The organism is Kitasatospora sp. NPDC051705 (genome assembly GCF_044453265.1).
GTDB lineage: Bacteria > Actinomycetota > Actinomycetes > Streptomycetales > Streptomycetaceae > Kitasatospora.
Map to the genome: position 1 here is coordinate 155,478 of NZ_JBITCO010000005.1, position 111,045 is coordinate 266,522.

At 71.3% G+C, this 111,045-nt stretch carries 114 protein-coding genes and 4 tRNA genes (2 of these 118 running past the window's edge); 19 read left to right on the top strand and 99 right to left on the bottom strand.

Going from position 1 to position 111,045, the window contains the following annotated elements:
- The 3 genes from ACIA8Q_RS08850 to groES form a co-directional block, all read right to left on the bottom strand.
- Positions 1-778, bottom strand: partial view of a LysR family transcriptional regulator gene (locus tag ACIA8Q_RS08850; protein WP_360209028.1) — the 5' portion only. It extends 218 nt beyond the left edge of the window; 778 of the gene's 996 nt are visible here — the first part of the coding sequence; its start codon is at positions 776-778; its stop codon lies off the left edge, out of view.
- A gap of 193 nt (positions 779-971) precedes the next feature.
- Positions 972-2,600 carry a chaperonin GroEL gene (gene groL, locus ACIA8Q_RS08855; RefSeq protein WP_360209031.1) on the bottom strand — a complete coding sequence of 543 codons (1,629 nt, stop codon included), beginning with the start codon at positions 2,598-2,600 and terminating at the stop codon, positions 972-974.
- Between the two features lie 117 nt (positions 2,601-2,717).
- Positions 2,718-3,023, bottom strand: coding sequence for a co-chaperone GroES (groES, locus tag ACIA8Q_RS08860; protein ID WP_014136232.1), 306 nt, complete (start codon positions 3,021-3,023; stop codon positions 2,718-2,720).
- Between the two features lie 424 nt (positions 3,024-3,447).
- Here groES and ACIA8Q_RS08865 point away from each other — a divergent pair, with 424 nt between their 5' ends.
- Positions 3,448-4,614, top strand: coding sequence for a methyltransferase domain-containing protein (locus tag ACIA8Q_RS08865; RefSeq protein WP_360209033.1), 1,167 nt, complete (start codon positions 3,448-3,450; stop codon positions 4,612-4,614).
- Positions 4,615-4,643: 29 nt separating this feature from the next.
- On the opposite strand, the gene ACIA8Q_RS08870 is transcribed toward ACIA8Q_RS08865, so the two are convergent.
- From ACIA8Q_RS08870 to tsaB, 5 genes are all read right to left on the bottom strand, one after another.
- Positions 4,644-5,555, bottom strand: a complete 912-nt coding sequence (locus ACIA8Q_RS08870) for a polysaccharide deacetylase family protein (protein WP_360209036.1) — start codon at positions 5,553-5,555, stop codon at positions 4,644-4,646.
- An 80-nt stretch (positions 5,556-5,635) separates the two neighbouring features.
- The gene (locus ACIA8Q_RS08875; protein WP_396316932.1) at positions 5,636-5,896 is read right to left on the bottom strand and encodes a hypothetical protein; all 261 of its coding nucleotides are present in this window, start codon (positions 5,894-5,896) and stop codon (positions 5,636-5,638) included.
- On the bottom strand, positions 5,893-6,984 hold the full coding sequence (gene tsaD, locus ACIA8Q_RS08880; RefSeq protein WP_396316933.1) for a tRNA (adenosine(37)-N6)-threonylcarbamoyltransferase complex transferase subunit TsaD: 1,092 nt from the start codon (positions 6,982-6,984) through the stop codon (positions 5,893-5,895). The genes ACIA8Q_RS08875 and tsaD overlap by 4 nt, the downstream gene beginning before the upstream one ends.
- On the bottom strand, positions 6,977-7,465 hold the full coding sequence (gene rimI, locus ACIA8Q_RS08885) for a ribosomal protein S18-alanine N-acetyltransferase (protein ID WP_360209225.1): 489 nt from the start codon (positions 7,463-7,465) through the stop codon (positions 6,977-6,979). The genes tsaD and rimI overlap by 8 nt, the downstream gene beginning before the upstream one ends.
- Positions 7,466-7,488: 23 nt before the next feature.
- Positions 7,489-8,145, bottom strand: a complete 657-nt coding sequence (gene tsaB / locus ACIA8Q_RS08890; RefSeq protein WP_396316934.1) for a tRNA (adenosine(37)-N6)-threonylcarbamoyltransferase complex dimerization subunit type 1 TsaB — start codon at positions 8,143-8,145, stop codon at positions 7,489-7,491.
- Between the two features lie 162 nt (positions 8,146-8,307).
- Between tsaB and ACIA8Q_RS08895 the strand changes: the two genes are divergently transcribed.
- Positions 8,308-8,877, top strand: coding sequence for a hypothetical protein (locus ACIA8Q_RS08895; RefSeq protein ID WP_360209228.1), 570 nt, complete (start codon positions 8,308-8,310; stop codon positions 8,875-8,877).
- A gap of 28 nt (positions 8,878-8,905) precedes the next feature.
- Here ACIA8Q_RS08895 and ACIA8Q_RS08900 read toward each other — a convergent pair whose 3' ends face one another.
- The 5 genes from ACIA8Q_RS08900 to ACIA8Q_RS08920 form a co-directional block, all read right to left on the bottom strand.
- Positions 8,906-9,100 (bottom strand): hypothetical protein, encoded by a 195-nt coding sequence (locus tag ACIA8Q_RS08900; RefSeq protein ID WP_360209046.1) that lies wholly within the window; start codon positions 9,098-9,100, stop codon positions 8,906-8,908.
- 189 nt (positions 9,101-9,289) lie between these two features.
- Positions 9,290-9,787, bottom strand: coding sequence for a tRNA (adenosine(37)-N6)-threonylcarbamoyltransferase complex ATPase subunit type 1 TsaE (gene tsaE / locus ACIA8Q_RS08905; RefSeq protein ID WP_360209048.1), 498 nt, complete (start codon positions 9,785-9,787; stop codon positions 9,290-9,292).
- Between the two features lie 116 nt (positions 9,788-9,903).
- Positions 9,904-11,121, bottom strand: a complete 1,218-nt coding sequence (locus ACIA8Q_RS08910; protein ID WP_360209050.1) for an alpha/beta hydrolase — start codon at positions 11,119-11,121, stop codon at positions 9,904-9,906.
- Positions 11,118-12,317: an alanine racemase gene (gene alr, locus ACIA8Q_RS08915; protein WP_360209052.1), complete on the bottom strand. Its 1,200-nt coding sequence runs from the start codon at positions 12,315-12,317 to the stop codon at positions 11,118-11,120. The genes ACIA8Q_RS08910 and alr overlap by 4 nt, the downstream gene beginning before the upstream one ends.
- A 163-nt stretch (positions 12,318-12,480) precedes the next feature.
- Positions 12,481-13,956, bottom strand: a complete 1,476-nt coding sequence (locus tag ACIA8Q_RS08920) for an NAD(P)H-hydrate dehydratase (RefSeq protein WP_387901137.1) — start codon at positions 13,954-13,956, stop codon at positions 12,481-12,483.
- 170 nt (positions 13,957-14,126) lie between these two features.
- Between ACIA8Q_RS08920 and ACIA8Q_RS08925 the strand changes: the two genes are divergently transcribed.
- Positions 14,127-14,687 (top strand): Uma2 family endonuclease, encoded by a 561-nt coding sequence (locus ACIA8Q_RS08925; protein ID WP_360209058.1) that lies wholly within the window; start codon positions 14,127-14,129, stop codon positions 14,685-14,687.
- 41 nt (positions 14,688-14,728) lie between these two features.
- Here ACIA8Q_RS08925 and glmS read toward each other — a convergent pair whose 3' ends face one another.
- Complete coding sequence (gene glmS / locus ACIA8Q_RS08930) at positions 14,729-16,585, bottom strand: glutamine--fructose-6-phosphate transaminase (isomerizing) (protein WP_360209060.1); 1,857 nt, start codon at positions 16,583-16,585, stop codon at positions 14,729-14,731.
- Positions 16,586-16,684: 99 nt separating this feature from the next.
- Here glmS and coaA point away from each other — a divergent pair, with 99 nt between their 5' ends.
- Positions 16,685-17,680, top strand: a complete 996-nt coding sequence (gene coaA, locus ACIA8Q_RS08935; RefSeq protein ID WP_360209062.1) for a type I pantothenate kinase — start codon at positions 16,685-16,687, stop codon at positions 17,678-17,680.
- A gap of 92 nt (positions 17,681-17,772) precedes the next feature.
- On the opposite strand, the gene glmM is transcribed toward coaA, so the two are convergent.
- From glmM to ACIA8Q_RS09125, 38 genes are all read right to left on the bottom strand, one after another.
- Positions 17,773-19,137, bottom strand: a complete 1,365-nt coding sequence (gene glmM / locus ACIA8Q_RS08940; RefSeq protein ID WP_360209064.1) for a phosphoglucosamine mutase — start codon at positions 19,135-19,137, stop codon at positions 17,773-17,775.
- A 166-nt stretch (positions 19,138-19,303) separates the two neighbouring features.
- Positions 19,304-19,804 carry a 30S ribosomal protein S9 gene (gene rpsI / locus ACIA8Q_RS08945; RefSeq protein ID WP_360209067.1) on the bottom strand — a complete coding sequence of 167 codons (501 nt, stop codon included), beginning with the start codon at positions 19,802-19,804 and terminating at the stop codon, positions 19,304-19,306.
- 45 nt (positions 19,805-19,849) lie between these two features.
- Entirely contained in the window at positions 19,850-20,293 is a 444-nt protein-coding gene (gene rplM, locus ACIA8Q_RS08950; protein ID WP_030055846.1) for a 50S ribosomal protein L13, read from the bottom strand.
- Positions 20,294-20,536: 243 nt separating this feature from the next.
- Positions 20,537-22,195, bottom strand: coding sequence for an ATP-binding cassette domain-containing protein (locus ACIA8Q_RS08955; RefSeq protein ID WP_360209070.1), 1,659 nt, complete (start codon positions 22,193-22,195; stop codon positions 20,537-20,539).
- Between the two features lie 41 nt (positions 22,196-22,236).
- Positions 22,237-23,148 (bottom strand): tRNA pseudouridine(38-40) synthase TruA, encoded by a 912-nt coding sequence (gene truA / locus ACIA8Q_RS08960; RefSeq protein WP_363364075.1) that lies wholly within the window; start codon positions 23,146-23,148, stop codon positions 22,237-22,239.
- 83 nt (positions 23,149-23,231) lie between these two features.
- On the bottom strand, positions 23,232-23,711 hold the full coding sequence (gene rplQ / locus ACIA8Q_RS08965; RefSeq protein WP_360209075.1) for a 50S ribosomal protein L17: 480 nt from the start codon (positions 23,709-23,711) through the stop codon (positions 23,232-23,234).
- Between the two features lie 129 nt (positions 23,712-23,840).
- Positions 23,841-24,863: a DNA-directed RNA polymerase subunit alpha gene (locus ACIA8Q_RS08970; RefSeq protein ID WP_030055844.1), complete on the bottom strand. Its 1,023-nt coding sequence runs from the start codon at positions 24,861-24,863 to the stop codon at positions 23,841-23,843.
- 131 nt (positions 24,864-24,994) lie between these two features.
- Positions 24,995-25,402 (bottom strand): 30S ribosomal protein S11, encoded by a 408-nt coding sequence (gene rpsK, locus ACIA8Q_RS08975; RefSeq protein WP_030232513.1) that lies wholly within the window; start codon positions 25,400-25,402, stop codon positions 24,995-24,997.
- Between the two features lie 72 nt (positions 25,403-25,474).
- Complete coding sequence (gene rpsM, locus ACIA8Q_RS08980) at positions 25,475-25,855, bottom strand: 30S ribosomal protein S13 (protein WP_097237495.1); 381 nt, start codon at positions 25,853-25,855, stop codon at positions 25,475-25,477.
- A gap of 178 nt (positions 25,856-26,033) precedes the next feature.
- Entirely contained in the window at positions 26,034-26,147 is a 114-nt protein-coding gene (gene rpmJ / locus ACIA8Q_RS08985) for a 50S ribosomal protein L36 (protein ID WP_003956441.1), read from the bottom strand.
- A 33-nt stretch (positions 26,148-26,180) separates the two neighbouring features.
- Positions 26,181-26,402, bottom strand: coding sequence for a translation initiation factor IF-1 (gene infA / locus ACIA8Q_RS08990; RefSeq protein ID WP_003956442.1), 222 nt, complete (start codon positions 26,400-26,402; stop codon positions 26,181-26,183).
- Between the two features lie 180 nt (positions 26,403-26,582).
- A complete protein-coding gene (gene mscL, locus ACIA8Q_RS08995) occupies positions 26,583-27,008 on the bottom strand; it encodes a large conductance mechanosensitive channel protein MscL (RefSeq protein WP_360209077.1) in 426 nt (141 codons plus the stop codon).
- Between the two features lie 151 nt (positions 27,009-27,159).
- Positions 27,160-27,999, bottom strand: coding sequence for a type I methionyl aminopeptidase (gene map / locus ACIA8Q_RS09000; RefSeq protein WP_360209079.1), 840 nt, complete (start codon positions 27,997-27,999; stop codon positions 27,160-27,162).
- Between the two features lie 112 nt (positions 28,000-28,111).
- On the bottom strand, positions 28,112-28,765 hold the full coding sequence (locus ACIA8Q_RS09005) for an adenylate kinase (RefSeq protein ID WP_360209081.1): 654 nt from the start codon (positions 28,763-28,765) through the stop codon (positions 28,112-28,114).
- A complete protein-coding gene (secY, locus tag ACIA8Q_RS09010; RefSeq protein WP_360209084.1) occupies positions 28,765-30,075 on the bottom strand; it encodes a preprotein translocase subunit SecY in 1,311 nt (436 codons plus the stop codon). The genes ACIA8Q_RS09005 and secY overlap by 1 nt, the downstream gene beginning before the upstream one ends.
- Before the next feature lie 307 nt (positions 30,076-30,382).
- A complete protein-coding gene (gene rplO, locus ACIA8Q_RS09015) occupies positions 30,383-30,835 on the bottom strand; it encodes a 50S ribosomal protein L15 (RefSeq protein WP_380234346.1) in 453 nt (150 codons plus the stop codon).
- Between the two features lie 2 nt (positions 30,836-30,837).
- Positions 30,838-31,020, bottom strand: a complete 183-nt coding sequence (gene rpmD, locus ACIA8Q_RS09020) for a 50S ribosomal protein L30 (RefSeq protein WP_030251557.1) — start codon at positions 31,018-31,020, stop codon at positions 30,838-30,840.
- Entirely contained in the window at positions 31,020-31,640 is a 621-nt protein-coding gene (rpsE, locus tag ACIA8Q_RS09025; RefSeq protein ID WP_350573992.1) for a 30S ribosomal protein S5, read from the bottom strand. The genes rpmD and rpsE overlap by 1 nt, the downstream gene beginning before the upstream one ends.
- A 48-nt stretch (positions 31,641-31,688) precedes the next feature.
- On the bottom strand, positions 31,689-32,072 hold the full coding sequence (rplR, locus tag ACIA8Q_RS09030; protein WP_030232494.1) for a 50S ribosomal protein L18: 384 nt from the start codon (positions 32,070-32,072) through the stop codon (positions 31,689-31,691).
- Positions 32,073-32,075: 3 nt separating this feature from the next.
- The gene (gene rplF, locus ACIA8Q_RS09035; RefSeq protein WP_360209088.1) at positions 32,076-32,615 is read right to left on the bottom strand and encodes a 50S ribosomal protein L6; all 540 of its coding nucleotides are present in this window, start codon (positions 32,613-32,615) and stop codon (positions 32,076-32,078) included.
- Between the two features lie 22 nt (positions 32,616-32,637).
- A complete protein-coding gene (gene rpsH / locus ACIA8Q_RS09040) occupies positions 32,638-33,045 on the bottom strand; it encodes a 30S ribosomal protein S8 (RefSeq protein WP_031063036.1) in 408 nt (135 codons plus the stop codon).
- Between the two features lie 268 nt (positions 33,046-33,313).
- A complete protein-coding gene (locus tag ACIA8Q_RS09045) occupies positions 33,314-33,499 on the bottom strand; it encodes a type Z 30S ribosomal protein S14 (protein ID WP_030055830.1) in 186 nt (61 codons plus the stop codon).
- 4 nt (positions 33,500-33,503) lie between these two features.
- Positions 33,504-34,073 carry a 50S ribosomal protein L5 gene (gene rplE / locus ACIA8Q_RS09050; protein WP_030280779.1) on the bottom strand — a complete coding sequence of 190 codons (570 nt, stop codon included), beginning with the start codon at positions 34,071-34,073 and terminating at the stop codon, positions 33,504-33,506.
- Positions 34,073-34,384, bottom strand: coding sequence for a 50S ribosomal protein L24 (gene rplX, locus ACIA8Q_RS09055; RefSeq protein ID WP_345286354.1), 312 nt, complete (start codon positions 34,382-34,384; stop codon positions 34,073-34,075). Before rplX ends, rplE begins: the two co-directional genes overlap by 1 nt.
- Positions 34,385-34,399: 15 nt before the next feature.
- On the bottom strand, positions 34,400-34,771 hold the full coding sequence (rplN, locus tag ACIA8Q_RS09060) for a 50S ribosomal protein L14 (protein ID WP_030232481.1): 372 nt from the start codon (positions 34,769-34,771) through the stop codon (positions 34,400-34,402).
- 102 nt (positions 34,772-34,873) lie between these two features.
- On the bottom strand, positions 34,874-35,146 hold the full coding sequence (rpsQ, locus tag ACIA8Q_RS09065) for a 30S ribosomal protein S17 (protein ID WP_030055826.1): 273 nt from the start codon (positions 35,144-35,146) through the stop codon (positions 34,874-34,876).
- Positions 35,146-35,370, bottom strand: a complete 225-nt coding sequence (rpmC, locus tag ACIA8Q_RS09070) for a 50S ribosomal protein L29 (protein ID WP_030232478.1) — start codon at positions 35,368-35,370, stop codon at positions 35,146-35,148. The genes rpsQ and rpmC overlap by 1 nt, the downstream gene beginning before the upstream one ends.
- Entirely contained in the window at positions 35,370-35,789 is a 420-nt protein-coding gene (gene rplP, locus ACIA8Q_RS09075) for a 50S ribosomal protein L16 (RefSeq protein WP_030300385.1), read from the bottom strand. The genes rpmC and rplP overlap by 1 nt, the downstream gene beginning before the upstream one ends.
- 5 nt (positions 35,790-35,794) lie before the next feature.
- The gene (gene rpsC / locus ACIA8Q_RS09080) at positions 35,795-36,619 is read right to left on the bottom strand and encodes a 30S ribosomal protein S3 (protein WP_030055823.1); all 825 of its coding nucleotides are present in this window, start codon (positions 36,617-36,619) and stop codon (positions 35,795-35,797) included.
- Positions 36,619-36,966 (bottom strand): 50S ribosomal protein L22, encoded by a 348-nt coding sequence (gene rplV / locus ACIA8Q_RS09085; protein WP_030232471.1) that lies wholly within the window; start codon positions 36,964-36,966, stop codon positions 36,619-36,621. Before rplV ends, rpsC begins: the two co-directional genes overlap by 1 nt.
- 58 nt (positions 36,967-37,024) lie before the next feature.
- On the bottom strand, positions 37,025-37,306 hold the full coding sequence (gene rpsS, locus ACIA8Q_RS09090) for a 30S ribosomal protein S19 (RefSeq protein WP_030232469.1): 282 nt from the start codon (positions 37,304-37,306) through the stop codon (positions 37,025-37,027).
- Positions 37,307-37,317: 11 nt separating this feature from the next.
- The gene (gene rplB / locus ACIA8Q_RS09095; protein WP_360209092.1) at positions 37,318-38,154 is read right to left on the bottom strand and encodes a 50S ribosomal protein L2; all 837 of its coding nucleotides are present in this window, start codon (positions 38,152-38,154) and stop codon (positions 37,318-37,320) included.
- Between the two features lie 46 nt (positions 38,155-38,200).
- Positions 38,201-38,518, bottom strand: a complete 318-nt coding sequence (gene rplW, locus ACIA8Q_RS09100; RefSeq protein WP_030280768.1) for a 50S ribosomal protein L23 — start codon at positions 38,516-38,518, stop codon at positions 38,201-38,203.
- Complete coding sequence (gene rplD, locus ACIA8Q_RS09105) at positions 38,518-39,195, bottom strand: 50S ribosomal protein L4 (RefSeq protein ID WP_360209095.1); 678 nt, start codon at positions 39,193-39,195, stop codon at positions 38,518-38,520. Before rplD ends, rplW begins: the two co-directional genes overlap by 1 nt.
- A gap of 4 nt (positions 39,196-39,199) precedes the next feature.
- A complete protein-coding gene (rplC, locus tag ACIA8Q_RS09110; protein ID WP_153460994.1) occupies positions 39,200-39,847 on the bottom strand; it encodes a 50S ribosomal protein L3 in 648 nt (215 codons plus the stop codon).
- A gap of 14 nt (positions 39,848-39,861) precedes the next feature.
- Complete coding sequence (gene rpsJ, locus ACIA8Q_RS09115) at positions 39,862-40,170, bottom strand: 30S ribosomal protein S10 (protein ID WP_012785157.1); 309 nt, start codon at positions 40,168-40,170, stop codon at positions 39,862-39,864.
- 419 nt (positions 40,171-40,589) lie between these two features.
- Positions 40,590-42,410: a hypothetical protein gene (locus ACIA8Q_RS09120; RefSeq protein WP_396316935.1), complete on the bottom strand. Its 1,821-nt coding sequence runs from the start codon at positions 42,408-42,410 to the stop codon at positions 40,590-40,592.
- 146 nt (positions 42,411-42,556) lie between these two features.
- Positions 42,557-43,450, bottom strand: coding sequence for a glycosyltransferase (locus tag ACIA8Q_RS09125; RefSeq protein ID WP_360209101.1), 894 nt, complete (start codon positions 43,448-43,450; stop codon positions 42,557-42,559).
- Between the two features lie 422 nt (positions 43,451-43,872).
- Here ACIA8Q_RS09125 and ACIA8Q_RS09130 point away from each other — a divergent pair, with 422 nt between their 5' ends.
- The gene (locus ACIA8Q_RS09130) at positions 43,873-45,627 is read left to right on the top strand and encodes a hypothetical protein (protein WP_396316936.1); all 1,755 of its coding nucleotides are present in this window, start codon (positions 43,873-43,875) and stop codon (positions 45,625-45,627) included.
- Between the two features lie 102 nt (positions 45,628-45,729).
- Here ACIA8Q_RS09130 and ACIA8Q_RS09135 read toward each other — a convergent pair whose 3' ends face one another.
- The 10 genes from ACIA8Q_RS09135 to rpsL form a co-directional block, all read right to left on the bottom strand.
- Positions 45,730-46,107: a DUF2304 domain-containing protein gene (locus tag ACIA8Q_RS09135; RefSeq protein WP_360209106.1), complete on the bottom strand. Its 378-nt coding sequence runs from the start codon at positions 46,105-46,107 to the stop codon at positions 45,730-45,732.
- Complete coding sequence (locus tag ACIA8Q_RS09140; protein WP_360209108.1) at positions 46,104-46,793, bottom strand: glycosyltransferase family 2 protein; 690 nt, start codon at positions 46,791-46,793, stop codon at positions 46,104-46,106. Before ACIA8Q_RS09140 ends, ACIA8Q_RS09135 begins: the two co-directional genes overlap by 4 nt.
- A gap of 107 nt (positions 46,794-46,900) precedes the next feature.
- Positions 46,901-48,232 carry a hypothetical protein gene (locus tag ACIA8Q_RS09145; RefSeq protein WP_360209111.1) on the bottom strand — a complete coding sequence of 444 codons (1,332 nt, stop codon included), beginning with the start codon at positions 48,230-48,232 and terminating at the stop codon, positions 46,901-46,903.
- Between the two features lie 124 nt (positions 48,233-48,356).
- A complete protein-coding gene (locus ACIA8Q_RS09150; RefSeq protein WP_360209113.1) occupies positions 48,357-50,432 on the bottom strand; it encodes a hypothetical protein in 2,076 nt (691 codons plus the stop codon).
- Positions 50,433-50,605: 173 nt separating this feature from the next.
- Complete coding sequence (locus ACIA8Q_RS09155; RefSeq protein ID WP_360209115.1) at positions 50,606-51,031, bottom strand: GtrA family protein; 426 nt, start codon at positions 51,029-51,031, stop codon at positions 50,606-50,608.
- Entirely contained in the window at positions 51,028-51,987 is a 960-nt protein-coding gene (locus ACIA8Q_RS09160; RefSeq protein WP_360209118.1) for a glycosyltransferase family 2 protein, read from the bottom strand. Before ACIA8Q_RS09160 ends, ACIA8Q_RS09155 begins: the two co-directional genes overlap by 4 nt.
- Positions 51,988-52,173: 186 nt before the next feature.
- Positions 52,174-53,367, bottom strand: coding sequence for an elongation factor Tu (gene tuf, locus ACIA8Q_RS09165; RefSeq protein WP_326846505.1), 1,194 nt, complete (start codon positions 53,365-53,367; stop codon positions 52,174-52,176).
- Positions 53,368-53,601: 234 nt separating this feature from the next.
- A complete protein-coding gene (gene fusA / locus ACIA8Q_RS09170; protein WP_360209121.1) occupies positions 53,602-55,707 on the bottom strand; it encodes an elongation factor G in 2,106 nt (701 codons plus the stop codon).
- A 39-nt stretch (positions 55,708-55,746) separates the two neighbouring features.
- Entirely contained in the window at positions 55,747-56,217 is a 471-nt protein-coding gene (rpsG, locus tag ACIA8Q_RS09175) for a 30S ribosomal protein S7 (RefSeq protein WP_030055803.1), read from the bottom strand.
- Between the two features lie 2 nt (positions 56,218-56,219).
- Positions 56,220-56,591 carry a 30S ribosomal protein S12 gene (gene rpsL / locus ACIA8Q_RS09180; protein WP_360209123.1) on the bottom strand — a complete coding sequence of 124 codons (372 nt, stop codon included), beginning with the start codon at positions 56,589-56,591 and terminating at the stop codon, positions 56,220-56,222.
- Between the two features lie 597 nt (positions 56,592-57,188).
- On the opposite strand from rpsL, the gene ACIA8Q_RS09185 reads away from it, so the two are divergent.
- From ACIA8Q_RS09185 to ACIA8Q_RS09200, 4 genes are all read left to right on the top strand, one after another.
- On the top strand, positions 57,189-58,052 hold the full coding sequence (locus ACIA8Q_RS09185; protein WP_396316937.1) for an ABC transporter ATP-binding protein: 864 nt from the start codon (positions 57,189-57,191) through the stop codon (positions 58,050-58,052).
- Complete coding sequence (locus ACIA8Q_RS09190) at positions 58,049-59,686, top strand: transporter (protein WP_360209129.1); 1,638 nt, start codon at positions 58,049-58,051, stop codon at positions 59,684-59,686. Before ACIA8Q_RS09185 ends, ACIA8Q_RS09190 begins: the two co-directional genes overlap by 4 nt.
- 106 nt (positions 59,687-59,792) lie before the next feature.
- Entirely contained in the window at positions 59,793-61,079 is a 1,287-nt protein-coding gene (locus ACIA8Q_RS09195) for a DUF2786 domain-containing protein (protein ID WP_360209132.1), read from the top strand.
- Positions 61,080-61,156: 77 nt separating this feature from the next.
- Positions 61,157-62,269 (top strand): ADP-ribosylglycohydrolase family protein, encoded by a 1,113-nt coding sequence (locus tag ACIA8Q_RS09200; protein WP_396316938.1) that lies wholly within the window; start codon positions 61,157-61,159, stop codon positions 62,267-62,269.
- Positions 62,270-62,364: 95 nt separating this feature from the next.
- Here the strand turns inward: ACIA8Q_RS09200 and ACIA8Q_RS09205 are convergent, their stop codons facing one another.
- From ACIA8Q_RS09205 to ACIA8Q_RS09305, 21 genes are all read right to left on the bottom strand, one after another.
- Positions 62,365-63,684: a serpin family protein gene (locus ACIA8Q_RS09205; RefSeq protein WP_387901102.1), complete on the bottom strand. Its 1,320-nt coding sequence runs from the start codon at positions 63,682-63,684 to the stop codon at positions 62,365-62,367.
- Positions 63,685-63,734: 50 nt separating this feature from the next.
- Positions 63,735-64,733, bottom strand: a complete 999-nt coding sequence (locus ACIA8Q_RS09210) for an ADP-ribosylglycohydrolase family protein (RefSeq protein WP_396316939.1) — start codon at positions 64,731-64,733, stop codon at positions 63,735-63,737.
- An 18-nt stretch (positions 64,734-64,751) separates the two neighbouring features.
- Positions 64,752-65,966 carry a cytochrome P450 gene (locus tag ACIA8Q_RS09215; RefSeq protein WP_360209154.1) on the bottom strand — a complete coding sequence of 405 codons (1,215 nt, stop codon included), beginning with the start codon at positions 65,964-65,966 and terminating at the stop codon, positions 64,752-64,754.
- Between the two features lie 171 nt (positions 65,967-66,137).
- Positions 66,138-66,881 carry a Sir2 family NAD-dependent protein deacetylase gene (locus ACIA8Q_RS09220; protein WP_360209157.1) on the bottom strand — a complete coding sequence of 248 codons (744 nt, stop codon included), beginning with the start codon at positions 66,879-66,881 and terminating at the stop codon, positions 66,138-66,140.
- A gap of 149 nt (positions 66,882-67,030) precedes the next feature.
- Entirely contained in the window at positions 67,031-67,639 is a 609-nt protein-coding gene (locus ACIA8Q_RS09225) for a hypothetical protein (RefSeq protein ID WP_360209159.1), read from the bottom strand.
- A gap of 144 nt (positions 67,640-67,783) precedes the next feature.
- Positions 67,784-68,464 carry a response regulator transcription factor gene (locus tag ACIA8Q_RS09230; RefSeq protein ID WP_360209162.1) on the bottom strand — a complete coding sequence of 227 codons (681 nt, stop codon included), beginning with the start codon at positions 68,462-68,464 and terminating at the stop codon, positions 67,784-67,786.
- Positions 68,461-69,651: a sensor histidine kinase gene (locus ACIA8Q_RS09235; protein ID WP_387901097.1), complete on the bottom strand. Its 1,191-nt coding sequence runs from the start codon at positions 69,649-69,651 to the stop codon at positions 68,461-68,463. The genes ACIA8Q_RS09230 and ACIA8Q_RS09235 overlap by 4 nt, the downstream gene beginning before the upstream one ends.
- A 127-nt stretch (positions 69,652-69,778) precedes the next feature.
- Entirely contained in the window at positions 69,779-70,450 is a 672-nt protein-coding gene (locus ACIA8Q_RS09240; RefSeq protein WP_360209167.1) for a hypothetical protein, read from the bottom strand.
- A 181-nt stretch (positions 70,451-70,631) separates the two neighbouring features.
- Positions 70,632-70,705, bottom strand: a tRNA-Met gene (locus tag ACIA8Q_RS09245).
- Positions 70,706-70,952: 247 nt separating this feature from the next.
- Complete coding sequence (locus ACIA8Q_RS09250; RefSeq protein ID WP_360209170.1) at positions 70,953-74,846, bottom strand: DNA-directed RNA polymerase subunit beta'; 3,894 nt, start codon at positions 74,844-74,846, stop codon at positions 70,953-70,955.
- 98 nt (positions 74,847-74,944) lie between these two features.
- Positions 74,945-78,421: a DNA-directed RNA polymerase subunit beta gene (rpoB, locus tag ACIA8Q_RS09255; RefSeq protein ID WP_360209173.1), complete on the bottom strand. Its 3,477-nt coding sequence runs from the start codon at positions 78,419-78,421 to the stop codon at positions 74,945-74,947.
- Positions 78,422-79,160: 739 nt separating this feature from the next.
- A complete protein-coding gene (gene rplL, locus ACIA8Q_RS09260; RefSeq protein WP_360209176.1) occupies positions 79,161-79,544 on the bottom strand; it encodes a 50S ribosomal protein L7/L12 in 384 nt (127 codons plus the stop codon).
- 88 nt (positions 79,545-79,632) lie between these two features.
- Positions 79,633-80,196, bottom strand: a complete 564-nt coding sequence (gene rplJ / locus ACIA8Q_RS09265; RefSeq protein WP_188308276.1) for a 50S ribosomal protein L10 — start codon at positions 80,194-80,196, stop codon at positions 79,633-79,635.
- Positions 80,197-80,566: 370 nt separating this feature from the next.
- Positions 80,567-81,433 (bottom strand): hypothetical protein, encoded by an 867-nt coding sequence (locus ACIA8Q_RS09270; RefSeq protein ID WP_360209179.1) that lies wholly within the window; start codon positions 81,431-81,433, stop codon positions 80,567-80,569.
- Positions 81,434-81,506: 73 nt separating this feature from the next.
- Positions 81,507-82,457 (bottom strand): hypothetical protein, encoded by a 951-nt coding sequence (locus tag ACIA8Q_RS09275; RefSeq protein WP_360209182.1) that lies wholly within the window; start codon positions 82,455-82,457, stop codon positions 81,507-81,509.
- A 113-nt stretch (positions 82,458-82,570) separates the two neighbouring features.
- On the bottom strand, positions 82,571-83,359 hold the full coding sequence (locus tag ACIA8Q_RS09280) for a hypothetical protein (RefSeq protein WP_360209184.1): 789 nt from the start codon (positions 83,357-83,359) through the stop codon (positions 82,571-82,573).
- A gap of 170 nt (positions 83,360-83,529) precedes the next feature.
- Complete coding sequence (rplA, locus tag ACIA8Q_RS09285; RefSeq protein ID WP_360209186.1) at positions 83,530-84,252, bottom strand: 50S ribosomal protein L1; 723 nt, start codon at positions 84,250-84,252, stop codon at positions 83,530-83,532.
- A 77-nt stretch (positions 84,253-84,329) separates the two neighbouring features.
- Positions 84,330-84,764: a 50S ribosomal protein L11 gene (gene rplK / locus ACIA8Q_RS09290; RefSeq protein ID WP_360209188.1), complete on the bottom strand. Its 435-nt coding sequence runs from the start codon at positions 84,762-84,764 to the stop codon at positions 84,330-84,332.
- 166 nt (positions 84,765-84,930) lie between these two features.
- Positions 84,931-85,827: a transcription termination/antitermination protein NusG gene (nusG, locus tag ACIA8Q_RS09295; protein ID WP_396316940.1), complete on the bottom strand. Its 897-nt coding sequence runs from the start codon at positions 85,825-85,827 to the stop codon at positions 84,931-84,933.
- A gap of 211 nt (positions 85,828-86,038) precedes the next feature.
- Positions 86,039-86,377: a preprotein translocase subunit SecE gene (secE, locus tag ACIA8Q_RS09300; protein WP_360209190.1), complete on the bottom strand. Its 339-nt coding sequence runs from the start codon at positions 86,375-86,377 to the stop codon at positions 86,039-86,041.
- A gap of 144 nt (positions 86,378-86,521) precedes the next feature.
- A tRNA-Trp gene (locus ACIA8Q_RS09305) sits at positions 86,522-86,594 on the bottom strand.
- Between the two features lie 283 nt (positions 86,595-86,877).
- Here ACIA8Q_RS09305 and ACIA8Q_RS09310 point away from each other — a divergent pair.
- A complete protein-coding gene (locus tag ACIA8Q_RS09310; RefSeq protein WP_360209192.1) occupies positions 86,878-88,125 on the top strand; it encodes a pyridoxal phosphate-dependent aminotransferase in 1,248 nt (415 codons plus the stop codon).
- 106 nt (positions 88,126-88,231) lie between these two features.
- The gene (locus ACIA8Q_RS09315; protein WP_360209195.1) at positions 88,232-89,287 is read left to right on the top strand and encodes an adenosine deaminase; all 1,056 of its coding nucleotides are present in this window, start codon (positions 88,232-88,234) and stop codon (positions 89,285-89,287) included.
- Here the strand turns inward: ACIA8Q_RS09315 and ACIA8Q_RS09320 are convergent.
- The 8 genes from ACIA8Q_RS09320 to ACIA8Q_RS09355 form a co-directional block, all read right to left on the bottom strand.
- The gene (locus ACIA8Q_RS09320) at positions 89,277-90,320 is read right to left on the bottom strand and encodes a UDP-N-acetylmuramate dehydrogenase (RefSeq protein ID WP_360209197.1); all 1,044 of its coding nucleotides are present in this window, start codon (positions 90,318-90,320) and stop codon (positions 89,277-89,279) included. The two genes, ACIA8Q_RS09315 and ACIA8Q_RS09320, sit on opposite strands and share 11 nt — an antisense overlap.
- Before the next feature lie 64 nt (positions 90,321-90,384).
- Positions 90,385-92,025 (bottom strand): MFS transporter, encoded by a 1,641-nt coding sequence (locus ACIA8Q_RS09325; RefSeq protein WP_396316941.1) that lies wholly within the window; start codon positions 92,023-92,025, stop codon positions 90,385-90,387.
- Positions 92,026-92,122: 97 nt separating this feature from the next.
- On the bottom strand, positions 92,123-92,797 hold the full coding sequence (locus ACIA8Q_RS09330; protein ID WP_360209203.1) for a TetR/AcrR family transcriptional regulator: 675 nt from the start codon (positions 92,795-92,797) through the stop codon (positions 92,123-92,125).
- Between the two features lie 117 nt (positions 92,798-92,914).
- Positions 92,915-93,337 (bottom strand): MaoC family dehydratase, encoded by a 423-nt coding sequence (locus tag ACIA8Q_RS09335; RefSeq protein WP_360209206.1) that lies wholly within the window; start codon positions 93,335-93,337, stop codon positions 92,915-92,917.
- Between the two features lie 5 nt (positions 93,338-93,342).
- A complete protein-coding gene (locus ACIA8Q_RS09340) occupies positions 93,343-93,801 on the bottom strand; it encodes a MaoC family dehydratase N-terminal domain-containing protein (protein WP_360209208.1) in 459 nt (152 codons plus the stop codon).
- Between the two features lie 119 nt (positions 93,802-93,920).
- Entirely contained in the window at positions 93,921-94,085 is a 165-nt protein-coding gene (gene rpmG, locus ACIA8Q_RS09345; RefSeq protein WP_006604855.1) for a 50S ribosomal protein L33, read from the bottom strand.
- Between the two features lie 83 nt (positions 94,086-94,168).
- Positions 94,169-94,241, bottom strand: a tRNA-Met gene (locus ACIA8Q_RS09350).
- A 43-nt stretch (positions 94,242-94,284) separates the two neighbouring features.
- A tRNA-Thr gene (locus tag ACIA8Q_RS09355) sits at positions 94,285-94,357 on the bottom strand.
- A 268-nt stretch (positions 94,358-94,625) separates the two neighbouring features.
- Here ACIA8Q_RS09355 and ACIA8Q_RS09360 point away from each other — a divergent pair.
- On the top strand, positions 94,626-95,897 hold the full coding sequence (locus tag ACIA8Q_RS09360; RefSeq protein WP_360209211.1) for a hydrolase: 1,272 nt from the start codon (positions 94,626-94,628) through the stop codon (positions 95,895-95,897).
- Positions 95,898-96,287: 390 nt separating this feature from the next.
- Here ACIA8Q_RS09360 and ACIA8Q_RS09365 read toward each other — a convergent pair whose 3' ends face one another.
- The 6 genes from ACIA8Q_RS09365 to kdpF form a co-directional block, all read right to left on the bottom strand.
- A complete protein-coding gene (locus ACIA8Q_RS09365; RefSeq protein WP_360209214.1) occupies positions 96,288-96,962 on the bottom strand; it encodes a response regulator in 675 nt (224 codons plus the stop codon).
- Positions 96,955-99,498 carry an ATP-binding protein gene (locus ACIA8Q_RS09370; RefSeq protein ID WP_396316942.1) on the bottom strand — a complete coding sequence of 848 codons (2,544 nt, stop codon included), beginning with the start codon at positions 99,496-99,498 and terminating at the stop codon, positions 96,955-96,957. Before ACIA8Q_RS09370 ends, ACIA8Q_RS09365 begins: the two co-directional genes overlap by 8 nt.
- 183 nt (positions 99,499-99,681) lie before the next feature.
- Complete coding sequence (gene kdpC / locus ACIA8Q_RS09375; protein WP_396316943.1) at positions 99,682-100,317, bottom strand: potassium-transporting ATPase subunit KdpC; 636 nt, start codon at positions 100,315-100,317, stop codon at positions 99,682-99,684.
- Positions 100,318-100,334: 17 nt separating this feature from the next.
- Positions 100,335-102,458, bottom strand: coding sequence for a potassium-transporting ATPase subunit KdpB (kdpB, locus tag ACIA8Q_RS09380; protein ID WP_396316944.1), 2,124 nt, complete (start codon positions 102,456-102,458; stop codon positions 100,335-100,337).
- Positions 102,458-104,122 (bottom strand): potassium-transporting ATPase subunit KdpA, encoded by a 1,665-nt coding sequence (gene kdpA / locus ACIA8Q_RS09385; protein ID WP_360219791.1) that lies wholly within the window; start codon positions 104,120-104,122, stop codon positions 102,458-102,460. Before kdpA ends, kdpB begins: the two co-directional genes overlap by 1 nt.
- A 1-nt stretch (position 104,123) precedes the next feature.
- Complete coding sequence (gene kdpF / locus ACIA8Q_RS09390; protein WP_097237446.1) at positions 104,124-104,213, bottom strand: K(+)-transporting ATPase subunit F; 90 nt, start codon at positions 104,211-104,213, stop codon at positions 104,124-104,126.
- A gap of 943 nt (positions 104,214-105,156) precedes the next feature.
- Here kdpF and ACIA8Q_RS09395 point away from each other — a divergent pair.
- A complete protein-coding gene (locus tag ACIA8Q_RS09395) occupies positions 105,157-105,717 on the top strand; it encodes a hypothetical protein (RefSeq protein ID WP_396316945.1) in 561 nt (186 codons plus the stop codon).
- A gap of 796 nt (positions 105,718-106,513) precedes the next feature.
- Here the strand turns inward: ACIA8Q_RS09395 and ACIA8Q_RS09400 are convergent.
- Complete coding sequence (locus ACIA8Q_RS09400) at positions 106,514-107,248, bottom strand: HAD family hydrolase (RefSeq protein ID WP_396316946.1); 735 nt, start codon at positions 107,246-107,248, stop codon at positions 106,514-106,516.
- Entirely contained in the window at positions 107,245-108,093 is an 849-nt protein-coding gene (locus ACIA8Q_RS09405; protein WP_396316947.1) for a GntR family transcriptional regulator, read from the bottom strand. Before ACIA8Q_RS09405 ends, ACIA8Q_RS09400 begins: the two co-directional genes overlap by 4 nt.
- Positions 108,094-108,604: 511 nt before the next feature.
- Between ACIA8Q_RS09405 and ACIA8Q_RS09410 the strand changes: the two genes are divergently transcribed.
- From ACIA8Q_RS09410 to ACIA8Q_RS09435, 6 genes are all read left to right on the top strand, one after another.
- On the top strand, positions 108,605-108,853 hold the full coding sequence (locus ACIA8Q_RS09410; RefSeq protein ID WP_396316948.1) for a hypothetical protein: 249 nt from the start codon (positions 108,605-108,607) through the stop codon (positions 108,851-108,853).
- Positions 108,850-110,121 (top strand): hypothetical protein, encoded by a 1,272-nt coding sequence (locus ACIA8Q_RS09415; RefSeq protein ID WP_396316949.1) that lies wholly within the window; start codon positions 108,850-108,852, stop codon positions 110,119-110,121. Before ACIA8Q_RS09410 ends, ACIA8Q_RS09415 begins: the two co-directional genes overlap by 4 nt.
- Positions 110,122-110,190: 69 nt before the next feature.
- Positions 110,191-110,313 (top strand): hypothetical protein, encoded by a 123-nt coding sequence (locus tag ACIA8Q_RS09420; protein ID WP_396316950.1) that lies wholly within the window; start codon positions 110,191-110,193, stop codon positions 110,311-110,313.
- Positions 110,310-110,555, top strand: a complete 246-nt coding sequence (locus tag ACIA8Q_RS09425; protein ID WP_396316951.1) for a hypothetical protein — start codon at positions 110,310-110,312, stop codon at positions 110,553-110,555. The genes ACIA8Q_RS09420 and ACIA8Q_RS09425 overlap by 4 nt, the downstream gene beginning before the upstream one ends.
- Positions 110,555-110,728, top strand: coding sequence for a hypothetical protein (locus ACIA8Q_RS09430; RefSeq protein ID WP_313764238.1), 174 nt, complete (start codon positions 110,555-110,557; stop codon positions 110,726-110,728). The genes ACIA8Q_RS09425 and ACIA8Q_RS09430 overlap by 1 nt, the downstream gene beginning before the upstream one ends.
- 151 nt (positions 110,729-110,879) lie before the next feature.
- On the top strand, positions 110,880-111,045 hold the beginning of the coding sequence (locus ACIA8Q_RS09435; RefSeq protein WP_396316952.1) for a hypothetical protein. The gene runs 830 nt beyond the window's last position; only the first 166 of its 996 coding nucleotides appear in the window; it begins with the start codon at positions 110,880-110,882; its stop codon lies beyond the right edge, outside the window.

Consider the following 111,045-nt stretch of genomic DNA (forward strand, 5'->3'; position numbering starts at 1 on the left):
CCGGGTAGTCGTCGGTCGCGAAGTCGATCCGCGGCTCGAAGCCCGCCCCCGCGCACAGCTCCACCAGGTGCCCCCGGCACTGCGGGCAGCCTGCGATCCACTGCTCCTCCGCCAGCTCGGCCAGCCCCACCGGCCCGCCGCGGCCCGCCAGCGGGTGCGCGGCGGGCAGCAGCCCCACCAGCGGGTCGTCGAGCAGCGGGGTGACCACCAGATCGGACCAGTCGGTGCCGGCGCTCAGCTGCTGCGCCTCCAGGTTGGCCTCGGCCCGCGCCTCGCGCGGCGTCCCGTGGGCGGGCGCCGGCAGCGCCGCGGCACCGTTCGACTGCGGGTACCGGAAGGCCAGCGCGATCTCGCACTCACCGCCGCGCAGCATCGCCAGCGACTCCGGCGGCTCCGCCTCGACCAGCGACACGCGCACCCCCGGATGGCCGTCCCGCAGCCGGGCGACAGCGGGCGGCACCAGGGTGGAACTCGCGGTCGGGAACGAGACCAGCCGCACCCGCCCGGCCCGCAGCCCGGCGATCGCGGCCACCTCCTCCTCGGCCGCGGAGAGCCCGGCCAGGATCCCGGTGGCGTGCTTGAGCAGCACCCGCCCGGCCTCGCTGAGCTGCATGCCCCGGCCCGAACGGACCACCAGCGGAGTGTCCACCGACTTCTCCAGGGCCTTCATCTGCTGGCTGATGGCGGGCTGCGTGCACCCCAGCTCGCGGGCGGCGGCGGAGAAGGAGCCGGTGCGGGCGACGGCACGCAGGACGCGCAGGTGGCGGGCCTCGATCATGCCTCAGTTATAAGGCAATCTTTGCTGTGCGCAAAATTCTACTGATAGTTGAAGGATGGAACACAGCCGGAAGGCCAACGGCCGACGGCCCCGCCCCGAGCCCTCCTCCCGCGAGCGGGCGAAAACACAGCCGGAAGGCCCGGCCGCGCCCCGTGAGGGGTGCGGCCGGGCCTCCGGTCAGACGGTTCGGGCGTCAGTGCGAGTGGCCGTGGCCGCCGTGGGAGTGACCGTTGTCGGCCTCCTCCTCCTTCTTCTCCACCACGAGGGTCTCGGTGGTGAGCAGCAGGGAGGCGATCGAGGCGGCGTTCTCCAGGGCGGAGCGGGTGACCTTGACCGGGTCGATGACGCCGGCCTTCAGCAGGTCGCCGTACTCGCCGGTGGCCGCGTTGTAGCCGTGGCCGGTCTCCAGCTCGGCGACCTTGTGGGTGATGACGTAGCCCTCGAGGCCGGCGTTCTGGGCGATCCAGCGCAGCGGCTCGTGCAGCGCCTTGCGGACGACCGCGACACCGGTCGCCTCGTCGCCCGACAGGCCCAGGCCGTCCTCCAGCACCTTGGCGGCGTGGACGAGGGAGGCGCCACCACCGGCGACGATGCCCTCCTCGACCGCGGCGCGGGTCGCCGAGATGGCGTCCTCGAGGCGGTGCTTGCGCTCCTTCAGCTCCACCTCGGTGGCGGCGCCGACCTTGATGACGCAGACGCCGCCGGCCAGCTTGGCCAGGCGCTCCTGCAGCTTCTCGCGGTCCCAGTCGGAGTCGGTCGCGGCGATCTCGCCCTTGATCTGGGCGACGCGGCCGGCGACGGCCTCGGCGTCACCGGCGCCGTCGACGACGGTGGTCTCGTCCTTGGTGATGGTCACGCGGCGGGCGGTGCCCAGCACGTCCAGGCCGACCTGGTCGAGCTTGAGGCCGACCTCCTCGGAGATGACCGTGCCGCCGGTCAGGGTGGCCAGGTCGCCGAGGATCGCCTTGCGGCGGTCGCCGAAGCCCGGGGCCTTGACGGCGACGGCGTTGAAGGTGCCGCGGATCTTGTTCACCACGAGGGTGGACAGCGCCTCGCCGTCGACGTCCTCGGCGATGATCAGCAGCGGCTTGGAGGCCCCGCCCTGCAGGATCTTCTCCAGCAGCGGCAGCAGCTCCTGGATGGAGGAGATCTTGCCCTGGTTGATCAGGATGTACGGGTCCTCGAGGACCGCCTCCTGACGCTCCGCGTCGGTGACGAAGTACGGCGACAGGTAGCCCTTGTCGAACTGCATGCCCTCGGTGAAGTCCAGCTCCACGCCGAAGGTGTTCGACTCCTCGACGGTGATGACACCGTCCTTGCCGACCTTGTCGATCGCCTCGGCGATCAGCTCACCGACCTGGGTGTCCTGCGCGGAGAGGGACGCGACGGCGGCGACGTCGTCCTTGCCCTCGATCTCGCGGGCGACGGACAGCAGGTGCTCGGAGACGGCGGCGACGGCCTTGTCGATGCCCTTCTTCAGGGCGGCCGGGCCGGCACCGGCGGCGACGTTGCGCAGGCCCTCGTTGACCAGGGCCTGGGCCAGCACGGTGGCGGTGGTGGTGCCGTCACCCGCGACGTCGTTCGTCTTGGTGGCGACCTCCTTGACGAGCTGCGCGCCGAGGTTCTCGTACGGGTCGTCCAGCTCGACCTCACGGGCGATGGTGACACCGTCGTTGGTGATGGTCGGGGCGCCGAACTTCTTGTCGATGACGACGTTGCGGCCCTTGGGGCCGATGGTCACCTTGACGGTGTCGGCCAGCTTGTTGACACCGCGCTCCAGCGAGCGGCGGGCGTCCTCGTCGAACTGCAGGATCTTCGCCATGTTCCCTATTCCTTCGGGGCTGCGACCGGCCCACCGGTCGCCGGATTACGTGAACCAACGACCACGCCCCGGGCCACTGTCACGAAGTGACACGGATCCGGGGCGGGTCGGGACGACTTACTTCTCGATGATGGCGAGAACGTCGCGGGCGGAGAGGACGAGGTACTCCTCGCCCTGGTACTTCACCTCGGTGCCGCCGTACTTCGAGTACAGGACGATGTCACCGACGGCGACGTCGAGCGGCAGACGCTGGCCATCCTCGAAGCGGCCCGGGCCGACGGCCAGGACGACGCCCTCCTGGGGCTTCTCCTTGGCGGTGTCCGGGATAACCAGGCCGGAGGCCGTGGTGGTCTCGGCGTCGAGCGGCTGGACCACGATGCGGTCCTCAAGCGGCTTGATGGCAACCTTGCTGCTGGTGGTCACGTCCGAGCTCCCCTTCGGAGATTACGGGGTTTCTAACGGGTAGGAGCGAACCTGCGGGCCTGCCGTCGCGGGGGTCAGGCACGCGTCTTCGCGTTAGCACTCCCCCAGTGGGGAGTGCCAAGGACGACCATAGGCCCGTGTTAGCACTCAGTCAACCAGAGTGCCAACGGCGCGCCCGCGGATCCCGGCAACGGACGGGTGGTCGTACACATGTGCGGCCGGGGAGGCCGGGGAGGCGTCGCCCGGCCCGCTGCCCGGCGCCGTGCCGGTCACCGCCTTCCTGCTCCGCGGCGGCCGGTCCGAAACCGCCGGGCGCCGACCGGGATCCGGGTCGGCGCCGGCGCCCGGGCCCGCCCCGCCCTCCCGCTCCGCCGCGGCTGGCCGGGATCCGCGGGGTTCCTCCGGAACCGGTCAGAATGGGCCCGTGGACACCGAGAACCTCCAGCCCCTGCTGACCGCCGAAGGCCAGGCCCTGCTCGCCGAGCTGCGCGAGTTCGCGCCCGAGGAGGAGCTGGCGCTGGCCACCCGGCTGCGGCGGGGGCACCCGGCGGAGCTGGTGTCGGCGGCGTTCGGACAGGCCCGGCTGCGGCAGCGGGCGCGGGCGAAGTTCGGGGCGGACGCCGACCTCATGTACTTCACGCCCAACGGCGTCGAGCAGTCCACCCGGCGCAGCGTGGCCGAGTGGCGGGCGCGCCGCTTCGCCGACCTGGGCGTCCGGCGCCTGGCCGACCTGTGCTGCGGCATCGGCGGGGACGTCCTGGCGCTGGCCCGGGCCGGCATCGAGGTGCTGGCCGTCGACCGGGACCCGGCGGCCTGCGCGGCCACCGCCGCCAACGCGGCCGCGCTGGGCCTGTCCGACCTGGTCCGGGTGGAGTGCGCGGACGTCGCCGACGTGGACGTGACCGGCTACGACGCGGTGTTCACCGACCCGGCCCGGCGGACCGCCCGCGGCCGGGTGTTCGACCCCGAGGCGTACGCCCCGCCGCTGTCCTGGGCGATCGAGGCCGGGCGCCGGACCCCGATCGGCGCGCTGAAGGTCGCCCCGGGCATTCCGCACGAGGCCGTCCCGGCCGACGCCGAGGCGGAGTGGGTCTCCGACCACGGCGACGTCAAGGAGGCGGTGCTCTGGTTCGGCACCGGGGCCTCCCGACCGCACCGCGCCACCCTGCTGCCGCAGGCCGCCAGCCTGACCGGCGGCGACCTGCCCGACCCGCCGGCCGGCCCGGTCGGGCGCTACCTGTACGAGCCGGACGGCGCGGTGATCCGGGCCCACCTGGTGGCCGAGGTGGCCGAGCAGGTGGGCGGCCGGCTGATCGACCCGAAGATCGCCTACCTCACCTCGGACCGCCTGGTCCCCACCCCGTACGCGCACGCCTTCGAGCTCACCGACGTGCTGCCGTTCCACATCAAGAAGCTGAAGGCGCTGCTGCGCGAGCGCGGGGTCGGCACGGTGGTGATCAAGAAGCGCGGGATGGCGATCACCCCGGAGGAGCTGCGCCGCCAGCTCAAGCCCTCGGGCCCGAACTCCGTCACGGTGATCCTCAGCCGCACCGACCACGGCCCGCTGATGATGCTCGGCCACCCGGCCTGACGGGCCGCCGGGCGGCTCCCGGACGGCTCCTAGGAGGCCGGGGGCTGGATGTAGTCCTCCAGCCGGGCCACCGAGAAGCCCTGCTCCTGGATCCGGGCCAGCAGGTCGGCGAACATCTGGGTCATCGTGGCGCCCTTGAGCTCCTTGGGGCCACGGAAGTGCGCCAGGATGATGTCACCGGACTTCAGCTTCTTGTCGGCCGCCTGGTACTGCATGTCGTGGATCTGCATCGACTCGCGCCACAGCACGATCGCGCGCGGGCCGCACTGCTGCACCGAGGTGTTCAGGGTCGGCGTGTTGGCGCCGTCGCCGAAGGGCGGGCGGAACAGCAGCGGGGCGGTGCCGTACTGCTGGGTGAGCGCGGCCTGGTCGTCGCAGATCTCGGACTTCTGCTTCTCCGGCGGGATCTTGCTCATCACCGGGTGGCTGACGGTGTGGTTCTGGATGTGGTTGCCCAGGGCCTGCAGCGGCTTGAAGTAGCCGTAGTCGTTCTTGACGATGTCCTTGGTCAGGAACATCGAGATCGGCACCTTCAGCTCGGTCAGCATCTCGACGAACTTCGGGTCCTTCTCGGCGCCGTCGTCGATGGTGATGAAGACGACCTTGTCGCTCGTCTTGATGTCGCTGAACACCGGTACGGTGCCCGTCCGTTCGAGCTTGACGGGCTTGTCGGCGGGCGGTGCGGGGGCCGGCGCCAGCGGCTTGAGGTTCCACTTCGCCCAGGCCGCCGCGTCACCGGCCGCCGGGGCGGGGGCGGGCGTGCCGGCCGGGCCGGTCGACGCGGCGCCGCCGGTGGGCTGCGGCACGCCCGCCGAGGTCCCGGCAGGGGCCGGGGCGGCGGCGGTGCCGCCGCCGTTGTCCCCGCATCCGGTGGCCAGGGCCAGCAGGGCCAGCGCCCCCACCGCGTACGTCCTGGTCCTGCTCCGCCCGTCCCTGCTCACCGCACCGCGCTCCCCGGATCCGTCCAGCTTCTTATCAGCTATGCACGGTAACGGGCCGGGTCGCGGTTCCCGGTGAGGCCCTACTCGACGTGTTGACTGGTGAAGGACCAGCGGTGCACCGGGCGGCCGAGCAGTTCGGCCGGCGGTTCGGCGACCGGTACGGCCTCGCCGGCCCACCAGGTGATCAGCAGCACCCGCTCACCGGGCGCGCCGAACAGCTCGGTGCGCTCCAGCCCGGCCGAGCCGCGCAGCGCCGGCAGCGCCACCTCCCGCACCCAGGCGGTGAGTTCGGCCCCGCGGCCGTCGGCGGCCCGGGCCTCCCACATGGCGGCGACGGTCATGACGTGCCACCGCCGAGGGCGTCGTAGGCCTGGCCGTGCAGGCCCGTGTGCGGGACGTGCACCTCGGTCACCGGCAGCGAGGAGTCGGCGGACAGGTCGAAGGCGGACGGCGTGCGACCGCGCCAGACCATCTCGGAGCCGAGCGCCGCCACCATCGCGCCGTTGTCGGTGCACAGGCCCGGCCGGGGCACCCGCAGCCGGATCCCGGCCCGGTCGCAGCGCTGCTGGGCCATCTCGCGCAGCCGCGAGTTGGCGGCCACCCCGCCGCCGATCATCAGGTGGTCGACGCCGTTCTCCTTGCACGCCTTGACGGCCTTGCGGGTGAGCACGTCGGTGACGGCCTCCTGGAAGGACGCCGCCACGTCGGCGATCGGCACCTCCTCGCCGGCCCGGCGCTTGGCCTCCACCCAGCGGGCGACGGCGGTCTTCAGGCCGGAGAAGGAGAAGTCGTACGCCGGGTCGTTCTTCCCGCTCAGACCCCGCGGGAAGGCGATCGCCTTGCGGTCGCCCTCGCGGGCGGTGCGGTCGACCACCGGGCCGCCCGGGAAGCCCAGGCCGAGCACCCGGGCCACCTTGTCGAAGGCCTCGCCGGCCGCGTCGTCGATGGTCGCGCCGAGCGGCCGGACGTCGGTGGTGATGTCCTCGCTGAGCAGCAGCGAGGAGTGCCCGCCGGAGACCAGCAGCGCCATCGTCGGCGAGGGCAGCCGGCCGTGCTCCAGCTGGTCGACGCAGATGTGCGAGGCGAGGTGGTTGACCCCGTACAGCGGCTTGTCGAGCGCCCAGGCGTACGCCTTGGCGGCGCTGACGCCGACCAGCAGCGCGCCGGCCAGGCCGGGGCCGGCGGTGACCGCGATGCCGTCCAGGTCGCTCGCCTTGACCCCGGCGGTGTCCAGGGCGCGCTGGATGGTGGGGACCATCGCCTCCAGGTGGGCGCGGCTGGCGATCTCCGGGACGACGCCGCCGAAGCGGGCGTGGTCGTTGACGCTGGACGCGACCGCGTCGGCGAGCAGCGTGGTGCCGCGCACGATGCCGACGCCGGTCTCGTCGCAGGAGGTCTCGATGCCGAGGACGAGCGGTTCGTCAGCCATGGCGGGTGTCCTCAATGTCCTTCGGGTCAGTGCTGTCAGTGCTCGGGAGGTCGAGGCGCATCACCAGCGCGTCGACGTTGGCGGGCTGGTAGTAGCCGCGCCGGATGCCCACCGGTTCGAAGCCGTGGCGCTCGTACAGCCGCTGGGCGCGCGGGTTGTCCACCCGCACCTCCAGCAGCAGTTCGGCGCAGCCGCGCCGGGCGGCCTCCCGGATCAGGTCGGTGAGCAGCGCCGTGCCGAGGCCGCCGCCCTGGTGGCGGCCGTCGACGGCGATGGTCTGGACGTCGCCCTCGCCGGCGACGGCCATCAGTCCGGCGTAGCCGACGATCCTGCCGTCCGCGGCGGTGGCGACGGTGTAGTGGCGGGTGCCGCCGGGGTGGGTCTCGGCCAGTTCGGACCAGTACATCCCGTGGGACCACGCGTCCTCGGGGAAGAGCTCCAGCTCCAGCTCCATCACCGGATCGATGTCCCACCAGCGCATCGGGCGCAGGGTGGTGCCGTGGTTCACGCCGGGAGCACCGCCTTGTAGCCGGCCGGGACCTGGGCGTCCGGGCGGCGCAGGTACAGCGGGACGTTCGGCAGCAGCTCGCGCCCGGCGGCCAGCTCGGCGGCGGCGAAGCCGGCCAGGGCGCCGGCCGACACGTGCTCGGGGCCGTGCGCGCCGGGGAAGGCGTCGGGGTAGAGCAGCGCCCCGGCCCCGACCGCGCACGGGCCCGGGGTCAGCTCGGCCGGGCGGTCCACGGCGGGGCCCTCCGTGCGCCGGCCGTCGGCGTCGTACGAGGCCCAGTAGACCTCCTTGCGGCGCGCGTCGGTGGCGACGGTGAACGGCTCCCCGGCCAGGCCCTCGGCGCGCGCCTGGAAGGCGATCGCGTCCAGGGTGCAGACGCCGTGCACCGGCAGTCCGAGCGCGTGGCCGAGCGCGGCGGCGGTCACCAGGCCGACCCGCAGGCCGGTGTAGGGGCCGGGGCCGACGCCCACCGCGATGCCGGTGAGCTGCTGCTTGTCGACGCCGGCCGACCGGAGCACGCCGTCGATCGCGGGCAGGAGCAGTTCGCCGTGGCGCCGGGCGTCGACCTGTTGGGTCTCGGCGAGGACGGCCGTGCCGTCGTGGACGGCGGCGGTGACGGCGGGGGTGGCGGTGTCGAACGCGAGCAGCAGCACGGGTCAAGGTTAGACCGAGGCTGCTCCGACCGGACGATCGGCCGATCGTGAGGGTGTGCCACCGAGGAACACACATCCGAGCCGCTGCGAACCGGCCGGGCGGACCTGGCACGATGGGGCCCGTACGTAAAGGGACGGCGGCGGGAGCGCGACGTGGCGAAGATGGGTCCTGGAGTGGTGGTCACGGGGCTGACCCTGGGGGCCCTGGCGGTGGTGAGCCTGCTGGCCTTCCAGGCCAACGGCGCACAGGACCGGGCGGGCGGCGCGAAGCCCGCCGCCAGCACCACGACGTCCAGCGGGCCGGCCGTCTCCGCGACGCCGACCGCGTCGGCGACCCCGACGGTCCCGGCGCTCCCGACGACCTCCGGCAGCGGCACCCGGGTGGTCTACTCGGTCGGCAGCCACTACGTCTGGCTGGTCGACCCGAAGAAGAACCCGCAGGTCGCGGCCGCCTTCCAGGTCACCCCGGGCTCGGTCGAGCCCGCCCCGGGCAGCTACGCGGTCTACAGCCGCACGCCCAACACCACCGGCACGGACGGCCGGCCGATCGAGCACGTGGTGCGCTTCGCGCAGCAGAACGGCGTGGTGTTCGGCTTCAGCGCCGCCATGGACGGCGCGACGGTGACCGCCGACCCGAAGGCCAAGACCGGCGGCATCCGCAGCGGCCGACCGGACGGTCAGCTGCTCTGGGACTTCGCGCCGAACGGCACCAAGGTGGTCGTGGTCGCCTGACGGCGGGTCGCGGTGGCCCGGCGCCGGATCACGCGGCCCGGGGAGCTCCGCTCTCCGGCTCCACGGCCGGGCGGGGTTCCGGCTCGGGCGGGGTGGACACCGCCTCGGCGGCCGCGCAGGCGGCCAGCAGGGCCCGCATCGGCGCCCCCTGGGCGCGACGGGCGGACTCTCCGGCCCCGGTGCCGCGCACGGCGCGCTCCGGGGCGGGGGTGGTGCTCGACATGGCGCCTCCCTAGTTAGGCAGACCTAACCGCAGCAACCATCCCACCACGCCCGGCACCCCGCCCGCAACACTTCCCGACAGCCTGTCGGCAAAACGGCGCACGCCCGGGGTGGGCGCCCCGTCGCGCGCCGATCGCCCCGGAGCCCCCGGAGCCCGGGCATCCCCCGGACGCCCGCGCGCCCGGACGGCTCAGGCGAGCGCCTCCAGGGCGACACCCGTCCAACGCGGGCCGACGCCCGTCAGCAGCACCCGGCGGGGGTCCAGGTCGTCCCCGTCGGCGCCGTCGCCCAGGGCGCGCTCGATCCGCACCTCCAGACGGTCGTCGGACAGCCGCTCGACCTTGCCCTCGCCCCACTCGACCACGACCACGGACTCGGGCAGCGAGACGTCCAGGTCGAGGTCCTCCATCTCGTCCAGGTCCCCGCCGAGCCGGTACGCGTCCACGTGGACCAGCGCCGGGCCGCCGACCAGCGACGGGTGCACCCGGGCGATCACGAAGGTCGGCGAGGTCACCGCGCCGCGGACCTGCAGCCCCTCCCCCAGGCCGCGGGTCAGCGTGGTCTTCCCCGCCCCCAGCTCACCGGAGAGCAGCACCAGGTCGCCCGGCCGCAGCAGGGCGGCCAGCTCCCGGCCGAGCCGGCCCATCCGCTCCGGGGTGGGGACGGTCAGAGTGGCGTGCGTGCCCATGCGCGTGTCGTGCCCTTCGGTCCGTGCGGCGCGCCGACCACCGGCCGCCCCCGCTACCGTGCCACATCACCGGCCCGGCGTGCGCCGCGCGGGGGCCCGCGGCGGCGGGCCGGGGCTCAGGACGGATCGAGGACGGCACCGGGCGGCGGTGCGGCCCCCGGCGGCGGCGCGGCGCCGGCGAAGTCCGCGGCCCGGCGCAGCAGCGCCGTCAACTCCTGGTCGACCAGCTCCGGGCACTCCAGCATCACCAGGTGTCCGGCCCCCTCCGCGAGGACGAGCTCGGCGCCCGGCAGCCGCTCGGCCATCGCCTCGCTGTGCGCCGAGGGCGTCAGCAGGTCCTTCGTGCCGGCCAGCACCAGCGCCGGCAGGCCGCGCAGGGCGGCCAGTGCCCCGTACTTCTCGTGCGCCCCGAAGACCGGGTAGAACTCGGCGACCACGTCGATCGGGGTGGCGTCCAGCAGCTGCTCGGCGAAGCGCACCACGCCGGGGTCGACGTCCCGGCCGCCGAAGGAGAACCGCCGGTAGAAGACGGCGGCGACGTCCGCGCCCAGCCGCCTGGTCGCCTCCACCAGCTCGACCTGGCGGCCGAGCACCCGCATCACCCCGGGGGCGACCCGCTTGAACAGCTTCGCGCCGGCCGACGGCAGGCCGAGGCTGACCTCGTTCCAGTCCCCCGCCAGGGTGCCGATCAGGGCCACCCCGGCGACGCGCTCCCGGAACAGCTCCGGGAACTGGTCGGCCAGCGCCATCACCGTCATGCCGCCCATCGAGTGGCCGACCAGCACCAGCGGCCCGGTCGGGGCGACGGCGTCGATCACGGCCTTGAGGTCGCCGCCCAGCTGGTCGATGCTGGCCGGCTCACCGGCCAGGAAGGAGCGGGAGCGCTCGGAGCGGCCGTGGCTGCGCTGGTCCCAGAAGACCAGCCGGGCGCTCTCGCGCAGTGCGGCCCGCTGGAAGTGCCAGCTGTCCTGGTTGAGGCAGTAGCCGTGGCAGAACACCACCGTCAGCGGCTCGGCGCCGGTGCCGGCGGCTCCGGACGGCTCGGCGGCGAGGCCGTCCAGCTCGACGTACAGCTCGGTGCCGTCCGGTGCGGCCACCCGGCGCGGGCGCCCGCGCAGCGAACCGTAGGGGGCCTCGGCGTCCAGCTGGGCGCGGGCCCGGCGGCGGGTCGCCCGGGCGCCGGTCAGCCGCTCGATCGCCACGCCCGCGGCCGCACCGGCCGCCAGCACGCCGACCGAGATCCCGATCACGCCCGCCCGGCTCACCCCGGAGGCCGCACCGGCCGCCTTGGCCACCGCCGCGACCGGGCTGCTCCCGTCCGGTCCCTCCGTCATGCCGTCAGGCCCGCGAGGTGGCTGCCGCCCAGGTAGCGGCGCGGCACCCGGGCGCCGATCCGGGTGACGATCTCGTACGAGATGGTGCCGCAGGCCCGGCCCCAGTCCTCGGCGGTCGGCTCCCCGCGCTCGCCGCTGCCGAACAGCAGCACCTCGTCGCCGACCTCGGGGACGTCCCCGCCCAGGTCCACGACGAACTGGTCCATCGCCACCCGGCCGGCCACGGTGCGCCACTTGCCGCCGATCTGCACCGGTCCGGTGCCGCTGGCGTGCCGCGGGACGCCGTCTCCGTAGCCGACCGGGACCAGGCCCAGCGTGGTCGGGCCCGGCGTCACGTAGTGGTGGCCGTAGCTGACGCCGTGCCCACCCGGGACGTGCTTGACCAGCGCCAGCCGCGCGGTCAGCGCCATCACCGGGCGCAGCCCGAAGTCCGCCGGCGAGCCCACCTCGGGCACCGGCGACAGCCCGTACGCGGCCAGACCGGTGCGGACCATGTCGAAGTGCGAGCCCGGCAGCAGCAGGGTGGCCGGCGAGTTCGCCAGGTGCCGCACCTCGGGGCGCAGCCCGGCCGCCTCGGCCTGCTCCAGCGCGACCTGGAAGGAGTCCAGCTGGGCCTGGATCGACGGGTGCCCCGGTTCGTCGGCGGCGGCGAAGTGCGACCAGACGCCGACCACGGTCAGCAGGCCCTCGGCCTCGGCGTGGCGGGCCGCCGCCACCAGTCGCGGCCAGTCGTGCGGCTGGCAGCCGTTGCGGCCCAGGCCGGTGTCCGCCTTCAGGTGCACCCGGGCCGGGACACCGGTCTCCCGGACGGCGGGCAGCAGCTCGTCCAGCGCCCACTGGCCGCTGACCGAGATGTCGAGGTCCGCACGCAGCGCCTCCCGCCACGGCCCGCCCGGCGTCCACAGCCAGCACAGGATCCGGGCCTGCTCCGGGCGGATGCCCGCGGCCCGCAGCGCCAGCGCCTCCTCGGGCGTGGCGCAACCGAGCCAGCCGACCCCGTTCGCGACCGCCTCGCGGGCGCACTCGACCGCGCCGTGGCCATAGGCGTCCGCCTTGACCGCGAGCATCACCGCCGCGCTGCCGACGCGTTCGCGCAGCGCGGCGAGGTTGCCGCGCAGAGCGGCCAGATCGATGGTCGCCTCGGCCCGTACGCCGTCGGTGAGGGTGGCCGTGCCGGTCGTGTTCGCAGTTGTCATCAGGGTCAGTCTCCCAGACGTCCCGGAGTCCTCGCCGAACGGCCCGTCGGCGCGGCGGCCGGCGCCCGGCCTCCCCGCACCGCGCCGACCTGCGCAGGACCGCTCGTCACCCTGTTCCGGACGCCCGGGACGGACGGGTCGGTTCCGCTCCCCCGCCGCCCGTTCAGCCCCGCCGGACGGACCGCCAGGCTCCGGGCAGCGCCTCCGCGACCCCGAGCGCCGTCACCGGCGCGCCCGGCTCGCCCGCCGCCTCCCGGCCCGCCAGGCCGTGCAGGTAGGCCGCCGCCGAGGCGGCGTCCAGCGGAGCCAGACCGGCCGCCAGCAGGGAGCCCGCCAGGCCCGCCAGGACGTCCCCGCTGCCAGCGGTGGCCAGCCAGGAGCTGCCGGTCGGGTTGACCCGGACGGCGCCGCCCGGGTCGGCGACCACCGTGGTGGAGCCCTTCAGCAGGACCGTCGCCCGGTAGGCGGCCGCCAGCCGGCGGGCGGTGGCCAGCCGGGTGGCCGCCAGCGCGTCGGCGCTCGGCGGCGCGGTGCCGTCGGCGCCGGCGAGGAGGCGGGCGGCCTCGCCGGTGTGCGGGGTGAGCAGGGTCGGGGCCGTCCGGCCGGCCAGCGCGTCCGGGCCGAGCCGGGCCAGTTCGGTCAGCCCGTCCGCGTCCACCAGCACCGGGACGTCGGCCGCCAGCGCCTCGGCCAGCGCCTGCCGCGCGCCGTCGCCGCCGCCCGGGCCGACCACCCACGCCTGCACCCGGCCCGCGCCGGCCGGTCCGCCCTCGGTGACCAGCGCCTCCGGGAACCGCCGCACCACCTCCTCGGCCGCCGTGCCGACGTACCGGACGGCGCCGGCGCCCCCGCGCAGCGCCCCGGCGACCGCCAGCACGGCCGCGCCCGGGTACGTCGCCGAGCCGGCCGCCACCCCCACGACGCCGCGCCGGTACTTGTCGCTCTCCGCGCCCGGCTGCGGCAGCAGCGCCGCCACGTCCGCGTGCTGCAGGGCCGTCACCTCGGGCTCGGGCGGCTCCAGTCCGATCCCGACCAGCTGGACGGCGCCCGCGTAGGAGGCCCCCGGGTCCACCAGCAGGCCTGGCTTGTAGGTGCCGAAGCAGACCGTGACGTCCGCCCGCAGCGCCACGCCGGGCACCTCGCCGGTGTCGGCGTCCACGCCGCTGGGCAGGTCGACGGCCACCACCGTCCCGCGCCTCCCGGCACGGGCGTAGGGCACGGCCCCGGGGCGCAGCCCGCCGCGGCCCCCGATGCCGACGATGCCGTCCAGCACGAGGTCCGCGCACGAGAAGTCGGCCAGGCCGACTTCCTGATCCACCACCACTCGCCCGCCGGCGGCCCGCACCGCGGCCAGCCCGCCCGCGTGCACCCGCTCCGGCGCGAGCAGCACCGCCGTCACCCGCGCCCCGCGCCGGGCCAGTGCCGCCCCGGCGTACAGGGCGTCACCCCCGTTGTCCCCGCTGCCCGCCAGCACCACCACCCGGCTGCCGTACACCCGCCCGCGGACCCGGGTCAGCAGCCGGGCGCAGGTCGCGGCCAGCCCGGCCGCCGCGCGCTGCATCAGCGTCCCCTCCGGCAGCCGGGCGATCAGCTCGCCCTCGGCGGCCCGGACGACTTCGACGCGATGGGCGTGGCGCATGCGAGGGCTCCTTCAGCGGTCGGCTCCCACCGACGCTAGCCCGCGCCCCCGCCCCGCGGGAGCCCGCCCTGCGGCACACTTTCGAGTGACACCCACATCGATCCCCCGCCCGCGCCGGTTCGCACCCGTAGTTTGTCGCCCGGCACGGACCCACAGGAGGGAGAAGGGCCATGGTCGCCATGCCGGCAATCGAGCACCCGATGGGCGAGGACAACCTCCTCCAGGCGTTCCTGGAGCTGGACACCCCGATGGGCAGCAAGGCCGAGTTCATCGAAGGGGAGATCATCGTGACGCCACCGCCGGACGGAGCCCACGAAACGGCGTTCTCGCTGCTCGCCAGGCAGTTCTTCCGCAAGGCGGCGATCGATCTGGACCTCTCGGGGAACAAGGGTCTGATCGTGTCGCCCAAGAACCGTTTCATTCCCGACGGCACGGTGAGCCCGGTCGGCCACTTCGAGAACGCGGACTCCTGGGCCCCGGCCGGGGGTGTCCTGCTCGTCTTCGAGATCACCTCGACCAACCCGCACAAGGACCGCGAATCCAAGCGCAGGGGCTACGCCACCGCTGAGATCCCCTGCTACCTGCTGATCGACCGCGGCCAGGGCATGGTCACTCTGTTCACCCACCCTCAGGACGGCGACTACGTCACTCGCACCCAGGTCGGGTTCGGCAAGTCGATCGACCTGCCCGCCCCGTTCTCGTTCGCGCTCGACACGGCGCCCCTGCGGTAGGACGCAGCCACCGCAGGGGCGCCGTTGCCGACGAGCGCGTGCTACTCGACGGTGACCGACTTCGCCAGGTTGCGCGGCTGGTCGACCTCGTGGCCCTTGGCCGTGGCCAGCTCGCAGGCGAAGACCTGCAGCGGGACGGTGGAGACCAGCGGCTGCAGCAGCGTCGGGGTGGCCGGGATGCGGATCAGGTGGTCCGCGTACGGGACGACCGCCTCGTCGCCCTCCTCGGCGATGACGATGGTGCGGGCGCCGCGGGCCCGGATCTCCTGGATGTTGGAGACGATCTTGTCGTGCAGGATCGAGCGGCCACGCGGCGAGGGCACGACCACGACGACCGGCAGGCCCTCCTCGATCAGCGCGATCGGACCGTGCTTGAGCTCGCCCGCCGCGAAGCCCTCGGCGTGCATGTACGCCAGCTCCTTGAGCTTGAGCGCGCCCTCCAGGGCCACCGGGAAGCCGACGTGGCGGCCGAGGAACAGCACCGAGCGGGCGTCGGCCAGGGAGCGGGCCAGCTCGCGCACCGGCTCCATGGTCTCCAGCACCTGCTCCACCTGCTTCGGCGCGTCGCCGAGCTCGCGGATGATGGTGAAGATCTCGTCGCCCCACTTGGTGCCGCGGACCTGGCCCAGGTACAGGGCGACCAGGTAGCAGGCCACCAGCTGGGTCAGGAACGCCTTGGTGGAGGCGACGGCGACCTCGGGGCCGGCGTGCGTGTAGAGCACGGCGTCCGACTCGCGCGGGATGGTGGAGCCGTTGGTGTTGCAGATCGCCAGCACCTTGGCGCCCTGCTCGCGGGCGTGCCGCAGCGCCATCAGCGTGTCCATGGTCTCGCCGGACTGCGAGATGGCGATGACCAGCGTGCCCGGGCCCATGATCGGGTCGCGGTAGCGGAACTCGGACGCGACCTCGACCTCGCAGGGGATGCGGGTCCAGTGCTCGATCGCGTACTTGGCGATCATGCCGGCGTGGAACGCGGTGCCGCAGGCGACGATGACGACCTTGTCGACCGAACGCAGGTCGGCGTCCGAGATGCGCAGCTCGTCGAGGGTGAGCCGGCCGTCGGTGCCGATCCGGCCGAGGAGGGTGTCGGCGACGGCCTTCGGCTGCTCGGCGATCTCCTTGAGCATGAAGTAGTCGTAGCCGCCCTTCTCGGCGGCCGAGGCGTCCCAGTCCACGTGGTACTCGCGCACGTCGGCCGGGGTGCCGTCGAAGTTGGTGACGGTCACGCCCTCCCGGCGCAGCTCGACGACCTGGTCCTGGCCCAGCTCGATCGCCTCGCGGGTGTGCGCGATGAACGCGGCGACGTCGGAGGCGAGGAAGTTCTCGCCCTCGCCGCGCCCGACCACCAGCGGCGAGTTGCGGCGGGCGCCGACGACGACGTCCGGCGCGTCCGCGTGCACGGCCACCAGGGTGAACGCGCCGTCCAGGCGGCGGCAGACCACCCGCATGGCCTCGGCGAGGTCGCCCTGGTAGGCCTCGCCCAGCAGGTGGGCGACGACCTCGGTGTCGGTCTCGGAGCGGAGGGTGTGGCCGCGCTCGGCGATCTCGGCGCGCAGCTGCGCGAAGTTCTCGATGATGCCGTTGTGGACGACGGCGACCCGCAGGTCGTCGTCCAGGTGGGGGTGGGCGTTGGCGTCCGTCGGGCCGCCGTGGGTGGCCCAGCGGGTGTGGCCGATGCCGGTGGTGCCGCCGGGCAGAGGGGTCTCGGCGAGCGACTTCTCCAGGTTGGCGAGCTTGCCGGCCCGCTTGTCGGTGACCAGACTCCACTGCCCGTCGGAGTCCTGCGCCTGCACCGCGACACCGGCCGAGTCGTAGCCCCGGTACTCCAGTCGCTGCAGGCCTGCGATTACTACGTCGAGGGCGGACTGCGCGCCCACGTATCCAACAATTCCGCACATGCGTGCCAGCATAAGGGCGGTTCTGGGGCCCTTTTCCCGCCTTGGGGGAACAGTGCGTGACCGACACCACAACCACCGTGAACGCCGCTACGGCTCACAATGGAGCATGTGCTGACCGAACTCTGTACGCGGGGCGCCACCTCGGCCGGCCCGTCGCCGTCCCCCTACGTGGACCTCAGCCGGGCCGAGTGGAGCGCGCTGCGCGAGCGTACGCCGCTGCCGCTGACCGCCGAGGAGGTGGAGCGGCTGCGCGGACTCGGCACGGCCCTCGACCTGGACGAGGTGCGCGACGTCTACCTGCCGCTGTCCCGGCTGCTCAACCTGTACATCCACGCCACGCACGACCTGCGCGGCGCGCTGGGCACCTTCCTGGACACGCCGGACACCGAGCGCACCCGCACGCCGTTCATCATCGGCGTGGCCGGCTCGGTCGCGGTCGGCAAGTCGACCACCGCCCGTCTGCTGCAGGCCCTGCTCGCCCGCTGGCCCGAGCACCCGCGGGTCGAACTGGTCACCACCGACGGCTTCCTGCTCCCCAACGCCGAGCTGCGCCGCCGCGGCCTGATGGCCCGCAAGGGCTTCCCCGAGTCGTACGACCGCCGGGCGCTGATGCGCTTCGTCGCGGACGTGAAGGCGGGCAAGGACCGCGTCACCGCCCCGGTGTACTCGCACCTGGTGTACGACATCGTGCCGGACGAGCGGCTCACCGTGGAGCGCCCGGACATCCTGATCGTCGAGGGCCTGAACGTCCTGCAGCCGGCGCTGCCCGGCACCGACGGGCGGACCCGGCTGGCGGTGGCCGACTACTTCGACTTCTCGATCTACGTCGACGCCCGCACCGACGACATCGAGCACTGGTACCTGGACCGGTTCCGCAAGCTCCGTCAGACCGCCTTCCAGGACCCGAACTCCTACTTCCGCCGCTTCACCGAGGTGCCGGAGGAGGAGGCGATGGAGTACGGCCGGCAGGTCTGGCGCACCATCAACCGGCCCAACCTGCTGGAGAACGTGCTGCCGACCCGGGGCCGGGCCACCCTGATCCTGCAGAAGGGCTCGGACCACAAGGTCCGCCGGGCACTGCTGCGCAAGCTCTGACGGCCCGCGCCGAGGAGCGCCCGCACCGCGACCAGCCCGAAGGGGCCCCCGCCGACTCGGCGGGGGCCCCTTCGACGTGGGGTGGGACGGGCTCAGCCCAGGTGGGTCCGCACGGCCTCGGCCAGTCGCTGGGCGACGGCCTCCGCCTGCACCGCGTCGGCGGCCTCGACCATGACCCGGACCAGGGGCTCGGTGCCGGACGGGCGCAGCAGCACCCGGCCGGTGGAGCCCAGCTCGGTCTCGGCCTCGGCGACGGCGGCGGCCAGCCCGGTGCTGGTCGCCACCCGGGCCTTGTCGACGCCCTTGACGTTGATCAGCTGCTGCGGCAGCCGGGTCATCACGGCGGCGAGGTCGGCCAGCGGCTGCTTGGTGGCGGCCAGTCGGGCGCCCAGCATGAGGCCGGTCAGGGTGCCGTCGCCGGTGGTGGCGTGGTCGAGCAGGATGACGTGGCCGGACTGCTCGCCGCCCAGCGCGAAGCCGTGCTCCTTCATGGCCTCCAGCACGTAGCGGTCGCCGACGGCGGTCTCCACCAGCTCGATGCCCTCGCGCTGCATCGCCAGCTTGAAGCCCAGGTTGGACATCACGGTGGCGACGGCGGTGTTGCCGCGCAGGGTGCCGGCCTCCTTCATGGCGACGGCCAGGATCGCGATGATCTGGTCGCCGTCCACCTCGTCGCCGTCCGCGTCGGCGGCCAGGCAGCGGTCGGCGTCGCCGTCCAGCGCGATGCCGAGGTCGGCGCGGTGCTCCTTCATGGCGGCGCGCAGCCGGTCCAGGTGGGTGGAGCCGACGCCGTCGTTGATGTTGAGGCCGGTGGGCTCGGCCCCCAGGGTGTGGACGACCTCGGCGCCGGCCCGGGCGAAGGCCTCGGGGGCGACGTAGGCGGCCGCGCCGTGGGCGCCGTCGATGACGACCTTGATGCCGTCGAGGCGGTTGGGCAGCACGCCGATCAGGTGGGCGACGTACTTGTCGAAGCCCTCGGTGTACTCGCGGACCCGGCCGACGGCCGCGCCGGTCGGGCGCTGCCACTCGTCACTGCCGATGGAGTACGTCCGGTAGTGGTTCTCGATCGCGTCCTCGATGCGGTCGTCCAGCTTGTGGCCGCCGCGGGCGAGGAACTTGATGCCGTTGTCGGGCATCGCGTTGTGGCTGGCGGACAGCATCACGCCGAAGTCGGCGCCGAGCGCGCCGGTGAGGTACGCCACGGCCGGGGTGGGCAGGACGCCGACCCGGAGCACGTCGACGCCGGCGCTCGCCAGGCCGGCGATGACGGCGGCCTCCAGGAACTCGCCCGAGGCGCGCGGGTCACGGCCGACCACCGCGACCGGGCGGTGCCCGTCGAAGGCACCGGCCTCGCCCAGCACGTGTGCCGCCGCGACCGACAGCCCGAGCGCCAGCTCGGCCGTCAGGCCCTCGTTCGCCACCCCGCGTACGCCGTCCGTACCGAAGAGTCGTCCCACTGTCCCGTCCTCCATCACCACTGCTCGGAACCCAACCGACCGTCCCCGGCCACCGCACGCCGGCCGGGGAACACGTCGCCCCGGAGTACACGTGGTACTCCGGGGCGACGGTACGCGCAACCAGGGGGGTGCGCCGCCAGGGCGGACCGCACCCCCTGGGACGCGATTAGCGCTTGCTGTACTGCGGCGCCTTGCGGGCCTTCTTGAGACCGGCCTTCTTGCGCTCGACGGCGCGGGCGTCACGGGTCAGGAAGCCGGCCTTCTTCAGCGCGCCGCGGTTGTTGTCCACGTCGGCCTCGTTCAGGGCACGGGCCACGCCGAGGCGCAGCGCGTAGGCCTGGCCGGAGACGCCGCCACCGGTGATGCGGGCGACGACGTCGTAACGGCCGTCAAGCTCGAGGAGCTTGAAGGGCTCGTTCACGGTCTGCTGGTGCACCTTGTTGGGGAAGTAGTTCTCCAGGGTGCGACCGTTGATCTTCCACTGGCCGGTGCCGGGGACGATGCGCACGCGGGCGATCGCCTCCTTGCGACGGCCGAGGCCGGCGCCCGGGGTGGCCTCGCCGAAGCGGCCGGCCAGCGACTCGGAGGTGTAGCTCTCCTCGGAGGTGTACTCGCCCTCGACGTTCTCGTCGAAGTCGACCTCAAGGGTTTCAGTGGTCTCGGCCACGGTGTTCCTCAGCTCTTTTCAGTGTTGGGGGGCTTGGTGGCCGAATTACTGCGCGACCTGGGTGATCTCGAACGGCACCGGCTGCTGGGCAGCGTGGGGGTGCTGGTCGCCCGAGTAGACCTTCAGCTTCGAGAGCATCTGACGGCCCAGGCTGTTCTTGGGGATCATGCCCTTGATGGCCTTCTCGACGGCCTTCTCCGGGTTGTTCGCCAGCAGGTCGTCGTAGCGCACCGAGCGCAGACCGCCCGGGAAGCCCGAGTGGCGGTAGGCCAGCTTCTGGGTCTTCTTGTTACCGGACAGGTGCACCTTGTCGGCGTTGATGATGATGACGAAGTCACCAGTGTCAACGTGCGGCGCGTAGATCGCCTTGTGCTTGCCCCGGAGGAGGTTGGCGGCCTGGGAGGCCAGGCGGCCCAGCACGACGTCGGTCGCGTCGATGACGTGCCACTGACGCTGGACGTCGCCGGGCTTGGGGCTGTACGTACGCACGGTCGTAGCCTTCGCTTTTCAGTGAGTGAGTCCTGACAGGAGCACCTGGTCGGAAGAGCAGCCTGATCACCCTTGGACGCAATTCAAGGGGGACCGCTGGTCGACGACCTGATGTCTCCGGCGTACCGACCTCTCACGTGAGATAGAGCGAGCCAATACGCACATCAAGCGTCCAGGTTACCGGGCGGGCGGGGAGGGGTCAAAAATCGCCGGACCGCGACCGCCCGGAGGCCCTGTCGTCACTCAGCGTTCGCGCTGCACCCGGTTGACGTCCCAGACCGGCTCGGTCGACTCGAAGACCCGGCCGTCCGCCCCGAACACCAGGAAGCGGTCGAAGGTCCTGGCGAACCAGCGGTCGTGGGTGACGCACAGCACGGTGCCCTCGAAGGCCTCCAGCCCGGCCTGCAGCGCCTCGGCGCTCTCCAGGTCCAGGTTGTCGGTCGGCTCGTCGAGCAACAGGGCCGTCACGCCGGAGAGTTCGAGCTTGAGGATCATCAGCCGGGCCTGCTGCCCGCCGGACAGCGACTCGAACTTCTGCTCCTCCTGGCGGTCCAGCTCGTAGCGGCGCAGCGCGCCCATCGCGGCGCCGCGGCTGAGCGCGTGCTCCTCCTCGACGATCGAGCGCACCGTCCGCCCGAACAGCTCGGGGTGGGCGTGGGTCTGCCGGAAGTGGCCGGGGACGACCCGCGCGCCCAGCTTCCAGTCCCCGGTGTGGGCGACCGTGGTGTCGCCGGCCAGCAGCCGCAGCAGGTGCGACTTGCCGGCGCCGTTGGCGCCCAGCACCCCGATCCGCTCGCCGTAGAAGACCTCCAGGTCGAAGGGCTGCATCAGGCCGGTGAGCTCCAGCCGCTCCATGGTGAAGGCGCGCATGCCGGTGCGCCCGCCCTTGAGCCGCATGGTGATGGACTGCTCGCGCGGGGGCTCCTCCGGCCGGCCGGCCTCCTCGAACTTCTTCAGCCGGGTCTGCGCGGCGGCGTAGCGGGTGGCCAGGGCGTGGCTGACCGACGCGGCCTGGCGCAGGGTCACGACCAGCTTCTTGAGCTTGGCGTGTTCCTCGTCCCACCGCCGGCCCAGTTCCTCGAAGCGTGCGAACCGGTCCTTGCGGGCCTCGTGGAAGGAGTCGAAGCCCCCGCCGTGCACCCAGACGCTGCTTCCGGCGGCACCCGACTCGACGCTGATGATCTTCTCCGCGGTGCGGGAGAGCAGCTCGCGGTCGTGTGAGATGTACAACACGGTCTTCGAGGTGGCCTTGATGGCCTCCTCCAACCAGCGCTTGCCGGGGACGTCCAGGTAGTTGTCGGGCTCGTCGAGGAGCAGCACCTCCTCGGGCCCGCGCAGCAGCGTCTCCAGGACGAGCCGCTTCTGCTCACCGCCGGAGAGGGTGTTCAGGCCGCGCCACTGCGCCTTGTCGAAGGGCATGCCGAGGGCCGCCATGGTGCAGACGTCCCAGTCGGTCTCGTAGTCGTAGCCGCCCACGTCGGCCCAGTCGGACAGCGCCTGGGCGTAGGCCATCTGGGTCTTCTCGTCGTCCTGGGCGATCATCGCCAGCTCGGCGGCGTCCACCGCGCGGGCGGCGACGGCGATCCGCTCGGGGGCGACCGACACCAGCAGGTCGCGGACGGAGGCGTCGGCGGGCAGCGCGCCCGGGGTGGCCTGCTGGTCCTCGCGGCCGGTGGTGCCGACGAACTGGCGCATCACGCCGAGCCCGCCGCTGATCGTCACCGAGCCGCCGTGCGGCTGGATGTCCCCCGCGATCATCCGCAGCAGTGTGGTCTTGCCGGCGCCGTTGGCGCCGACCAGCGCGACGGCCGCGCCCTCGCCGACCCGGAAGGACGCGTCGTCGAAAAGCACCCGCCCGTCCGGCAGGTAGTACTCAAGGTGCGAAATCTCGACGTGTCCCATGCGGACGATTGTCCCAAGCCGACGCGCAGGGCCCAAACGGATTACCCGGCGGCGGGCTGTCCGGGCAGCGTGCGCATCCGCCGGGCCTGCCGGTTCCGCTCGGCGAGCAGGTCGTCCGGCGGGTAGCCGACCTCCTCGAGGGTGAGCCCGTACGGCCGGATCACGTTGACCGCGGAGTTGCGCACCCCGCCGGCCAGCACCTCGCCGGGGAACTCCACCGGCCGGTGCCCGTCGCCGACCAGCAGCATCGCGCCGACCAGCGCCCGCACCATGTTGTGGCAGAACGCGTCGGCGCGGACGGTGGCGACCGCGAGGGAGCCCTCCTGGGCTGCGTAGGAGTCCACCGGGACGCGGTCCCAGTGCAGCTCCAGCAGGGTGCGGATGGTGGTGGCGCCCTCGCGCTTCTTGCAGTACGCGGCGAAGTCGTGCTCGCCGAGCAGCAGCTTCGCGGCCTCGTTCATCCGGTCCACGTCCAGCGGCCGGTCGTGCCAGAGCACGTGTCCGCGCAGCAGCGGGTCGACCCCGCCGGGGTGGTCGGCGACCCGGTAGGCGTAGCGGCGCCAGATCGCCGAGAAGCGGGCGTCGAACCCGGCCGGCGCCTCGCCGACCCGATAGATCCGGACGTCCCCGGGCAGCCGGCCGGCGAGCCGGCGCAGCAGCTTCTCCCGGTGGGCCTCCCAGAGCTCGGCCGGGAGGTCCACGTGGGCGACCTGGCCGCGGGCGTGCACCCCGGCGTCGGTGCGGCCGGCCACGGTGAGCGGGAACAGCTCGGGGCTGCGGGTGACGATCTGCAGCGCGGTCTCGATCTCCTCCTGGACCGTCCGCCGGCCGCCCTTCTGGCGGGCCCAGCCGGAGAACTCGGCGCCCTGGTAGGCCAGGTCGAGCCGGACCCGGACGTACCCGTCGGCCGGACCGTCCTTCACCGGCGGCTGCTCGGCGCAATCGTTGACCACTGCTTCTCACGTCTCCCGGGGGATGAGGAACGGGCCCGCTCCCCCACTGCTGGGGAAACGGGCCCGCGGAACACCTGGAGGTGTCAGGCCTGCTCGGCGGCCTCGGCCTCGTCGGCCTTGGTCTCGACGGCGGCGGCCTCGTCGGCCTCCTTGACGGCACGCTTGGTGGCGGCCTCGGCCTCGCCGACCGCGTTCTGCGCGACGGTCAGCGCCTCGACCAGCTCGATCACGGCCATCGGGGCGTTGTCGCCACGACGGGGACCGATCTTGGTGATGCGGGTGTAGCCACCCGGGCGGTTCTCGTAGCGCGGCGCGATCTCGGTGAAGAGGGTGTGCAGCACCGAGATGTCGGTGATCGTCTTGCGCACCAGGCGACGGTTGTGGATGTCGCCCTTCTTCGCCTTGGTGATCAGCTTCTCCGCCAGCGGGCGCATCCGACGGGCCTTGGCCTCGGTCGTGGTGATGCGGCCGTACTGGAACAGCTCCCGGCACAGACCGGCGAGCAGCAGCGGCTCGTGGTGCGGGCCGCCGCCGAGGCGGGCACCCTTGGTGGGACGCGGCATGGAATTACTCCTCGAATCTCCGACTGCGGCCGTACCAGGTACCGCAGCGGGCGTGCGGGCACGGTGCCCGCACGACTTTCACGACGACGGAGGCGGTTCCGGCAGGAACCGCCCCCGCGGTCAAGTCTTTCAGTACTGCTCGGTCTCCGCGTAACCCGCGTCGTCCAGGTCGTCCGCGCCGAAGGCGTCGGCGGCGGCGGTCGGGTCGAACCCGGGCGGGCTGTCCTTGAGGGCCAGGCCCATGCCGGCCAGCTTCGCCTTGACCTCGTCGATCGACTTCGCACCGAAGTTGCGGATGTCGAGCAGGTCGGCCTCGGAGCGGGCGACGAGCTCACCCACGGTGTGGATGCCCTCGCGCTTGAGGCAGTTGTAGGAGCGGACGGTGAGTTCCAGCTCCTCGATCGGCAGCGCCAGGTCGGCGGCCAGGGCGGCGTCCGTCGGGGACGGGCCCATGTCGATGCCCTCGGCGTCGATGTTCAGCTCGCGGGCGAGGCCGAACAGCTCCACCAGGGTCTTGCCCGCCGAGGCCATGGCGTCGCGCGGACGCATGGCGGGCTTGGTCTCGACGTCGACGATCAGCTTGTCGAAGTCGGTCCGCTGCTCGACACGGGTGGCCTCGACCTTGTAGGTGACCTTCAGCACGGGGCTGTAGATCGAGTCGACCGGGATGCGGCCGATCTCCTGGCCGGAGGCCTTGTTCTGGACGGCGGAGACGTAGCCGCGACCGCGCTCGACGGTCAGCTCCATCTCCAGCTTGCCCTTGCCGTTGAGGGTCGCGAGGACCAGCTCCGGGTTGTGCACCTCGACACCCGCCGGCGGGGCGATGTCGGCGGCGGTGACGACACCCGGGCCCTGCTTGCGCAGGTACATCACGACCGGCTCGTCGTGCTCCGAGGAGACGACCAGCTGCTTGATGTTGAGGATGAGGTCGGTCACGTCCTCCTTGACGCCCGGCACGGTGGTGAACTCGTGCAGGACGCCGTCGATGCGGATGCTGGTGACAGCGGCACCCGGGATCGACGACAGGAGCGTGCGGCGCAGGGAGTTGCCGAGGGTGTAGCCGAAGCCCGGCTCCAGCGGCTCGATCACGAACCGCGAGCGGAACTCGTCGACGACCTCTTCGGTCAGCGACGGACGCTGAGCGATAAGCATGGGGGATGTTCCTCCAGTTGTCTTCGGCACCCACTATTTGATGCCGACAGGACCAAGCGTACGGGCTCCCGCGGAGAACGGGAGCCCGTACGAGGTTTCAAAGCAAACCCAGCGTGCCCGAAGGCGCTGCGTCAGACGCGGCGGCGCTTCGGCGGACGGCAGCCGTTGTGCGGGGTGGGGGTGACGTCCTGGATCGAGCCGACCTCGAGGCCGGTGGCCTGGAGCGAACGGATCGCGGTCTCACGGCCGGAGCCCGGACCCTTGACGAAGACGTCGACCTTGCGCATGCCGTGCTCCTGCGCGCGACGGGCAGCGGCCTCGGCGGCCATCTGCGCGGCGAACGGGGTGGACTTGCGCGAGCCCTTGAAGCCGACGTGGCCGGCGGAGGCCCAGGAGATCACGTTGCCCGCGGGGTCGGTGATCGAAACGATGGTGTTGTTGAACGTGCTCTTGATGTGCGCGTGGCCGTGAGCGACGTTCTTCTTTTCCTTGCGGCGGATCTTCTTCGCGCCGGCAGCCTGACGACCCTTGGGGGGCATAAGTCTGTTCTCCTACTGAGGTGGTCGGTCCGCTGACCCGCGGGCCGGAGGGATGTCCGGTTACGGGACGGACTACTTCTTGCCCGGCTTCTTCTTACCGGCGATCGCGCGACGCGGGCCCTTGCGGGTACGCGCGTTGGTGTGGGTGCGCTGGCCGCGGACCGGCAGGCCACGGCGGTGACGCAGACCCTCGTAGCAGCCGATCTCGACCTTGCGGCGGATGTCGGCGGCCACCTCACGGCGGAGGTCACCCTCGACCGTGTAGTTGGCGTCGATGTACTGGCTCAGCTTGACCAGGTCTTCCTCGGAGATGTCGCGAACGCGGACATCCGGGTTGACGCCGGTCTCGGCGAGGGTCTGCTGGGCGCGGGTACGGCCGATGCCGTACACGTAGGTGAGGGCGATCTCGATCCGCTTCTCACGGGGGAGATCAACGCCGGCGAGGCGTGCCATTCAAGGCTCCTGTGGTTCTTCAGAGGTCTTGCGTGCTACCTACTCCTTCATCTCTCGATGAGGGAGCCCCGGCCTCTGACCGGGGGCGGCAGTCCGTCCTTTCCCAAGGTCGGATCGGGTAGCCCGCTTATGACGTTTTCGCGTCGCGCGAAGTACTACGAGAAATGCTGGGGAGAGATCAGCCCTGGCGCTGCTTGTGGCGCAGGTTGTCGCAGATCACCATGACCCGACCGTGACGGCGGATCACCTTGCACTTGTCGCAGATCTTCTTGACGCTCGGCTTGACCTTCATGTTTCAGGTTCTCCGGGTCTAGATCTGACGTTCTTACTTGTAGCGGTAGACGATCCGTCCGCGCGTGAGGTCGTAGGGGCTGAGCTCCACGACGACCCGGTCGTCCGGCAGGATGCGGATGTAGTGCATGCGCATCTTGCCACTGATGTGCGCGAGGACCTTGTGACCGTTCTGCAGCTCGACCTTGAACATCGCGTTCGGAAGAGACTCGATCACGGTGCCCTCGATCTCAATGGCGCCTTGCTTCTTAGCCATGAACTGCGAGATCCACCTTCCGGGACCGGCTACCGTATGCGGAACGCTCGTGCGAACCTGGGTTCACCCCGCCCCCGAGGGGAAGAGGGCGTGCTGAAGCACGCTACGAGTGAGCCGACGGTCCATCCTACGCCAGCGCGTCCGGTGGGCCAAAACGGAGGCCCCGGAAGGCGGTGACCGTCACACCCCGGTCGGAACGGCCAGCGGCTCGACGTGCGCGGTGCAGGCCGAGCAGCGGCGGGCGGCCTGCGGGATCTCGGTCAGGCACTCCGGGCACGGGCGCTTCGGAGCCTTCGGCTTCTTCGGCAGGTAGCGCGCGGTGGCCTTGGTGACCGGCAGGACGACGCAGAAGTAGAGCACCGCGGCGGTCATCACGAAGGCGATCAGCACGTTGAGGAACTGGCCGTAGGGGAAGGTCACTCCGGCCACGGTCGCCTTGTAGGAGCTGAAGTCGCCGGCCGCGCCGACCACGACGCCGACCAGCGGGGTGAGGAACGCGGAGACGAAGCCGGTCACCACCCCCGTGAACGCGGCGCCGATGACCACACCGACGGCCATGTCGACGACGTTGCCGCGCATCATGAAGTCGCGGAATCCCTTGAGCACTGCTGTCTCCTGCTCGATCGATGCTGCTGAAGCAACTGCCAGCCGATAAAAATAGGACAAAAGCCCTGGAGGTCCAAACCTCCAGGGCTCCGCTCCCCCGTCAGCGACGGGAACCGGCCGCCGGCCCGCGACCGGGCGGCCGGGACGCGCCTCAGCCGAGCGGGTCCGGCGCGGCGGTGACGCCCAGCTTCGCGAGCTCGGCCCGGCCGCCGTCGAAGGCGGTCAGGACCAGCGGGCCCTGCTCGGTGACGGCCACCGAGTGCTCCCAGTGCGAGGCCCAGGTGCCGTCGTTGGTGACGACCGTCCACTCGTCGTCCAGCACCGCGGTGTGCGGGGTGCCCAGCGAGACCATCGGCTCGATCGCCAGCACCGTGCCGGGGACGAGCTTCGGGCCCTTGCCGCGGCCGCGCTCCACGTAGTTCAGCACGTGCGGCTCCATGTGCATCGCGGTGCCGATGCCGTGGCCGCCGTAGCCCTCGGTGATGCCCCACTTGCCCTTCGGCGGCAGCGGCTGGCGCCGGATGAAGCCCTCGATCGCCTTGGAGACGTCGACCAGGCGGTTGGTCTTCTTCATCTGCGCGATGCCGGCCCACATCGAGCCCTCGGTCACCCGGCTCAGCATCTCGACCTCGGGGCGGACCTCGCCGACCGCGACGGTGATCGCCGCGTCGCCGTGCCAGCCGTCCAGGATGGCCCCGCAGTCGATCGAGATGAGGTCGCCCTCCTGGAGCACCCGCTCGCCGGGGATGCCGTGCACGACCTCGTTGTTCACCGAGGCGCAGATCACCCCGGGGAACCAGAGGCCGCCGTGGTGGGCGCGGAAGTTCGAGGTGGCGCCGTGGTCGGTGATGACCTTGTCCGCGACGTCGTTGAGCTCCTGGGTGGTCACCCCCGGAGCGACCGCCTCGCGGCAGGCCTTGAGGGCCTCGGCGACGACCAGCCCGGCCGCTCGCATCTTCGCGATCTGCTCGGGGGTCTTGATCTCCACCATCTGGTCACGCCTTCCAAGTCCGGATTACCACTGCTACCACCGTACGACGCCGAAAACGGCCGGGCCGCCCGCTCAAGGGGCGACCCGGCCGTACGTACGTCGCTGAGAGAACTCAGCCCTGCTGCTTCAGCGCCTCGATCGCGCGCTGGGTGACCTCGTCCACCTTGCCGAGGGCCGGGATCGTCGCGACCAGGCCCTGCTGGGCGTAGTAGTCGATGATCGGCTCGGTCTCCGTGTGGTAGACCTCCAGGCGGGTGCGCACCTTGTCCTCGGTGTCGTCCGAGCGCTGGTACAGCTCGCCGCCGCACTCGTCGCAGACGCCGTCGGCCTTCGGCGGGTTGTAGTCCACGTGGAAGACGTGGCCGCCGTCGTTGCGGCACAGCCGGCGGCCGGCGATCCGGCGGACGACCTCGTCCTCGGGGACCTCCAGGTCCAGCACGCCGTCCAGGACGATGCCCTGCTCGGCGAGGAACTCGTCCAGCGCCTTGGCCTGGCCCAGGTTGCGGGGGAAGCCGTCGAGCAGGAAGCCGTTGGCGGCGTCCTCCTGGAGCATGCGGTCCTTGGCCATCCCGATGGTGACCTCGTCCGGAACCAGCCGGCCCGCGTCCATGTAGCTCTTGGCCTCGAGCCCCAGCGGGGTGCCCTGGCCGATGTTGGCGCGGAAGAGGTCGCCGGTGGAGATGTGGGGAATGGACAGGGTCTTGGCGAGCAGGTGCGCCTGAGTACCCTTCCCGGCCCCGGGAGGACCAACGAGGACGATACGCATCAGCGGAGGAACCCTTCGTAATTGCGCTGCTGGAGCTGGCTCTCGATCTGCTTCACAGTTTCGAGTCCGACGCCGACGACGATGAGCACGCTGGTGCCGCCGAACGGGAAGTTGGTCTGCTGTCCGAAGGCGACCAGGGCGATCATCGGGATCAACGCGATCAGGCCCAGGTAGAGCGAACCCGGCCACGTGATTCGGGTCAGCACGTAGTTCAGGTACTCGGCCGTCGGTCGGCCGGCCCGGATGCCCGGGATGAACCCACCATACTTCTTCATATTGTCGGCAACTTCTTCGGGGTTGAAGGAGATGGCGACGTAGAAGAAGGCGAAGAAGACGATCAGCAGGAAGTAGGTGGCCATGTAGATCGGGTGGTCACCCTTGACGAAGTTCGTCCGGATCCACGTGGCCCAGCCGGCCTGGCTGTTGGTCAGCTGGACGACCAGGGCGGGGATGTACAGCAGCGACGAGGCGAAGATGACCGGGATGACACCGGCCTGGTTCACCTTGAGCGGGATGTACGTCGAGGTGCCGCCGAACGCCCGGCGGCCGATCATCCGCTTCGCGTACTGCACCGGGATCCGGCGCTGGGCCTGCTCGACGAAGATGACCAGGCTCACAACGATGATGCCGACCGCGACCACGGACAGGAACTCGACCCAGCCGCCGCCGATGGTGCCGGACTGCTTGATCGCCCACATCGAGGACGGGAACTGCGCCGCGATCGAGGTGAAGATCAGCAGCGACATGCCGTTGCCGATGCCGCGGTCGGTGATCAGCTCGCCCAGCCACATGATGACCGTGGTGCCGGCCGTCATCGTGATCACCATGACCGCGATCCGGAACACGCTGGTGTCCGGGACGATCTGGTTGTTCACGGGGCAGCCGGAGAAGAGCGCGCCGCTGGAGGCCGTCGCCACGATGCCGGTGCCCTGGAGCACGGCGAGCGCGATGGTCAGGTAGCGGGTGTACTGGGTGATCTTCGCCTGGCCGGCCTGGCCCTCCTTCTTCAGCGCCTCGAGCCGCGGGATCACGACGGTGAGGAGCTGGAGGATGATGCTCGCGGTGATGTACGGCATGATGCCGAGCGCGAAGATCGTCAGCTGGAGGAGCGCGCCGCCGCTGAACAGGTTGACGAGTCCGAAGAGGCCGGTGTTCTTGGCTTCCTTCACACACTCGTTCACGGCCGTGAAGCTCACGCCGGGGATCGGGATGTGCGAGCCCAGCCGGAACAGCACCATGATGCCCAGCGTGAACAGCAGCTTCTTGCGCAGGTCGGGCGTCTGGAACGCCCGCGCGAACGCACTGAGCACGGTGCCTCCTGCGCCTCCCGCACGTCGTCGGCGGGAGGGTCGGTCCTGAATGGGGAGTTTGCGGGTCGGGCTCCCGTACAGACGGCACAGGCGAGCCTACGCGCAGCCTACAAGGGAACTCCACGGACTCTAACAGTGCGCAGCCACTCGAAAGAAGCGCGTACCGCCCCTCCCCCACTCACGGGGTACGGGATGCCCGGTTTTGCCACACAAAAGAACGAGGGCCCCGGAAGAAGGAATCCCCGGGAAAAAGAACGAGCCCCGCACCTCCCGAAGGAGATGCGGGGCTCGCATCAGGTCAGCGCGCTCAGACGAGCTCGGTGACGGTACCGCCGGCGGCGGTGATCTTCTCGGCGGCGGAGCCGGAGACGGCGTCGACCGTCACCTGCAGCGCGACCGAGATCTCGCCGGTGCCGAGCACCTTGACGAGGGAGTTCTTACGAACCGCGCCCTTGGCGACCAGGTCCTCGACGGTGACCTCTCCACCCTGCGGGTAGAGCTCGGCCAGCTTGTCGAGGTTGACGACCTGGAACGTGATCTTGAACGGGTTCTTGAAGCCCTTCAGCTTCGGCAGGCGCATGTGGAGGGGCATCTGGCCACCCTCGAAGCGCTGCGGAACCTGGTAGCGGGCCTTGGTGCCCTTGGTGCCACGACCGGCGGTCTTACCCTTGGAGCCCTCACCACGACCCACGCGGATCTTCTCGGTCTTGGCACCCGGGGCGGGACGCAGGTTGTGGATCTTGATCGGGTTGTCGCCCATGATCAGTCCACCTCCTCAACCGTCACCAGGTGACGGACCGTCTGGGCCATCCCGCGGATCTCGGGACGGTCCTCCTTCACCACGACGTCGTGCATGCGCTTGAGACCAAGCGAACGCAGGGTGTCACGGTGATTCTGCTTGCTGCCGATGTACGACTTGGTCTGCGTGATCTTCAGGCGAGCCATCAGGCGCTCACCCCTGCAGCGCGGGCCCGCAGCAGCGCGGCCGGGGCCACGTCCTCCAGCGGGAGGCCACGACGGGCGGCGATCTCCTCGGGGCGCACGAGGCCCTTCAGAGCGGCCACCGTGGCGTGCACGATGTTGATCGCGTTGTCCGAGCCGAGCGACTTCGACAGGATGTCGTGGATGCCGGCGCACTCCAGGACGGCGCGCACCGGACCACCGGCGATAACACCGGTACCGGGGGCGGCGGGCTTCAGCAGCACGACGCCGGCGGCCTTCTCACCCTGGATGGGGTGCGGAATGGTGCCCTGGATACGGGGGACCTTGAAGAAGTTCTTCTTGGCCTCCTCAACACCCTTGGCGATGGCGGCCGGAACCTCCTTCGCCTTCCCGTAACCAACACCCACGGTGCCCTCGCCATCGCCCACCACGACCAGCGCGGTGAAGGAGAAGCGACGACCACCCTTGACAACCTTGGCGACACGGTTGATCGCGACGACGCGCTCGACGTAAGCGGTCTTCTCGACGGCGGGGGCGTTGCCCCGGTCGTCACGCTTACGGTCGCGCCGCTCGCCACCGGTGCCGCCGCCGGCGCCGCTACCGCGGCGCTGGGGTCCAGCCATTGGAATTACCTCTCTCGATTACGTCCGCCGACAGAGTCGACGAGCGGCTTAGAAGTCGAGCCCGGCCTCACGGGCCGCGTCCGCCAGGGCGGCGATGCGGCCGGCGTACCGGTTGCCCGCGCGGTCGAACACGACCGCCTCGATGCCGGCGGCCTTGGCGCGCTCGGCGACCAGGCTCCCGACCTTCTTGGCCAGCTCGGTCTTGTCGCCCTCGGCGCCCTTGATGGACACGTCGAGGGTGGACGCCGACGCCAGGGTGTGACCCTTGGCGTCGTCGATGACCTGGGCGACCATGTGACGGTTCGAGCGCGTCACAACGAGACGCGGACGCACCTCGGTGCCGACGACGCGCTTGCGAACGCGGATCGCGCGGCGCTTGCGAGCGGCGCTCTTGTAGGCGTTGCCCTTGCCGATCTTGACAGAGACGCTCATCGCTTACTTACCACTCTTTCCGACCTTGCGGCGGATGACCTCGCCCGCGTACTTGACGCCCTTGGCCTTGTACGGGTCGGGCTTGCGCAGCTTGCGGATCTTCGCGGCGACCTCGCCGACCTTCTGCTTGTCGATGCCGTCCACGTGGAACTTGGTGGGCGACTCGACGACGAAGGAGATGCCCTCCGGCGCGGGGACCAGGATGGGGTGGCTGTAGCCGAGCTGGAACTCCATGTCGGAGCCCTTCGCAGCGACTCGGTAGCCGACACCGCTGATCTCCAGCGACTTGCGGTAGCCCGCGGTCACGCCGGTGATCATGTTCGCCACCAGCGTGCGGGTCAGGCCGTGCAGGGCCTTCGAGCGACGCTCGTCGTTCGGGCGGGTGACGAGCACGATGCCGTCCTCGCCCTTGCCGATCTCGATCGGCTCGGCGACGACGTGGGTGAGGGTGCCCTTGGGGCCCTTCACCGAGACCGCCTGGCCATCGATGGTGACGTCCACGCCAGCGGGGACCTGGATGGGCAGCCGTCCAATGCGCGACATTGCTGTACCTCCGTTTCCCGAATTACCAGACGTAGGCGAGAACTTCTCCGCCTACGCCCTTCTTGGCGGCCTGCTTGTCGGTCAGGAGGCCGGACGACGTGGAGATGATGGCCACGCCCAGGCCGCCGAGAACCTTCGGCAGGTTGGTGGACTTTGCGTAAACGCGCAGACCCGGCTTGCTGATCCGCTTGATGCCGGCGATCGAGCGCTCACGGTTGGGGCCGAACTTGAGCTCGATGGTCAGCTTCTTGCCGACCTCGCCCTCGACGGGCTCCTCAACCTTGTAGGAGGAGATGTACCCCTCCTGCTGCAGGATCTGGGCGACGTGCGCCTTGATCTTGCTGGCCGGCATCGCCACGGAGTCGTGGTACGCCGAGTTCGCGTTACGCAGACGCGTGAGCATGTCTGCGATGGGGTCGGTCATGGTCATGATGGCCTCAGGCCTCTCTCGCCGTGGTTTCTCCGCACCAGGTCCCCCCGCCGCACTCTTCCGAGTGCGTCAGGGGCACAAGCGCAGGGGACCTACGACGTAGTAAGACTGGGTGCGAGCCCTCCCAGAAGAGGACCACGGACAACCATGGGGAAGCCGTGGCAGGGGGCCCGACCCCACAACCTTACGGGATTCCGTAAGGAGGCCCAAAACGAGCCGGTGTGGGATCGGGCACCTCTGCTTCGCTAGCGGTGCCTAGGGCTCTGGATTACCAGGAGCTCTTGGTCACGCCCGGCAGCTCGCCGCGGTGCGCCATCTCGCGGAGGCACACACGGCACAGGCCGAACTTGCGGTACACCGAGTGCGGACGGCCGCAGCGCTGGCACCGGGTGTAGGCCCGGACGCCGAACTTCGGCTTGCGCTCGGACTTCGCGATGAGGGACTTCTTCGCCATTGGCTCACGCCTCCTTGAACGGGAAGCCCAGAGCGCGCAGGAGCGCCCGGCCCTCGTCGTCGGTCTGAGCGGTGGTCACGACGGTGATGTCCATACCGCGCTGACGGTCGACCTTGTCCTGGTCGATCTCGTGGAACATAACCTGCTCGGTCAGACCGAAGGTGTAGTTGCCACGGCCGTCGAACTGCTTCGGGGAGAGGCCACGGAAGTCACGGATACGCGGCAGGGCCAGCGACACCAGACGGTCCAGGAACTCCCACATGCGGTCACCACGGAGGGTGACGTGCGTGCCGATCGGCTGGCCCTCGCGCAGCTTGAACTGCGCGATGGACTTGCGAGCCTTGGTCACGGCCGGCTTCTGACCGGTGATCGCGGTCAGGTCGCGGATCGCGCCCTCGATCAGCTTGCTGTCACGGGCGGCCTCGCCGACACCCATGTTGACCACGACCTTGACCAGGCCGGGGATCAGCATGACGTTCTCGTACGAGAACTGCTCCTGCAGCTGGCCCTTGATCTCGGAGTTGTAACGCTCCTTGAGGCGGGGGGCCACCTTCTCAACAGTCGTCTCAGACATCAGATGTCCTCACCGGTTCGCTTGGCAACGCGGATCTTGTTGCCCTCGTCGTCGAAGCGGTAGCCAACGCGGGTGACGACCTTCTTGCCGTCCTTCTCCACGACCAGCTGGACGTTGGAGACGTGAACCGGGGCCTCGACGGTGACGATGCCACCCTGGGTGCCCGGACCCGGCTTGGTGTGCTTCTTGACCCGGTTCACACCCTCGACCAGGACCTTGTTCTCAGCGGGGATGGCCTGGATGACCTTGCCCTGCTTGCCCTTGTCCTTGCCGGTGATGACCTGAACCAGGTCACCCTTCTTGATCTTCATGCTGTTCGCCATGGGTTAGAGCACCTCCGGCGCCAGCGAGATGATCTTCATGAACTTCTTGTCGCGCAGCTCGCGGCCGACCGGGCCGAAGATACGGGTGCCACGGGGGTCACCCTCGGTGTTCTTCAGCACGACAGCGGCGTTCTCGTCGAAGCGGATGTACGAGCCATCCGGACGACGACGCTCCTTGACGGTGCGGACGACGACGCACTTGACGACGTCACCCTTCTTCACCGAACCACCGGGGATCGCGTCCTTGACGGTCGCGACGATGACGTCCCCGATTCCGGCGTAGCGACGACCGGAGCCACCGAGAACACGGATGCAAAGGATCTCCTTGGCACCAGTGTTGTCGGCAACACGCAGTCGCGACTCCTGCTGGATCACAGCTTTCTCCTGATCGTCAACGAGAGTCGACGGGCCGGCCGCTGCTCACACCGGCGTCCCGGGGGGACCCGCTGCACATACGGCCGTACCACATCGGCTTCGTTACTTGGCCTTCTCGAGGATCTCGACGACGCGCCAGCGCTTCGTCGCGGACAGCGGGCGGGTCTCCGCGAGGAGGACCCGGTCGCCGATGCCGCAGGCGTTGGCCTCGTCGTGCGCCTTCAGCTTGTTCGTACGGCGGATGACCTTGCCGTACAGAGCGTGCTTGACGCGGTCCTCGACGGCGACGACGACGGTCTTGTCCATCTTGTCGCTGACGACGAGACCCTCACGGGTCTTGCGGAAACCGCGCGTCTCGTTGGTGTTCTCAGTCATCAGGCGTTCTCCACCGTCTCGATGCCCAGCTCGCGCTCGCGCATCAGGGTGTAGATCCGCGCGATGTCCTTACGGACGAGCTTGAGCCGTCCGTGGTTGTCGAGCTGCCCGGTCGCCGCCTGGAAGCGGAGGTTGAACAGCTCCTCCTTGGCCTCGCGAAGCTTGGCAACGAGACCCTCGTTGTCCAGCGAGCGAAGCTCAGCAGCCTTGGTAGCGGCCGACATCAGCTCTCACCGTCCTCGCGCCGGACGATCCGGCACTTCATCGGCAGCTTGTGCGCGGCGCGGGTGAGCGCCTCGCGAGCAACCTTCTCGTTCGGGTACGACAGCTCGAACATGACCCGACCCGGGTGCACGTTCGCGATCCACCACTCCGGCGAACCCTTACCGGAACCCATGCGGGTCTCGGCCGGCTTCTTGGTCAGCGGACGGTCCGGGTAGATGTTGATCCAGACCTTGCCGCCACGGCGGATGTGACGGGTGATCGCGATACGAGCGGACTCGATCTGACGGTTCGTCACGTAGGCCGGGGTCACGGCCTGGATGCCGAACTGGCCGAACGCCAGCTCGGTGCCACCCTTGGAAGCGCCGCGACGCTTCGGGTGGTGCTGCTTGCGGTGCTTGACCCGACGGGGGATCAGCATTGCGGTCAGGCCTCCGTTCCGGTGTTCTCGGCAGCCGGAGCCTCGGCGACCGGGGCCGCGGGGGCCTCGGCAGCGGCGGGACGACGGCCGCGGCCACCGCGCTCGCCACCACGGCGCTCGCCACCGCGGGCGGGACGACCACCCTCGGGACGGGCCGGGCGGTTGCCCGAGCGGGCAGCGGCGTTCTCAGCGCGGACCTCGGCGATGTTCTTGACGTCGCCCTTGTAGATCCAGACCTTCACGCCGATGCGGCCGAAGGTGGTCTTGGCCTCGAAGAAGCCGTAGTCGACGTTCGCGCGCAGGGTGTGCAGCGGCACACGGCCCTCGCGGTAGAACTCCGAACGGCTCATCTCGGCGCCGCCGAGACGACCGGAGCACTGGACCTTGATGCCCTTGGCGCCGGACTTCATGGTGCCCTGCATCGACTTGCGCATGGCACGGCGGAACGACACGCGGGAGGACAGCTGCTCCGCGACGCCCTGAGCCACGAGCTGGGCGTCCAGCTCGGGGTTCTTGACCTCGAGGATGTTCAGCTGGACCTGCTTGCCGGTCAGCTTCTCGAGGTCGCCGCGGATGCGGTCGGCCTCGGTGCCACGGCGGCCGATGACGATGCCGGGGCGGGCGGTGTGGATGTCAACGCGGACGCGGTCGCGGGTGCGCTCGATCTCGACCTTGGAGATGCCGGCGCGCTCCATGCCCTTCGTCATCATGCGACGAATGGCGACGTCTTCCTTGACGTAGTCCTTGTACAGCTTGTCGGCGTACCAGCGGGACTTGAAGTCCGTGCTGATGCCGAGGCGGAACCCGTGCGGGTTAACCTTCTGGCCCATTACCGGGTCCCTTCCTTGCTGCTGACGACCACGGTGATGTGGCTGGTCCGCTTGCGGATCCGGTAGGCACGGCCCTGGGCGCGCGGACGGAACCGCTTCAGGGTCGGGCCCTCGTCAACGTACGCCTCAGAGATGTAGAGGTCGTCCACGTTGGAGTGGTTGTAGTTGTGCGCGGCGTTGGCAATGGCGCTGTCGAGCACCTTGCCGACCGGCACGGTGGCGGCCTGCGGAGCGAAACGCAGGACGGCCTGGGCCTCCGTGGCGTTCAGGCCACGGATGAGGTCCACCACGCGGCGGGCCTTCATGGGCGTGACGCGGATGTACCGCGCCTGGGCCCTGGCTTCCATGGTTGTCCCCTTAATGGAGTAAGTCATTGAGTCGTTCTGGCGCTGAAGCTCAGGCGACTTAGCGACGCTTCGACTTGCGGTCGTCCTTGACGTGACCGCGGAACGTGCGGGTCGGAGCGAACTCGCCGAGCTTGTGGCCGACCATCGACTCGGTGACGAACACCGGGACGTGCTTGCGGCCATCGTGGACCGCGATCGTGTGACCGAGCATGCTCGGGGAGATCACGGAACGACGGGACCAGGTCTTGATGACGTTCTGGGTACCCGCCTCGTTCTGAACGTCCACCTTCTTGATGAGGTGGCCGTCGATGAAGGGGCCCTTCTTGAGACTGCGCGGCATCTGACCTGCTCCTAGCGCTTCTTGTTGGTCTTGCGGCGGCGCACGATGAGCTTGTCCGACGCCTTGTTCGGGCGACGGGTACGGCCCTCGGGCTTACCCCACGGCGAGACCGGGTGGCGACCACCGGAGGTCTTACCCTCACCACCACCGTGCGGGTGGTCGATCGGGTTCATGGCGACACCACGCACGGTCGGGCGGACGCCCTTCCAGCGCATACGGCCGGCCTTGCCCCAGTTGATGTTCGACTGCTCGGCGTTGCCGACCTCACCGATGGTGGCGCGGCAGCGGGCGTCGACCAGGCGAATCTCACCGGAGGGCATGCGCAGGTGCGCCATCTTGCCCTCACGCGCCAGCAGCTGGATGCCGGAGCCGGCGGAGCGGGCCAGCTTGGCACCGCCGCCGGGACGCAGCTCAACCGCGTGGATGGTGGTACCGACCGGGATGTTGCGCAGCGGCAGGTTGTTGCCCGGCTTGATGTCGGCGCCAGCGCCGTTCTCGATCCGGTCGCCCTGCGTGATGCCGCGCGGCGCGATGATGTAGCGCTTCTCGCCGTCCGCGTAGTGCAGGAGCGCGATGCGCGCGGTGCGGTTCGGGTCGTACTCGATGTGCGCGACCTTGGCCGGCACGCCGTCCTTGTCGTGACGACGGAAGTCGATCACGCGGTAGGCGCGCTTGTGACCGCCACCCTGGTGGCGAGCGGTGACACGACCGGCGTTGTTACGGCCGCCCTTGCTGTGCAGGGGGCGAACCAGCGACTTCTCCGGCGTGGACCGCGTGATTTCTACGAAGTCGGCCACGCTGGAGCCACGACGGCCCGGCGTAGTCGGCTTGTACTTGCGGATGCCCATTTGGCTCTCTCGTCCTCGTCCTAATCGACGATCACGATCTCCTTGTTCAGGAGACCGGACCACCGAAGATGTCGATGCGGTTGCCCTCGGCCAGCGTCACGATGGCGCGCTTGGTGTCCTTGCGCTTGCCAAAGCCCGTCTTGGACCGCTTGCGCTTGCCCTGACGGTTGATCGTGTTGACAGCCTCGACCTTGACCGAGAAGACCGCCTCGACGGCCTGCTTGATCTGGGTCTTGTTGGCGCCCGGCGACACGATGAACGTGTACTTGTTCTCGTCGAGAAGGCTGTAGCTCTTCTCGGAGATGACCGGCTTCACCAGGACGTCACGGGGGTCCGTGAACGTCTTGCTCGTAACGTCGCTCATCAGGCGGCGCTCCCTTCGAGCTCGCCCTCAGCGGCAACGGCCTTGGCGGACGCGGCCGGACCGGCCACGAAACGCTCGAAGGCGGCCTGGGTGAAGACCACATCGTCGGAGACGAGCACGTCGTAGGTGTTCAGCTGACCGGCGTCCAGGATGTGCACGTGCGGCAGGTTGCGAGCGGACTTGAGGCCCAGCTCGTCCGAACGCTCGACGACCAGGAGGACGTTCTTGCGCTCGGTGATCTTGCCGAACAGGCTCTTGGCGGCCTTGGTCGACGGCGCCTCGGTCGCGGTCACGTCGGTGATGACGTGGATGCGGTTGTGGCGGGCCCGGTCGGTGAGCGCACCGCGCAGGGCGGCGGCGATCATCTTCTTCGGGGTCCGCTGCGAGTAGTCGCGCGGCACGGGACCGTGCACGACGCCACCGCCGGCGAACTGCGGCGCACGGGTCGAGCCCTGACGGGCGCGGCCGGTGCCCTTCTGGCGGTACGGCTTCTTGCCGCCACCGCGGACCTCGCCACGAGTCTTGGTCTTGTGGGTGCCCTGACGGGCCGCAGCGAGCTGCGCCACGACGACCTGGTGCATCAGCGGAACGCTGACCTTCGCGTCGAAGATCTCGGCCGGCAGCTCGATGCTGCCGGTCTTGTCGCCAGCCGGCGACAGGATGTCAATGGTGCTCATTTCCTCACAGCCCCTTCGCCGCGGTGCGGACGAGGACGAGGCCGCCGTTCGGGCCCGGGACGGCGCCCTTGATGAGCAGCAGACCCTTCTCCGCGTCGACCGCGTGCACGGTCAGGTTCTGGGTGGTCACACGCTCGTGACCCATCCGACCAGCCATGCGCAGGCCCTTGAACACACGGCCCGGGGTGGCGCAGCCACCGATGGAACCGGGCGAACGGTGCTTGCGCTGGGTGCCGTGACCGGCGCCGAGACCACGGAAGTTGTGGCGCTTCATGACACCGGCGAAGCCCTTGCCCTTGGAGGTGCCGGTCACGTCGACCTTGACACCCGCCTCGAACAGCTCGGCGGTGATCTCCTGGCCCAGGGTGTACTCGGACGCGTCCGAGGTACGGAGCTCGACCAGGTGGCGGCGCGGGGTGACACCGGCCTTGGCGAAGTGACCCGCGAGGGGCTTGTTCACCTTGCGGGGGTCGATCTCGCCGAAGCCGATCTGGACGGCGTCGTAGCCGGCCGGGCTGTCGGCGGTGTGGACCTGGGTCACGACATTGGGCCCAGCCTTGACGACGGTCACCGGGACGACCCGGTTGTTCTCGTCCCAGACCTGGGTCATGCCGAGCTTCTCGCCCAGGATGCCCTTAATCTGCTTAGCCATCTTCGGTGCGCCTCTCAGAGCTTGATCTCGATGTCGACGCCGGCCGGCAGGTCGAGACGCATCAGCGAGTCAACCGTCTTCGGCGTGGGGTCGAGGATGTCGATCAGACGCTTGTGAGTACGCATCTCGAAGTGCTCGCGCGAGTCCTTGTACTTGTGCGGCGAGCGGATGACGCAGTACACGTTCTTCTCAGTGGGCAGCGGCACCGGGCCTGCGACCTGCGCACCAGTCCGGATCACCGTCTCGACGATCTTCTTCGCCGAGGAGTCGATGACCTCGTGGTCGTAGGCCTTGAGCCGGATGCGGATCTTCTGTCCCGCCATGGCTACTCAGTAGTCCTTCTGTCTTAGTCACTGCACGACCTCCCCTCCGACCCCCGCGCTCGGGCGTGTCGCACTCGCGCTTGCAAAAAACCGGCGAAGAGATCGTCGGTTTCAAACTTTCCGGGGTGGGGGGTGCCGGATCGAGGCCCCGCATACGCTTCCCGGAAGATTCCCGTACTTTCGCCCCGCAGCTGCCGTGGCGTCGACTTCACGCTTAACGGCCATCACGGGAACGACGAGTACGTGGGACTCGCTTCCGGTCCTCCCGGCGGGAGGCGCGCAGCATCGGCACTCAACCGAGCAACTTGGACATACTGCCACATGGAGCAGCCCGGATGCCAATCGGGGCCGGTGAGGTCTCCCTCACCGGCCCCGTTCGGGTGACCGTCCTCAGCGGCGCGCGGCGCCGGGCCCCGGCGTCACCAGGGCCGCTTGCTGCCGCAGGTGAGCGCCCACTCCTCGCCGGTCACGTTGGCGCACCACAGCCGGCCCTTGTCGGGCTCGTTGTTGTACTCCTTGAGCTGCTTGTTCACCGGTGCGCAGTCCGTCGGCCCGGCCGGGTCGTACTTCGGGCACTTGCCGTCGCGGTTCACCAGGATGTGGGCGCGCCAGGCGTCCGCACCCATGTCGATGCCCTTGGCGTCGGCCGTCGGCACGAACTCCGGCTTGGTGGTCGGCATGTAGCGGTCCGCGGACCAGGAGGCGGCCATGGTGGCGAACAGCGCCACCGCGCAGACCGCGCCGGCGACCAGCCGGCCGGTGACGGCCGGGCGCAGGGTCAGCGGCACGGGCCCGCCGTCGGTGCCGACGCGCTGCACCGTCCGCAGCCAGCCGGCACCCCGCTGGACGACGAACATCAGGCCGAGCACCGCGAGGATCATCAGCGCGTAGAGGATGATCCAGGTGGTGCGCGGGTACAGCATGACGGCCTTGTCCTTGGCCAGGTGCGAGGCGAAGTAGAAGCGCAGCAGCCAGGCGCTGATCAGGGTCGCCGCGGTGGTCCGGACGGTGATGCTGCGCAGCCCGAGGCCGAGCGCCAGCGCGACGCCGGCCAGCAGCAGCAGCGTGTAGGCGCTCTGCCCGGCGAGCTCACCGTGCCAGGGGAAGTTGTGGTACGTCAGGTCGCCGTTGCGGTCCGAGGCCCAGCTCATGATGTACGCCGGGTCGATGTACACCGAGAGGTAGGCGTACCGGTCCGTGGCCTGGGCGCCGCCCTTGACCAGCTCGTACAGCAGCGGCGAGCCCACCACGCCGGCGCTGACCAGGGTCGCGGCCAGGAACAGCAGCGCGCGCTTGACCCGGGCGGCACCCCGGCGCCACGGCACCAGGAACAGCGTCAGGACGAAGACGCCCGGCGCGGCCCAGACGAACCAGCCCGAGTACCAGAGGAACATCACGCCGAAGGAGGCGCCGAAGCCGACCCCGCGCAGCACGGTGGAGCGCGTGCTCAGCTCGTGCGCCCGGCGCAGCTCGCGCAGGGCCCCGGCCAGCATCGGCACCATGACCAGCATGGTGACGTGGCTGTACGGCCGGATCGGGTCCAGGAAGAGGATCGCCGCCGGGACGGCGATCAGCAGCGCCCAGACCGGGCGCAGCAGCAGGCGCCAGGACAGGTAGGCCATCGGGCCGACCAGCGCGCTGCAGATCAGCTGGACGTCCTTCATGGCGTAGCCGACGCCGCCGACGCCGCCGTAGAACAGCTTCGACCAGACCGCCAGCACGGCCGGGAAGCCGGGCGGGTAGACGCCGGGCAGGCCCTGGCCGCGCAGCATGTCGTTGGCCATGCCCATGAGGTTGCCCGGGTCGCCCTCCTGGCCGCCGAGGCCCCAGTCGGTGCCGTTCAGTGCCACCGCGATGCCGCCGGCGACCACGCCGGTGGCCAGGCCCGCGACGGCCGCGCAGACCAGCCGCTGGAGCACCTGGTAGCGGGCCAGGCTGCCCCGGTAGGCGGCGTAGAGCAGCACCGCGAGGACGGGCAGGCCCACGACGGCCGCGTACTTCTGCACCATGGCCAGGCCGCTGACCTGACCGACCCGGTTGAGCGGGTTGACGTTGATGCGGGTGCAGAGCAGCGTGAAGACGAAGGCCGCCACGATCGAGACCAGGGCCTCGGCCGAGCGCACCGCCCAGGGCCGTGCCAGCAGGCCGTCCATGCGCCCGAGGCGGGCGGCGATCGCGCCCTCCGATTGTCGGGACTCCGCCTGGGAGCCGCCGACCGGGCTGGTGGCCAGATCAGTCATGTCAGTCACTTCCGTGCGGTGGCCACGTCCGGTGAGTGGCATGGAGTGGCGTGGTGGTCGGCGATCGGAGAACAGCGGACATCATAAAACCGCCGCCCGGAGCCCGGGCTCCGGGCGTCGGCCCGCGACGGCCGCTCAGTGCCTGGTCAGCTGCTGCGGACGGCGCGGCCGACCATGGCGCCGGCGTGGGCGAAGTCACCCGCGCCGAGGCGCCCGGCGGCGACCATCAGGGCGTGCAGGCGGGAGGAGAGGTGCAGGTCCGCCGAGCGGGCCGCGGCCGTCCAACCCTTGGCGCGCAGCTCCTTGGAGATCAGCGTGTAGTAGCGCAGCTCCTCGTCGAAGCGCTTGCCGTCCTTGACCCGGTTCGAGGAGTCGCTGGCCTGGTGGCGGCGGTAGCGGAACACCTCGCGCTCGTCGACCAGCAGGTTGCCGCCCTCCATCAGCATGTCGACCATGAAGGCGAGGTCGTGGATGGCGTCGATGTCCGGGCGGTACGGGATCTTCGACAGCGCGGACTGGCGGTAGGTGAGCGACGGCGTGTAGAGCCAGTTGCCGGAGAGCAGGCTCTTCACCGCGGCCTCGCCGCCGATCACGCCGGCCTTGCGGGCCGGGGCGCTGATCCGGCGCTTGACCTTGTCGCCGATGCCGAGCGCGGGCACCAGGTTCCCGTCGCTGTCCATCACCCGCACGCCGGGCTGGACGGCGATCGCGGTCGGGTCGGCCCGCAGGCGCTCCAGGACGACGTCCAGGTAGTCGGGCTCCAGCAGGTCGTCGGCGCCCATCATCGAGACGAACTCGCGCTCGGCCAGGGTGGAGGCCTTGTAGGTGTTGCCGTTCGGGCCGAGCCGCTCCTCGTTGCGGACGTACCGGATCCGTTCGTCGTCCAGGCTCTCGATGTACTCGAGCGCCCGGGTGCCCGGGTACTGGTCATCCACGATGGTCAGCCGCCAGTCCTGCTGGTGCTGGGCCCGGATGCTGTCGATGGTGGCGAACAGGTACTCCGGGTCGCCGTAGTACGGGATGACGAAATCGACGCTCATAACGGCGCCGCACCTCCTGGTCCTGGATCACGCTTCGGTGCCGCCCGGCCGCGGCCGCAGGGCGAGCCAAGTCAACCAGCTTTGCCCGGCCGGTGCGTCGGCCGGTCCGCCCACCCGGGCCCGGAGCCCGGGCGAACCGCGGCGCAAGGGGCCCGAAAGGGAAATTCCGGCGCACGGAAATGCGTCCGGCGGGCGACCCGGAAATGAATCGTCCCGACGATGTCCGGATTTCCCCCGTTTTCAAAACATCCACACCTTCGCAAATGTGGTCTGGACCAATAGGATACCTTCGGAGCGACATGTCGGCCCCCGGCGATCCGGGTTCTGAAGGGCTCCACTCGATGACCATCAGCGTTCCGCAGCACGCCAATAGGCCTCGGCGGTCGCATGCGATACCGGTGACTCCCCCTCCCGTTCAACGGATGAACGGGCGTCAGAGTTCAGCCTGGTGGCTCCCGGTCGAGGGCTTCGTCGGGGTGTCCGCCGCCCTGCTCATGACCTGGGCGGCCCGGTTCGTCCACGTCGATCCCATGGTGCGGGTCGGTCAGGTCAGCGGACTCGCCGGTCTGCAACTCGTCCTGCTGCTCGCGATGGGCGGCACCGTCGGACTTCTGCTGCTCGTGATGCGCCGGTGGCCGGTGCTCCCGCTGCAATTCGGCGCCGCGATATTCGCCGGCCTCTCCAGCGGCGTCCTCGCCGCGGCCGTCTCGCTCGCACTCCGCGGCACCCCCTGGCCGCTCGGCGGTCAGGGCGGCGACGCCGGAGTCCTCCAGGGCTGGGCCTTCAACATCATCCACGGCCAGCCGATCGACGACACCTACCCGCCGCTCTTCCCCCACCTGCTCGGCTGGTACACCCGGCACTTCACCGACGGCGACCCGGGCCACGCGCTGAAGATCGTCAGCCTGGTGTTCATCGCGCTGCTCGGACCGACGGCCTACGTGGCCTGGCGGCTCATCCTCCCCCCGCTGTGGGCCCTCGGCATCGGCGTCACCGCCTCGCTCCCGCTGGCCGACCCGTACAAGCCGTACACCACGATCGTGCTGGTCGGGCTGCTGCCGGTGCTGGCCAAGCTGCTGCAGCTGATCCAGCGCTCCCAGCTCCTCGGCCGCCGCCGCGCGGCCGTCCTGGGCGCCGTCGTCGGGGCGGTGCTCGGGCTGCTGTTCCTGCTGTACTCGGGCTGGTTCGTCTGGTCCGCGGCCGGCCTGGTGCTGATGGGCTTCGTCCTGCTGGTCCGCCAGTGGCGCACCCACGGCACCCCCGCCCTGGTGACGGCCCTGCTGCTGGTCGGCTCGGCCGGCGCGGTCTTCGTCGCGGTGTCCGGCTTCTACCTCACCCGGTTCCTCTCCTCCGCGGGCGGCGCCGTCGACCGCTACTGCTACTTCGACGTCTACACGGAGCCCAGCTACTTCACGATGTGGGGCGGCGACATGCCCGGCGGCCTCGGGCTCGGCGCCTGGCCGCAGCCCGGCGAGATCGGCGGCGTCGGCCTGTTCGCCGTCGTGCTGCTGGTCGGGGCCGCCGCCGCGCTCGTGGTCGGCCCGCGCAACTCCGTGGTGCTGGCCACCGCGGCCGCCGCGGCGAGCGCCTTCCTGATGCGCTACTGGTACGCCTCCCACATGTGGAAGGACCAGGCGGTGATGCTCTACCCGCGCACCAACCAGCAGCTGCTCTACTGCTTCGTCGTGCTCACCGGCCTGGCCCTGTTCCTCGGCGTCGAGCGCCTCCTGGAACGGCGGCACCGGACCGTTCCCCGGGAGCACCCCGAGCGGCCCGGGCGCACGCCCCGCCGCTACGCGCTGGCCTCGCTGTGCGCGCTCGGCCTGCTGATCGGCATGGCCGGCTCGTCCACCGGCAGCCGGTACATGCCCGAGCCCGCCGCCCGGATCGACAGCACCGGCAACCTCGCCCACACCGCCCAGGTCCTGCGCGGGCTGAACGGCGTCTGCTCGCCCTACGCGGACGCCGCGCAGTGCGTCGACCCGGTGCCGCCGGCGGTCTTCGACCAGGCCGCGAAGATCAGGAAGGACCAGGAGAACCAGCAGAAGCCCGAGTACCGGGTGCTGAGCTGCCAGGAGGGCGGCAGCCCGTACCCGCACGCCCCCAAGCCCACCCCCACCACCACCCAGGGGGCCGGTCGGCTGGAGACCCTGGTGGAGGCCCTGGTCCGGGGCTGAGCGCCCCCGGACACGGCCGAGGGCCGGCACCCCGTTCGGGGTGCCGGCCCTCGGCCGTCGGTGCCGGGCGCGCGGCCCTCGGCCCTCGCAGCGGGAGGCGGGTCAGCGGTCGGAGCCGACCGGGGCGTCGAGGCGGTCGTTGTTGTGGCGGACGCCCTCGGTGATGGCGACCGTACGGGCCAGGTCCGTGAGCTTCTTCTCCAGCGAGCGGAAGCGCAGGTAGGTGTTGAGCGTCAGGAAGCCCATGGCGATCACCATCAGGTAGAGCACCAGGTCGGTGCCGCGGCCCACGCCCAGCGCGGTGGCCAGCTTGGTGACGCCGGCCGGCCACAGGATCGCGATCACGTTGGCGATCACGAACAGCGCGAAGGCGATGCGCTTCCACGCCCGGGTGTTCGCGGCGTCCCAGCGCCGGACGAACAGGAGGGCCATGGCCACCGCGGCCAGGACGAGGATCAGCTGAATCCAGAGGTGATTCATCGGCGGTTACGCTCCCGCAGCGAGATGTCGAAGAGGATGTTCACGCCGTTGATCAGGGACTGGCCCTTGGCGCGCGAGTAGTCGGTGTAGAGGATGTCCACCGGGACCTCGGCGACCCGGAGGTCCGAGCCGGCGAGGAAGGAAACGATCTCCGAGGCGTGCGCCATGCCGTTCATGGTGATCCGGATCCGGCTGGCGGCCTCGCGGTTCATCACCCGCAGACCGTTGTGCGCGTCGGTCAGCTTGAGCTTGCGGGCGGTCGGGCTGACGGCCGCGGCGGTGCGGAGCACGACCCGCTTGATCCACGGCACCTGGCCGGTCTGCTCGATGAAGCGGGAGCCGAGCACGATGTCGGCCTCGCCGCCGCGCAGCAGCGCGACCATCTTCTCGACGTCGGCCGTCTGGTGCTGGCCGTCCGCGTCGAAGGTGGCGAAGTACTCCGCGCCCTCCTGCTCCAGGGCGTACCGCAGGCCGGTCTGCAGGGCGGCGCCCTGGCCCAGGTTGACCGGGTGGCGCACCAGGTGCGCGCCGGTCGTCATGACGTGCTTGGCCGTGTCGTCGGTGCAGCCGTCGTCGATCACCACGATGTTGGGGAAGGTCTTGCGTGCCCCTTCCACGACGTCGGCGATCACCTGGCCTTCGTTGTAGGCCGGGATCACCAGCCAGACGTTGTCATACTCGGACACAGGGGGCTCCATGCTTGGCGAACGGCACGGCGGCGCGTGCCTGGGTCTGTCTGTCGTCGGTGGTGATCACGGGCGTCGTCGGCCAATCACGGTCACGTCCCCCGCCCTCACGAGGTCCGCAGCGGCTCGGCCGCACCGCGGTCGTCCAGCCCGGTGTGCCCGGGGGCGGGACGCGAGGGGAACGCCCGGTACAGCGACCAGAGCATCAGGACGGCGCTGACCAGCGCTCCGGCGAGGTACGCGAGCTCGGCGCGCACGCCGACGGCGCCGGGGGCGAGCGCGACGGCTACCAATGCTACGGAACCGGCGGACCAGCCCACCAGCTGCCGGCGGTGCTGCCCGCTCGACATCAGCGCCTGGCCGAAGACCGTCGCGAGGACGTAGCAGAGGGTGCCGAGGACGAGCCACGCGAAGTCCAGCGGGCCGAGCAGGTCCTTGGCGTTGAAGAGCAGCGGGTTGAGCCAGGCGCCGAGGGCGATCACCGGCAGGCCGCCGCCGATGCACATCGCGGCGACGATCGCGGTGGTGCGGGTCAGCACCTTGCGGAACTCGGCGTGGTCGCCGGCCGCGGCGGCGCCGGAGAGCGCGGAGACCATCGAGGCCTGCAGGGCGCTGTAGGCGAAGAGCGGGACGCGGGCCATCACCACGGCCTGGCCGAGGGCGAAGACCAGGGCGTCGGAGGCCTCGGAGTGCTTCGGCGCCAGCAGGCGAACGCAGACGACGGTCGCGTTGACCACCAGCTGGCTGAGCATCACGGAGGCGATCAGCAGGCCGAGGCCGCCGGTGAGCTGGCGCCAGGCGACCTCGGGCCCGGGCGCGCGGTCCGCGAGGATGCCGCGCAGGCCGATCAGCGAGGCGGCGACGGGGGCGACCACCAGGATCAGGCCGAAGGCCAGTGCCGAGTGCAGTCCGATCGCGGCGGTCAGCGCGGCCAGGCCGATGCGCAGGGCGCCGTCGACGGCCAGCTGGGTGCCGTAGGGCCCGAACAGGCCGAGGCCGGCCAGCGCGCCGCGGGAGACCGAGCTCACCGCGAGGCCCGCCATGCCGCCGGCGAGCGCCACCACGAGCGTGCGGTCGCCGCCGAACAGCTGGTCGGCGATCGGGCCCGCGGCGGCGGCCAGCAGGGCGCAGGCCGCCGCGAGGATGGCCAGGGCGAGCAGCAGCATCCGCCGGACCGCCGGCAGCGCGCCGTGCCCGGCCACCTTGCGGGCGGCGACCAGGCGCGTCAGTTCGAGCTCGACGGGCTGGAACAGGCCCCAGCCGATCGACATCACGATGGTCCAGAGCATCGTCACCCTGGCTGCGCCGGCCGTCCCGAGGCTGTAGCCCACGAGCGCCATGTAGACGTACGCCGAGGCGCCGAGCACGACCGTCCCACCGATCACGAGCCGCGCCCCCGGGGGTAGGACCCCAAGCAGCTTGGCGATCGGGTTCTTCATCACATGATCACCGAATTCATCGGCCGACCTTGCCACACGTCTCCGCACGAGGCCGGCCCGGCCGTGCGATTGCTGTGAATAGTAGCGGGTGGGCGTGAACATCCGATGACGGTGGGTCCCACCGTCAGCCACCGGGGAAGGTACGGCCCCACGGCTCCGTCCAGAGGTTCTGAGGATCGCTCAGCACCGTCACCGTGACACCGGCCGCGGCCAGGTCCCGCTTGATCCGTTCGCCCACCGACCGGTCCGCGGTCACGATGGTCGGCCGCACCGGCGCGGCCGGGAGCTTGGCGATGGCGCCCTTGAGGCGACCCATCGACTTCTGGTAGTCCTCCTCCTTCACCTGGGGGCCGCCGATCGACACCCAGTGGATGTCGTAGAGCGCCGCCATGTCGCCGCCGCGCCGGTTCATCAGCGAGGCGAGCCAGGTGGCCTTGAGGTTCTTGTAGTCGTCGTTGGCGAAGAGCACGATCACCGGGCCCGCGCTCGGGATGTCCAGCGCCGCCGCGCCCTTGGGGCCCATGTCCCCCTTGAACTCGCCGCGCCCCCAGACCACCAGCCGGTTGCCGGACCACGCCGAGGGGTTGTCCTCGGTGGTCAGGAAGCCCCACTGCACGTTGGCGAAGAGGCTGAGCGCGGCGGCCACGGCCAGCCCGGAGGCCACCAGCTCGCCGGCCCGCCGCCGCAGCGTGCGGGCGCTCCCCCGGTACGCGGGCTGGAGGGCGATCCCGACGGCGCCGAGCGAGATCAGGCTGACCACGACGCCGACGGCCGTCATCTTGTGGATGTAGTAGGAGTACCGCCCGATGCTGTGCAGCTGGTACGCGGCGAAGGCGCTGAGCAGCGCGCCGGTGCCGAGCAGCACCGCGAGGTGGGCCTGGCCGGAGGCGGTCCTGCGGTAGCGCGGCATGGCCGCGGCGAGCAGGCCGAGCAGCCCGCCGCCGATCAGCACCGCGCGGTCGGCCTCGACGCTCGGGCCGCTCATGTTCGAGGCGCCGGCCACGTCCAGGTCGCCCATCAGCGAGAGGACGCTCGGCAGCGCCGCCACGCCCAGCGCGCACGCCAGCGCGCCGGCGGTCCACCACCAGCTCCACGGGAGCCTGCGCCGGTGCACCACCACCGCGCCCAGCAGGGCCACGCCCACGAAGGCGCCGTAGATGTTGTAGGTGTAGGTGACGGTGATCAGACCGGCCGAGGCGGCCAGCAGGAACTCGACGGGGCCCATCGCGGGGCGGATCAGCACGGCGAGCGCGAGCGCGATCAGCAGCAGGCCGATGAAGGTCGAGTCGAAGCCGTGGATCAGCAGGTCCGTGTAGTTGCTCGCGAACATGAGGGCGCCGACGCTCGCGCACACCGCGGCGCACCGCCACCCGTACAGCCGCGGCCCGGCGATCCACCGGGCGGCCCAGACCAGCGCGGCGCAGAACAGCGCGTAGGCCAGCAGCAGGTACAGGAAGTACCGGTTCATCGTGTAGAGCATGTCGCCGGGGTCGGCGCCGGAGTGGACCACCGCGTCGACCCAGGCCAGCAGGAAGTGCGAGCCCTGCGGGTACGTCACCTCGGACGGCGGGATCAGGAAGTTCCGGGCGGCCTCCTGGTGGAGGAAGTTGAAGCCGCCGACGCCCTGGATGCCGGAGAAGAAGGAGAAGTGCGCGAGGCGGTCCTCGGAGGTGGCGAACAGCGCGACCCGCTCGGCCGCCGACGTCCCCGCGACGGGGTGGAAGAGGTAGTGCCAGATGCCGTAGCCGGTGCCCAGGACCAGCAGGTCGGACCAGCGGAAGCGCACCGGCAGCCGCGGCGCGCGGCGGGCGGCCCAGGCGGCCACCGTCACCACGCTGAACATCAGACCGGTGGTGGGGATCGGCGACAGGCCCCACGGCCAGAGCGAGAAGAGCAGACCGAAGGTCAGCACCGAGCCGGCCAGCAGCAGCCCGGCCACGAACAGCCGGTCCAGCAGCACGCCGCCGACCCTGATCACGGCGGCTATCGCGAGCAGCAGCAGCGGCAGCAGCACCACGCCCAGGTGCAGCGTGACCAGCCCGGCCGGCACCAGCCAGGACAGTGCGAGCCCCCCGGCCAGCACGAGCGGGCTGCGGCGGCCGGGCCGCCCCCCGCCGGTCGGGGCGGGTGGCGGCCCCGGCGGCGAGGTCGGTCGCGAGGCCTCGCGCTCGCGCTCGGGCGTGGAATGTACGGTCGACACGGTGCCGTGCCCCTTCGGTCGGAGTCCCTGCCGCCCGTCTCCCCCAGCCGGGTGCGGACTTCCTCTACCGTGAGCGGGCAGGCTACGAGCGCCCAGCATACCGAGTAGGCCCTTGCCGACAGCGGCTCAGGGCCCCGGGTGCACGGTCTGCGAACCGTCCGGAGCAACGCCGTTCAGCCGCGGAACACCCAGACCTTCAGCAGGACGAAGCGGGCCACCGTGGCGAGGCCGTTGGCGACGACCAGTCCGGCCACCTCGACCGGTCGGGAGGCGTCCGGCGCGACCTGGTCGAGCAGGGCGAGTACGCCCGCGCTGAGACCGAGTCCGATCAGGAAGGCCACCGCGCCCTGCAGTTGGTGCCGGACCATCCCCTGCGCGCCGGTCACCCCGAAGGTGAACCGCCGGTTGGCCGCGGTGTTGGCCACCGCGCTGACGGCCAGCGCGATCAGGTTGGCCGCCTGCGGGTCGGTGAACCACCGCGCGGCGACGAAGAGCCCCAGGTAGAAGAGGGTGCTGAGGACGCCGATGACCAGGAAGGACGGCAGTTGACGGCGGGTCGGCGGAGCGGGCTCGGACGCCTCCTCCTCGACGACGGTCACCGGCCCCGGCCCCGCTCGTCGTCCTCGGCCGAGTCGTAGCCGACGAAGTAGGTCGGCCGGGCCTGCACCGCCGAGTAGATCCTGCCGACGTACTCCCCTAGCAGTCCGACGCAGATCAGCTGCACGGCGCCGATGAACAGCATGCCGATGAACAGCGACGCCCAGCCCGGTACGGTCGCGCCGAGCACGTAGGAGACGGTGGTGTAGACCCCGAGGCCGATGCAGACCACGAAGCTCACCAGGCCCAGCCAGGTGGCGAGCCGCAGCGGGGCGGCGGAGAAGTTGGTGACGCTGTCCAGCGCCAGCCGGAGCATCTTGGACAGCGGGTAGTGGGTGCCGCCGGCCACCCGCTCCTCACGGACGTACACCACCTCGCCGCTGGGGAAGCCGAGCCACGGCACCAGCAGCCGGTAGACCGGCTGGTGCTCGGGCAGCTGCTTGAGGGCCTCCACGGCCGCGCGGCTGAGCAGCCGGAAGTCGCCGGCCTGGTTGGGCATCCGCTTGCCGACCAGCCGACGCATCAGCCAGTAGTAGGCGCCGGCCGTCCGGCGCTTGAAGGCGGTGTCGGTGCCGCGGTCCCCGCGGACGCCGTAGACCACGTCGAGGCCCTGCTCGCGGGCCAGGTCGAGCATCTCCGGGATCTTCTCCGGCGGGTCCTGCAGGTCGGCGTCGATGCTCACCACGTAGTCGCCGAGGGCCCGGTGGATGCCGGCGGTGAGCGCGGCCTGGTGCCCGGAGTTGCGGGCGAAGCGGACGATGCGGAACTCCGGCCAGTCCTGCCGGATCTTCTGCATCAGGACGGGCGTGGCGTCCGTGCTGCCGTCGTCGACGCCCACGACCTCGTAGTCGGTCCCGAGCCCGTCCAGGATCGGCCGCAGCCGCTCGACGGTGAAGGGGAGCGCCTCCTGCTCGTTGTAGATCGGCATCACGACCGACAACAGTGGTGCCGTAGGCATGCGTTGGATCCCACTTTCCGCGACGGCGGGGCTGGACGGTGGCCCGACAATAACAGCCGGCCATGAGCGACCCGTGAGAGCGACCGGGGGCGGGTGAGGGCCGGATGAAGGCCGAAGGGCTCCGCACACTCGCGTGTGCGGAGCCCTTCGGTTCGCCTGAGCGGTGCAGGCAGGTCAGAACACCGATTACTTGATGATCTTGGTGACCTGGCCGGCGCCGACGGTGCGGCCACCCTCACGGATGGCGAACTTCAGGCCCTCCTCCATGGCGATCGGCTGGATCAGCGCGACCGTCATGCCGGTGTTGTCGCCCGGCATGACCATCTCGGTGCCCTCGGGGAGGGTCACGACGCCGGTCACGTCCGTGGTACGGAAGTAGAACTGCGGGCGGTAGTTGTTGAAGAACGGGGTGTGGCGGCCACCCTCGTCCTTCGACAGGATGTAGGCCTGGGCCTCGAAGTCGGTGTGCGGGGTAACCGAACCCGGCTTGATGATGACCTGGCCGCGCTCGACGTCCTCGCGCTTGATGCCACGGAGCAGCAGACCGACGTTCTCACCGGCCTGGCCCTCGTCGAGCAGCTTGCGGAACATCTCGATGCCGGTGACCGTGGTGGTGGTCTTGGTCTCCTTGATGCCGATGATGTCGACAGTCTCGTTGACCTTGAGGATGCCACGCTCGATGCGGCCGGTGACGACGGTGCCACGACCGGTGATCGTGAAGACGTCCTCGATCGGCATCAGGAACGGCTGGTCCACGGCGCGGGCCGGGGTCGGGATGGCCTCGTCGACGGCGTGCATCAGGCCGAGGAGCTTCTCGCCCCACTCCTTGTCGCCTTCCAGCGCCTTCAGCGCGGAGACGCGGACGACCGGCAGGTCGTCGCCCGGGAACTCGTACTCGGAGAGGAGCTCACGGACCTCGAGCTCGACGAGCTCCAGGATCTCCTCGTCGTCCACCATGTCGGCCTTGTTCAGGGCGACGACGATGTAGGGGACGCCGACCTGGCGGGCCAGGAGGACGTGCTCCTTGGTCTGCGGCATCGGGCCGTCGGTGGCGGCGACGACGAGGATCGCACCGTCCATCTGGGCCGCACCGGTGATCATGTTCTTGATGTAGTCCGCGTGACCCGGGCAGTCGACGTGGGCGTAGTGACGCGCCTCGGTCTGGTACTCGACGTGCGCGATCGAGATGGTGATACCGCGCTGCCGCTCCTCCGGCGCCTTGTCGATCTGGTCGAACGGCGTGAAGGGGTTGATCTCCGGGTACGCGTCGTGCAGCACCTTGGTGATGGCCGCGGTAAGGGTCGTCTTACCGTGGTCAATGTGACCGATGGTGCCGATGTTGACGTGGGGCTTCGTCCGCTCGAACTTCGCCTTCGCCACTGCAGTCCTCCTGAGGACAGTTCTGTACGCCGTGCTGACGTCAGTTGGTCTTTGATCGGGATTGGGCCCGGGGTGCCTGAGCACTCCGCACCGTCCCGCGGGTGGGGGCCGGAGGCACCCGGGAGAATCCGACCGGATCCTCCCGGGACGCCTCCTAATAGCCTAAGGGTTCGCAATCGTCCCGAATGTCGGGACGTTCGCGGCCTCGGGTAGGGAACCGGCTGGTGCCGGTCCTTACTCGCCCTTGGCCTTGGCGATGATCTCCTCCGCCACGGCCTTCGGCACCTCGGCGTACGAGTCGAACTGCATCGAGTAGCTCGCGCGACCAGAGGTCTTGCTGCGCAGATCACCGACGTAGCCGAACATCTCGGAGAGCGGCACCAGCGCCGTGACGACGCGGGCACCGTGACGCTCGTCCATGGACCGGATCTGGCCACGGCGAGAGTTGATGTCGCCAATCACGTCGCCCATGTAGTCCTCGGGCGTGGTGACCTCGACGGCCATCATCGGCTCGAGGAGGACCGGCTTGGCCTTCCGCGCGCCTTCCTTGAACGCCATGGAACCGGCGATCTTGAACGCGAGCTCGGAGGAGTCCACGTCGTGGGCCTGGCCGTCGAGCAGCTTCACGCGGACACCCTGGAGCGGGTAGCCGGCGAGCACACCGAACTCCATGGCCTCCTGCGCACCGGCGTCGACCGACGGGATGTACTCGCGCGGAACGCGGCCACCGGTGACCAGGTTCTGGAACTCGTAGCCCTCGCCGGACTCGATCGGCTCGATCGCGATCTGCACCTTGGCGAACTGACCGGAACCACCGGTCTGCTTCTTGTGGGTGTAGTCGATGCGCTCGACGGCCTGACGGATCGTCTCGCGGTACGCGACCTGCGGCTTGCCGACGTTGGCCTCGACCTTGAACTCACGCTTCATACGGTCGACCAGCACCTCGAGGTGCAGCTCGCCCATACCCGCGATGATGGTCTGGCCGGTCTCCTCGTCCGTGTTGACCTGGAAGGACGGGTCCTCCTCGGCGAGGCGCTGGATGGCGATACCCAGACGCTCCTGGTCACCCTTGGACTTGGGCTCGATGGCGACGCGGATGACCGGGGCCGGGAAGTCCATGGACTCCAGGATGACCGGGTTCTTCTCGTCGGCCAGCGTCTCACCGGTGGTGGTCTGCTTCAGGCCCATGACGGCGACGATGTCGCCGGCGCCCACCGACTCGATCTCCTCACGCTTGTTCGCGTGCATGCGGTAGATCTTGCCGATGCGCTCCTTCTTGCCCTTCACGGCGTTCAGCACCGAGGTGCCGGACTCCAGGCGGCCGGAGTAGATCCGGACGAAGGTGAGCTTGCCCAGGTGCGGGTCGGACATGATCTTGAACGCCAGCGCGGCCAGCGGCTCGTCGTCCGAGGCCTTGCGGGAGATCGTGGTCTCCGGGTCGTTGGGCTTGGTGCCCTCGATCGACTCGATGTCCAGCGGCGACGGCAGGTACTTGACGACCGCGTCGAGCAGGGGCTGCACGCCCTTGTTCTTGAACGCGGTGCCGCAGAAGATCGGCGTGAAGGCCGACTCCAGGGTGCCCTTGCGGATCGCCGTGTAGAGCAGCTCCTCGGGGACCTCTTCGCCCTCCATGGCGAGCATCATCACGTCATCGCTGACGTTCGACACCTCGTCCAGGAGACGCTCGCGGTACTCGTTCGCCTGCTCCTGCAGCTCGGCCGGGATGTCGACGATGTCGTACATCTCGCCCTTGGCGGCCTCGGCGGACCAGACCAGGGCCTTCATGCGGACCAGGTCGACGACGCCCTTGAAGTCCGCCTCGGCACCGATCGGGAGCTGCATCACCAGCGGGGTCGCGCCGAGGCGCTCCACGATGGTGTCGACGCAGAAGAAGAAGTTCGCGCCCGTGCGGTCCAGCTTGTTGATGAAGCAGATGCGCGGGACGCTGTAGCGGTCAGCCTGCCGCCACACGGTCTCGGACTGGGGCTCGACACCGGCGACACCGTCGAACACCGTCACGGCACCGTCGAGGACGCGCAGCGAACGCTCCACCTCGACGGTGAAGTCGACGTGACCCGGGGTGTCGATGATGTTGATGGTGTTGTCGACGCCGTCGACCGTCCAGTGACAGGTCGTCGCGGCCGACGTGATCGTGATGCCGCGCTCCTGCTCCTGCTCCATCCAGTCCATGGTGGCAGCGCCATCGTGGACCTCACCGATCTTGTACGAGACACCGGTGTAGAACAGGATCCGCTCGGTGGTGGTGGTCTTGCCCGCGTCGATGTGCGCCATGATCCCGATGTTGCGGACCCTGGCGAGGTCAAGGGAGGTTGCAGCCATGGTGGCTCGTTCTCTCTCTGTCTAGTGACGGGGTACGGACTACCAGCGGTAGTGCGCGAAGGCCTTGTTGGACTCGGCCATCTTGTGGGTGTCCTCGCGACGCTTCACGGAAGCGCCCAGGCCGTTGCTGGCGTCGAGGATCTCGTTCATCAGGCGCTCGGTCATGGTCTTCTCGCGACGGGCGCGGGAGTAACCGACCATCCAGCGCAGCGCCAGGGTGCTGGCGCGGCCCGGACGGACCTCGACCGGAACCTGGTAGGTCGCGCCACCGACACGGCGGGACTTGACCTCGAGGGCCGGCTTGACGTTCTCCAGCGCGCGCTTCAGCGTCACGACCGGGTCCGAGCCGGTCTTCTCACGGACGCCCTCGAGGGCGCCGTAGACGATCCGCTCGGCGGTGGAGCGCTTGCCGTGCAGCAGGATCTTGTTGACCAGCTGGGTGACGACCGGGGAGCCGTAAACCGGGTCGATGATGACCGGGCGCTTCGGGGCGGGGCCCTTACGAGGCATTCTTACTTCTCCTTCTTGGCGCCGTAGCGGCTGCGAGCCTGCTTGCGGTTCTTGACACCCTGGGTGTCAAGCGAACCGCGGATGATCTTGTAGCGGACACCAGGAAGGTCCTTCACACGACCACCGCGCACCAGCACGATGGAGTGCTCCTGCAGGTTGTGGCCCTCGCCCGGGATGTAAGCGGTGACCTCGATCCCGCTGGTGAGGCGCACACGGGCGACCTTGCGGAGAGCCGAGTTCGGCTTCTTCGGGGTGGTCGTGTACACACGCGTGCAGACCCCACGGCGCTGCGGGGAGCCGTTCAGCGCGGGAGTCTTGTTCTTCTCGACCTTGTCCTGCCGGCCCTTTCGGACCAGCTGCTGGATCGTAGGCACCGTTTCTCCGTTTTCTGTGTGCCAAGGCTTGGTGGAACTAACCTGCGGTGATCCCTCACACACGGCCCCGTGGTCGACCCACGCGGTCGGGTGTGTTGGGCTTATTCCGACACGGAATCCCATGGCTGATGTACAGCGACGGCGCTCAACGCGCGGGGCGCTGGAAGGCGCTCCGGCTCGGCGCGGCGACCGGTGTGCATGCACGCACAAGGACCCGGGGACACCCCAGGCACAAGGTCAGAGCGTACCTAGCGCATCGGGCGCGGTCAAAACAAATGCAACGCCGCAGGTCGCGGCCATCGGCCGGATGTCGCGGGAGTGTCCCGCGCACGACCACCCGGTGTCCGGCCGCCCTCCAACCGCTCTACCACAGCCGGACGGCCGCCGCCACCCGGGCCGCTCCGCCCGCGGCCCCTCCCGGGCGGCGGCGCGCCGGGTGCCGGGGCGCCGCGGCGCACCCGCCGGAACCCGCCGCGGACACGGCGCGCCCCCTCGTTCGGCCCAGTCGCTCAGGGGATGCTCAAAGCGGGCGACAGCCCGTTCGGCCGGTGCCAGGCTGGGCCAGAAGACGACCGACCACGAACAGAGAAGGCCGCCATGCAGGCGTCAGCGCCGCCGTCCGACCGACCCGGATCCGCCCCTCCGCCCGCCGTCAGCATCCAGGGGTTGTGGAAGCACTTCGGCGGGCAGGCCGCGGTCGCCGGACTCAGCCTGGAGCTGCCCGCCGGTGCGTTCATCGGCCTGGTCGGCCCGAACGGCGCCGGCAAGACCACCACCCTGTCCATGGTCACCGGCCTGCTCCGGCCCGACCAGGGCACCGTCCTCGTCCACGGCGGCGACGTCTGGGCCGACCCCGTCGCGGTGAAGGCCCGGATCGGCATCCTCCCCGAGGGCCTGCGGATGTTCGAGCGGCTCAGCGGCCGCGAACTCCTCCAGTACAACGGGCGGCTGCGCGGCCTGCCCGGCCCCGAGGTGGACCGCCGGGCCGAGGAGCTGCTGGCCGTCCTGGACCTCGCCCGGGACGCCGACAAGCTGGTCGCCGACTACTCCACCGGCATGCGCAAGAAGATCGGCCTGGCCGCCGCCCTGCTGCACAACCCCGACGTGCTCTTCCTCGACGAGCCCTTCGAGGGCGTCGACCCGGTCTCCGCGCAGACCATCCGCGGCGTGCTCAAGCGGTACGCCGCGGCCGGCTCCACGGTGGTCTTCTCCAGCCACGTGATGGAGCTCGTCGAGCAGCTCTGCGACTGGGTCGCCGTGGTCAACGCCGGCCGGGTGATCGCCCAGGGCCCGCTGGACGCCGTCCGCGACGGGCGCAGCCTGCACGAGGCCTTCCTCGACCTGATCGGCGTGCGCGAGGACGACGGCCAGGCGCTCGGCTGGCTCGGCGGCGGCCGGACCGGCGGCGACCACCACGGCGGCGGCCGGACCGGCGGCGACCAGACCGGGGGCGACCGGTGACCACCACCGCCACCACATCCGCCCGCACCGCCGGCGTGCCCGACGGCGGCACCGTCGTCCGCGCCCTGGTCGCGCTCAAGCTGCGGCTGCTGCGCAACGGCCTGCGCCGCAGCCCCGGCCGGACGGCCGTGTACGTCATCGGCGGCGTCGTCGGCCTGGCCTTCGCGGCCGGCATCGCCCTCGCCCTCGCCCTGCTGAACGGGCGGTTCGCCGGCTCCGGGGACGCCGGGGTGATGCTGCTCGGCGTCCTCACCCTCGGCTGGGCCGCACTGCCGCTGTTCCTGTTCTCCAGCGACGAGAGCGCCGACCCGACCCGGCTCACCATGCTGCCGCTGCGGCCCGGCCCGCTGCTGCGCGGGTCGCTGCTGGCCGCACTGATCGGGCCCGGCCCGGTGGTCAGCCTGGTGCTGGTGACCGGCGCGGCGCTGTCCGGCGCCGACGGCGCCGCCTCGGCGGCGGCCGCCGTGGTCGGCGTGCCGCTCGCCGTGCTCTGCCTGGTCACGCTCTCCCGCGCGGTGGCCGCGGGCAACGCCCGGATGCTCTCCAGCCGGCGCGGCAAGGACTTCGCGATCTTCGGCGGCCTGCTCTTCGCCCTGCTCGCCCAGGCCGCCAACGTCGGCTCGCAGAGCGTCTTCGGGCGCCCCGGCCAGCACCTCGACCTCAGCCCGCTGGCCCCGATCGCCTCGGTGCTGCGGTGGATCCCGCCGATCGGCGCGGCCGACGCGGCCCGCACCGCCGGCGAGGGCCGGTACGGGCTGGCGCTGCTCCAGCTCGCCTCGGCCGGGGCGCTGCTCGCCCTGCTGCTGCGCTGGTGGCGCGCCAGCCTCCAGGAGCTGATGGTCACCGCCGACTCCTCGACCCTGGAGGTGGCCCGCGGGGTGCGCGGCACGGGCGGCTGGCGCCTGCTGCCCGACGGCCGCGTCGGCGCGGTGATGCAGCGCCACCTCCGGTACGCCTGGCGCGAGCCGCGCGCCAAGGCCGCGGTGTTCACCAGCATCGGCATGACGGTGGTGATCTGCCTGCTGTCGGTCGTCCAGGGCTGGCCGAGCGTCTACCTGCTGGCGATGACCGGGATGTTCCTCGGGCTGCAGATGCTCAACCTGTTCGGCATGGACGGCTCTGCGTTCTGGATGGTCGCGGCGACCCTGCTCACCCCGGCCGACGCCCGGGACGAGCTGCGCGGCCGGGCCTACGCGGTGCTCTCCTACGCCGTCCCGGTGACGCTGGTGCTCGGGCTCCTGCTGGCCTCCGTCACCGGCGACTGGGCCGGCCTGCCGTCCGCGGTCGGCCTGGCACTGGCGCTGCTCGGCTGCGGCGTCGCACTCGGCGCGACGCTCAGCGTGCTCGCGCCGTACACGATGCCGGCCGACGGCAACCCGATGCGCAACGCCGCCCCCGGGCAGGGCGGGCTGCTGCTGGTCAACCAGTTCGGCTCGATGGTCGGGGTGGCGGTGCTCGCCCTGCCGGTGGGCGGCTACCTGGCCTGGGCCCTGCTCTCCGACGGCCCGACCTGGCCGCTGCTGCCGCTCGGCCCGCTCTACGGGGCCCTGGTCGCCGTGCTCGGCGTCCGCTTCGCGGCCCGACGGCTGCTGGAGCGTGCGCCGGAGATCCTCGCCAAGGCCGTCGAACGCTAGGACCCGCCTTCAGGCCCGTGCGGAGCGCCCGGCCCCCTCGGGGAGGCCGGGCGCTCCGGCATCATGGGCGGGAGGGCCGGACCGTCGAGGGAAGCAGGGGCACACCGTGGGCAAGCGCGCGCAGCAGGGCGGGAACGGGGGCGCCGGGCCGCTGCTGGAGCAGGCCGTGCGGTCGGTCCTGACCGTCCCCGACGAGGCGCTGGACCTCGCACTGGACACCGGGGCCTCGCTGCTCGCCGCCTCGGCCGCGCAGTGGCCGGAGGTCAGCCGGGCCCTGCTCGGCCACGCGGACGCCGCCGTCGGCCGCTGCTGGTCCGCCGGGTGGCGCCCGGCCGACCTGGTCCGGGTGGTCCGGCGCGGGCTGAAGCCCGTCCACCTCGCCCTCGCCGTCGACCTGATCGCCGCGGAGGGCCGCCGGCACCCCGCGGCGGCCCTCGACCGGCGCTGGCAGGAGCAGCTGCGCGAGCTGGAGGCCGAGGTGTGGTGGCCGGGCGACGAGCAGTACCTCGGCGCCTTCGCCCACCGGCACCGGCTGGACCGCTTCGCGCTCGCCACGGCGGCCCTGGAGCTGCTGCGGACCTGGGGCCGGCTGCCGCCGATCGCCCCGGTCGGCCCGGCGCCCGGCCGGCGGCCGCGGGCCGAGCGCGGCGACGGGCCGGTGCCCGGGGAGCCGCGGATGCTGGCCCGGATCCGGGCGCTGCTGGCGAAGGCCGAGTCCACCGAGTACCCGGAGGAGGCCGAGGCGCTCACCGCCAAGGCCCAGCAGCTGATGGCCCAGCACAGCATCGACGACGCGCTGCTGGCCGCCGCCGGCTCCGACCGGGACACCCCGGCGGCGCTGCGGATCGGCGTGGACAACCCGTACGAGGGCCCCAAGACGATGCTGCTGGACGCCGTCGCGGCGGCCAACCGCTGCCGGGTGGTGTGGGCCAAGGAGTTCGGCTTCTGCACCGTCGTCGGCTTCGACGGCGACCTGGACGGCGTCGAGCTGCTCTACACCTCGCTGCTGGTGCAGGCCACCCACGCGCTCAACAAGGCCGGCTCCGGCCGGGACTCCCGCAGCAAGGCGTTCCGGCAGTCCTTCCTGGTCGCGTACGCGGCGCGGATCCGCGAGCGGCTGACCGCCGCCACCGAGCGGACCACCAGTGCCGCCGCGGCCGGTCGGCACCTGCGCGAGGACGGCACCGAGGAGCAGCTGCTGCCGGACGCCCGGCTGCTGCCCGCGCTCGCCGCCCGTTCCGAGGCGGTGGACGACGAGGTCGGCCGACTGTTCCCGAAGCTCGTCTCCCAGCGGGTCCGGGTGAGCGACGGCGAGGGCTGGGCGGCCGGGCGCGCCGCCGCCGACCGCGCCGCCCTGCACGGGCGTTCCGGGGAGATCCGCGGCCGGGCCTGAGCGCCCGGCGGGCGCCGGGCCGGGGAGATCGCCGGAACTGATAGAACGGAGGCCGCCACGAACCAAGGGGGATCGACGTGACGGAGTCGGCGGCCGAGTCGGGGTACCGGGACCGGGTGCGCGGGGCGCTGCTCGGCGGGGCCGTCGGTGACGCACTGGGCTGGCCGGTGGAGTTCCAGCAGCTCCACCAGATCCAGGAGCGGTACGGCCCGGACGGGGTGACCGGGCTGCCGGGCGGGCCCCACCCGGCCGAGGTCACCGACGACACCCAGATGACCCTCTTCACCGCCGAGGGGCTGATCCGCGGCTTCGTCCGCGGCTGGTCCGGCGGCGGCGGATCGGTGCCGCAGGCCGTCCACGGCGCCTACCGGCGCTGGCTGCTGACGCAGTACCAGGGGGTGCCGGACGCCGCACCGCAGCCCCACCCGTACGACGGCTGGCTGCTGCGGCAGCCCTTCCTGTACGCGCGGCGGGCACCGGGCAACGCCTGCCTGAGCGGGGTGTCCGAGCACCCGGTGTTCGAGGCGCCGTCGATGATCGGGCGGCCGGGTCCGATCAACCCGCACTCCAAGGGCTGCGGCACGGTGATGCGCTCGGCGCCGTTCGGGCTGGCCCGGCTGGGAGTCGAGCAAGCCTTCGGACTGGCCGTGCAGTGCGCCCAGCTCACCCACGGGCACCCGACCGGCTACCTCGCGGCGGGCGCCTTCGCGGCGCTCGTGGAGCGGCTGGCGACCGGGACGGAGCCGTGGGCCGCGGTCGGCGAGACCGTGGAGCAGATCCGGGAGCTGCCGGCCTCGAAGGAGACGGTGCAGGCGCTGGCCCGGGCCGTCCGGGTGGCCCAGGAGTCGCAGCCCTCGGCGGAGGCGGTGGAGCGGGTGGGGCTCGGCTGGATCGCCGAGGAGTGCCTGGGGATGGCCGTGTACGCGCTGCTCGCGGCCACCCTGGACGCCGACCCGGTGCGCACCGCGCTGCGGCTGTCGGTGAACCACTCCGGGGACAGCGACTCCGTGGGCGCGGTCTGCGGCAACCTGGTCGGCGCCGCGTACGGCGCGTCGGCGCTGCCCGCCGAGTGGACCGGGACGATCGAGGGCCGGGCGGAACTGCTGCGGGTGGCCGACGACCTGCTGGTGCTGTTCGGCAGCCGGGACCCGGCCCACCCGGCGCTCGGCGGCCGCTACCCCGCCGGGTGAGCCCTGCCGGGTGAGCCCTGCCGGGAGGGCACTGGCGGGACGGCACTGGCGGGAGGGCACTGCCCGGTGAGCCCCGCCGCGGCCGCGGATGAACGCTACCCCGCCTGCGGGTCGGTGACCTGGCCGAGGAAGAGCGGCCGCCCGTCGGCGGTGTCCCGGACCAGGAACAGGAACGGCCGGTCGACGTGCAGCTCGACGGCCTCCGGCGCGGCCGGCGCGGCCATCACGCCCACCCCGGCGCCGCTGCCGGCGGCCGCGACCGTGCCGTCCTCGGTGACCTCGACGGTGGCCTTCTGCACCACCGTGCTCAGGCCGAGCTGTTCCTTGGCCAGCCCGCTGAAGTCCGGGGCGTCGAAGGCCGCCCGGACGCCGAGCGCGCGCAGCGCGGAGGTGAGGTCCGAGCTCGTGTCGAAGTGGAAGCGCGGCAGGGTCAGGTCGACGGACCGCTCCTCCAGCGCGCCGAGGATCCGGTCGAGCTGGGGCTGGTCCAGGCCCTTGGTGAAGGCCGTGAAGCCGCCCTGCGCCGGGACGATCAGATCCATCGCCAACCCGCCCTCCGCGTAGGGGAGTTCGACGGCCTGCCAGGGTTCGCCGACGATGCCTCCGGAGCCCTCGGCGTACCGCAGGGTGCCGGTTCGGGCCATCGTGGCGACCGCCGGCGCGGAGCCGTCGAGCTTGCGGAAGGGCCGGTCGGAGGTCTTCGCGGGGGTGAAGGCGGTGGCCCACTTCGCCTTCAGGTAGAGCGCGTCGGTGAGGACCAGCCGGGTGTCGGAGGTGATCTGCCGTTCGCCGAACAGGTCCTTGATCCGCCCTTCGGTGGCCTTCTCCACCGCCGTGTTGACGAGCCGGCGGCTGCCCGCCGGGTCCTTGGCGAAGTCGACGGGGTGCACTCCGGCGTCGAAGGCGGTGGCGAGGGTGTCCAGGTACGCCGGGTCGACGGTCAGGCCCTGCTGCGTCCACAGGTCGTCCGTCTGCCGCAGGGTGAGCTTGTCGGTGGCCGGGACCGGGCGGGCCAGCGCCCCGGTCACCAGTGCGTACTGGCGCGCGTCGAGCCCGCTGTGCAGGGCCTTGCCGAGTTCGTCGGCGGTCGCGCCGCGGGCGCCCGGGAGCAGCATGGCGAGCACGGTCGCCAGCCCCGACGGGGAGAGCACCAGGTTGCGCCCCGCGCCGTCCGGTGGCGCCGTGAGCGCGTGCAGGAGGTCCACCCCGAAGGCGCTGGTCCCGGCCGTCACCTCGGCCGACCGGGCCGGGTCCGCGGTCGGCCGGACGGACGACGCCGTGACCCGGACGGTGGGGGTGTCCGCCGCCGTGCTGCCGCACCCGGCCAGCGCCGGCCCAGCGGCCAGCACGGCGGCGAGGAGCAGCCCGGCCGGACGGCGGGAGCGGTGGTGCCCTGCGCTGCTGCGGTTCGTCATGGCCCTTCGACGCACCGCCCCGGCAGCCGGTTCCGCCCGCTCCGGGGGCCTCAGTCCCAGAGCGCCCCGAGGGCGAGCAGCTCGTCCCGGTGCTCGATCCGCCCCACCCAGTCGGCCGGCCAGACCGACCCGCCGTGGTGGGCGCCGGCGAAGGCGCCGGTGAGGCAGGCGAGGGAGTCGGAGTCCCCACTGGAGTAGGCGGCCCGCCGGACGGCGGCGACCGGGTCGTCCGGCAGCAGCAGGAAGCAGAGCAGCCCGGTCGCCAGGGCCTCCTCGGCGATCCAGCCCTCGCCGGTGGCCAGGCACGGGTCCGCCTCGACGTCGGGTGCGGCGAGCGCGGCGTCCAGCCGGTCGAGCACGCGGAGGCAGTCGTCCCAGCCGCGGGCGATCACGTCCTGCGGCGAACCGCCGTGCCAGTGCTCGGCGAGGTCGCCGAGCCAGAAGCCGTCGTACCGCTCGCGGCTCGCGAGCGCGTGCGCCCGCAGCACCGCCGGCAGGTCGGCGGGCCGGACCCCTTCGGCGAGCCGGCGGACGGCGAGGGCGGTGAGGTCGCTGGCGGCGAGCGCGGTCGGGTGACCGTGGGTGAGGGCGGACTGCAGCTGTGCGGCGCCCGAGAGCGTGCGGGCGTCGAGTCCGGGGACCAGCCCGACCGGAGCGACCCGCATGTTGGCGCCGCAGCCCTTGGAGCCGACGTCGCTCGCCTGCTGCCAGCGGTACTCCTCGCGGCTGAGCCGCTCGCAGGAGCGCAGGCAGGTCATCCCGGGGGCGCGGTTGTTCTCCGGCGACCGCCACCAGTCGACGAACTCCTCGCGCACCGGCCGGGCCAGCCGCAAGGGCGTCAGCGGCCCGCGGGCCAGGGCGGTGCGCAGGCCGCGGCCGAGGGCCAGCGTCATCTGGGTGTCGTCGGTGACCAGCGCCCTGGCGGGCAGCGGGAGCCGGCGCCAGTCGGGCCAGTCGTTCGCGATCATCTCGACCGTCCGGAACTCCGTCACCCGGCCGATCGCGTCCCCGATCGCCAGCCCCAGCAGCGCCCCCGTCGCCTTGCCCACGGCCCTCTCCCCGCTTCCCTAGAGCTCGACCAGCAGTTCGCCGAGCCCCCGGATCACGTAGCCCGGGTTCCACTCGGGCTCGCGGCTCAGCCGCAGGCCCGGGGCCCGGCGCAGCAGCGTGCCGTAGGACTCGGTGAGCTCCAGTCTGGCGAGCGGGGCGCCGAGACAGAAGTGGATTCCGGCGCCGAAGGTGACGTGGGGGTTGTCGGCGCGGGCGAGGTCGAGGCGGTCGGGGTCGGTGAAGCGGGCCGGGTCGCGGTTGGCGGAGCCGAAGAGGAGGGCGATCTCGGAGCCGCGCGGGACGGTGACGCCGTGCAGCTCGACGTCCTCCAGGACCCATCGCTCGAACATCTGCAGCGGGGTGTCCCAGCGCATCAGCTCCTCGACGGCGGTGGGCAGCAGCTCGTCCACGGCTCCGCGCAGCCGGGCGAGTTCGCCGGGGTTGCGGAACAGCGCCCACCAGCCGTTGCCGGTGGTGTTGACGGTCGCCTCGTGGCCGGCGTTGAGCAGCAGCACGCAGGTGGAGACCATCTCCTGCTCGCTGAGCGCGTCCGAGCCCTCCTGGGCCTGGATGAGCGCGCTGATCAGGTCGGTGCCGGGGGCGGTGCGGCGCTCGCGGATGAGGGCGCGCAGGTAGTCGGAGAACTCGGTGCTCGCGGTGACGGCCCGGCGGGCCGCCTCCTCGGTCGGGTTGAGCTCGAACATGCCGGTGATGTCGGCGGACCAGGGCCGCAGCAGGTGCCGGTCGGCCTCCGGCACGCCGAGCATCTCGGCGATCACGGCGACCGGCAGCGGCTCGGCGACGGCGGAGATCAGGTCGCCGCCGCCGGCCGCGAGCAGGTCGTCGACGAGTTCTCCGGCGAGCCGCCGGACGGTCGGCCGCAGGCCCTCGACCATGCGCGGGGTGAAGGCCTTGGAGACCAGCCGGCGGATCCGGGTGTGGTCGGGGGCCTCCAGGTCGAGCAGCCCGTGGTCGTTGAGCGTGTGGAAGGGCTCGTGCGCCGGGTCGGGCTCGGGGCGGCCGAACTCCTGGTGGCTGAAGCGGTGCGTGTAGGTGCGGCCGAGCCTGCGGTCCCGCAGCAGCGCGCTGACGTCCGCGTGGCGGGAGACGAGCCACTGCCCGGTGGGTTCGAAGAACGTCACCGGTGCGTGCTCGCGCAGTTCGGCGTACGCGTCGTAGGGGTGGGCCACGAACGCCGCCGACCAGGGGTCGAACTTCGCCGTCGTCGTCATCGCTCGGTCGCTCCAGGCCGTGAGGGGAACCGGAAGGATCATCGTACGCACGCGGTCCGTCGCGTCCAGGGGTGATCCGGAGGGCGTCACCGGGGGCACCGCCGAGGACGCCGGGGCGTCAGGACGCCGGCATGCCAGCACGTCAGACGTCAGGCCCCCGGCGTCAGGACGTCACCGGGGGCGTTCCGCCAGCAGCTTCGCCACCAGCGCGGGGAGCGCCGTGGAGATCGGCTCCCGGACCACCTCGTCGGCGACCTCGTCGAACGGCGTCGGTTCGCCGTTCACCACCACCAGCCGGGCACCGGACTCCCGCGCGATCTGCGGCAGTGCCGCCACCGGGTAGACCTGCAGACTGGTGCCCACCGCGATGAACAGGTCGCAGGCCCTGGCGACGGCGTCGGCCTGCTGCAGCACCACCGGGTCCAGCGACTCCCCGAACATCACCGTCCGCGGCCGGAGCACTCCCCCGCACTCCCGGCAGGCCGGGTCCGGCTCCCCCGCCGCGACCCGCTCCAGCGCCTGTTCCATCGCGCCGACCGCCCGGCAGCCCACGCACTGCACCTCCCGCGCGGTGCCGTGCAGTTCGAGCACCTTGCGGGCCGGCAGTCCGGAGCGCTGGTGCAGCCCGTCCACGTTCTGGGTGAGCACCCGCAGCGGCAGGCCGGAACGCTCCAGCTCGACCAGCGCCCGGTGCCCGGCGTTCGGCTCGGCCCCGAGCGCGCCCGCCTCGGCTCGCATCACCCACGCCCGGCGGCGCACCTCCGGGTCCCCCAGGTAGGGGCCGATGGTGACCATCCGTTGGGCCGACGGGTCACGCTGCCAGAGCCCCTGCGGGCCGCGGTAGTCGGGGATGCCGGAGTCGGTCGAGATGCCCGCGCCGGTGAGGACGGCGATCAGGGGGCGCTTCGTGGTCATGCCCGGACGGTACGGCCGGGGCCGCCGGCACCGCCACCGAGTATCCGCACGCGGCGCCGGCTCCACCGCGGACCGGCCCGGGAACGGACGGACGGGTGCCCGCTCCTCCCCTGCGGGAGCGGGCACCCGTCCGGACCGGCCCACCGCGGTCAGGCCAGGGCCGCGCGGCGCACCGTGCCGGGCCGGACCAGCGGGGCCAGGGCCGCCAGGTAGCAGACGGCCGCCACCGGGATCAGCGCCAGGTCGACCCCCGAGGCGGCGGTGCCCACCAGCATCAGCACCGGGCTCCACCAGCGCAGCGCCCGGGCCGGGCCGGCCGCCGCGGCGACCAGCAGCGCCAGCAGGCCGACGTAGAACAGCAGCGGACCGACCTGGTAGACGAGCGGCAGCACCCCCGGCACGCCCTGCACCCGGTCGAACAGCCGCGACTGATCGGCCTTGTCGGCCGCCACCACACCCACGTACAGGTCGATCCCGATCTGCACCAGCGAGCACGCCAGGCCCGCGAACGCCGTCCCCAGCGCCGCCCCGGCCGCGGCCCGCCCGGCGGCGGAGCGCGGGGCGAGCAGCCCGCGCAGGGCCACCAGCACCGGGGCGAACAGCAGCAGGCCGGCGAACATCGCGGTGTGGCCGGCCGTCCAGCCGAGCCCGGGGGCCCGGGAGCCGGGGACCAGCCGGATGCCGCCGTACAGCGCCATCAGCGCCGGGGCGGCGACGGCTGCGTACGGGGTGAGGCGGTGCGTGCGAAGGCGGTTCATCCTGGGCTCCTGCGGTGATCCGTGGTCCGTTCCGACCCCACCGATGCTGTCCGCCGACCCCCTCGTCACGGATCGCCCGCACCGGTGAACCCGCCGCCTCCCCCGCACGGGGGAGCACCGGCCGCGGCCCGCCCGGCCGGCGCCTCAGGACTCCCCGGCCACCACCGCGCCGGCCTCGTACGCGAACACCACCGCGTGCACCCGGTCCCGCAGCCCCAGCTTGCCGAGCACGTTGCTGACGTGGGTCTTCACGGTGTGCTCGCTGACCACCAGCTCGGCCGCGATCTCCGCGTTGGACAGTCCGCGCGCCAGCAGCCGCAGGGTCTCCTGCTCGCGCAGGGTCAGCTGCTCCAGCAGCCGGGACGGCGGCCGCACCGCCCGTTCGGGCGCGCCCGGGCGGCGGGCGGCGAACTCGCCGATCAGCCGCCGCGTCACCGAGGGGGCGAGCAGCGCCTCGCCGGAGGCCACCATCCGCACCCCGTGGGCCAGGTCGTCCCGCCGGACGTCCTTGAGCAGGAAGCCGCTCGCGCCGGCGTACAGCGCGTCGAAGACGTAGTCGTCCGCGTCGAAGGTGGTCAGCATGATCACCTTGGTGGCCGGGAACTCGGCGCAGACCCGGCGGGCCGCCTCCAGGCCGTCCATCACCGGCATCCGGACGTCCAGCAGCAGGACGTCCGGGCCGTGGGTGCGGACCGCCTCGACGGCCTCGGCGCCGTCCCGGGCCTCGGCCACCACCTCGATGTCGGGCTGCGCGTCCAGGATCATCCCGAACCCGGCCCGCACCAGCTCCTGGTCGTCCGCGACGACCACCCTGATCGGCTTCATCCGCCCGCCTCCTCCACCACCACGCCCGCCGCCCCCAACGGCAGCCGGGCACTCACCAGGAAACCGCCGCCACCCGGCCCGGGCCCGGCCTCGGCCCGCCCGCCGCAGGCCGCCGCCCGTTCCCGGATGCCGACCAGGCCCCGGCCGCCGGACCAGCCCGCCACGGTGCCGGCGGCGGCCACCGGCAGCCCCCGGCCGTTGTCGGACACCACCAGCTCCATCACCTCGCCGGCCCGCCGCACCCGCACGGCCACCCGGTCCGCACCGGAGTGCTTGACCGTGTTGGTGAGCGCCTCCTGCACGATCCGGTACGCCGCGGCCTGGACGTCGGCGGGCACCGCGGCCAGCCCTTCGGCCAGTTCGAGCTCCACCGTCAGCCCGGCCCGGCGCACCCGCTCGGCCACCGCGGCGAGCTCGGCCAGCCGGGGCTGCGGGGCCAGCTCCGGGCCGGCCCCCTGCTCCTTCAGCACCCCGAGCACGCGCCGCAGCTGGACCATCGCGTCCCGGCCCGCGTCGGCGATGGTGTCGAAGGCGCGGATCGCCCGCTCCGGATCCCCGTGCACCACCAGCGGCCCCGCCTCGGCCTGGATCACCATCAGCGAGACGGCGTGCGCCAGGATGTCGTGCATCTCGCGGGCGATCCTGGCACGCTCCTCCGCCACCGCGCGCCCGGCCTCGCTGGCCACCCGCTCCCCCGCCTCCCGGGCCCGCTCGGCCTCCAGCCGGGCCAGCCGCCGCTGGGCCCGCACCAGCGAGCCGAAGACGAACGAGCCGACCGAGGTGAGCAGGCTGAACAGCATGCCGTTCGGCGAGTGGGTGCCGACCACGTTGCCGACCACCACCGCCGCCAGCACCGCCCAGCGGGCCCGCTCCGAGCAGCGCTCGGCGACGGTGTAGAGGCCGATCACGCCGGCCAGCGGCACCTGCGGGTTCGCCGAGTGCGCCACCACGGACAGCGTCACGAAGGCCACGCTGCTCGCCGCGAGCGCCCCGAGCGGCGCCCGGCGCCGCCAGGGCAGTGGCAGCGCGGTCGACACGGCCACCAGGTAGACCCACCCCGGCCAGGCCGTGTCGTCGTTGTAGACCGCCCAGACCGAGATCGCGGCCGAGGCCGCCGCCAGCGCGGAGTCCAGCACGTACGGACTCAGCCCCGCGGACCACTTCCGCCAGCGCGCCGCTCCCACCACCCTCGGCCCTCCCCCGTAGCCGGGGGCGCCGCCCCCGCGGAGAAGATCATGCCCTACCGGCAGCACCTCCGGAACGGCCCGGACGGGCCGGGCCGCGGCGGACCGCACCGGCCGGGCCCGCGCCGGCTCAGGCACCGTCGACCGTCACACCGCCGGCCCCGGTCCGCGCGGTGATGCTGTGCGCGGCCCCCGGCCGGGACGGGATCCCGACCTCCACCCCGCCGGCGCCCGCCCGGGCGTCCACCGCGTACTCCGCCCCGTTCGGCACCCGGACCCGCACCCCACCGGTCGAGGCCGTCGCCTCCACCGTGTCCGGCGCGGCCGCGAAGTCGGCCCGCACGCCGCCCGTCCCGGTGCTCAGCCGGACGTTCTTCGAGGTCAGCCCGGTGGCCTCGACCCCGCCGGTGCGCACCTGCGCCTGCACCTCGCCGGCCAGCCCGACCAGCCGCACCCCGCCGGTCTCCTGCTCGATCCGCACCTTCGTCCCGGCCGGCACCCGCACCGTGTACCCGACGCCGCAGCCGCTGCAGTCGTAGGTCAGCCGCAGCACGCCGTCCCTGACCTCGTGGGTGGTGGCGGGCGCGTCGCCCCGGTAGTTCTGCTCCTCGACCACCTGCACCGCGTCGCCACCGCCGGTCACCACGATCCCCCCGGTGTGCGCGTCGACCACCAGCTCCCGCACCGGCTCGGAGACCCGGTAGCGCACCGTCCGGTGCTCCTGGTCGTCCCCCGGCAGGCAGGCCGACATCCCCGCCAGCACCGCCCCCGTGATCGCCACCGCGCCCAGCATCCGCTTCATCTCCGGCCCCCTTCGAAAGCCCCGTCGTCCCGGCTCCGGAAGCCTCCCGCGGCGGCCCGCTCCGCCACCTCCCCCGGCGGAGCGGTTCCCGCGCCTCCCCCGCACGGGGGAGCGCCCCCGTCCCTCCCCCGGGAACGCCGAAGGGCCCGGAGGCGTGATGCCTCCGGGCCCTTCGAACGAGTAGCGGGGACAGGATTTGAACCTGCGACCTCTGGGTTATGAGCCCAGCGAGCTACCGAGCTGCTCCACCCCGCGTCGGTGAACACGACCTTACGCCACTGCGGCCGAATCACCTAACCGGTTGTTCCCGGGCCCCCTCACCGGCCCCTCACCGGCCCCGCCCCGGCCCCTCCCCGGCCTCGCGCCGGCCCCTCACGACCCTGCGGAGGCGCCCCGCGGAGCCGGGGAACGCCGCAGGGCGGCCACCCCCTGAGGGGTGACCGCCCTACGGTCGGTGACACCTGGACCGGCCTCCCGCCCGTCACCGGGCGGAGAGGGGGACTCAGCCGGTGTACGGGCCGTAGTCGTAGTCGTCCAGCGGGACAGCCTGGCCGGAGCCGGCGCCGAAGGGCGACAGGTCGTAGTCGTCGTAGCCGACGGCCGAGTACATGGCGGCCTTGGCCTCCTCGGTCGGCTCGACCCGGATGTTGCGGTAGCGGGGCAGACCCGTACCGGCCGGGATGAGCTTACCGAGGATGACGTTCTCCTTGAGGCCCAGCAGCGGGTCCGACTTGGCGTGGATCGCCGCGTCGGTGAGGACCCGGGTCGTCTCCTGGAAGGAGGCGGCCGACAGCCAGGACTCGGTGGCCAGCGAGGCCTTGGTGATACCCATCAGCTGCGGACGGCCGGAGGCGGGGTGACCGCCCTCGGAGACCACGCGACGGTTCTCCTGCTCGAAGCGGCCGCGCTCGACGAGCTCGCCCGGGAGCAGCTCGGCGTCGCCCGACTCGATGATCGTCACGCGGCGGAGCATCTGCCGGATGATGATCTCGATGTGCTTGTCGTGGATCGACACACCCTGCGAGTTGTAGACCTTCTGGACCTCGGCGACCAGGTGGATCTGGACGGCGCGCTGGCCCATGATGCGCAGGACGTCGTGCGGGTTGGTGGCACCCATGGTCAGCTTCTGGCCGACCTCGACCGCCTCGCCCTCGCTGACCAGCAGCTTGACGCGCTTCGAGACCGGGTAGGCGATCTCGTCGGTGCCGTCGTCCGGCGTGACGACCAGCTTGCGGGTCTTCTCGGTGTCCTCGATGCGGACCCGGCCCTGCGCCTCCGAGATCGGGGCCACACCCTTGGGGGTACGGGCCTCGAAGAGCTCGACGACACGCGGCAGACCCTGGGTGATGTCGTCACCGGCCACACCACCGGTGTGGAAGGTACGCATCGTCAGCTGGGTGCCGGGCTCACCGATGGACTGGGCGGCGATGATGCCGACCGCCTCACCGATGTCGACCAGCTTGCCGGTGGCCAGCGAGCGCCCGTAGCACATGGCACAGGTGCCGACGGCCGACTCGCAGGTCAGGATCGAGCGGGTCTTGACCTCGGCGATGTTGTGCCGGATCAGCTCGTCGATCAGCACGTCACCGAGGTCGGTGTTGGCGGTGGCCAGCAGCTTGCCGTCGATGGTGATGTCTTCGGCGAGCATGCGGGCGTACACGCTGGTCTCGACGTCGTCGGCCTTGCGCAGCACGCCGTCCGCACCCACGGAGCCGATCGCCAGCTTCAGGCCGCGCTCGGTGCCGCAGTCCTCCTCGCGGATGATGACGTCCTGGGAGACGTCGACCAGACGACGGGTGAGGTAACCGGAGTCGGCGGTACGGAGGGCGGTGTCGGCCAGACCCTTACGGGCACCGTGGGTGGAGATGAAGTACTCCAGCACGGACAGACCCTCACGGAACGACGCCTTGATGGGTCGCGCGATGGTCTCGTTCTTGGCGTTCGACACCAGACCACGCATACCGGCGATCTGGCGCATCTGCATCATGTTTCCACGGGCGCCCGAGTCGACCATCATGAAGATGGGGTTCGTCTTCGGGAAGTTCGCGGCCATGGCGTCCGCGACCTCGTTGGTCGCCTGGGTCCAGATGCCGACGAGCTCCTGCTTGCGCTCGTTGTCGGTGATCAGACCGCGCTCGTACTGCTTCTGGACCTTCTCGGCCTTGGCCTCGTAGCCCTCCAGGATGGCGGGCTTGCTCGGCGGGACGATGACGTCCGAGATGGAGACGGTGACACCCGAACGGGTCGACCAGTGGAAGCCGGCCGCCTTCAGGTTGTCCAGGGTCGCCGCGACGACGACCTTGGGGTAGCGCTCCGCCAGGTCGTTGACGATCGCGGAGAGCTGCTTCTTGCCCACCTCGTAGTCGACGAACGGGTAGTCCTCGGGCAGCAGCTCGTTGAAGAGCGCGCGGCCCAGGGTGGTGGTCAGGCGGAACGGCTCGCCGTCGAACCAGGTGGACTGGCCCTCCTCGTCCACCGGCGGGGTCCAGCCGCGCGGCGGGACGGTGCCGGCCTGCAGGCGCAGCTCGATCGGGGCCTGGACGTCCAGGTCGCGGGCGTCGAAGGCCATGATCGCCTCGGCGGTCGACGAGAAGGTGCGGCCGGCGCCCTTCACGTTGTCGCGGTCCGAGGTGAGGAAGAACAGACCGAGCACCATGTCCTGGGTCGGCATGGTGACGGGGCGACCGTCGGCCGGCTTCAGGATGTTGTTCGAGGACAGCATCAGGATGCGGGCCTCGGCCTGCGCCTCCGCGGAGAGCGGCAGGTGGACGGCCATCTGGTCACCGTCGAAGTCCGCGTTGAACGCGGTGCAGACGAGCGGGTGGATCTGGATGGCCTTGCCCTCGACCAGCTGCGGCTCGAAGGCCTGGATGCCGAGGCGGTGCAGGGTGGGCGCACGGTTCAGCAGGACCGGGTGTTCGGCGATGACCTCTTCGAGGACGTCCCACACGACCGGACGGGCGCGCTCGACCATGCGCTTCGCCGACTTGATGTTCTGCGCGTGGTTCAGGTCGACCAGGCGCTTCATCACGAACGGCTTGAAGAGCTCCAGCGCCATGGCCTTGGGCAGACCGCACTGGTGCAGCTTGAGCTGCGGGCCGACGACGATGACCGAACGGGCCGAGTAGTCGACTCGCTTGCCGAGCAGGTTCTGGCGGAAACGACCCTGCTTGCCCTTCAGCATGTCGCTGAGGGACTTCAGCGGGCGGTTGCCCGGGCCGGTGACCGGACGGCCGCGGCGGCCGTTGTCGAACAGCGCGTCGACGGCCTCCTGGAGCATGCGCTTCTCGTTGTTCACGATGATCTCGGGCGCGCCGAGGTCGAGAAGCCGCTTCAGGCGGTTGTTGCGGTTGATGACGCGGCGGTACAGGTCGTTCAGGTCGGAGGTCGCGAAGCGGCCACCGTCCAGCTGCACCATCGGACGCAGGTCCGGCGGGATGACCGGGACGCAGTCCAGCACCATGCCGTTGGGCTTGTTGGTGGTCTGCAGGAACGCCGAGACGACCTTGAGGCGCTTGAGCGCACGGGTCTTCTTCTGGCCCTTGCCGGTGCGGATGATCTCGCGCAGGCGCTCGGACTCCTCGGCCAGGTCGAAGGTCTCGAGGCGGTCCTTGAGGGCCGCCGCGCCCATCGAGCCGGAGAAGTAGGTGCCGAAGCGGTCGCGCAGCTCGCGGTAGAGCAGCTCGTCGCCCTCGAGGTCCTGGACCTTGAGGTTCTTGAAGCGGGCCCACACCTCGTCGAGGCGGTCCAGCTCGCGCTGCGCGCGGTCGCGCAGCTGCTTCATCTCGCGCTCGGCGCCCTCGCGCACCTTGCGGCGCACGTCGGCCTTGGCGCCCTCGGCCTCCAGCTCGGCGAGGTCGGTCTCGGCCTTCTTGGCGCGGGCCTCGAGGTCGGAGTCGCGGCGGTTCTCGATCTGCTGGCGCTCGACCGAGACGTGCGCCTCCAGGGACGGCAGGTCGCGCTGGCGGCGCTCGTCGTCGACCCAGGTGATCATGTAGGCGGCGAAGTAGATGACCTTCTCGAGGTCCTTCGGCGCCAGGTCCAGCAGGTAGCCCAGGCGGGACGGGACACCCTTGAAGTACCAGATGTGGGTGACCGGGGCGGCCAGCTCGATGTGGCCCATCCGCTCGCGGCGCACCTTGGCGCGGGTCACCTCGACGCCGCAGCGCTCGCAGATGATGCCCTTGAAGCGGACGCGCTTGTACTTACCGCAGTAGCACTCCCAGTCCCGGGTGGGGCCGAAGATCTTCTCGCAGAAGAGTCCGTCCTTTTCGGGCTTCAGGGTGCGGTAGTTGATGGTCTCCGGCTTCTTGACCTCGCCGTGCGACCACTGGCGGATGTCGTCGGCGGTGGCCAGGCCGATGCGGAGCTCGTCGAAGAAGTTGACGTCAAGCACTGGTCGTCAAGCCCTCTTTCGTAAGTCGAGAGTCGTTCATGTGGTCTGAGGGGGGCCTGGGGGTGGGCCGGCTGCGCGGGCAGCCGGCCCCACCTCCGTCAGACCTCTTCGACGCTGCTCGGCTCGCGCCGGGACAGGTCGATGCCGAGCTCCTCGGCGGCGCGGAACACGTCCTCGTCGGAGTCCCGCATCTCGATGGACTGGCCGTCCGAGGACAGCACCTCCACGTTGAGGCAGAGCGACTGCATTTCCTTGATGAGGACCTTGAAGGACTCGGGAATGCCGGGCTCGGGGATGTTCTCGCCCTTGACGATGGCCTCGTAGACCTTCACGCGGCCGAGCACGTCGTCGGACTTGATGGTGAGCAGCTCCTGCAGCGCGTAGGCCGCGCCGTACGCCTCGAGGGCCCACACCTCCATCTCACCGAAGCGCTGACCACCGAACTGCGCCTTACCACCGAGCGGCTGCTGGGTGATCATCGAGTACGGGCCGGTCGAGCGGGCGTGCAGCTTGTCGTCGACCAGGTGGTGCAGCTTGAGGATGTACATGTAGCCGACCGAGACCGGCATCGGGAACGGCTCGCCGGAGCGGCCGTCGAACAGGCGGGCCTTGCCGGTGGAGTTCACCAGGCGCTCACCGTCACGGGTGAGGGTGGTGTTGTCCAGCAGACCGGTGATCTCGTCCTCGCGGGCGCCGTCGAAGACCGGGGTGGCGAGGTTGGTGCCGCCCTGGACGGTGTCGGCGCCGATCGCCTGCAGGCGCTGGGCCCACTCGTCGGCGAGGCCGGAGACGTCCCAACCCTGCTTGGCGAGCCACCCGAGGTGGATCTCCAGGACCTGTCCCGGGTTCATTCGGGACGGGACACCCAGCGGGTTGAGGATGATGTCGACCGGGGTGCCGTCCTCGAGGAACGGCATGTCCTCGACCGGGAGGATCTTGGAGATGACACCCTTGTTGCCGTGGCGGCCGGCGAGCTTGTCACCGTTGGTGATCTTGCGCTTCTGGGCCACGTAGACGCGGACCAGCTGGTTCACGCCGGGGGGCAGCTCGTCGCCCTCCTCGCGGTCGAAGACGCGGACGCCGATGACCTTGCCGGACTCACCGTGCGGCACCTTCAGCGAGGTGTCGCGGACCTCACGGGCCTTCTCACCGAAGATCGCGCGGAGCAGGCGCTCCTCCGGGGTCAGCTCGGTCTCACCCTTCGGGGTGACCTTGCCGACCAGGATGTCGCCGGTGACGACGTCGGCGCCGATGCGGATGATGCCGCGCTCGTCGAGGTCGGCGAGGACCTCCTCGGAGACGTTCGGGATGTCCCGGGTGATCTCCTCGGGGCCGAGCTTGGTGTCACGGGCGTCGACCTCGTGCTCCTCGATGTGGATCGAGGAGAGGACGTCGTCCTGCACGAGGCGCTGCGACAGGATGATCGCGTCCTCGTAGTTGTGACCCTCCCACGACATGAACGCCACGAGCAGGTTCTTGCCGAGGGCCATCTCGCCCTCGTCGGTGCACGGGCCGTCGGCCAGGACCTGGCCGGACTCGACCCGGGCGCCCTCGTCCACGAGCACCTTCTGGTTGAAGGCGGTGCCCTGGTTCGAGCGGGTGAACTTGGCGGCGCGGTACGTGGTGTACGTGCCGTCGTCGTTGGCCACGGTGACGTAGTCGGCCGAGACCTCCTGGACGACACCGGCCTTCTCGGCGGTGATGACGTCCGCGGCGTCGACGGCGCAGCGGTACTCCATGCCGGTGCCGACCAGCGGAGCCTCGCTCTTCAGCAGCGGCACCGCCTGGCGCATCATGTTCGAGCCCATGAGCGCGCGGTTGGCGTCGTCGTGCTCGAGGAACGGGATCATGGCGGTCGCGACCGACACCATCTGGCGCGGCGAGACGTCCATGTAGTCGATCTCGGTGCCGGGGATGTAGTCGATCTCGCCGCCACGGCGGCGGACCAGGACGCGCGGCTCGGCGAAGTGCAGGTCCGCGGTCAGCGGCGCGTTCGCCTGGGCGATGACGTAGCGGTCCTCCTCGTCGGCGGTGAGGTAGTCCACCTTCTCGGTGACGACACCGTCGACGACCTTGCGGTACGGGGTCTCGATGAAGCCGAAGGCGTTGACCCGGCCGTACGAGGCCAGCGACCCGATCAGACCGATGTTCGGGCCTTCCGGGGTCTCGATCGGACACATGCGGCCGTAGTGCGAGGGGTGCACGTCACGGACCTCGAAGCCGGCGCGCTCACGGGAGAGACCACCGGGACCGAGGGCGGACAGACGGCGCTTGTGGGTCAGGCCCGACAGCGGGTTCGTCTGGTCCATGAACTGCGACAGCTGGCTGGTGCCGAAGAACTCCTTGATGGAGGCGACGACCGGCCGGATGTTGATCAGGGTCTGCGGCGTGATCGCCTCGACGTCCTGGGTGGTCATGCGCTCGCGCACGACGCGCTCCATGCGGGCGAGACCCGTACGGACCTGGTTCTGGATGAGCTCGCCGACGTTGCGCAGGCGGCGGTTGCCGAAGTGGTCGATGTCGTCGACCTCGACCACGATGTCGCGGCCGGTCTCGTCGTTCCACTCGGTCTCACCGGCGTGCAGCTTCACCAGGTACTTGATCGCACCGATGATGTCGGGCTCGGTGAGCACGCCGGAGTCCAGCGACTCGGCGTTGCCCAGCTTCCGGTTCACCTTGTAGCGGCCGACCTTCGCGAGGTCGTAGCGCTTCGGGTTGAAGTACAGGTTCTCCAGAAGCGTCTGCGCGGCCTCGCGCGTCGGCGGCTCGCCGGGGCGCAGCTTGCGGTAGATGTCCAGCAGCGCGTCGTCCTGGCCCTGGGTGTGGTCCTTCTCCAGGGTGTTGCGCATGGACTCGTACTCGCCGAACTCCTCGAGAATCATCTCGTTGGTCCAGCCGAGCGCCTTGAGCAGCACGGTGACGGACTGCTTGCGCTTGCGGTCGATGCGGACGCCGACCATGTCGCGCTTGTCGATCTCCATCTCCAGCCAGGCACCACGCGAGGGGATGACCTTGCAGGAGTAGATGTCCTTGTCGGACACCTTGTCCAGGGTGGAGTCGAAGTACACACCCGGGGAGCGGACCAGCTGCGACACGACGACACGCTCGGTGCCGTTGATCACGAACGTGCCCTTGTGGGTCATGAGCGGGAAGTCGCCCATGAAGACCGTCTGAGACTTGATCTCACCGGTCTCGTTGTTGGTGAACTCGGCCGTGACGAAGAGCGGGGCCGCGAACGTGAAGTCGCGGTCCTTGCACTCGTCAATGGAGTTCTTCGGCGGCTCGAAACGGTGGTCGCGGAAGGTCAGCGACATCGACCCACTGAAGTCCTCGATCGGGGAGATCTCCTCGAAGATCTCCTCCAGACCGGACTTGGTGGGGACGTCCAGACCGTTCTCCAGCGCCTCCTCGACCCGGGACTTCCAGGCCGCGTTGCCGAGCAGCCAGTCAAAGCTCTCGGTCTGCAGGGCGAGGAGGTTGGGGACCTCGAGGGGCTCCTTGATCTTCGCGAACGAGACGCGGAGCGGGGCGGTGGATGCGGCGGAATTGTTCGAGGCGTTGCGCGGCGCGGCCAAGAGGGGGGTCCTTCCGAGGGCTCGGAGCTCACTACGCGCGTACCAGCCGGGCCTGCTTGGGCTTGGTCCCGCCTCCCTCGCCACTGGCCTCCGCCGGGGATCGAAACCCCAGGTCAGAGCCGCTTTGCGGAGGCGATGCCAGACCCCTTCAGGGCAACGCAAACTCCGGGCGACGAGTCACGGAGCAGCTAACAGGCAGCGCAAAGGGACAGTGTAGCCAAAGGGCACACTGCTGTCCAGCTCTGATTCGGAAACCGAATCGGAGACTCCTCCCGGTAGCCGGCGGCCGCGAACGACCACCGGGTACTGCACCGGCCCGGGCACTGCCCGGGCCCCATAACTCACGTGGAGTCATTTCCCGCCGGAGCCACTGGTTATGCATCCAGCGGCGAACCAACCGGGCGGACTCGCGCCTTGAGAATCGCGCGCCGCGCCGGGTTCGTCAAGGGCCCGCCGGCGGGGCGGGCCTCGACCCCTTCATCGGTCGGACGCCCCCCGGCGTTACAGAAGCCGTGGTGGGGGCCACCGCCGATGACGGTGATCACCATACCCCCCGGCACCGACGGTGCCGAGTGGACTCTCGGCCGGACCGGTGGCCCGGCGCCGCGGGGCCCGGTGGGGCCGGGAACGCGAAAAGGCCGGGCCGACCACCCGCAAGGGTGATCGGCCCGGCCTCGGGCGCCCTCAGCCCACAAGGGGCTCAGGGGGTACCCACCAGCCGACTACGGCTGGCGAGGAGTCACTTGACGGTGACCTTGGCGCCGGCACCCTCGAGGGCGGCCTTGGCCTTCTCGGCAACGTCCTTGGCAACCTTCTCCAGGACCTTGGCACCAGCGGTGTCAACGAGGTCCTTGGCCTCCTTCAGGCCGAGGGAGGTCAGGGTGCGCACCTCCTTGATGACCTGGATCTTCTTGTCGCCAGCGCCCTCGAGGATGACGTCGAACTCGTCCTGCTCCTCGACGGCCTCGGCCGGGGCACCGGCGGCGGCAACGCCGGCCACGGCGACCGGGGCAGCGGCGGTGACGTCGAACTTGTCCTCGAAGGCCTTCACGAAGGCGGCGAGCTCGATGAGGGTGAGCTCCTCGAACTGCGCGAGCAGCTCGTCCTGGGTCAGCTTCGCCATGATGGCGTCCTTCCACTAAATCGGCAGGTGGTGCCGTATGTACGGGTTGGGCGGGCACGGGCCCGCAGCGAGGCGTGAGCCTGCCGAACTACTCGGCGGCCTCGTCCTCGGCGGCGGGAGCCGGCGTACCGGCACCGCCCTGCTCGACCTTGTCGCGCAGCGCGTCCACAGTGCGGACGAGCTTCGACGGCAGGGCCTGGAAGAGCGCGGCAGCCTGGGACTGCTTGGCCTTCAGGGCACCCGCCAGCTTGGCGAGCAGCACCTCGCGGGACTCGAGGTCCGCGAGCTTCTTGATCTCATCGGCGGACAGCGCCTTACCGTCAAGGACACCGCCCTTGATGATGAGAGCGGGGTTCTCCTTGGCGAAGTCACGCAGAGCCTTCGCCGACTCCACCGGGTCACCGGTGACGAAGGCGACAGCCGTCGGACCGTTGAACAGGTCGTCGAGCTCGGAGATCCCGGCCTCATTGGCCGCGATCTTGGTCAGCGTGTTCTTCACCACGGCGTACTCGGCGTTCTCGCCGAGCGAGCGACGCAGGGTCTTGACCTGCTTCACCGAGAGACCGCGGTACTCGGTCAGCAGCGCCGCGGAGGAGCCACGGAACTTGTCCGTGATCTCGGCGACGGCAGCAGCCTTGTCGGGCCTTGCCATAGGCTTACGCCTCCTTCCGTGATGTCGAAGTCCGGCCGACCGCGAAAGTCGACCATTCACACCTCGAACCGGCCGGACGGAAGGAAAGCTCCTGCGGAAAAGCAGATGAGCCCCGGTGCGCAGGCGCACGGGGCTCGTGACGACCTCGACGGGCGATCGCGCGAACGCGGACCCGGAAGTCGAAGCTCCAGACACACCTGCGCGGGCTGCCTGCGCACGAGGCGCAGATCCTTCGGCCACCCGCTCCCCTGGGGGCGCATGGTGACAACCAGCGGTCTTTGGCTTCGGCAACATTAACCGGACGCGCCCGTCCGGGGCAAATCGCCCCCGACCGACCGGCCCGGGGCGGTGCCCGCAGGGCCCTCCGGGCTCAGCGGGCCAGCGGGGAGACCGTCCGGGTCCCGGTGTCCACGGTGTCCGTCTCGGCCGGGGCCTGCACCGAGAGCAGCGGGCCGGCGAAGTCGGAGTAGACCACCGAGTCGTCCGCCCGGCCGCTGTCCCCGCTGCCGGTGCGCTGGAGCTTGACCAGCTGGTCCTTGTCGTTGAGCCAGAGGTCCAGGGTGAGCGAGAGCGAGCCGCCGGGGGCCAGCGCGGCCCGCAGGCCGTCGCGGCGGGCCTGGGTCAGCTGGGTCTGGGCGGCCGCGTAGCGCTCGGCGGTGGTGACGACCCGGTAGTGCTCGACCGTCGAGTCCTCGTACTTCTCCTCCGCGACGAACTGGGCGTCCGCGCCGTCGGCGGTGGCGGCGGCCAGCGCCTCGACCGGGTTCAGCAGGTCGATCAGGCCCGCGTAGGGGACCTCCTTGTGGCCGTTCTGGTCCGCCGGGACGGCGAACCGCTCCCAGTGCCGGCCGCCCTGGCGGGCCGCGGTGGCGGCGTCGCCGCCCTGGTACGCGACGGTGTCCACGACGATCAGCTGCTCGGCCCCCGAGGGGGTGGAGCGCTTGATCTGGAGCGCCGTCTTGGGCTGCCAGAAGAGCGGCCCGGCCCCGGCGTCCGCGCCCAGCCGGTAGCTGACCTTGGCCCGGCGGGCGGTCTGCACGGCCAGTTGTGCGGAGAGCAGCACCCCGTGCGGCGACCGGTCGGTGGGCTTGGCCGGCCCGGTCGGCGAGGCGGTGGTGGTCGGACTCGGGCTGCCGGAGGGCGTGGGCGGTGCGTCCTCACCGCCGCCGCATCCGGTCAGCCCGGTCGCCAACAGGACGACGGCGGCGAGTGCCGCCAGCCGCTGTCGTCCCGCCATCGTCCGATCCCTCCTCGCCCGGGCGCCGTGTCGGCGACCTTCGTCTCCGGCCACCTTGCCACCCGGGCCGGGGTCAGCTGGTGGCGCCCCCCTTGCCGAGCTTGGCGAGTTCGGCCTGGTCCACCGTGTCGGACGGGTCCGGTGCGGTCGTGGTGACCGGGGTGCCGTAGTCCGAGTAGGTGACGGTGGCCTTGAACGGGCCGGCCTTGGTGTCGGCCTGCTCGGTGCGCTTGACCACCAGCTGGTCGGCGTCGACCCAGACGTCGACCTGCTCGCTGGTGATGCCGGCGGTGTCCAGGTTCTGCTTGATCTGGTCCGCCTGCTCCTGGGTCAGCCCCTTGCCGGTGGCGGCGGCGATGTCGGTGGCGCTGAGCTCGCCGGTGTAGTGGGTGGCGGGCTTGCCGTTCACCGACTCCTGGCCGACCTCGGTCACCTTGCCGGAGGCGATCAGCGTGCGGACGCCCTGGACCGGGTCGGCGCTCTTGAGCTGGTCGCTCGCGCCGCCGGTGGTCTTGGCCTGGTCGGCCATGCTGTACCGCAGCCAGTGCCGGCCGCCGAGGGCGTCGACCACGTTGCCGCCGAGGCGCAGGTACATCGCGTCCTTGGTGAAGCGGTACGGCGCGGACTGGCTGCCGGTCAGCGGCGTGATGGCCTTGCCCAGCGGTGAGCCGGACATGTCCATCGTGATGTCGCCCCGGAGGCCGTCGGCCCAGGAGACGGCGCCCTTGCCCTTCATGGTGACCTCGCCGAACACGATCGACTCGTCGATCTTGGCCGACTTGGCGGCGCTGGTCTTCTGGGTCACCTGCTCCAGGAAGACCACCGGGGTGACCTTCGCGGGCGGTGCGCTCGGGGTGCTCGGCGCGGCGGCCGACGGCGTCGCCGCGGCGGCGGTGGTCGGCTGCGCGGCCGCGGTGGTCGGCGCGGGCGCGGCGGTCTTGTCGTCGTTGTTGTTGCAGGCGGTCGCGGTCAGCGCCAGAGCGGCGAGGACGACGGCGACTGCGGCCTTGCGGGTTCCAGGCATGGTTCCCCCCTTGAGGATCCCAACGATCCAGAGAAGAGCAGATTTTCAGCTTCTTCTCATCCGGGACTCTAACGGATCGCCAGAGCCCCCATGCACCGGTTTGTCCCCCTCCCCTAGGTACCCGCGGGAGGGGTCGCGTCCCCCGCCGCGAGAGCTGAGACATCCGTCGTGGTCACCGTGGTTCCCGCGCTGCCGCGGACCGTCTCACGGAGCTTCAGCAACTGCTCGCCGGGGCCGACCCAGACGTCGTAGCCGATCGCCTGGACACCCCGCCGGTGGTACCAGTCGACCACCGCGGCCAGCCGGCCGGGGGCCAGCTCCCCGTCCGCGGTGAAGTACTCGGCCACCGTCGCGGAGCCCCGGTAGTGCGCGACGGTGACCCCGGCCAGCTGCTCGCCGCCGAGCGAGCCGAGCTTGCCGGTCTGCGCCATCGTGTAGGCGCGGCTGCCCGGGTTGGTGATCAGCCCGGTCATCCAGCCGCCCGCGTAGCCGCCCGGCGCCGCGTCCGCCGCCCGCGGGTCCAGCGACTCCGCGGTGTCCCGGTCGGCGTGCCGGGGCGGGGCGCCCTGGTAGGCGAGGTCGAGCGCACCGTCGCGGACGGTCAGCTGCCCGGCGCCCCGCTCGTCGGTGACGGTCAGCGCGGCCTCGTCCCTGGCGCCCCAGGAGAGCGTGCCGGTGGCGGTGCGCCGGCCGTCGGGGCCCTCCTCGACCACGTCGATCCGGGCGCCGCCGACGTCGTCCAGCGCCTGGGCCGCGGTGAGCACCACCTGCCGGGGCGGCACGGGCGCGGCCGCGCCGCCGGGGGTCCGGGTGTCCTGGACGGCGAGCAGGCTGCAGCCCGTGGTGGCGCCGAGCAGCAGGAGGGCCGCCGCCAGGAGGGCGGGGCGGGGGGTGGGCGGCACGGCACGCTCCGACGGTCACACGTTCTGCACATGAGCTGACCGGCAGAGCGTACGACGACTCGGTCACACGTTCCCATCCTGTGAGGTCACCATCCGGAAACGACGGCGGGCCCGCACCCCCGTGAAGGGGTGCGGGCCCGCCGTGACGGACTGCTTCAGAGCCGGGAGGCTCAGACCGCGGCCGGGTCCTCCTCGACGAGGAGGTTGCGGGTGCGGTTCGGGTCGACCGGGACACCCGGGCCGATGGTGGTGCTGACCGCGGTCTTCTTGATGTAGCGGCCCTTGGCGGCGGACGGCTTGGCGCGGAGCACCTCGTCCAGCGCGGCGGCGTAGTTCTCGACCAGCTGCTCGTCGGTGAAGGAGACCTTACCGATGATGAAGTGCAGGTTCGAGTGCTTGTCGACGCGGAACTCGATCTTGCCGCCCTTGATGTCGTTGACAGCCTTGGCGACGTCCGGGGTCACGGTGCCGGTCTTCGGGTTCGGCATCAGACCACGGGGACCGAGCACGCGACCCAGGCGGCCGACCTTGCCCATGAGGTCCGGGGTGGCGACGACGGCGTCGAAGTCGAGGCGGCCCTTGGCGACCTCGTCGATGAGCTCGTCGGAGCCGACGATGTCGGCGCCGGCAGCACGCGCGGCCTCGGCACGGTCGCCGGTCGCGAAGACCAGGACCCGGGCGGTCTTACCGGTGCCGTGCGGGAGGATCACGGTGCTGCGGACCATCTGGTCGGCCTTGCGCGGGTCGACGCCCAGACGCATGGCGACCTCGACGGTGCCGTCGAACTTGGTGGTGCTGGTCGCCTTGGCGAGGCGGATGGCCTCGAGGGGGGCGTAAAGGCGCTCGCGGTCCACCTGGGCGTCCGCGGCCTTCAGAGCCTTGCTGCGCTTCACTGCTGCTCCTGAATGGTGATGGGAGTCGTGGTGTCACGGGCCTGCGCAGGCCCTACCACAGGGACGAGAAGGGCTGATCAGCCCTCGACGGTGATGCCCATCGACCGGGCGGTGCCGGCGATGATCTTCTCCGCCGCGTCCAGGTCGTTGGCGTTCAGGTCGGGCATCTTGGTCGTGGCGATCTCGCGGACCTGGGCGCTGGTGAGCTTCGCGACCTTGGTCTTGTGCGGCTCGGCCGAGCCCTTGTCGATACCGGCGGCCTTCAGGATGAGGCGCGCGGCCGGCGGCGTCTTCGTGATGAAGGTGAAGGAACGGTCGTCGTAGACCGTGATCTCCACCGGCACGATCATGCCGCGCTGCGACTCGGTCGCAGCGTTGTAGGCCTTGCAGAACTCCATGATGTTGACGCCGTGCTGGCCCAACGCGGGGCCGACCGGCGGCGCCGGGTTGGCCGCACCGGCGTTGATCTGGAGCTTGATAAGCCCCGTGACCTTCTTCTTCTTGGGAGGCATGTCTCTCCGGGTCCTTCCGAGAGGTGATTGCTGGTGCGTGCGGAACCGGGGCGACACCCGGCCGCCAGCACACACATCGGACCAGGCTAACGCGGATGCGCCGCTGGACCAAAACGGATCCGGGGCGGGGCGCTCGGCCCCGCCCCGGATCCGAAGAGCGTGGGGACTAGTTCTTCTGGATCTGGTCGAAGGAGAGCTCGACCGGGGTCTCCCGGCCGAAGATCTCGACGAGGCCCTTGACCTTCTTCGAGTCGGGGTTGATCTCGTTGATGGTCGCCTGCAGGGTCGCGAACGGCCCGTCGGTGACGGTGACCGAGTCGCCGACCTCGAAGTCCAGCACCTGGATCTCGCTCGGCTTGACCGGCGAGGGCTTGCCGGCCTCCTTGGCCGCCTGGCGCTCGACGTCCGGGGCGAGCATCTTGACGACCTCGTCCAGGGTCAGCGGGTACGGGTCGTAGGCGTTGCCGACGAAGCCGGTGACACCGGGGGTGTTGCGCACGACGCCCCAGGACTCCGGGGTGAGGTCCATGCGCACCAGGACGTAGCCGGGGAGCTTGTTCTGGCGGATGGTCTTGCGGTCGCCGTTCTTGATCTGGACGACCTCCTCCTGCGGCACCTCGGCCTGGAAGATGTACTCCTCGACGTTCAGCGAGACGGCGCGCTGCTCCAGGTTCTGCTTCACCCGGTTCTCGTAGCCGGCGTAGGTGTGGATCACGTACCACTCGCCCGGCATGAAGCGCAGGTCCTCGCGGAACTTGGCGACCGGGTCGACCTCCTCGGCCTCCTCGGCCTCCTCGGCCTCCTCCTCGACGACCTCGACGGCCTCGTCGGCCTCGTCGGCGGCGGGCTCCTCGTCGCCCTCCACGTGCAGCGCGACCTCCTCGGCGGGCTCGCCGGCCTCGGCCTCGTCGTACGCCTCGACCTCGTCCTCGTCGCCGTCCGCGGCGTCCACGATCTGCTCGGCGGCCTCGGCGTCGACAGCCAGCTCGGCCGCGTCCAGCTCGGCGGCGACATCCGCCTCGCGGACGGTCTCGTCGGCGTCGTACAGGGGGGACTCAGACACGGTGGCTGCTTCTTTCCTGGAGATGGTGAAGGTGGCGCGCTCCGGGGCCGCCGCCGGCGTGCTGCCGCTCACACGGGCGCCAGGCGAGGACTCGGAGACTTCAACAGTACCGAGTCAACGGTAGCGGCCGCGTACGTCCGGCGCAGACAGCACGACCCGGGCCGAGGATCGGCCCGGGTCGGGAAGCTGTTTCGAAGGTGCGGCGGCCAGGTCAGCCGAAGATCCAGAGGCTCAGCTTGGAGAAGCCGTAGTCCAGTCCGGCCACGATCGCCATCATGACCACGACGAACGTGACCACGACGGCCGTGTAGCTGGTGAGCTCGTTGCGCGTCGGCCAGACGACCTTGCGCAGTTCGGCGATGATCTGGCGGTAGAACAGCCCGATCCGGGCGAACAGGCCCTTCTTGCCGCGCTTGCCCGACTTCTTGTCGGCGCGCTTGCGGTCGCGACGCGAGTCGCCGCCCTCGCCAGAGGTGGTCTCGGCAGCGCCGTCGGCACCCTCGGGGTTGCCGCTCTCAGGCGTTGCGGTGGAGCCCGTGGTCTCCGTCACTCGTCCTCACCTGAATCCGGGTCCTGCCGAGCGAGACGTACCCGATGGGGCACGAGCGTCCGGCTAAGCGGTGCTGATCGGTGCCCTCTCCGCATCAAGCCCGCTCGCTCTGTGGAGCGAACGGGCTGAAAGCGGATCAAGCAGCAGGGCAAGAGGGACTTGAACCCCCAACCGCCGGTTTTGGAGACCGGTGCTCTACCAATTGAGCTATTGCCCTACGGTGCCTCGTGGCTCCGTAGCGACCAACCTACCGCATCTCCCCCCACTGTCTGCACAGGTGGTGGAAGCTCCGGTCTTTTCGGCGGGCCGTCGAGCAGTGAGTGTACGTGGTCGAGGGGTGTTTGGTCGAACCTCTTCTTCCGGGTGCGCTGGTTGCCCGGCATATGTCCGGCATGCCCGCATGATCACCGGCGGATCGGCGTCCGCCGCCATGTGGACGGACGGGTACAGATGGTGAAACCGCGCCCCCCGGCCCGTGCCGGTTCTGCGACCATGCAGGCATGAGCGCTTCCACCCCGCAGCCCGACCGTTCCATCCGCCCCGCCGACCGCCGGGTCTCCGCCCGGATCGGCGCGATCGCCGAGTCCGCGACCCTCGCCGTGGACGCCAAGGCCAAGGCCCTCAAGGCGGCCGGCCGTCCGGTGATCGGCTTCGGCGCCGGCGAGCCCGACTTCCCGACCCCGGACTACATCGTCGAGGCGGCCGTCGAGGCCTGCCGCGACCCGAAGAACCACCGCTACACCCCGGCGGGCGGCCTGCCCGAGCTGAAGTCCGCGATCGCCGCCAAGACCCTGCGCGACTCCGGCTACGAGGTGGACGCCGCCCAGATCCTGGTCACCAACGGCGGCAAGCAGGCGATCTACGAGGCGTTCGCGGCGATCCTGGACCCGGGCGACGAGGTCATCGTCCCGGCCCCGTACTGGACCACCTACCCGGAGTCGGTCCAGCTGGCCGGCGGTGTCCCGGTGGAGGTCGTGACGGACGAGACCACCGGTTACAAGGTCTCGGTCGAGCAGCTGGAGGCCGCCCGCACCGAGAACACCAAGGTCGTGCTCTTCGTCTCGCCGTCCAACCCGACCGGCGCGGTGTACACCCGCGACGAGGCCGAGGCGATCGGCCGCTGGGCGCTGGAGCACGGCCTCTGGGTGCTCACCGACGAGATCTACGAGCACCTGGTCTACGGCGACGCGACCTTCACCTCGCTGCCGGCCCTGCTGCCCGAGCTGGCCGACAAGTGCATCGTGGTCAACGGCGTCGCCAAGACCTACGCGATGACCGGCTGGCGGGTGGGCTGGGTGATCGGCCCCAAGGACGTCATCAAGGCCGCGACCAACCTGCAGTCGCACGCCACCTCCAACGTCTCCAACGTCGCCCAGCGCGCCGCGATCGCCGCCGTCAGCGGCGACCTGTCCGCCGTGCACGAGATGCGCACCGCCTTCGACCGCCGCCGCCGCACCATCGTGCGGATGCTCAACGAGATCGAGGGCGTCTACTGCCCCGAGCCCGAGGGCGCGTTCTACGTCTACCCGTCCGTCAAGGGCCTGCTCGGCAAGGAGATCCGCGGCAGGCGCCCGGCGAGCTCCAGCGAGCTGGCCTCGCTGATCCTGGACGAGGCCGAGGTCGCGGCCGTCCCGGGCGAGGCCTTCGGCACCCCCGGCTACCTGCGGTTCTCCTACGCGCTCGGCGACGCCGACCTGGCCGAGGGCATCGGCCGGCTGCAGAAGCTGCTCGGCGAGGCCCGCGACTGACGTCGCCCCGGGTACGGGATCAACCCGCGACCGCCCTCCTTCACCCCTTCGGGGGACGGAAGGAGGGCGGTTCCCGTCGGGGGGCCCGATGCGGCAGTATCGGCGAATGGAACGCCTGTTGAACCCGCGAGACGTCAGGGGCCTCCCGAAGGCCCACCTGCACCTGCACTTCACCGGCTCGATGCGGCCCGCCACCCTGCTGGAGCTGGCCGACAAGCACGGCGTCCGGCTGCCGGAGGCGCTCAGCTCCGGCGAGCCGCCCAAACTGCGGGCCACCGACGAACGCGGCTGGTTCCGCTTCCAGCGCCTCTACGACACCGCCCGCTCGGTGCTGCGGGACGAGGAGGACATCCGCCGGCTGGTCCTGGAGACCGCGGAGGACGAGCGCCGCGACGGCTCCCGCTGGCTGGAGATCCAGGTCGACCCGACCTCCTACGCGCCCCGGCTGGGCGGGCTGATCCCCGCACTGGAACTGATCCTGGACGCCGTGGAGCAGGCCGCCGCGGCCACCGGCACCGGCATCCGCGTCCTGGTCGCGGCGAACCGGATGAAGTCCCCGATGGACGCCCGGACCCTGGCCCGGCTCGCCGTCCGCTACGCCGACCGCGGCGTGGTCGGCTTCGGCCTCTCCAACGACGAGCGCCGCGGACTCGCCCGGGACTTCGACCGGGCCTTCGAGATCGCCCGCAAGGGCGGGCTGCTGGCCGCGCCGCACGGCGGCGAGCTGGCCGGGCCGGAGTCCGTCCGGGACTGCCTGGACGACCTGGGCGCCGGCCGGATCGGCCACGGCGTCCGCGCCGCCGAGGACCCGCGGCTGATGGCCCGGCTCGCCGACCGCCAGATCACCTGCGAGGTCTGCCCGTCCTCGAACGTCTCGCTCGGCGTCTACGAGCGCCCCGAGGACGTCCCGCTGCGCAGGCTCTTCGACGCCGGCGTGCCACTGGCCCTGGGCGCCGACGACCCGCTGCTGTTCGGCAGCCGGCTGGCCGACCAGTACCTCCTGGCCCGCGAGGTCCTGGGCTTCGACGACGCCGAACTGGCCGAGCTGGCCCGCCAGTCGGTGCGCGGTTCGTGCGCACCGGAGGCCGTCCGCAAGGAGCTGCTGGCGGACGTGGACGCCTGGCTGGCGGACGGCTCCGGCCCGCACGGCGCTACAGGCTGACCCCGACCATCACCGGCTCGTTCACCAGCTCGACCCCGAAGGCCTCCCGCACCCCGTCCCGGATCTCCCGGGCCAGCGCCAGGAGGTCCTCGGCGGTGGCCGAGCCCCGGTTGGTGAGGGCCAGGGTGTGCTTGGTGGAGAGCGTGGCGGGGCCGCCGCCGTAGCCCTTGCCGAAGCCGGCCCGGTCGATCAGCCACGCGGCCGAGGTCTTGGTGCGGCCCTCCGGCGCCGGGTAGGCGGGGGCGTTCTCAGTGCCCGGGCGGGTCCGGAACGACTCGTACTGCGCCGCGGTGAGCACCGGGTTGGTGAAGAAGGAGCCGGCCGACCAGGTGTCGTGGTCCGCCGGGTCCAGCACCATGCCCTTTCCGGCGCGCAGGCCCAGCACCGCCTCGTAGGCCTTCTCCAGCGGCACCCGCTCGCCCTGCTCGACGCCGAAGTGCCCGGCCACCTCGGCGTACTTGACCGGGGTGGAGAGGCCGCCGTGGTCGGCGAGGGCGAAGCGCACCCGCAGCACCACGTAGCGGTCCGGCTCGGCCTTGAAGCGGCTGTGCCGGTAGGAGAAGCCGCACTCGGCGCCGGTGAGCGTGACCACCCGGTCGGCGGCCCGGTCGTAGGCGACCACCTCGGTGATCGACTGGGCGACCTCCTGGCCGTACGCGCCGACGTTCTGCACCGGGGTCGCGCCGGCCGAGCCGGGGATGCCGGCCAGGAACTCGATGCCCGCCAGACCGTGCTCGCGCACCGCGCGGGTGACCGCCTCCGACCACACCTCGCCGGCGGCCAGCTCCAGCACCGTGCCGTCCAGGGCGAAGCCGGTGGTCGCGATCCGCAGCACGGTGCCGGGGAAGCCCGCGTCGCCGATCACCAGGTTGGACCCGCCACCGAGGACGAGCAGCGGCTCGCCGGCCGCGTCGGCCGCACGGACGGCGGCGATCACCTCGTCGTCGGTGTGGGCGGTCACCAGGCGGCGGGCCGGGCCGCCGAGCCGGAGCGTGGTCAGCGGGGCGAGGGGGGCGTCGTTTTCTACCAGCACGCCCACCAGCGTACGGGGGGAGAGGGCGCCGTCCGGCACCCCTTCCCCCCGGTGGACCCGGTGCTCAGCCGCGGGCGGCCTCGGCCGGGACGGGCCGGTCGGCGGCCCCGGCGTCCGCGGGCTCGCCGGCCTTCGCGGTCTTCGCGGTCTTCGCGGTCTCGGTCTGCTCGGCCCGCTCGGGCTTCGCGTCCGCCTCGGCCTGCTCGGTCTGCCCGGCCTGCTCGGCCCGCTCGGCCTGCTCGGGCTTCGCGTCCGCCTCGGCCTTCGTGTCCGCGGTGTTCTCCCCGGCGGGCGCCGCGGAGGCGACGGGCTTCACCCGGCGCGGGAGGAGCATCGCGCACAGCGCCGCCACCACGACCACCCCCGCGCCGACGTACAGCGCGGGCACCAGGCCGTCGACGAAGGACTGCTCCGAGGTGTAGCCGCCCTGCGCCGAGAACACCGCCGAGAGGACGGCCACCCCGAGCGCGCCGCCGACCTCGCGCAGCGCGTTGTTGGCGCCGGAGGCGATGCCCTGCTCCTCCGGGGCGACGCTGTCCATCACCAGGGCAGCGGTCGGTGCGAAGTACAGCGACATGCCGATGCCGCAGATCACCACGGCGGGGACCTCGGAGGCGTAGTCGTAGCCGGTGGCCGCGCCGTTGATCGCCGCGTACAGCGCCAGGCCGAGGCCCTGAAGGAGCAGCCCGGTCACCACGATCGGGCGGCCGCCGAAGCGGTCGGCGAGGATGCCCGCGATCGGGGCGACGATCAGCGGCATGCCGGTCCACGGGAGCATCCGGATGCCGGCCTCCTGCGGGCTGTAGCCGCCCACGGTCTGCAGGTGCTGGCTGATCAGGAAGATCGAGCCGAACATCCCGAGGAACATCAGCAGGCCCGAGGCGTTGACCGCGGAGAAGGCCCGGCTGCGGAACAGCCGCATCGGCAGCATCGGGTGCTTCGCCCAGCGCTGCTCGTACAGCACGAAGGCGGCCAGCGACAGGACGCCGGCGACCAGCGAGAGCAGCACCAGCGGGCTGGTCCAGCCGTCCGGGTTGCCGCGGATCAGGCCGAGGACGACGCCGAACAGGCCGAGGCTGACCAGGACGGTGCCGGCCACGTCCAGCGCCGGGCTGGCGCCGCGGCTCTCCCGGAGCTTGACGGCGGAGAGCGGCACCAGGAGGAGGCCGACCGGGACGTTCACCCAGAAGATCCACTGCCAGGAGAAGTGCTCGGTGAGCATGCCGCCGACCAGCGGCCCGGTGGCGATGGCGAGGCCGTTGACGCCCGCCCAGATGCCGAAGGCCAGGCCCCGCTTGGCCGCGGGCACCGCGTTGGTGAGCAGCGTGAGGGTGAGCGGCATCGAGACGGCGGCCCCGGCACCCTGGACGGCGCGGGCGGCGATGAGCGCGCCGATGCCCGGCGACAGCGCCGCCGCGGCGGAGCCGACCGTGAAGAGCGTGAGCCCGATCAGGAAGATCCGGCGCCGGCCGAACCGGTCGCCGAGCGCGGCGCCGAACATCAGCAGGACCGCGAAGGCCAGGGTGTAGGCGCTGACCGTCCACTCCAGGTCGGACAGGCCGCCGCCGAGGTCCTCCCGGATGGAGGGCAGTGCGGTGGTGACGACCAGGTTGTCCAGGCTGGCCATGAAGCCCGCCACGCTGGTGATCACCAGGGTCCAGACACCGAGCCTGCCCAGGCCCGGCGCCTCCGTTTTCTCCGACATGACTCCCCCAGTTCACTCTGGATAGTTATTGATCAATAACTTCTGCGGGCCGAAAGAGGGCCGTACGGACTCCGCCGCACGGCCGACACCCGGCGTCCTACTCGGTCTGCTCCCCGGCCGGTCCCTCGACCAGCCCCTCTGGCCCCTCGTCCGACCCCTCGGCGTGTTCCTCGCCAGACCCCTCGGCGTGTTCCTCGCCCGACCCCTCGGCGTGTCCCTCGTCACCCCGCCCGAAGCCGTCCCAGATCCGGTGCTCCCGCGGGAACCCCAGCGCCACCAGGGTGTTGATCAGCATGCCGTAGGCCATGAAGGCGGTCGCCTCGTCGGTGTCGCCGCCCAGCCGGATCCTGATCCGGTCGAACAGGTCCAGCCAGCCCTTCCGGGCGGCCTCGCCGATCTCGTCCTCGTCCGCGGTGTCACCGGCGAACACCGAGACGTAGAGCTGCATCTGCATCATGAGCTGCTCGCGGTCCTCGACCAGCCCCAGGTACGCGCGGGACATCGCCTCGCCGGCCGCCTCGCCGGTCAACCCGGCCGACGCCTCGTCGAAGACCTGCCAGGTCTCCTCGATGCAGCGGTCGGCGGCGGCCTTGAAGATCGCCTGCTTGCCCGGGAACAGCCGGAACAGGTACGGCTGCGAGACGCCCACCCGGCGGGCGATCGTCTCGGTGGACGTCCCCCGGTAGCCGCTCCTGGCGAACTCGATCATCGCGGCACGGACGACGCTCTCGCGCCGCTCCTCCGCACTCATCCGCATGCTCGCCCTCGCCATGGGATCCAAGTTAGTGGCCAATCACTATCCAGGCAAGGGCCGCGGCCGCGGCGGGAACCCGTCGGGCGGGCCCCGTCGCGGCGGACGGGACGGGGGCGGCCGTGCCGCGCCCCGGCCTCAGCCGAGCTGGACGACGGCCTTCGACATCCCGAGGACCTTCTGCCCGCCCGTGGTGGCCAGCAGGTCGACCTGCACCCGGCGGCCCTCCAGCAGCTTGGCGACCTTGGCCGACACCTCGACCACCGCGCCGACCCCGTCGTTCGGCACCGGGACCGGACGGACGAAGCGGACGCCGTACTCGACCACCGCGGCCGGGTCGCCGACCCAGTCGGTGACCACCCGGATCGCCTCGGCCATGGTGAACATGCCGTGCGCGATGACGTCCGGCAGGCCGACCTCCAGCGCGAACCTCTCGTTCCAGTGGATCGGGTTGAAGTCCCCGGAGGCGCCCGCGTAGCGCACCAGAGTGTCGCGGGTCACCGGGAAGGACTGCGCCGGCAGCTGGGTGCCGACCTCGACCTCGTCGTAGCTGATCGCCATCGTGCTCACTCCCCCGCCTCGTCGGCGGCCCGGGCCACCAGCGTCATGACCGACGTCACCACGTGCTCGCCGATCGCGTCCGACACCTCGCCACGCACGGTGAGTACGTCGTTGCCCGCCAGCGACTTGATGTTGTCGATGGTCACCGCGACCGTCAGCCGGTCGCCCGCCAGGATCGGGCGGGTGTAGGCGAACTTCTGGTCCCCGTGCACCACCCGGCTGTAGTCCAGGCCCAGCTCCGGGTCCTCGACCACCTGGGAGGCCGCCCGGTAGGTGATCACGAACGGGAAGGTCGGCGGGGCGATCACGTCCGAGTGGCCCAGCGCCTTCGCCGCCGCCGGATCGGTGAACGCCGGGTTGGCGTCACCGATCGCGATCGCGAACTCGCGGATCTTCTCCCGGCCCACCTCGTACGGCTCGGTGGGCGGGTAGGTCCGCCCGATGAAGGAGGGGTCGAGCGCCATGGCAGCTCCTCGAAAAGCGGGTGGATACGAAAAAGCTCCGGGCCGCACCCCCCTGGAGGGATGCGGCCCGGAGTTCAAGACCTCAATTCACACAGGCCCGATGATGCCCTGCGTGAGGGTCAGCGGGTCTCGCGGTGCGCGGTGTGCGAGTTGCAGCGGGGGCAGTGCTTCTTCATCTCAAGACGGTCCGGGTCGTTACGCCGGTTCTTCTTGGTGATGTAGTTCCGCTCCTTGCACTCCACGCAGGCCAGCGTGATCTTCGGGCGGACGTCGGTGGCAGCCACGGGAGTGCCTTCCTTGGACAACGAATAAGAACACAACAAGAGTAGCCGACCGGGAGTGCGATCTCCCGACCGACTACGCGGGGTAGCGGTGACCGGACTTGAACCGGTGACACAGCGATTATGAGCCGCTTGCTCTACCAACTGAGCTACACCGCCACGGTGATCCGCAGCACAGCCGAGGCTGACTGCTTCTCACCAGAGCCCCCATGCGGAATCGAACCGCAGACCTTCTCCTTACCATGGAGACGCTCTACCGACTGAGCTATAGGGGCGAACGAGGAAGAGATTACACGTTTCGCGCCCAGAGGTGAAATCCGTATCCCGACGCGAAGTCCGCAGGTCGGCGAGGTGCACGGACGAACGATCCAAGGCCCCGCGTTCGATCGGCCCCGGAGCCGCACGGCCCGACCCGATACGACTATTGCCCGCCTCCCGGCACCCCGCGCCCTCGCGCCATAGGCTCGACCCTCATTGACCGGGACGGCCCGGGACCAGCACGGTCCGGCCGACCGGACGGGCCAGGGCGGGAAGGAGCCGGCGATGGACAGCTCAGCCGCCGACGGGCCGCACTCCGGCCCCGGCCCGGCGGCCAACCCGCTCGGGCACGGCCCCGTCCTCCTGCTCACGGGCGCCCGGCTCGCGGACGGCCGGGTGGTGGACGTCCGGATCAGCGGGGACCGGATCCAGGCCGTCGGCACGGTCGGCAGCCTCGGCCCGCTGCCCGCGCTGCCAGGCGCCCCCACCGTGACCACCGGCGCCCGGATCGACCTCACCGGCTACCTGCTGCTGCCGGCCCCCGCCGAGGCGCACGCCCACTACGACACCGCCTTCTCCGCCGCCCTGCCCGCCCCGCCTCCGGACACCCCCGCCGACCTCACCCGCCGGGTCACCGAGGCCGCGCTCACCTCGCTCGGCTACGGCGCCACCGCCCAGCGCACCCACGTCCGGATCGGCGACGTGCACGGGCTGCGCCGGCTGGAGGCGGTGCTCACCGCGCGGCAGGCCCTGCGCGGCCTGGCCGAGCTCCAGGCGGTGGCGATGCCCCGGCTGCTCACCGGGCGGGCCGGCGCGGACGGCCGGGCGCAGCTGCGCGACGCGCTCAAACTCGGCGCCACCGCGGCCGGCGGCTGCCCCGAACTGGATCCGGACCCGGCCGGGTACGTCCAGGTGCTGCTGGACGCCGCCCGGGAGGCGGACTGCCCGGTGGACCTGCACACCACGGCCGCGGACCACGCAAGACTCGCCAGGCTGGCGGGTGCGCTGGCCCCGCTGCGGCCCCGGGTGACGCTCGGCCCGTGCGGGGCGCTGGCCCGGGGCGCCGCCGCGGCACTGGCCACCAGCGGGGTGCGGGTGGTGTGCCTGCCGCAGAACGGCGGCTGCACCGGACTGGAGGGCCGCTCGTCGGGTCTGCGCCCAGGACTGCTACGGGAGTTGGTGGAGGCCCGGGTGCCGCTGGCGGCGGGCAGCGGCGCGCTGCGGGACCCGTCCAACCCGGTCGGCCGGGCGGATCCGCTGGAGGCGGCCTACCTGCTGGCGGCGAGCGGGGAGCTGGACGCCGACGCGGCGTACGACGCGGTGGCCAACCAGGCCCGCAGCGCGCTCGGGCTGCCGCTGGTCCGGGTGGACGCCGGGTTCCCGGCGGAGCTGCTGGCGGTGCGCGGGGACAGTCTGACGGGGGCGCTCGCGGGCGGCCACAGTCGGCTGGTGGTGCACAGCGGACGGGTGGTCAGCCGGACCAGCGCGGTACGGGAGTTCGCGGACACCGTGGCGCTGGCGCTGCCCCGGCAGTCGGGGAGCACCGGAGGGGGTTAGCGCCCGTCCCGCGGATCCCGTCGGGCGGATCCCGCCCGGCGGCGGCCTCGGGGCCGGGCAGCCGGGGAAGCCTGCGAAACCGGGGAAGCCCAAGGGGCGCGCAGCCTTGGCTGCGCGCCCCTCCCCCACTACTGGCCGCCGTTCGACGGGCGGCTGGAGCGGTCCCGGGCCTCCCCCACATAGGAGCCGGTCCCGCTCGGTCGACACCGACACTACGCCCACGGAGCACCGCCCCCGACCGGCCTTGACGCCCCCCTGTCGCCCGCGGGACCGCTCTTGACGGGCCGTTGACGCGACGGGACCGGACCGGCCCGGGGCTCCCGGCTCAGCCCCGGCCCGGCTCAGGGCTCAGAGCTCCCGGCTCCCGGCTCAGGGCTCCCGGCTCAGGGCTCAGGGCTCGTACCGGTAGCCGATCCCCGGCTCGGTGATCAGGTGCCGCGGCCGGGCCGGATCGCGCTCCAGCTTGCGGCGCAGCCCGGCCAGGTAGACCCGCAGGTAGTTGCCGCGCCCCTCCTGGGCCGGCCCCCACACCTCGCGCAGGATCTGCCGCCCGGGCACCAGCCGGCCGGGGTTGGTCACCAGCAGGGCGAGGATCCGCCACTCGGTCGGGGTGAGCCGCACCGGGCCGCGCGGGCCGGTCACCGTGGTGGCGGTGAGGTCGACGGTGTGGTCGCCGATCACCGGCCGGCCCGGCGGGGCGCCGACCGGCGGCCGGCGCAGCACCGCCCGCAGCCGGGCCAGCAGCTCGTCCATCAGGAACGGCTTGGTCAGGTAGTCGTCGGCGCCCGCGTCCAGGGCGCCCACCTTGTCGGCGGCGCCGGACCGGCCGGAGAGCACGATGATCGGCGCCGCACTGCGGGTGCGCAGGCCGCGCAGCACGTCCATGCCGTCGAGGTCCGGCAGGCCGAGGTCGAGCAGCACGGCGTCCGGGGCGCGGTGCGCGGCGCGGTCCAGCGCCTCGCCCCCGCTGGCCGCGGTGCGGACGGCGTACCGCCGGGCGCTGAGGTTGATCCGCAGGGTGCGCAGCAGCGCCGGCTCGTCGTCGACGACCAGGATCTCACTCATGGACGGGCTCCTCCGCGGTCGCGACGGGCAGGGTGAGCAGCATGGTGGTGCCGCCGCCGGGGGTGTCCTCGACCTCCAGGCTGCCGCCCATGGCCTCGGCGAGGCCGCGGGAGAGGGCCAGGCCGAGGCCGACGCCGGTGGTGTTGTCGGTGTCGCCGAGGCGCTGGAAGGGCAGGAAGACCCGGTCGCGGTCCTCGGGCGCGATGCCGGGGCCGCGGTCGATCACCCGGATCTCCACCTGGTCGGCGTGGTGGCTGGCGGTCACCAGGACGGGTGCGCCGGGGGCGTTGTGGCGCAGCGCGTTGGTGATGACGTTGGCGAGGACGCGCTCCAGCAGGGGTGGGTCGGCGAGCACCGGCGGGGCGGTCTCCAGGTCGAGCGGCTGGACCGGCGCGTACGGGTCGGCGAGGCTGTCGAGCGCCCGGGGCAGGACCTCGTCGACGTGGGTCCCGGTGAGGTGCAGGGTGAGGGCGCCGGCCTGGAGGCGGCTCATGTCGAGCAGGTTGTCCACCAGACGGGTGAGTTTGACCAGTGATTCGTCGGCGGTGGCGAGGAGTTCGGCCTGGTCCTCGGGCGAGAACTCGACGTCGGGGCTGCGCAGCGAGCCGACCGAGGCGAGGGCGGCGGCGAGCGGGGTGCGCAGGTCGTGGCTGACGGCGGCGAGCAGGGCGGTGCGCATCCGGTCGGCGGCCTTGATCGGCTCGACCTCGGCGGCGACCACGGCGAGCCGCTCGCGTTCCAGGGCGGCGGCGGCGTGGGCGGCGAAGGCGGTCAGCACCCGCTGGTCGGCGGCGGGCAGCCGGCGCCCGGTGAGGACCAGCAGGGCGTCCGTGGCCACCGGGACCTCGGTGGTCTCGACGGGGGCGCCGCCCTCGTCCGGCTGCCCGGCCCCGGAGTGCGCGATCACCTCGCCGTCGGCCCGGGAGAGCAGGGCGACCGTCCGCATGCCGAAGGCCGTCCGGGACTTCTCCAGCAGGGCGGGCAGCGCGTCGGCGCCGCGCAGCACGCTGCCGGCCAGGGTGGAGAGGGTCTCGGCCTCGGCGGTGGCGCGGGCGGCCCTGCTGGTGAGCCGGCCGGCGTGGTCGACGACGGTGGAGACGGCGAGTGCGACGGCCGCGAAGACCACCAGGGCGACGATGTTGTTGGTCTCGCCGATGGTCAGGGTGTGGATGGGCGGGATGAAGTAGTAGTTGAGCAGCAGCGAGGCGGTGACCGCGGCCAGCAGGGCGGAGGTGGCACCGCCCAGCAGCGCGACGATGACCACGCCGAGCTGGAAGATCAGCGCGTCGGTGGTGAGGTTGATGCTCTCGTGCGCCTGGGAGAGCACGGCGGTCAGCAGCCAGGGCAGCGCGAACCCGGCGGCGTAGCCGGCGACGGTGCGGCGGCGGGAGTGGCGGCGGCCGAGCGAGGGCAGCCGGCCGCGGCCGGTGAACGCGTGGGTGACCATGTGGACGTCGATGTCCTCGGAGGCGTCCACGGTGGTCTCCCCGATACCGGGGCCGGTCAGGAACCGGTTGACCCGGCCGCGGCGGCTGGTGCCGAGCACCAGCTGGGTGGCGTCGTGGGCGCGGGCGAAGGCCAGCAGCGCGGTGGGGATGTCGTCGCCGACGACCATGTGATAGCTGCCGCCGAGGGTCTCCACCAGTTGCCGCTGCTGGGCGAGCGCACCGGAGGAGGCGCCGGCCAGGCCGTCGCTCCTGGTCACGTGGACGGCGAGCAGCTCGCCCCCGGCGGTCCGGTCGGCGATCCGGGCGGCGCGGCGGATCAGGGTCTCGCCCTCGGGGCCGCCGGTGAGGGCGACCACGACGCGCTCCCGGGTCTCCCAGACCCGGTCGATGTTGTGGCTGGCACGGTAGTCGCGCAGGCCCTCGTCGACCCGCCCGGCCACCCAGAGCAGGGCGAGTTCGCGCAGGGCGGTGAGGTTGCCGACCCGGAAGTAGTTGGAGAGCGCGGCGTCCACCTTCTCGGCCTTGTAGACGTTGCCGTGGGCCATCCGCCGGCGCAGTGCCTGCGGGGCCATGTCGACGAGTTCGATCTGGTCGGCCCGGCGGACCACCTCGTCCGGGACGGTCTCGCGCTGCGGGACCCCGGTGATCTTCTGGACGACGTCGTTCAGCGACTCCAGGTGCTGGACGTTGACGGTGGTGATGACGTCGATCCCGGCCGCCAGGATCTCCTCGACGTCCTGCCAGCGCTTGGCGTTCCGGCCGCCGGGGATGTTGGTGTGCGCCAGCTCGTCGACCAGCACGACGGCGGGGCGGCGGGCGAGCACGGCGTCGAGGTCCATCTCCTCGAACCCGGCCTCGCGGTAGGTGCGCCGGGCCCGGGGCAGCACCTCCAGACCGGCCAGCATGCCCTCCGTGTGGCACCGCCCGTGGCACTCGACGTACCCGACCACGACGTCGGCGCCGCGCTCGCGTCTGCGCCGGGCCTCGTCCAGCATCCGGTAGGTCTTGCCGACCCCCGGCGCGGATCCGAGGTACACCCTCAGCCGGCCACCGCGGATGCCGGTGCCGGGGGTGAGGTCGCGGGGCATGGGCGCTGCTTCTTTCCATCGGGAGGGAAGGCCGGGCGTGCCTTCCGTCGGGAGCGGAGGCCGGTCTGGTCCCGTCCGGGGAAGCGGGCGGGGAGCGGGCGGGGACGCGTGCGACCGGCCCGGGCGCGGGAGCCGTTCTCCCGCGCCCGGGCCGGCCCGGTCACTCGATGCTGTGACGATGTGTCACTTCTGCTCGCTGAGAGCCTTGTTGAGCAGGACGACGTTGACGCCGTCCTGTCCGAGGAAGCCGAGCGAGCGGCCCTCGGTGTACGTGTCGACCAGCTGGTTCAGCCTGTCGACCGGCAGGTTGCGGGCCTTGGCGACCCGGTCGACCTGCTCCTTGGCGTAGGCCACGGAGATGTGCGGGTCGAGGCCGGAGCCGGAGGCGGTCAGTGCGTCGGCCGGCACGCTCGCCGGGTCGACGCCGTCGAAGGCGGCGACGGCGGCGCGGCGGTCGTTGACGGCCTTCAGCAGGTCCTCGCTGTTCGGGCCCTGGTTGGAGGCGCTGGAGGAGGACGGGTCGTAGCCGGCCCCGGCGGCGGAGGGGCGGGGCTGGAACCACTTCGGGTCCGGCTGGGCCTCCTCCTTCGGGTCGTCCGGGTTCTTCTTCGGCAGGTTGAAGTTCTGGCCGAGCAGGCTGGACCCGATCTCCTTGCCGTCGGCCTTCACGATCGAGCCGTTCGCCTTCTCGCTGAAGGCGACCTGGGAGATGCCGGTGACCAGCAGCGGGTAGGCGACTCCGAGGATCACGGTGAGCACCAGGAGCACGCGCAGGGCGGTGAAGTGGGTCCGCACGGCGGCGGGCAGGGGCTTGGACATCGCGGTGGACTCCTCTCTCAGTTGAGGCCGGGGATGAACTGGACGATCAGGTCGATCAGCTTGATGCCGACGAACGGCACCACCAGACCGCCGAGCCCGTAGATCCCGATGTTGCGGCGCAGCAGCGAACTGGCATCGGAGGGGCGGTACTTCACCCCGCGCAGGGCGAGCGGGATGAGGCCGACGATGACCAGGGCGTTGAAGACGATCGCCGAGGTGATCGCGGACTGGGGGCTGTGCAGGCCCATGACGTTGAGGTGGCTCAGGCCCGGGTAGACCCCGGCGAACATCGCGGGGATGATCGCGAAGTACTTGGCCACGTCGTTGGCGATGGAGAAGGTGGTCAGCGCACCACGGGTGATCAGCAGCTGCTTGCCGATCTCGACGATCTCGATCAGCTTGGTCGGGTTGGAGTCGAGGTCGACCATGTTGCCGGCCTCCTTGGCCGCCATGGTCCCGGTGTTCATCGCGACGCCGACGTCGGCCTGGGCGAGCGCGGGGGCGTCGTTGGTGCCGTCGCCGGTCATCGCGACCAGCTTGCCGCCCTCCTGCTCCTTCTTGATCAGGGCCATCTTGTCCTCGGGGGTGGCCTCGGCGAGGAAGTCGTCCACGCCCGCCTCCTCCGCGATCGCCTTGGCGGTCAGCGGGTTGTCGCCCGTGATCATGACGGTCTTGATGCCCATCCGGCGCAGCTCGTCGAAGCGCTCCCGCATGCCCTCCTTGACCACGTCCTTGAGGTGGATGACCCCCAGCACGCGGGCGGGCTCGCCGCCGGCCTTCGTCGCGACGACCAGCGGGGTGCCACCGGCGGCGGAGATGCCGTCGACCAGGGTGGAGACCTCGTCGGTGACCCGGCCGCCGTTGTCGGCGACCCAGTTGGACACGGCGGCGGCCGCGCCCTTGCGGACCTGGTGGACACCGTCGGCCTCGTCCAGGTCGACGCCCGACATGCGGGTCTGGGCGGTGAACGGCACCCAGGTGGCGTGCGTCAGCTCGCCCTGGGCACGGGCCCGCAGACCGTACTCGGTCTTGGCGAGGACCACGATCGAGCGGCCCTCCGGGGTCTCGTCCGCGAGAGAGGAGAGCTGCGCCGCGCTCGCCAGTTCGTCGGTGGAGACGTCGCTCACCGCGAGGAACTCGGCGGCCTGGCGGTTGCCCAGGGTGATGGTGCCGGTCTTGTCCAGCAGCAGGGTGTTGACGTCGCCGGCGGCCTCGACGGCGCGCCCCGACATGGCCAGCACGTTGCGCTGCACCAGGCGGTCCATGCCGGCGATGCCGATCGCGGAGAGCAGCGCGCCGATGGTGGTCGGGATGAGCGCCACGATCAGGGCGACCAGGACGATCATCGACTGCGGAGCGCCGGCGTAGGTGGCCATCGGCTGCAGGGTCACCACGGCGACCAGGAAGACGACGGTCAGCGAGGCCAGCAGGATGTTCAGCGCGATCTCGTTGGGCGTCTTCTGCCGGGCGGCACCCTCGACCAGGGCGATCATCCGGTCGATGAACGACTTGCCGGGCTCCGAGGCGATCCGCACCACGATCCGGTCGGACAGCACCTTGGTGCCGCCCGTCACCGCGGAGCGGTCGCCGCCGGACTCCCGGATCACCGGCGCGGACTCACCGGTGATCGCCGACTCGTCGACGGACGCGACGCCCTCGACGACGTCGCCGTCACCGGGGATGACCTGCCCGGCCTCGACCACCACGTGGTCGCCCAGCCGCAGGGCCGTCCCGGGGACCTCCTCCTCGGCCTGCGAGGCGGGCCAGTCGGTGAGCCGGCGGGCGACGCTCTCGGTCTTGGTCTTGCGCAGGGTGTCGGCCTGGGCCTTGCCGCGGCCCTCGGCGACGGCCTCCGCCAGGTTGGCGAACACGGTGGTCAGCCAGAGCCAGAGGGTGATGACCCAGGCGAACACGGACGGGCTGGCGATCGCGGAGACGGTGGTGACCACCGAGCCGACCTCGACCACGAACATCACCGGGTTCTTGACCATCACCCGGGGGTCGAGCTTCTTCACCGCGTCCGGCAGGGAGGCGACGATCAGCTTCGGGTCGAGGAGGCCGCTGGAGACTCTGTGCGACGCGGCGGACTCGGCCCGGTCGGCCTGGTCGGCCGGTGCGGGGGTGAGCGTGGGAGTGGACATCAGGAGGAGAGACCTTCCGCGATCGGCCCGAGAGCCAGGGCCGGGAAGTAGGTGAGGCCGACGACGATCAGGACGACGCCCGACAGCAGGCCCACGAACAGCGGCTTGTGGGTGGGCAGGGTGCCCGGAGTGGCCGGCACCGGCTGCTGCCGGGCGAGCGAGCCCGCCAGCGCCAGCACGAACACCATCGGCAGGAACCGGCCGAACACCATGCACAGGCCGAGCGCGGTGTCGTACCAGTCGGTGTTGACGGTGATGCCGCCGAACGCCGAGCCGTTGTTGTTCGCGGCCGAGGTGAAGGCGTACAGCACCTCGGAGAAGCCGTGGGCGCCCGAGTTGAGCATCCCTCCCCGCTCACCCGGCAGCGCCATCGCCACACCCGTACCGACCAGCACGATCGTCGGCGTGGTGAGGATGTACAGCGAGGCGAACTTCATCTCCCGGCCGCCGAGCTTCTTGCCCAGGTACTCCGGGGTGCGCCCGACCATCAGACCGGCCACGAACACCGCGACGATCGCCAGGATCAGCATCCCGTACAGACCGGAACCCACACCGCCGGGCGCGATCTCGCCCAGCATCATGTTGAAGATCGTGATCCCGCCGCCGAACGGTGTGTACGAGTCGTGGAAGGAGTTCACCGCGCCGGTCGAGGTCAACGTCGTCGACGCCGCGAACAGGCCCGAGGCCGCAATGCCGAACCGCTGCTCCTTGCCCTCCATCGCGGCACCGGCCGCCTGCAGGGCGGTACCGGAGTGCTGCGACTCCGCGAAGGTGATCAGGGCCGCCGAAGCCACCCAGAAGATCCCCATCACCGCGGCGATCGCGTAGCCCTGGCGGTTGTCGCCGACCATCTTGCCGAAGGTCCGCGGCAGCGCGAACGGGACCAGCAGGATCAGGAAGATCTCCAGCCAGTTCGTGAACCCGGTCGGGTTCTCGAACGGGTGCGCCGAGTTGGCGTTGAAGAAGCCGCCGCCGTTGGTGCCCAGCTCCTTGATGACCTCCTGCGAGGCCACCGGGCCGCCCGGGATCTTCTGCACGTCACCCGCGAGGTTGGTCACCTCGTGGAAGCCGTGGAAGTTCTGGACCACACCGTTCGCCACTAGGACGAGCGCGAAGACGAACGCGATCGGCAACAGCAGCCGCAGGTTGATCCGGACCAGGTCCACCCAGAAGTTGCCCAGCCGGTCCGTCCGGTTGCGCGTGAAGCCCCGGATCAGCGCGGCCACGATGGCGATGCCCACGGCCGCGGACACGAAGTTCTGCACCGCCAGGCCGGCCATCTGCACCAGGTGGCCCATCGCGGACTCACCGCTGTAGGACTGCCAGTTGGTGTTGGTGACGAACGAGATCGCGGTGTTCCAGGCCTGGTGGCCCTCCATCTGCGGAACGCCCAGGCTCAGCAGCAGGTGGCCCTGCAGGCGGATCAGCCCGTACAGGAAGAGGACGGAGACGGCCGAGAAGGCCAGCACCGAGCGCAGATACACCGGCCAGCGCTGATCGGCGTCGCCGTCGACGCCGATCACCTTGTAGATGCCGCGCTCGACTCTGAGGTGCTTGGAGGTGGTCAGGATGCGGGCGATGTAGTCGCCCAGGGGCCGGTAGCACAGGGCCAGCGCGCCGACCAGGGCGACGGCCTGCAGCCAGCCCGCGAGAGTGGAGCTCATGTCAGAACTTCTCCGGGTAGATCAGCGCGACGACGAGATAGCCGACCAGCGCGACGGCCACGATCAGACCTGCGATGTTCTCGGCGCTCACAGCTTCTCCACCCCCCGCGCGATCAGGGCGATGACGGCGAACACGGCGACCGTGACACCGACGTAGATGAGATCGGACATGGCTCCACCAGCGTGGTTCGAGAGACTGCCGCGAACGGGCCGGGGCCCGGCGCGGCGCCGGCGGAAGGCCGGCAGATGCAGCCAAGCAGCCGCCGGGGGCGCGTCACGGGGGCCCTGACGCCCTCCATACGGGTGAGGGCGGGACGTTGACGGGACCTTGACGCGAACGGCCCCGGACGGCGAACGGCCCCGGAGGGCGAACACCCTCCGGGGCCGTTGAGCTGCGCGTCAGCCGGTCACGTCGGCACCCGCGGCCGTCCGCGGCTGGCGGACCACCGCACCGGTGTGCGGGCGCGGTGCGCGGTCGGTCACGGCTGCGCGCCCCTGACGCGGCGACGGGCGCTCCTGACGCGCTCCTGACGGCCGTGCGGCGCCGAACGGATGGCTGCACCGGACGGGGGTGGGGGGCCGCTGTCCCGGCGGGCGCCGGTTGGGAAGACGACCAGCTCTTGCGAAGGACCCCCGGCGCGCACCCGCACACCCGGGACACCGCACTCACGCTGAACGGCCCGGCCCACCCTCGGACCCCACTCTGCTGCCAGCTGCCAGTAATTGCAAGCAATGCGCAACAAGTGCACCCCCGGCGCCGCGGCGCGAAAACGAGAACGGCCCCCAATCCGCGTCTCCGCAGATCGGGGGCTGTTCTCTATCCTGTGGCTGGTGCAGGGTTCGAACCTGCGTAGCTTGCGCGACAGATTTACAGGCCGCTGACCAGACGTGCCCTGGCCTGCGAGATCTTGATCACAGGCCGATTCTGGTCCGTGCCTGGTCCGGATCAGCTCCGCTGGAACGGTCCGGCGGCCCCCGGTGCTGCCGCACGCACACCCTCCCGCTTCGGTGGTTCTGACTGCTTCACTGTCTCCGTGACAGACAACTGGGGGGCAGTCATCTCGGCAGCATCCGCACTCGGTGGAGTGGGGCTCACAGGGTTGTTCGGAGTGCTGAAGAGCCGCCAAGAGCGGCTTGCTCAGCAGATGAGCGTCCGAGAAGAACGCCGCTCGGCGCATCGCCTTGAACGTCGTGAGACATACATCCGACTGATGGCAGCCATGAAAAAGGTGCAGAGGGCAGGACACATATGCCGGGTTGCCGTTCCGCCCTCATCCGACCCCTTGCCGCAGATCTGGCAGGACTACTTCGAGGCGCTTGAGGTCCTTGATCGCGAGGCGGAATACGTTCGACTCGAGGGCCCTCCCGAGGTGAGCGATGCAGCCCGCGACCTCAACAGCTCGGCAGTGCGCTCCTACTACGTGCTGGAGACCGCCGCCAAGGCCCATCTGGGTGCGGCCCAGCCGCTTGCGACCCTCCTCAGTGACGAGCAGATGTCAAACCATCGGGAAGAGATCACCAGGTTGCACGACTTCATCGCTAGTGCTCGGAGGGCGCTCGGCGGAGAGGATCCAGGGTTCGCACAAAGTCAGTAGGCGGCCAACCCCGCGCGCTACCGGAGGGCCTGGAGATGTCGCCCCCTCCTGCGTTGCACGTCGCTGCCGGCGCACGGATTGAAGTACGCCTGCCTGTCGCGGACCCATCTGAAGCCCCCGCTAGCCGAGGGCGAGATGTGGTCTACTTCTTTCCGTCGGACTAGAGTCGTTACAGAACTCAGTCGTTACAGAACTTTGCCGTACGTACGGCAAGGTGTTCTCTCTGCTACCCGTGAGGCTCGGCCCCGGTTGCCCCCGGAGCCGAGCCTGTGCACGGGATCAAGTAGGCCCGGCCGACCACCTACCGGCCGGGCCTACTGCTGCCCGCACCGCTGTCGTCCGTCCTCGGCTCACACCTAGTGGATGAGCCTCCCCACACACTCGGCAATCGTGACCATGAGTCCGAGCCCGCTGATGCCGACCATCCACCAATCGGGGCTGTTCAGTCGCTTGCTCGACCTTCGTGACCTACGTGCCATGCCAGGACCCCTCCTACTCGGCACCGTTGGGGCGCTCCCCAACGGGGCGCAAGATGGGCCGGGTCGGACCCGAAACGAACCGAGCGTTGGGGGCCTGGCTGCGAGAAGCCTAGCGTCGCGAACTGCCCCTGGTGCGCGGCTTCGTGGGCGGTGGAAACGACCGTTGGAACTTTAAAAGCGACTTCGATTAACCCGCCCAGTAAAAGTTGCGAGTGTGGTGGTGTGATTTGCTTCCAGCGCGGTAGATCGCCCGCCCTATAGGCCTTGCAGGGCTTCGGCGTGTCGTGTGAGGCACCAATGGGGGCATGGGCGTGATCTCAGTCACACCCGCGCCCCCGCCATTCGAGGCCTGACCCTGGTGTGACACCTAGAAGGCCCTCGGCAACAAGCTCCATCGAGTGCACGATCGCCACTGCCCCGGCAGCGGCTAGCCGGGCGTCCTTACCTGGCTTGTTGGCGTAACCGATCGTGGGAACGCCAACTGCTTCCCCGGCCTCGACGTCGCGGGTCGCGTCACCGATGAAGATGCAGTGCTCCGGCCCGGCGCCTGCGGCTTCCATGGCTTCGAGCAGGAGGCGCGGGTTCGGCTTCATGGACGACGGGTCACCCGGGGCGCGCCCGAAGACGCCGGCCACGTAGTCGCCGAGGCCATGCTCGGCGAGGTAGCCCTCGATGGCTGCACCCGCGTTGTTGCTGACCACCGAGACCAGGCGGCCAGAGCGGGCACACGCGCGGAGAACCGATTCTCCGCCCGGAGTCGGGCGGGCGGCCCGGACGGCTTCGGTCTCCAGCGCAGCCAGGGCAGCGTCCGTGCTCTCCGTGAGATCGGGGCGGGCGTCCGCGACCAGGCGGAGCAGGGCGAGCGGGTCGCTCTCGTCCTCTGCCCCGGCCGGGCCCTGCTCGCCGGCGGCGAGCAGGGCCTCACGGAGTCGGCGCGCGACCTCCGGGGCGGGAAGGCCGGCGAACACCGAGCACACTGGGCCGTCGAAGTCGAGGAGCACGTGCTTCACCGGCCGCAGCACATCGGCGAGTTGCTGAGGGGTGGCGCTCATGGCTGCCGCTCGTACGCGATCGTGCTCCACACGCTGTCGAACCACATCTGGGCCTGCTGGACGTACTGCGATCCGAGCGAGGCGTCGTCCGGGCCGGCGGCGTGGTGGAACAGGGTGGTGTCCTTGCCGGTCACGTCGTAGAAGGTGTGGGCGGTGTCGTCGATCGCCACGGTGCGCTCGCGGAGCGGGTAGAAGCCGAAGAAGGCCTCCGACCGGTTCAGGATGTACAGCTTGAACAGGCTGGACGCCCGGTGCACCTTCACCTGGACACTCGCCTTCTGGACCAGGCCCAACTCGGCCAGCATCTCCACCGAGTGCGCGATCCCGCCGGCGTTCGTCAGGGCGATGTTGCGGGCGCGCTGCCGGAGGGCGGCCTCGTCCTGGAGGCCGTCGACCAGGACCGGCACGGCCATCGGCGCCGTGGTGTCCGGCAGCAGCAGGCGGATCGTGATGGACTCCGGCGCCAGCCGGCCGGAGCGGACCTTGTCGAGCGGCTCCTGCAACGCGTTGTGCAGCGTCTCGCTGGAGAAGCCGGCGAAGTCGAGGGTCACCTGCTGCTGCTCGAAGGCCGCCTCCAGGTGCGGCCGCAGCCCGACCGGTCGCGAGGTGCGCTCCCGAACGAACGAGCCGCTCCCCTGCCGGGTCACGATCAGCCCCTCGGTGCGGAGCAGGTCGAGCGCCTTGTCCACCGTGCCGCGCGCCACGCCGAAGTGCTTCGCCAGTTCGGGGCCGGAGGGGAGCTTGTCTCCCGTCTCGAAGCCCGGCTTCTTCGTGAGGATCGAGGCCCGCAGAGAGCTGCTGACCTGCTGATACGGGGGGCGCGAGTCATCCGGGTCTAGGGCCATGGACCAATGCTAGGGGAGGTGCCCAACAGGCGCGAGAAACCCAACTCTATTGACCTGCCTAAGCAGGTTGTCTATGTTGTGCGTGTCGCACCGAGTGAGACAGGGGTGACACAGAGGGGCCTTCTTTGGGCTGCTCTGAGCTGCACAAATGCGCCTATGGGGATAGGCGAAGGGGCCCGGGGCAGATCGGGCCGAGGTCGACCGCGCCTTGGCATGCGGATGGCATGGACCGAGAGGTCCGCGTCTGCCCCGAAAGACGCACCCCCCGCCCGTTCACCGCCGAGCTCCTCGGCGCCGGACCGGCGCGGTCTCAGCGAACGAGTGTCTTTGGTCCCCGATCCGTGCCGCCTGTGGCGGGTCGGGGGTCATGGCTGCTCGTGACGTGACGAGTAGCCGGCCCTGGATTCGGGGCCGCCGCGCTTTCCTTGGCCGGGCGCGCGGCAGCCCCTGGGGCCCACCTCCGACTGGAAGAGGTAGACCCGTGAGGTCGATTGTTGCAGGGCAACACGCCTTGGACTCCGAGGAGTTCGCGGAGCTGGCGTTGGGCGTGGACGAGGAGCTGTTCGCCGGCGTGCGCGGCGAGTCGGCGGTCGAGCGCCAGGCCCGTTCGGACGTGGCGTACGCGGTGCTGGCGGACCTGCGCCGGGAGGACCCGGAGTTGGCCGCCTTCGCCGAGCAGCAGATGAAGATGGCGCCGGTGCCGTTGCGGTTCCGGGCGGCCGTCGGCCGCACCGCCGGCATCGAGCTGGTGGCCGCGTGAGCGGGCTGGGCGACTACCGCGCCGAACGGCGGGCCGACCGGCAGGCCGAGCGCGCCGACGCCCGAGCGGACCGCCGGGACGAGCGCGAGCAGAGCCGGCTGGACGCCGAGGCAGCCCGTCAGCGGCGGGAAGCCGATCAGCGAGCCGCCGAGGAGGCCCGGGACCGGCGTCGGACGGCGCGGGCCGCGCGGCTCGGCAGGGCCACCGGGTGGATGGCGGCCAACCCGGCGCGGGCGTTCGTCCGCTTCGTGCAGGCCTGCTCGATCGTGCCTGCCGTGGTCTCCCAGGTCGCCGCGCTCGATCACGCGAACGTGGCGCTGCTGCTCGCGGTGCTGCTGGCCGCGATGCTGGAGGGCGGCGCGTGGGCGCTGGTCGCCATGGGAGCCCAGGCCGAAGGCGAGCGCTCCACCCGCACCTACCGCCTCGGCGCGTGGGCGGCCGGGCTGGTCGCCGGGGGCATCAACTTCGCCCACGGCTGGCAGCAGTACCCGACCCACCACTGGGTGGCGTTCGTGCTGGCCCTGTCCAGCATCGGCGCCGTCTGGCTGACCGACCTGCAGACCCACGGCGGCCGCGGCCCGACAACCGCCGAGAAGAAGCAGGCGAAGGAGCAGACCGAGCACACCCGCCGCCGAGCCGAGCACCACCCCGACGTCCGGGAGGTCGCCGACCGCCTGCTGTCCGCCGCCCCGTTCGGCGCGCTGCCGGCCGACGAGGCGTGGCGGATCGCATGGGAGTACGTCCACGGCGTCACCATCCCCGGCCTGACCGCCGACCTGCTCGCCCGCAGGCTCAATGCCCGGGCCCGGGTCGCAGAGCTGAGCGCGCTCCCGGCGCCCGCCGATCTGTGGCCGGGAATGCCCGACGACCCGTTCCCCGCCCTCACCCTCCCGCTGCCCTCCGGGCCGTCCGACGGCGTCTACCTCGACTCCGTTCCCGCCGAGTTGCGGAACGCTTCCCCGATCACGCTCGAAAGCCTGGAAGCCCTTTACGGAACGGGGTCGTACGCACCCGCACCCGCTTCTGGGGCGCCCAAGAAAAGCGGCCCGAACGAGGCGATCGGGAACGCCTCCGAAGCCGCCGGGGAACGCCCTCTCGACCCAGCCGACATCGCCCGGATTCGCGTCCTGGCCGACGGCCTGGCCGCGCACGGCCAGGAGCTCACCACCAAGAAGGTCCGCGACGCCCTCGGCTGCCGCAACGACTACGCCGTACGCCTACGCCGCCACGTCGACGCCGAGCGCAGCAACCCGCCGACCGCCGCCTGAGCGTCCGCCGCGAGGACGTCTACCCCTCCCCCAGATCCGCCCCACGACGCGCACAACGAGGGCAGTGTCATGACCCTGACCAGCAGTGCATTCCCCATCCCGCCCATCACCCACGAGGACCGCGACCAGGCGGCCGGTGCCGCCGATCGCCTGCTCACCCGCATCCTCGGCGCGAGGGGCGGTGCCCGGTGAAGACGCTCAAGGAGGTGCCCGGCCTCGGCATCGCCCGCCTCGACCGCGGCGGCCTCGCCTACCGCCTCTCCGAGCCGCTGACGATCGATGAGGTCGCCGGCCTGCTCCGCGAGACCTGGTGCCGCCGCCTGACGGTCTCCGACGCCTCCGCCGACGGCCGGTACCCCGCCGAGTTCCGCGCGCTCTGCGAGCTGGACGGCGAGCCGTTCGTGCTGGTCGGCCGGATCGGGCAGGGCTCCTGATGCTCGGCTTCGGCAAGAAGCAGCCCGCCCAGCCCGCGCAGTCCCGCCAGCAGCGCAGGGCGAAGGCCGTCCGCGAGGCGGACCGCGCCGGGCACGCCGCCATGGACGCCAAGACCCGCCGCACCACGGCCCTGGAGGCCAACCCCGTCCGCGCCTGGTGGCGCTCCTCCTGACCCGCCGTCCCGGGGCCCGGCCCCAGCCGGGCCCCCTTCTCTCCCGAGAGGAGACAGCCGTGATCTACCTGCTCTGCCTGCTGCTGATCCTGGTCGACGTCGGGCTCGCCGTGTGGGGCCTCCGCGAGTTGGCCCGCCGGGGGTGGCTCCGGTGACGATCCCCCCGCCCCCGACCGAGCCGCCCACCGCCGGCATGCCGACGCCTGAGCCGGTGAGCGAGTGGTGGCGCAAGGCCGGCCCCCGCATCCCCGCCCCGGTCCAGCCGGAGCCCGACGTCCACATCCCGGTCCCTATCGACACCGGCCCCGCCGAGGCCG

Excerpts from the sequence above, each read along its gene's own strand:
- coaA (WP_360209062.1), top strand. The coding sequence starts at position 16,685 with ATGGAGCATGTGCTGACCGAACTCTGTACGCGGGGCGCCACCTCGGCC.
- rimI (WP_360209225.1), bottom strand. The coding sequence starts at position 7,465 with ATGCGCTGGTGGGACATCGATCCGGTGATGGAGCTGGAGCTGGAGCTC.
- ACIA8Q_RS09160 (WP_360209118.1), bottom strand. The coding sequence starts at position 51,987 with ATGCCTACGGCACCACTGTTGTCGGTCGTGATGCCGATCTACAACGAG.
- ACIA8Q_RS09130 (WP_396316936.1), top strand. The coding sequence starts at position 43,873 with ATGAACGGGCGTCAGAGTTCAGCCTGGTGGCTCCCGGTCGAGGGCTTC.
- rpsK (WP_030232513.1), bottom strand. The coding sequence starts at position 25,402 with ATGCCCCCCAAGGGTCGTCAGGCTGCCGGCGCGAAGAAGATCCGCCGC.
- rplF (WP_360209088.1), bottom strand. The coding sequence starts at position 32,615 with ATGTCGCGCATTGGACGGCTGCCCATCCAGGTCCCCGCTGGCGTGGAC.
- ACIA8Q_RS09005 (WP_360209081.1), bottom strand. The coding sequence starts at position 28,765 with ATGCGTATCGTCCTCGTTGGTCCTCCCGGGGCCGGGAAGGGTACTCAG.
- rpsS (WP_030232469.1), bottom strand. The coding sequence starts at position 37,306 with ATGCCGCGCAGTCTCAAGAAGGGCCCCTTCATCGACGGCCACCTCATC.
- ACIA8Q_RS09185 (WP_396316937.1), top strand. The coding sequence starts at position 57,189 with ATGCAGGCGTCAGCGCCGCCGTCCGACCGACCCGGATCCGCCCCTCCG.
- ACIA8Q_RS09225 (WP_360209159.1), bottom strand. The coding sequence starts at position 67,639 with ATGAACCGCCTTCGCACGCACCGCCTCACCCCGTACGCAGCCGTCGCC.
- rpsQ (WP_030055826.1), bottom strand. The coding sequence starts at position 35,146 with ATGACTGAGAACACCAACGAGACGCGCGGTTTCCGCAAGACCCGTGAG.
- ACIA8Q_RS09240 (WP_360209167.1), bottom strand. The coding sequence starts at position 70,450 with ATGAAGCGGATGCTGGGCGCGGTGGCGATCACGGGGGCGGTGCTGGCG.
- ACIA8Q_RS09360 (WP_360209211.1), top strand. The coding sequence starts at position 94,626 with ATGGACAGCTCAGCCGCCGACGGGCCGCACTCCGGCCCCGGCCCGGCG.
- ACIA8Q_RS09315 (WP_360209195.1), top strand. The coding sequence starts at position 88,232 with ATGGAACGCCTGTTGAACCCGCGAGACGTCAGGGGCCTCCCGAAGGCC.
- ACIA8Q_RS09270 (WP_360209179.1), bottom strand. The coding sequence starts at position 81,433 with ATGGCGGGACGACAGCGGCTGGCGGCACTCGCCGCCGTCGTCCTGTTG.
- tsaE (WP_360209048.1), bottom strand. The coding sequence starts at position 9,787 with ATGGGCACGCACGCCACTCTGACCGTCCCCACCCCGGAGCGGATGGGC.
- ACIA8Q_RS09205 (WP_387901102.1), bottom strand. The coding sequence starts at position 63,684 with ATGACGAACCGCAGCAGCGCAGGGCACCACCGCTCCCGCCGTCCGGCC.
- rplO (WP_380234346.1), bottom strand. The coding sequence starts at position 30,835 with ATGGGCGACAACCCGATCAAGATCCACAACCTGCGTCCCGCCCCGGGT.
- rplK (WP_360209188.1), bottom strand. The coding sequence starts at position 84,764 with ATGCCTCCCAAGAAGAAGAAGGTCACGGGGCTTATCAAGCTCCAGATC.
- ACIA8Q_RS09370 (WP_396316942.1), bottom strand. The coding sequence starts at position 99,498 with ATGCCCCGCGACCTCACCCCCGGCACCGGCATCCGCGGTGGCCGGCTG.
- ACIA8Q_RS09405 (WP_396316947.1), bottom strand. The coding sequence starts at position 108,093 with ATGGCCCTAGACCCGGATGACTCGCGCCCCCCGTATCAGCAGGTCAGC.
- ACIA8Q_RS09215 (WP_360209154.1), bottom strand. The coding sequence starts at position 65,966 with ATGACGACGACGGCGAAGTTCGACCCCTGGTCGGCGGCGTTCGTGGCC.
- ACIA8Q_RS08910 (WP_360209050.1), bottom strand. The coding sequence starts at position 11,121 with ATGACGGAGGGACCGGACGGGAGCAGCCCGGTCGCGGCGGTGGCCAAG.
- rplB (WP_360209092.1), bottom strand. The coding sequence starts at position 38,154 with ATGGGCATCCGCAAGTACAAGCCGACTACGCCGGGCCGTCGTGGCTCC.
- rpsE (WP_350573992.1), bottom strand. The coding sequence starts at position 31,640 with ATGGCTGGACCCCAGCGCCGCGGTAGCGGCGCCGGCGGCGGCACCGGT.
- ACIA8Q_RS08875 (WP_396316932.1), bottom strand. The coding sequence starts at position 5,896 with ATGACCGTCGCCGCCATGTGGGAGGCCCGGGCCGCCGACGGCCGCGGG.
- tsaD (WP_396316933.1), bottom strand. The coding sequence starts at position 6,984 with ATGGCTGACGAACCGCTCGTCCTCGGCATCGAGACCTCCTGCGACGAG.
- map (WP_360209079.1), bottom strand. The coding sequence starts at position 27,999 with ATGGTGGAGATCAAGACCCCCGAGCAGATCGCGAAGATGCGAGCGGCC.
- ACIA8Q_RS09330 (WP_360209203.1), bottom strand. The coding sequence starts at position 92,797 with ATGGCGAGGGCGAGCATGCGGATGAGTGCGGAGGAGCGGCGCGAGAGC.
- ACIA8Q_RS09045 (WP_030055830.1), bottom strand. The coding sequence starts at position 33,499 with ATGGCGAAGAAGTCCCTCATCGCGAAGTCCGAGCGCAAGCCGAAGTTC.
- rpmJ (WP_003956441.1), bottom strand. The coding sequence starts at position 26,147 with ATGAAGGTCAAGCCGAGCGTCAAGAAGATCTGCGACAAGTGCAAGGTG.
- alr (WP_360209052.1), bottom strand. The coding sequence starts at position 12,317 with ATGACAACTGCGAACACGACCGGCACGGCCACCCTCACCGACGGCGTA.
- kdpA (WP_360219791.1), bottom strand. The coding sequence starts at position 104,122 with ATGAGCTCCACTCTCGCGGGCTGGCTGCAGGCCGTCGCCCTGGTCGGC.
- rplQ (WP_360209075.1), bottom strand. The coding sequence starts at position 23,711 with ATGCCGCGTCCCACCAAGGGTGCCCGCCTCGGCGGCGGCCCGCACCAC.
- rpsH (WP_031063036.1), bottom strand. The coding sequence starts at position 33,045 with ATGACCATGACCGACCCCATCGCAGACATGCTCACGCGTCTGCGTAAC.
- ACIA8Q_RS09335 (WP_360209206.1), bottom strand. The coding sequence starts at position 93,337 with ATGGCGATCAGCTACGACGAGGTCGAGGTCGGCACCCAGCTGCCGGCG.
- kdpC (WP_396316943.1), bottom strand. The coding sequence starts at position 100,317 with ATGTCCAAGCCCCTGCCCGCCGCCGTGCGGACCCACTTCACCGCCCTG.
- rpmC (WP_030232478.1), bottom strand. The coding sequence starts at position 35,370 with ATGTCGGCCGCTACCAAGGCTGCTGAGCTTCGCTCGCTGGACAACGAG.
- rplE (WP_030280779.1), bottom strand. The coding sequence starts at position 34,073 with ATGTCTGAGACGACTGTTGAGAAGGTGGCCCCCCGCCTCAAGGAGCGT.
- rpsG (WP_030055803.1), bottom strand. The coding sequence starts at position 56,217 with ATGCCTCGTAAGGGCCCCGCCCCGAAGCGCCCGGTCATCATCGACCCG.
- kdpB (WP_396316944.1), bottom strand. The coding sequence starts at position 102,458 with ATGTCCACTCCCACGCTCACCCCCGCACCGGCCGACCAGGCCGACCGG.
- ACIA8Q_RS08900 (WP_360209046.1), bottom strand. The coding sequence starts at position 9,100 with ATGTCGAGCACCACCCCCGCCCCGGAGCGCGCCGTGCGCGGCACCGGG.
- rpsJ (WP_012785157.1), bottom strand. The coding sequence starts at position 40,170 with ATGGCGGGACAGAAGATCCGCATCCGGCTCAAGGCCTACGACCACGAG.
- rplJ (WP_188308276.1), bottom strand. The coding sequence starts at position 80,196 with ATGGCAAGGCCCGACAAGGCTGCTGCCGTCGCCGAGATCACGGACAAG.
- ACIA8Q_RS09325 (WP_396316941.1), bottom strand. The coding sequence starts at position 92,025 with ATGTCGGAGAAAACGGAGGCGCCGGGCCTGGGCAGGCTCGGTGTCTGG.
- rplR (WP_030232494.1), bottom strand. The coding sequence starts at position 32,072 with ATGAGCGTCTCTGTCAAGATCGGCAAGGGCAACGCCTACAAGAGCGCC.
- rplD (WP_360209095.1), bottom strand. The coding sequence starts at position 39,195 with ATGAGCACCATTGACATCCTGTCGCCGGCTGGCGACAAGACCGGCAGC.
- rplV (WP_030232471.1), bottom strand. The coding sequence starts at position 36,966 with ATGGAAGCCAGGGCCCAGGCGCGGTACATCCGCGTCACGCCCATGAAG.
- ACIA8Q_RS08895 (WP_360209228.1), top strand. The coding sequence starts at position 8,308 with ATGGGTCCTGGAGTGGTGGTCACGGGGCTGACCCTGGGGGCCCTGGCG.
- ACIA8Q_RS09310 (WP_360209192.1), top strand. The coding sequence starts at position 86,878 with ATGAGCGCTTCCACCCCGCAGCCCGACCGTTCCATCCGCCCCGCCGAC.
- ACIA8Q_RS09230 (WP_360209162.1), bottom strand. The coding sequence starts at position 68,464 with ATGAAGCCGATCAGGGTGGTCGTCGCGGACGACCAGGAGCTGGTGCGG.
- rplP (WP_030300385.1), bottom strand. The coding sequence starts at position 35,789 with ATGCTGATCCCCCGTCGGGTCAAGCACCGCAAGCAGCACCACCCGAAG.
- ACIA8Q_RS09125 (WP_360209101.1), bottom strand. The coding sequence starts at position 43,450 with ATGAGCGTCGATTTCGTCATCCCGTACTACGGCGACCCGGAGTACCTG.
- ACIA8Q_RS08920 (WP_387901137.1), bottom strand. The coding sequence starts at position 13,956 with ATGCGCCACGCCCATCGCGTCGAAGTCGTCCGGGCCGCCGAGGGCGAG.
- ACIA8Q_RS09430 (WP_313764238.1), top strand. The coding sequence starts at position 110,555 with ATGCTCGGCTTCGGCAAGAAGCAGCCCGCCCAGCCCGCGCAGTCCCGC.
- ACIA8Q_RS08925 (WP_360209058.1), top strand. The coding sequence starts at position 14,127 with ATGGTCGCCATGCCGGCAATCGAGCACCCGATGGGCGAGGACAACCTC.
- rplX (WP_345286354.1), bottom strand. The coding sequence starts at position 34,384 with ATGAAGATCAAGAAGGGTGACCTGGTTCAGGTCATCACCGGCAAGGAC.
- rplW (WP_030280768.1), bottom strand. The coding sequence starts at position 38,518 with ATGAGCGACGTTACGAGCAAGACGTTCACGGACCCCCGTGACGTCCTG.
- ACIA8Q_RS09340 (WP_360209208.1), bottom strand. The coding sequence starts at position 93,801 with ATGGCGCTCGACCCCTCCTTCATCGGGCGGACCTACCCGCCCACCGAG.
- ACIA8Q_RS09220 (WP_360209157.1), bottom strand. The coding sequence starts at position 66,881 with ATGACCACGAAGCGCCCCCTGATCGCCGTCCTCACCGGCGCGGGCATC.
- rpmD (WP_030251557.1), bottom strand. The coding sequence starts at position 31,020 with ATGGCTCGCCTGAAGATCACGCAGACCAAGTCGTACATCGGCAGCAAG.
- infA (WP_003956442.1), bottom strand. The coding sequence starts at position 26,402 with ATGGCTAAGAAGCAAGGCGCCATTGAGATCGAGGGCACCGTGATCGAG.
- fusA (WP_360209121.1), bottom strand. The coding sequence starts at position 55,707 with ATGGCTGCAACCTCCCTTGACCTCGCCAGGGTCCGCAACATCGGGATC.
- glmS (WP_360209060.1), bottom strand. The coding sequence starts at position 16,585 with ATGTGCGGAATTGTTGGATACGTGGGCGCGCAGTCCGCCCTCGACGTA.
- rpsM (WP_097237495.1), bottom strand. The coding sequence starts at position 25,855 with ATGGCACGCCTCGCCGGCGTTGATCTCCCCCGTGAGAAGCGGATCGAG.
- ACIA8Q_RS09400 (WP_396316946.1), bottom strand. The coding sequence starts at position 107,248 with ATGAGCGCCACCCCTCAGCAACTCGCCGATGTGCTGCGGCCGGTGAAG.
- ACIA8Q_RS09145 (WP_360209111.1), bottom strand. The coding sequence starts at position 48,232 with ATGAAGAACCCGATCGCCAAGCTGCTTGGGGTCCTACCCCCGGGGGCG.
- ACIA8Q_RS09120 (WP_396316935.1), bottom strand. The coding sequence starts at position 42,410 with ATGACTGATCTGGCCACCAGCCCGGTCGGCGGCTCCCAGGCGGAGTCC.
- groL (WP_360209031.1), bottom strand. The coding sequence starts at position 2,600 with ATGGCGAAGATCCTGCAGTTCGACGAGGACGCCCGCCGCTCGCTGGAG.
- ACIA8Q_RS08955 (WP_360209070.1), bottom strand. The coding sequence starts at position 22,195 with ATGGGACACGTCGAGATTTCGCACCTTGAGTACTACCTGCCGGACGGG.
- rpsC (WP_030055823.1), bottom strand. The coding sequence starts at position 36,619 with ATGGGCCAGAAGGTTAACCCGCACGGGTTCCGCCTCGGCATCAGCACG.
- ACIA8Q_RS09365 (WP_360209214.1), bottom strand. The coding sequence starts at position 96,962 with ATGAGTGAGATCCTGGTCGTCGACGACGAGCCGGCGCTGCTGCGCACC.
- ACIA8Q_RS09275 (WP_360209182.1), bottom strand. The coding sequence starts at position 82,457 with ATGCCTGGAACCCGCAAGGCCGCAGTCGCCGTCGTCCTCGCCGCTCTG.
- ACIA8Q_RS09420 (WP_396316950.1), top strand. The coding sequence starts at position 110,191 with ATGACCCTGACCAGCAGTGCATTCCCCATCCCGCCCATCACCCACGAG.
- ACIA8Q_RS09135 (WP_360209106.1), bottom strand. The coding sequence starts at position 46,107 with ATGAATCACCTCTGGATTCAGCTGATCCTCGTCCTGGCCGCGGTGGCC.
- ACIA8Q_RS08970 (WP_030055844.1), bottom strand. The coding sequence starts at position 24,863 with ATGCTTATCGCTCAGCGTCCGTCGCTGACCGAAGAGGTCGTCGACGAG.
- rplC (WP_153460994.1), bottom strand. The coding sequence starts at position 39,847 with ATGGCTAAGCAGATTAAGGGCATCCTGGGCGAGAAGCTCGGCATGACC.
- rplL (WP_360209176.1), bottom strand. The coding sequence starts at position 79,544 with ATGGCGAAGCTGACCCAGGACGAGCTGCTCGCGCAGTTCGAGGAGCTC.